This is a genomic window from Thermus hydrothermalis (genome assembly GCF_022760925.1).
Classification (GTDB): domain Bacteria; phylum Deinococcota; class Deinococci; order Deinococcales; family Thermaceae; genus Thermus; species Thermus hydrothermalis.
Window position 1 is genome coordinate 1 of sequence record NZ_JAKTNT010000003.1, and the last position, 101,922, is coordinate 101,922.

The window sequence follows — 101,922 nt, forward strand, 5'->3', positions numbered from 1 at the left end:
GTGGTCCCCCGAGCATAACTATCCCCAGGGTGCATAAGTGCAAGTTTTGAGCTAGGAGGTAGAGGAGAAGGCCAAGGGCGACGGCCCCCAGTATGAGGGGGTTTGCGGTCAGGTGGAGGAGAATCGCCCCTGCTAGGAGGGCTAGGGCACTAACGTGAATAGCGCCCAAGGCGTTGAGGGCCAGGGCCATGGCGCTTAGGAAGCTGAGAAAGCCAAAGCCCAGAAGGGGGGCGTGGTAGTCCCCGGACCAGGGGAGGCTGAGGAGCACGAGAAGGGTGGGCACGGAGGCGGTAAGGGCGTAGGACCAAAGGGAGCGTTGAAGGGCAAGAAGAAGGGCTCCGGGGCTTGCCGTCTGCCAGAGGATTTTGGCCAGGGTTGTAACGAAGGCCGATAGCCGCATTTCCACCAAAATGGAGGCCAAAAGGTAGATCCCCAGCCCAACGAGAGCCCTATCGCCGGCCAAGTCCACCAACCTCCAGAGGACAAACCCCTGGCCCAAGCCATAGGCTCCATACACCCACTCCCCCACCAAGACCTTGCCTAGGAAAGCAAAACTATCCCTTCGGAGGGGACTTGCCTGCTGAAGGAGGAGAACCAGGGGGAAAGAACCCACCCAGAAGGGGCTCATCCCCGAAACCCGGAGGAGAATGGCCAGGAGGAGGAAGCCCGAGGCTACCCAGGCGGCCTTGTCCTCGAGGCCCTTCAGGGTTAGCACCCCCACGGCAACCCAGGCCATGCCTGTGCCCCAGGTGGCCGCAAACCCCAGGTCCAGGGGGGCTGTGACGCTCACCCCAAGGACCCCTACCCAGGCCAAAAGGCCCAGCACCCCTTTGGCCTCCGGGGGTTCCAGCTCCACCGCTGCCCTAAAGCTCACCCGGGCTGCCAGCTGACTCCAGGCCAGGAGGAAGAGCGCTGTTAGCCACCCTAAAGACCCGGAGTTCCAAAAAGTTACCAGGGTGCCTCCAAGGGTGAGGGCCACCGCCAGGTGCCGAGGGCCCAAGGTGCCTCGAGGCCTGGGCGGCTTGGGTCTGGGTTGGAAGTCGCGCTGGGCCAGGGCGAAGAGAGCTTGGGCTAGGGCAAAGGTGCTGGGCAGGCCAAAGAGGCGCTCCACGCGGTAGCGGTTGTAGCCGAGGACCTCGAGGTGGGCGGCAAGCTCGTAGGGGTCACTTATTTGGCTTAGGAGGTCCTTTAAGGTGTGCGCGAGCTCGCTAAGGCCTTGGGGATTTCTGGGAGGGGGGACGGAAGGGCGGTACTCGCCCCGGGCGCTCATTCGGGTACCTCCAGGGAGCCTTGAAGGGCCAAGGCCTCGTAGATGTTGGAGAACTCCTCTAGCATACGTTTAAGCGTGTACAGGCTCAGGACCTTTTCCCGTGCCTCCTTGCCCTTCGCCAAGCACCGCTCGGGGTCCTGGAGGAACCCCAGGAGCGCCTCTCCTAAGGCCTCGGGGTCCATGGCGGGCACCACCTCCCCCACGCCCTCCAGGACCTCGCCCACGCTCCCCACCCGGGTGCCCACCAGGGTGCGCCCCACGGCCATGTTCTCGATCACCGTGTAGGGGAAGCCCTCGGAGATGCTGGAGAGCACCCCCACCCACCCTCGGTGGTAGGCCTGGTACACGGGGCTTGCGGGGCCCATGAAGCGCACGTTGCCCTCGAGGCCTAGTTCCTTTACCCGGGTGCGAACGCTTTCCGCATAGGCTTCGTTTCCCCGGGGAACGGGACCGAAAAGGAGGAGTTGCGCCTCTGGAAGGGTTTCGCGTACCCGTCCGAAGGCGTCCACCAAGGTGAGGAGGTCCTTTAGCGGGTCAATCCGGCCCACCCATACGGCGGTGGGTGGGTTTTCCAGACGCGCGGGAGCTTCTGGGAACTGTGCGGGGTCAATGCCGTTGGCCACCACCTGGATGCGTTTGGGGTCCGCGCCGAGCTCCACCTCCCACTGCCGGTTGAAGCGGCTCACCGTGGTGATAAAGTGGGCCTCCCGGTAGGCCAGGCGGCTTACGAGGTGGTAAAAGCGGGCTTGGACCAGGCGCTCCGCGGGGGAGGGGTTGGTTTCGCTAAAGGCCAGATAGCGCTCCCTCAGGAAAACCCCGTGCTCGGTCAGAAGAAAGGGTACGCCCAGGTGCCGGGACACCAGCCAAGCGGGGATGACGGCAAGCCCGCCGCTTGTGGCGTGGATCAGGTCCACCTCGGGGATGGGATCTAGGGCCAGGAGGGGAAGGAGGGTGGAGCGAAGCCAGTGCAAGACAGCAAGCCCCTCCCCCAGGGTAGGCGGACGGCCCAAAAGGAGCGTGAGCCTTTCGGCCAGGAGCGCCTGTACTTTGGGGTGGAAGAAGAGGTTGTACAGGTGGCGCTTGCGCAAAAGGAAGATTTCCCAAAGCCCTTCTTGAAAGGTGGCTAGGTCCAGGTCTAGGAAAGCCAGGAGCTTGCTCAGGGCCGGCAGGAGGGCATGCAAGGGAGCGGGGGCAAAAGGGGATGCGTGGGGGGGGCGGTAGAGGTGAAGGGTTCTCAAGGAGGCTTCCGGGGGAATGGGTAGGGCGGGTTTAGCCTTTTGCGGTCCCCACAGGGCAAGGACGGTGAACTGGGCCTCGAGGCCAAAGAGGAGTTGCTCGCACCAGCGGCTCACTCCTCCCATGGCGTAGGGATACGTGCCTTCTGTGACGAAAAGAACCCTAAGGCGCTTGGATCGCATACGTTCCCGTCCCTACAAAACAGCGGTTACGACCGGCATACGCATCGCACGTGCTTGCTTGGATGCCCGTTACCCAGACGGGCTTGCCCTTTACGGTGACGGTTTGGGCGGCGGGGTCAATGACCGCCCGCACGCTTCCCGCATGTACTGCCTGATAGTGTAGGTAGCGCTTTAGGGCGCGCTCGCCGTATTCCAGCCAGGAGGGAGAGAGGAGGGGAAGGGTGCTATAGGTGGAGTATTTCTGAAGAAGTGTTTCTAGCCAGTCAAAGACCAGGTTCCTACCCGGGGCGAACTCCCGCAGGTTCGCCTGGTGGAAGTAGTGGCTTCCCCCGTCGGTGAGGAGGTGGTGCAGGGCTATGTTGGTTTCCTGGCCCAGGTACTCCTGGTAGCTGAGGGCACGCGTCCAGTAGGGGGCGGTGCCGTTTGGGGCGTACACGCTGTTGTAAGCGTTTACGGCCTCTTGGTCCGTGGTCACGTTGTAGAAGACATTGGTGGGCCAGTCTGCGGTCAGGTAAAGGCCAGGGGCCAGAGGATGGGGGAAGGCGCAGGTTCGGCATGGGGGCTTTTGGCTCTCCACGGACCAGTTGACCTTGGCAAAGCGGACCTTGTGTTCGCTTAGAGCTTGGAGAAAGTACGGGTTAGATGCGCCTAGGCCGTTGTCCTGACGGGGAAAGCCGTACGGGTTCGTGCCCTTCCAACCAAAGCCCGAGTACTGCCCGCTTTTGAAGGCCCGGTGCTCGTAGCGAAGGCCGAGGAGGCTTGCGATCCGGTTGTTCTCGGCGATCTCCCTTCGGGCTTGGGCCAGGTCGGTGAAGTCCATGTCCCAGTGGGTGTAGGAGTGGTTGTAGAAGCGGAAGGTGTCCTTGAGGACCTGGGTGGCCTGTACGAGGTCGTCCGCCAGGTTTATGGGTTCAGCGGCCACCGCGCCCGAGGGGTTGCAGGGAACCAGGTTGTCGTTGGGGTTGGGGTCAGAAACCGCCCCACAGCCGTTGAGGGCAATGTCCAGGGTGAAGCCCTGGGCCACGGGGTAGGCGGAGCGTAAGCCCGCCTGCTTTTGGGCCACGGCTTGGGCCTCGAGGCCGCTTAGCCGGTAGGGGGTGGCGTTGCCCACCCCAGGTGCGTCGCCGATGACCTCGGTGGAGAGGAACCAGTCGTCCACGTCCGCCCGCAGGTAGCGGCCATACTCCCCTAGGTACACCCCCCGGGTGACCCAGCCGATGAGCCCCGGGGCGAGGAGCCAGGTGTGGAGGAGGTAGGGGCTTTGGTCAAAGGTGAGGAGGAGTTGCTCCCGCCCGTCGGCGGTGGTGCGCACGATGCCGAAGACGTTGCCCTCCGCATCGGTAAGGAGCGGGGTGGCGGGGCAGGTGCCGCTTGGTGCTGCCTTGTAGGCGTAGGCGCGGCGCACGGGTAGGGTTCCCGTGAGGTCGGGGAAGACCGCCTGGCCTTCTGGGGTGAGGGTTAGGGGGTAGCTCTGGGCGAGGTCTATGCCGGCGGGGTCATTGGCCGCAGGGCTTGGGGTGAGGAAGCCTTCCACCGGGGTGAGGCAGCGGTCCTCGGGGTAAGTCCCGGGGTAGGTGTAGAGGATGAGTTCCCGCACCCCATAGTCCCGCTCGTAGGCCCAAAGGCGGTTCCAGTCCTCGGCCGTCATATAGAAGGTGGGCCCGGGCCAGGCGGCGAGCTGGCCCTCCGCCAGGATCACCCCTTGGAAGCGGCCCGTGCCATCGGGAAGGGTGAGGGAAACCTGGCTGAAGGGGGTTTGGCTCAGGTCCACCACCTCGTAGGGGATGAGGAAGGTTTCCAGGATGTCCCGGGCGGCGGCGAAGTGGGGGGCCGCCTCGGGGTTGGTGGAGGTGGTGAGGAGGAGGATGCGCGCCTCGTACCGGGCCCCGGGAAGGGCCTGGGGCCTTAGGGGAAGCTTCAGGGGCACGGGCCCCTCGAGGGCCGGCAGGGGGCGGCTCGGAAGCACCGGCAGGGCCGGGGGGGCGAGGGGAGGGCCTGTCACCTGGACCTTGGGCTTTGGAGGAGTCTGCCCCGTAAGGTTGCAGGCGGCGAGGAGGAGGGCGAGGAGGGCGAGACGGCGCACAGCGTTACCTCCCCTTTCTCGGCAGGCTCAAGGGGCTTAGCCCTAGACCCTGGGGCTGGACGCTACTTGCCCCGCTTCCTGGGTGCACCCCTGTGCCGTCCACGGTGAGAGCGTGCCACCACGTGTTGTACCCATCGCTGATGGTTGGCGCGGGAAAGCTCGCCACCAGGTGGTTGGCATTGTAGACCTTTACCTGGCCCCCAGAGGTGTTCCAACTTCCTCCGCCGAAGTACCAGTGGACGTAAACGCGGTAGGCTCCCCCTTGGTAGACGAAGCGGAGGGTTTCCTGCCCGGGGCCTTGGGGGGTGTCCCCTTCCAAGCAGGCGGCTCCTGCGGGAGGGCAGGTGCCGGGGTTGTTCCAGTAGATGTGCTGGGCCGCCGGGGTGTCGGGATAGAAGAGGTGGAGGTCCAAATCGGCGCCTGCGGTCCAGGAGAGCTCCACCCGCCAGTCGGCGGCATAGGTGACGGTGAGGGTGAAGTCCCAAGACCGGGTGGCCCCACCTCCTTGGGGTGTGGCCTTGAGGCGCAAGGGGTAGGTTCCCGGTGGGGGGTTGGCCACCTGGAGGGCTACGGGTCCCCCGCTGGCGGGGAGGGAGGGGCTTGCCAGGCTAAGGCCAGGGGGAAGGGGGGTGCCGTCTTGACGCTCCAGCGTGAGGAGCAAAGGGGTGTTGAAGCCGTTTAAGGGCGTCAGCGCCACTTGGAGGCTCCCCGTGCCCTCCCAGGGCAGGGTGAGGGCGGTATCCCCCCCGAGGGAGAAGTCCGTGGCCTTGAGGGTAAAGCCCACCTCCCGCACCCGGCTTCCCCCCTCCGCCCGGAGGGTAAGGGGGTAGTCTTGGGGGCTGAGGTTCGGGTCCAGGGCCAGGGTTAGGGGGACGGAGATGGGGTTTCCGTTCAGGGTGATTGTGGTGGGGCTTAGGGTAATCCCGGGAGGGGGGTTTACCAGGCTCAGGTTCACGGGTCCGCTGAAGCCTAGGAGGGGAGTTAGGTGGAGGACAGCTTGGGCCTGGCCGCCCACGGGGGCGGAAGGTGTGCCTTCCAGGGACAAGAGGAAGTCTGGGGCGGTGCTGTTCACGGCCACCGCCCGGCTTCCGGCGCTTCCCGCGCTGAAGCGGATGGCCCCTTGGTCCACGCCTTGGTTGGCCGTCACCCGGTAGACCTTCCCAGCGTAGCCCGAGGGCGTGTCGTCTTGGACCGCCAAGCCGCTGGGCGCTTGGAAGGTGACCGCGGGCAGGGGGCCGTTGCCCGAGTTTCCCACGAGGACAAGGGCGCTTTCCCCGGGGTTCAGGCTTAGAGCCAGGGGCGCCACCTCGAGGCCCGCCCCCAGGTTCGGGTTCACCACCTTGCGCAGAAGCCGCACCAGGTCTTGCTCGTCGGCGTAGCCGCTGGAGTCCAGGTCGGCGTGGTAGCGACGGTAGGGGTTCGGGGTAGCAGCCCCCGTAAGGAGGTCGGCGAGGAGAAGGGCGTCCGTTAAGCCCACGCTCCCGCTAGCGTTGAGGTCGCCCAGGGGGTTTTGGGCGAAAGCGGGATCCACCTCGCCCTGGCTCACCCCGGGAAGAGGGGTATAGCTTTGGGAGACCACGTGGCCTTGAGGGGTAAGGCCGGCTTCCTCCCAGGAGAGAGTAGCCTGGAGAGCCTCCGTTTCTAGGAGGTGCGCCTCGGGCCTAGCTCCTGGCTTTAGGGCCTGGAAGCGGACTCGGAGCACTTCCCCCGAGAGGGCATGGTAGGCAACCCCCGCTAAACGCACCCGGCCGGCCTCGAGGTGGGTTTCCGTGAGGAGGGGGCTTACGGGGCCCAGGTAGCGGAGGGCATTTGGGTCAAAGGTGATTTCCAAAAGAACTCCCCGCACGCTCTCCCCGTGCAAGACCCAGGCGCCTGCGCTAGGGTTCCGCACAAGGCTTTGAGGGTTACTACAGGCTGCAAGGATCAGCAGGGCGAGTAGGGTTAGGGCATTTTTTCCCACGTATACCTCCGTTTATGGACCCGGGGTTGTCGCACTGCTCCGGCTTCGTAAGCAGCCTAGGATGGGGAAGGGAGCTGGCCAGGCTCATAAAGGAGGGATGGGGGAGGCGAAGGCAGGGCCAGACATCCTAGGGAGCAGGGTATAGGTGGTAAGCACAAAGGGAAAAACCCCCGCATCCCCATTCCCCTTAAGGCGCTAGAACGAGGCTCCCTCCGCCTACTGAGGTGTCCTCCACGTAGTTCGCCTGGGTGAGTACCACGCCGCCCACCTCCAAAGTCCCGCCACCTGTTCCCGTGACGGAGAGAAGGGCGAGCTGTCCAGGCCCGGTAAAGGTGCTGCTGCACACCAAGACCACGTTCCACCGGTTCGGGTTGGAAGACACCTGCGCGAAGTCCAGGGTGCACCCTTGGGTGAGGGCCCCTGCGCCTGCGCTCAGGGTGAAGCCTGCAGGAAGCGTCACGCTGAACTGGGCAGCGCGGTAGGCCTGGGTGGTGCCCACCAGGTTCACCCCCACGGTGTAGGTGTTGCCTGTGCGTTCCAGGAGCGAGGGCTGGAGCGCCTTGGGCGCTTCGGCGACGGTAAGGGTAAAGGCACGGCTATGGGTAAGACCACCGCCCGTCGCCTCGAGGGTAAGGGTGTAGTCGCCCGGGGCCACATTAGGGCCCACACGTAGGGTAATCGCTAGGGTGTTTCCGGTGGTGGGGTTTTCCGCAAAGGTGTAGGACACCTTATCGTTTCCGCTACCGAGGACGCTTCCGTTCAGGCTGAAGGTAATGGGACCAGAGAAGTGGGTGCGGACGAGGCTGACGTTCACCGTTCCCGAAGCTCCCTGCTTTAGGGTGAGATTGGCTGCGCTCACGGAGAAGTCGTAGAGGGTGAGGCTAAGGGGCTGGGTCCTGGTGAGGCTACCCCCGCTCGCCCGGACCTGAAGGGCGTAGAGGCCTGCCTCAGCGCTTCCTGCACTCACGTTCAGGGTTACTGGGCCGCTTGCGGGTAAGGTGGCGCTATTGGGCGTTAGCGTGAAGGATACAGAGTTTCCTCCCGCATCGGTGAGGCTAAGGTTCACACTTCCGCTGAAGCCGCCGTAGGTGGAAAAGAAAGCGTGTAGGCTCCCCGCACCGCCCACGGGCAAGGTAAGGGTGTTTTGGTCCAGGTAAAAGTCAAACCCGGGGGCTTTTTGGACCACTAGGGCGAAGGCCTTTTCCCGAACGATCGTCCCGCTTACCGCTCTAAGGCGAAGGGTATAGGTGTTGGGAGGTACGTTATTTGCCACGCTGAGGGTGAGGGTGTCGGTAAGGGGGCTGGATAGCACCACGCTGGTGGGGCTTTCTAGGCTTATTCCTGAGGGAGCGTCCAGCAGACTTAGGGTCACGGTGCCTGTAAAGCCGTTTTCCGGGGTTAGGGTGAAGTCCAGGCTGGCCATTCCCCCGGGCGTGGTGGTGGCGCTCGGGGCGCTTAGGTCCAGGCCGAAGCTTGGGAAAGGTGCGTGGACCCGGGCGGTGCGGGTGCCAGCATTAACCGCTTGGCACTGGATGCTCCCCTCCAGGGTATTCCCCTGGGCTTCCACCCTGTAGGCTTTGCCATAGGCTCCCTGGGGAGTTACGTCCGTTAGGGCGGTCCCTTGGGGATGGGAACAGGACACGCTGGGAAAGGCTCCGTTTCCGGAGTTATTGAGGAGAAGGTAGGCGTGGGCTCCGGGGCCCAGGGCCAAGTCCTGGGGCGCAAGCTCCAGGTTGGGTTCCAAGCCCGGGTTTACGATCTTCCGCAAGAGGAGGGCGAGGTCTTGACCGGTTAAGGTTCCGCTGGAGTTAAGGTCCCCTTGGTAACGCTGGTAGGCGTTGGGGTTTTGGAGATTACCCGCCAGGATGTCCGCTAAGAAAACCCCATCCGTGAGGCTTACGCCCCCACTGCCATTCAGGTCACCCAAGGGGTTTTGCACGAAGGAGGGATCGGCTTCGTTTTGCCCGATCCCCTGAACCACGGATTGGGGCAGGACCAAGGCTTGCGGTTGAAGACCGCCCCCTTTCCAGATTTGCCTGATCGCTCGTCCCTCAGGATAGGTTTCCACCACCTGTACCTCGGGCCTTGCCCCGGGCCGGAGAACCTCAAAGGTCAGGGTGAGGAGGGGCCCTGAAGGTGTGCTGGGGGCCACGGCCACCGCGCGAACCCTCCCCCCTTCGGCGAAGGCTTCCGCCCCGTATGCGCCCTCTGCCCCCACGTAGCGCAAGGCGGCGGGATCAAAGTGGGCTTCCACCAAAATCCCCCGCACGCCCTCTCCCTGGAGGGCAAGGGTCCAGGTTGCTGGATCACGGCTTGCCGGTTGGCTGCAAGCGCCCAAAAGCAAGGACAGCACGAATACTCTAGCAATACGCCCGCGTTCTTTCATGACACCTCCCAATACGGACCCGCAAATGTGCGGGGTGGTGCAGAAGGTGTTCCTTCCCTTTCAGGCAGAAAAACAGAGGCCACTTGGGAGAAACAAGGGGGATCTTTGCATAGATCTCTGCTCCCACCCCGTTATCCCAAGCCTAGAGAACCCAAAGGGTTTTGTCTTCCGCCCTCCGGCCTAGGCTTTTGAGGGATGAAGTTCTAAGTCTAGAATGTCTAAAGACCTAGGTCCTTTAGGGAACTTCCGTGAATTTGCCAAGGGCCACGTAGGGAAGGAAGCCCAGTTCCAACGCCCGCCTAAACGCGAAGTTAGCGGCCTCGGCGTTAGGGGCTTGGTCCAGGCTGAGGGCAGGCAGGCCCCGCCTCCGAAAGGGCCATACGGGGCTTGGGTCGTTCAGGATGATCTGGCCTTGGGCGTCCAGGGAGAGGCCTGAATAGACCACAGCATCTAGAAAGCGCGCGGTGCGCCGTAGCACTCGGAAGCCCCGGTGTTGCAGGAGCAGGGCTTGTGGGTGGCTTTCGCGCAAGCCTCGTACTAGGGCGGCAAGCTCGGGAACCTTTTCCGGATGGAGATCGGCGAGGTCCAGTCCGTCTAGGAAAAACCCCTCAAAGCCCAAGGCGAGAAGCCGGAACGCTTCAGCCCTCACGTGGGCTTGCCAAAGGGAGGACGAAGGGTCCATAAGAAGGGTGTCCGGAGCATAGGGGTTTGGACCCAGGACTGCTTCCCGGAGTCCTTTGCTCTCCGCTTCCCCTCGAGGCAGGACCCCTAAAGGAAGGTACGCCACCACCCTAACCCCGTTTTCCCGGAGCCCCCGCACCAGGCCCAAGGGGGCTTCCCGGGCCAGCACCACGAGTTCGTAGGCCTGGAGCCGGGCTAGCGCCCCCGGGTCCCCCCCATAGTAAAGCGCCCAGCGCCGGATGCCCTGAAGGCGGCTAGGTATAAGGGGGAGCAACGCTTCCTGGGCCTGGACCTGGGCTACCAGGACCTGGGGGTCTTTTGGGGCATCCACGAAGGCGAGGTAGCCGTAGTTGCCGGGGGAGTGAAAGTCGCCTCCCAGGGGCCAGAGGGTGTACTCCCTAGCCTCTGGATTTCCCCGGCCCACCTTAAGCTGCCAGATTTCGCCCAACCTGGGATGGGGAAGCACCCCGCCAAAAGGGATACGGAGCTCTGCCCACCAGCCTCCAGGAAAGCTGCCGGTCTGGGCTTCAAAGAAAAGGGGAGCTGTGTAGCGTTCAAACCGCACTCCCTTCGGATTGACCGCTAGGTGCAGGTCGGGAGCGTCCTCGTCAAAAGGGTTAGGGCGCAAGAAGACCTCCAGGGTATCGTCCTGCCACCACTCGGGGTCGTTAGCCTGGCGCTCCGCCTTGGGAGGGGTTTCTTGGCTGAGGCGGGCCACCAAGTAAAGGGCTTGGTCATCGTAGGTAACCTGGAAGGTGCCGGAGAACCGGGCAGTTTTAGGGGGATACAGGGTGGTGAGGTGTATGGAATAGGTGGGAAGCCCCGGATAGATGCCCATCCCCCAGGGACCTTTCGGCCGGGGCAAGGCCTGGGCCACCACCAACTCTTGGGCTAGGGATACCCCTCCAAAAAACACGAATACCATCACCAAAATGGAGCGCATGGCCTAACTATATAACCTCTTGCCCTTCTCCGGATGGGAAAGCCCCTGTTGTCCTAGGAAAAAGTGACGGAGGAGGGTGTCACGCGTGGGAATAGAAAGGGCCTTTGGCTTCCACAAAGGAGAGTTCCCTGCTTAACGGGGGGGATGGAGGCTCTAGATGTCCCCCTTCCCAAGGGGAGGACTCCAGGCAAGCCTTTCTATAGCCCTCAAGGTGCGGGCTAAGAAGATACCCGGACCCTTAGGGGCCCGGGTATCTTCCCCTTGCAAGCTTGGTGGGCGATGGTGGACTTGAACCACCGACCTCACGCTTATCAGCCCGCAAGGGGAGGGGGGTTAGGAACGGGGTTTGCGGCGGGAACGGGGTTTTTGGTTGCCGTTGGTGCCTGCTGGTGCCCGTTGGTTCCGGCTGTTTAGGTGTAGCAAGGTGTCAAGGGGGAGGGCCCCAGCGCGGTGGTCCTCCTCCATGAGTTGCTGGTAGACCTTGACGGTGAAGGTGGGGTCTGCGTGCCGGAGGCGGGCCGCCACCACCTTGGGGGGGAGGCCCGCCCGGAGGGCGAGGGAGGTGTAGGTGTGCCGGAGGCCGTGGGGGGTGATGCGGGAGACCCCGGCCTTCTCCTGCAGGGCGTAAAAGGCCCGCTTGAAGTTGTTGTATTCCAGGGGTGTTCCTCGCTGGGAGGGGAACATGAGCCCGTAGTCCTGCCAGTCCGGGGTGGAAGCCTTCTCCTCCTCCAGGCGCTCCCGCCACCAGGCGAGGAGGGCTTGGGTGTCCGGGTCCAGGTAGATGGGGGCCACGCTTCCCGGGGTCTTGGCCGGGCCCAGGGTGCCGTCCCGGCGCAGGGTGTGCCGGACGTGGAGCACGTCCCCCTCCCAGTCCTCCCACCGGAGGGCCAGGGCCTCCCCGGGCCGGAGGCCGGTGGCGAGCATCAGGGCGAAGAGGGGGTAGAGGCGGTGCCCCTTGGAGGCTTCCAGGAACCGAGCCACCTCCTCGGGCTTCCAGGCCCTGGCCGGCCGGACCGCCCCGCCCCGTGGGGGGTCCACGGCGTCCATGGGGTTTTGGTCCAGGAGATCGGCCCGCACGGCGTCCCGGAGGGCGGCCCGCAGAAACTGGTAGATGTGGCGGCGGTGGGAAGGGGAGAAGCCAGCGAGATCGGCAAAGAAGGAGCGAAAGGTGAGGGGGCTGAGGCGGGAAAGGGGCAGGTGGGCTATGGGTTCCACATGCGTCAGGTACACGTGGTAGTTGCGGATGGTGGTGGGCCGCAGATCCTGGGTGGCAGCCCGGTGCTCAATCCAGGAAGCAAGGTAATCCCCGAGGCGCAGGCTGTGTGGGTCGGGAACCCAGCCCACGCCGGCCTTGGGAAGGAGCTTGGCCAGCTTTTCCGCCACCTCCCGGCGGGTGCGGCCATAGACCCACTTCTTGCGCTGGCGGCCGTCCGGGGTGTACCCGAGGGTCACGAAGCCGGCCCAGCGGCCATCCTTGCGCTGGAAGATGGAGCCTTCTCCTCTGCCCCGCTTGCGTTTCATGGGCGGCTTTTTGGCTCAAAGAAACTTCTTAGGCGGTCGTGGATTTGTTTATACCGTTGCAGTTGGTGCGGATCGGGGCGCACGCAGTAATACCGGGCGTCTTGGCTGGCCCAACGAAGTTCCTTGAAATCTACCCGGATGGTCCTTTGAACCCCGGCCTGGTAAAGGAGTTGATCGGCGTGCTCGTGGGTGTCTATGGAGGGCACCTTAAGCGCCTTCTTCAGGTACGCCCTCACCCAGTGGGCTACGGCGTAAAAGCGTACGGTGACTTCCCAGTCGGGCGGAAGGGAAGCCCTATTCAGCAGGTCCTCGTTGTGCTGGGCCTGCTCGCGGTGCTGGGCCACGTCGGGTTCGGGGGGTCTTTGACGCATTGACGCTAGCCGAAGTAGCCCGGCGGGACGAAGTAGAGAAAGAAGGGCACCCCCAGGCGGTCGCTGAGTTTCAGGACCTCCACGCCGATCTCTTCGGTGAGGTCCAAGTCCTCATAGACCTCCAGGGGGACTTCCATGTAGATGGCGTATTCCTCCCCCTCCACACTCTTGCGCACGCCCAGGATTTTGCCCTGGCCGCCAAGCCGCTCCTGGTTGAGGCGTTCGGCCAGCCTCACCCCTTCGTCCAGGGCGGCTTCGGGGCTCTTCGGCCAGGTGACCATGCTTGAAGGATACTGCACCCCTACCCTGCTTTTGGTGAGGGCAGTCATGTAAACGCGGGGTGACTTATAGAAAGTCTCCCCGGTGAAGGAACGGAGGGCTAGGGTCTCGCGGTGGATCCTGTGGATCTCAGCTTTCATCCTTCACCTCCCCTTCGGCAAAGCGCATGAGGGCTTCTGCCAGAAACCGGGCCTGCGTCTTGGTGAGGGCGAAGGAGCCCATACCTACCTCGGAGACCAGGCCGGTGGCGGTATCAGTGGGAATGCCGGAGAAGAAAGTGATGACGGCGATCTGATGCTCGTAGACGTTGATGGCCAGGCTGGTGACAAAGATGGGGGCCACGCGGTAAAGGTCCGCCTGGCGCTGAACCTGGGCCTGGGGCTGTTGGGTCTCTTGGGGTTCGGGCATAGGGGCCTCCTCCTCAAAAACGAATGCGGTATGCGCGGGTGCAATGCTCTACCCCGCATACTCGTACCCAGAGGGTGACCGTGAGGGATCCGCCGGGATAAGCCCTTTCGCGCTGGGCTTTAAGCAGAGGGACGAAAAGGACGGAGGTTGCTACGTCCCGAATAGACGTGGGTAAACCGGTATAGACCGCATCGGAAGCAGCTTCTACGTAGCTTGCCACCTTTGACCAGTCAAACCACTTTTGGAGCACCGGCAAAAGGGCTTCTTTGTAGGGTTTGAGCACCCGGAAGACCTCAAAGCGGCGTTCTCCATAAACCAAGGGAGCGCTTACCTTTATTGGGCCATCCACGCCCTCTTCGGGATACCAATCGGGTTCAGACCCCACCATGTAGCTATAGGAAATATAGGCTTCAAACTGAACTTCCCTCGCGTCCACGGCCCCGGGAGGTGGGCTCACCATTAGAACGCAGGTGTTGACTCCTTGAGACACCCGCGGCTCCTTTTGCTCATTGACGCAAGCCCACTTCAAGAGCGGGTATCCTAGGTAAGCCTCCTCTAGAGAACCTTGCGCTAACCCCAAAGAAGAAAGAGCAAAGGCAACAAAAAGGAAAAAAGTCCTGATGCTCATTTGACCTCCCGGATGCTGATCTTCCGGTAGACCTCCCCGAGCACCTTGACCTCTTCGGGTTCCAGGATGGGGCCTTTGGGGTTATCGGAAACGAGGATCCAGCGGTTGCCTACCCGCCGGGCCCGCTTGATGGTGATGCCGTCCCCGATGATCTCCACGGCGTAGACTCGGCCTTCCCGAAGCTCCTTGAGGTTCTGGTCCACCAGGACCAGGTCTCCGTCCCGGAGACCGTCTTCCTCCCCGGTGTCCATGGAGTCCCCTTCCACCTGGATGAGCACGGAGCCCGGGCGTACCAGGGGGCGGGGGACGGGCATGCTCCCGGACTCGGGCCAGGGCCGCCCCGCCACGCCGGAGCCCACCACGGGCACCCAGACCACATCCTCCCGAGGCTCCCCCGAGGGGCGGTAGACCAGGGGCACGTCCAGGCCCGTGGCTTCGGCGAACTCCTCCGGGGTCCAGCGGAGGGCTTTTAAAAGGGCGAAAAAGCGTTCCAAGCCGAGATTGAAGGGGTGGGTTTTCCCTAGCTCAATATCGGATATCGTTCGCTGAGCTAGGAGGTCTCCGGTGGCCTCTTCCACCTGCTCTTGCGTCATGCCGAGCTGGAGCCTTCTCCGGCGGATGGCCGAAGCCCATTCCGGGACTTGCGCCTTCCGAGGTTTGGGCCCCGTTGCTACCGACACGCCACTAAAGTAGCCCACAGATAGCCCCATTACAACGCAAAACACGCTAGCGGTACTTGACTAAACCTTTAGGTGCGCTTAGCATGAGGACAACATGCCTGGGGAACTCTTGACAACTGAGGAGGTAGCCAAGCGGCTCAAAATCTCCGTCTTCTTCGTGAGGCGGAAGATTAGGGAAGGCGCTTTGCCGGCCATCAAGCTTGGGAAGGAATGGAGGGTGCGGGAGGAGGACCTTGACCTTTTTTTGGCTCGCTTTAGTAAATCACCGCTAGCGGATACCGCTAAGGAGTCACAATGACTCCCCTCCTCGCCTTCTACTCCCTCCTCGCCCTCGTCCTCTACGCCCTGCTGGGGGTCTACGTGCGGGCCCGGTACGGCCAGCCCGGGCCCGTCCTGGCCGCCGCCATGGCCCTCCTCGCGGGGCTCATGGCGGCGGTGCTGGTGGTGCTGGCCGTGGGAGGTGGGCGGTGAAGGGGATTCCGAAGTGGCTTTGGGACTGGGGCTTGGACGTTCTGGGGGGGCTCCTGGCGGGGCTCATCATCCTCTGGGCCCTAATCCAGGCCCCCGTTCCGGGGAGGTGAGGCATGAAGAGGATTGAAATCCGCGAGCTGAAGGGGAAAGACATCCTGGCACTGGTGCGTTTTGACTGCGAGGAGTGTGGTGGAACAGGGGTCGTGGAGCATCCCCTGTGGAAGCAGTATTGGGACGAGTGGCGTGCCCTCGGGAAGCCCAAGAGCTGGCTTGAGCAGGGGCATATAGATACGTGGTTCAGCGAGAGGGGTGAAATCCCACCGGAAAAGGAGGAGATTGACTGCCCCTTGTGCGAGGGCACGGGCAAGCGGGAGGCGTGGCTTCCCGTGGCTCAGGTTTTGGAGGAACTGGGTTGCTTCTAGGGGGGGAACATGCCGAAGCTCATGACGGTTGAAGAGGCGGCGGAATACCTGGGCATTCCCACGAAGCACATCTACGCGGCGGCGCGGACGAAGCCGGGGCATCCCTTTCATCTGCGGCACGTGAGGCTGGGCAAGCGCCTCTACTTCCGGGCGGAGTGGCTGGACGAGTGGACCGAGCGGGTGGCCTCTGAGCCTCCCGCTAGCGTTTTGCGGCTGGAAAGGAGGGCGGAATGACCCTGCACGAGCGCATCCGGCAACTGGAGCGCGGTTTGACGTTGGCTATCCGGCGCATGGGCGTGGACCCCGAGCGGCCCGAGCAGGCCCCGGAGGTTTGGAAGGAGGCCAGGCAAGCGGTGGCCTGGGGGCAGGAGGCTGCCCCTGAGGGGCGGGCCTACGTGGACGCGGTGCGCCTGGTGGACGAGTTGGAGCTGTACGAGGCTTTGGCCGGGGTAGAGCACGTGCGGGTGCGCCCCGCCCCGGCGGATCGCCCGGGCGAAGCGGCCTTGGCCCGCCTCGAGGCCCTGGGGTACGAGGTACGCGTGGAGGACATCTGGGGCCCTCGGGACGGGGAGCGCTGGTGGTGGGCCCGGGCCCGCTACGAGGGGCGGGAGGTGGCCCAGGCCATCGGGGCCACCCGGGAGGAGGCTCTGGAGTGCCTGATGGGGGAGCTTGGACTATGAAGCGGCTGAAGCTTGAGGACCTGCGGCGGATCGCCAGGAGCCACTTTGACGACCTGCGGGTGGAGCGGCTGGAGGGTTCTTTGCGGTGGGAAGCCTCTGGCCGCCACCGCTATTACCAGACCTTTTGGACGGCCACGGGCCGCACGGAGCGGGAAGCCCTGGAGGCTCTGCTTGGGATCCCCCACAAGGAGGCGTCATGAGCCAGCTGAACCTCCCCCCGGACATGCCGGAGGACATCCGCCGGCAGATAGAAGAGATCGCGCAGGGGAACCCCGGCATGGCCCAAGGGCTTCTGCGCCTCTGGGAGGCGAAGCAGAAGCGGGAGGCGGGGGGCGTTTCCTGGAACGAGACCCCCGCTAAAACGCCCCAGGAGGCCCCCGAGGAGGAGCCCCCTTCCTCGGGTAGCCCCCCGGAGCGCCCCACCCTGGCCAACACGGACTGGCGGGAGGTGCGCCGCTTTGAGTGGCAGGACCTCCTGGCCAAGGCAGAGCGCACCATAGAGGCCCACGGCTACAAGGAGGTGCTGGGCCCCCTCTTCCCCCTGGTGCGCCTCCTGGTGGCCTACGCCATCCGGGAGGGGGCCCGCCTGGACCCCTCCCGGGAGGCCCACGTCTTCCTCCCCCAGTGGGAGGTGGCCCAGGCCCTGGAGGTCTCCGAGCGCACGGTGGAGCGGTGGCTCCACGACCCCCGCTATGAGAAGTACCGCCGCTACGCCCGCCACTGGATCGCCTGGGAGACCTGGATGACCTCAGGACGGGCCCTGGAGCGGGAGGGGGCGGTGAAGGGGGGCACCGTGTGGCGGGTCAGGGTGCGCCCCGTCTACCGGGCCATCAAGGTCCTGGCCCCCTACCTCCGCCTCCCCTGGCGGGACCTGGAGGAGGACCGGCGGGAGGGCCGGACGGCCCGGGTGTTGAGTGCCCCCGACTCAATGTCGGGATATAAAGAGGGTCTTCTACTAGGTAGACCCCTAACCCTAAGGATCGTGGTAGGGAAGCCGTTAGCCACCTGGGAAAGCAAAAAAACCCCGTTACCATTAGATCCCGACACTCGCCGGAACTTCCGGGAACTTCTCCGGCTTTCCAGCGTCCCCGGGGGCCGGAACGGCCGCCGGAACTGGGCCCAGCAGGCGGCGTCCGCCATCGCCGCCGCCCTGGGAGACCAGAAGAGCGTGCGCTTCTGGCTCCGGGTGGTCTGGGCCGCCCTCAAGCAGGCCCTTTTTGGGGGAGGGGAAGGAGCCATGAGGGTCCTGGCCCGGGTGGTGGGCCTCGCGGCCGAAGCCCGGGCCGATGGCTTCGCCCGGAGCCCTGGGGCCTACGCCCAGGCCCTCCTGCGGCGGGAGGGGTACTGGGACCTGGTGGCCCCCTTCCAGGCCTTCAGAGCGGGGGTGCCCTATGCGGGTTGATCGGGTGCGGCTAGAGGCGGTGGCGGATATCCTCCAGCACCGGCTTCAGGAGGCCTTGGAGCAGCCTGGCCGGCTGGTGGCCTTTGCCCTTCGCACCTCCCCGAGCGATGGGGTGCAGGTTTTCTTGAAGCTCCGGCCCGATGGCCGGCTGGTCCTCGCCATCCGCCGGCCGGGAGGGAAGGAGGACCCTCGGGAGATCCAGGCCCTGGCCCGGCACATGGGGCTGGAGATACGGGAGGGGCCCATGGAGATGGCGGGCAGGATCCCGAGGCCGAAGGTCGGGCCCAGGAAATACCTGGTGGCCTTCTGTGAGCCAGTCAAGGGAGGCCATAATGCAAATCCTGCTTGAAGACATGATTTCCTGGCATGCCGATTTCGCTCCGGACCTCAAGGAGGCCGTGGCCTTGGCCGAGCGCGCCCTCGAGGCCGCCCTCGCCCAGGGGGCCGAGACCTTCGTCCTCACCTACTCGGGGGGCAAGGACTCCACCGCCACCACCGTCCTCACCCTGGAGTGGTGGAAGCGCAAGGGGAAGCCCGTGGAGATCCACGTGGTCTACGCCGACACGGGGCTGGAGATCCCCACCCTCCACGCCCAGGCCCTGGCCTTCCTGGAGGCGGTGAAGAGGCTCCACCCCGGGGTCCACGTTCACACCGCCCGCCCCCGCCCCGAGGAGAGCTTCTGGGTCCAAATCATCGGCAAGGGCTACCCCCCGCCCCACAACCGCTTCCGCTGGTGCACCCGCAGGTTGAAGATCGCCCCCATGGACCGCCTGGTCCAGAGCCTTCCCGGGAAGAAGGCCATCCTCACGGGGGTGCGCTTCGGGGAGTCGGACGCCCGGGACCAGAGGCTCATTCTCTCTTGCTCCCGGGGCGGGGAGTGCGGCCAGGGGGTGCTCTTCCAGGAGGCCAAGCGCCTGAATGCCCTCTACGTGGCCCCCATCGCCTTCTGGCGGGAGTGCTTCGTGTGGGACTACCTGAACTTCGTGGCCCCCTCCCTGGGCTACCCCACGGAGGACCTGGAGGCGGTCTACGGGGGCCGGGACACCCGCTTCGGGTGCTGGACCTGCACCGTGGTGCGGCGGGACAAGGCCATGGCGCGGGCCCTGGAGAACGGCCACGCCCACCTCCTCCCCCTCTACGAGTTCCGGGAGTGGCTTTGGGCGTGGACCCGGGATCCCCGGACCCGGGAGAAGCGGAAGGACGGCAAGCCCGGGAGGCTCACCCTGGAGGCCAGGCGGGAGGTGTACCGGAGGTTGAAGGAGGTGGAGGCGAAGCTCGGGATGGAGTTCCTCACTTCCGAGGAGGAGGCTTTTTTGAGAGATAGGATGGAGGAATCATGACACCTAGCCAGAAAGCCTTTGGGTTGGCCCTACTTGTGGGCATCGTGGCCTTGACACCTAGAGGCGTGCTATGATGCGGGGGATGGAACTCAAAAAAGGGCGCCCCGGTAGGCGTATCCTGGCCCTCGCCACCCGCAAGCGGAACCCGGTGCCGATTGAGTCTCAGCCGCTGGAAAACCTCCTCTACGCCCTTCTGGGAAGCCCAGTGGCCGCCCGGTCCATCTCCGAGGCCCTGGAGGGGGACATCCGCAACCTCCACGGCTGGGACATCCAGGACCTCATGGCCCTGCCCGGGGTGGGGGAGGGGGTGGCGGGCCGCCTCGCGGCCCTGGTGGAGCTGGTGAGGAGGCTCGTGAAGCGGTAAGGTTCACTTCGCCCGGGCAGTTCGCCCTGGCGTTCCGGCCCGCCGCTTCGCCCTGGCGGGCCGGGCTTTTTTTTGCCCGCCTCTGGACGGCAGGCTGAGGGCATGGCCTATCAGCGGGTGCCCGTGGACCCCAACGCCCCGTTGAAATCGGGCAAGACCTACGAGATCGTGGCGGCCCACAAAGGGGGGGACGTTTCCCGGGTCACGCGGGCCGATTTGGAGCGGGCCCTGCAGGCCAAGTACGGCCCTGGGGTCCGGGTGTTGGACTGGGGGAAGCGGGGGAATGACCTGGTGATCCGGTTGAAGGTGGAGGCCACGTCTTCCTCCGCCGGAACCTCTGACCCCTGGGCCGTGCCTCCCGCCTACGGGGGGGCGGGATGCGGGTCCACCAAGTGCCCCCAGCCCATGGGCTACATGGGCGGGGGGGACATCTACCCGGCCTTCCTGCCCGCCCTGGCCCTCAGCGCCGCCGCGGTCATCGCCGTCCTCTATCTGGTGTGGCGGATCGTGGCCGAGCTGAAGGAGGCGGTGGAGCTGGTGCCGGCCCCGGCCCGGGAGGCCGCCGTGGCGGGCGCGGGGGTGGGCGTGGGGGCCCTCGGGCTGGCCGCCCTGGGTGTGGTGGCCCTGGCCCTTGTTGGTGGAAGGAGAAGGAGGGCGTATGCCTAAGCGGAAAACCAGGAAGACCAAGAAGAAGCGCTCTCGGAGGTAGACCATGCTCCGGCTCAAGCTCCCGGAGGAGGTCGTAGGCGAGAAGGCCGTCCTGGAGGAGGAGGGGGAGGCCAAAGAGGTGAAGGCCGTCCCCCTCCAGGGGCCTTTAGACCCCATTCTGGAGGCCGCCGTGGAGTCCCAGCCCCGGGTGGCCGGGCCTAAAGAGGCCTCGCAGGAGCCTACCGGGCCGGAACCCGAGCCCGAGGAGCCCCCCAGGGGCGCCCCTAAGAAGAACCCCTTCGGCTTCCTCGCGGCCCTGGGGGCCGGGGCCCTGGTCCTCCTGGGCGTGGCCCTGGCCGGAAAGGGAGGTGCGAGTGCAAGCGGTAGTGGAGGAACAGGCGCAAACCCCACCCCCACCGCCCCCGGTGGAGGAAGCGGAAGCGGCCCCGTCATCTGGTAGCTGGGAGCCCCTAGGCGAGGAGGACCTAGGGGACTTCTCCGAGCTTCCGCCGGCGGAGCCTCCCGTGATCCCCTTCACCGGGGAGGAGATCGCGGGCGGGGCGGCGTTTTTGCTCATGCTCGGGGTGCGGGTCCAGTCGGAGGAGGAAAAGGCCGCGTTTCTGCGGGCTTGGCAGGGGGCCCTCTTCGGCCTCATGCCCCCGGCCCAAGTGCTGGACGTCCTGAAGGTCGGGGAGGCCCTGGCCCAGTACGGCATCGGGAAGAACCGCGTTCCGGGCATGGGGAGCGTGGAGAACCTTCCCCCGTGGCTGCGGATCCTCCTGGGCGGTGGAGTGCTGGCTATAGCGGCGTACGGAGGTGTGCGTGCGGTTATGGATGTACGGGCTAGGGGGGCTATTCCTGCTCCTGCTTCTGGGGAGGAGGTTCATGCCTGAGAACGTCCCCCGCTCTGGCCTTTACTACTGGCCCATCAACCCCAGGAAGGCCAGGCCAGATGTGCGTTACTTGGACCCTGACTACTACCTGGGCGTGAAGAGGCCGGATGGGAGTTGGCTGGTCCCCCCGGGCTACTGGCACACGGGGGTGGACCTGAACGGGCCCGGCGGCGGGGATACGGACTGCGGCCAGCCCGTGCACGCCATGACGGACGGGCGGGTTGTGATCGCCGGCCGCTTCCCCGTGTGGGGCGGCATGGTGGTCCTTTGGCATCCCAGCGCCGGGGTGTGGACCCGCTACGGCCATCTGCGGGACATCCTGGTGCGCCCCGGGGACGTGGTGACGGCGGGCCAGCAGATCGGCACCATCGGCAAGATGGCCGTAGGGGGCTACTGCCACCTGCACTTTGACGTTTTCGTCAGGGTGCCCCCGGCCTCTGAAGGCGGATGGCTCTTCTTCCCCAGGGGAGGGGAGGAGGCCAGGCATAAGGTGCTCACCTACCTCGTGGACCCCGTGGCTTTTTTGGCCAAGCAGGCCCAGGCCGGCAGGCTTCGGGAGCCCCCTGCCTGGAGGACGGCATGAGGGAAGCGTGGATCCGGGACGCCGTCAAGCGCCCCGGACGCCTCCGGGCCTACGTGCGGCGGGTGTACGGAGAGGAGGGCTTTACGAAACGGGGGACGATCCGCGTGGAGGTCCTGCGGGAGCTGGCCAAGCGTAGAGACGGCATTGGGCAGGCGGCCAGACTGGCGTTGCGCCTGCGGGAGTTCCGAAAGGAGGAGTGATGGAGTTCGCCAAGGAGAACGCTTTTCCCCTTGCGGTCCTGGTGGGAGGCCTCTACCTGGGCCTCGGACGGTTGAAAAACCTCCGGGAGGGCAAGGGCTGCCCCAAGTGCGAGACCGCCCAGGCCGTGGTGGCCCTCGCCCTGGCCGCGTGGGCCGGGTGGGAGCTGTGGCAGGCCTACCAGGGCTAGATGGGCGGCAGGCAGACCTTCCGCATCCTCATCGTAGGGAAATCCGGGTCGGGTAAGTCCACCCTGGCCCGGCAGATCGTGCGGGGCATGGAGGGCCGCTTCCGCCGCCTCGTCATCGTCAACCGCAAGACGGAGTTCGGTGAGCTGGCGGAGGCCCGCTACCGCGTGGGCGAGGACGGGGACCCCTGGGCTGTTTTGAAGCGCCACCGCAGGGTCCACTTCCACGTCACCGGCTACGACCCCCGCCCCTTCCTTGACGCTTTGGGCCAGGCCATCATGCGCCTGCGGGACGTCCTTTTGCTCCTTGACGAGGCCCATCACTTCTTCCCGAGGGGCCAGGTGCCCAAGGGGCTATTTGAGGTTTTGACGGGTGGAAGGGAGCACGGGCATTCGGCCATCTTTGTCACCCAGATGCTCCAGGCCGCCACCGGGGGCATAGACCCCGGGGTTCGCCGTCAGGCCTCTCACCTGGTGGCCTTCCGCCTCACGGAACCCCGGGAGGTCCAGGCCCTGGCGGATATGTTCCCTGAGCTGGGGGAGCGGGTTCGTGCCTTGCGGCGCCCCGATGACGGCCTGCCCCCGGAGTACGGGGTGAAGGACCTGGACCGGGACCGGGCGGGCCTGGTCCTCCGGGACCCGAGGGCCCCACAAAGGCGGGTTTTCGTGCCCCTGGACGGCTAAGGGGCACTTCGCCCGGGCGAAGTGCCCGGGCGAAGCGGCCCAAAACTCCCAAGCGCCCCGGCGTATCTCCGGGGCGCTTCGCTCTTTATTCCCCCATCGCCCCCCGCCTACCGTGGGCGGCAGAAGGAGGGCGAATGGCGGATACGGCGGCAATCGCGGCGCAGGACATGCGCAAGCTGGCCTCCACCTCTAACCCCCTGGAGGTCATTCAAAACCCCATCGTGGTCAGCGTGAGCGTGGGGGTGCTGGGGGGGTATCTGGCCAGGAAGGCGCTTTATTCCTCTAGAAGGGATTTATTTGGCTGGGCGGCAAAGGGCCCTGATGGGCGTATCCACTACTACGCTGTGGGGCCCGATGGCAAGCCGGATACCTCCAAGGAGGTGCCCAACGCCCGGACCAACCGGGTGTTGCTCAACTTGGGTGGGGTCATCCTCGGTTCCCTGCTCATCAATAACAAACTCACCGATGACCCCATGGTGGACTACATCGGCTTAGGCGTGGCGGCCGGTTCCTTCGCGAACCTGGTCATGGCGATTTTGGACATTGACTAAGGAGGTAAAGGATGCAGGAGGCTTTTGAGCGGATCAAGCGGCTTCGGCCCGGGGCCCGTCCCATCACCATCCTGAGGAGCGGCCCCGAGTTCCAGGCGTACGGCGGCAGGCAGAGAATAAAGGTGGGCGAGTTCGTGGTGCCCTCGGGGGCCACTTGGGTCTTTCCCAACCCCGTCCCCGTGGTCCTCAAGCTCTACGATTCCGGCGGCAACCAGCTGCCCCACACCACGGACGTCTTTTTTGCCCGGCGCACCAAGGGCTTTGACTTCCCCGAGTTTTTGGTCAAGGCCCAGTACGCTTCGTACTACGACCTCTCCGAGGCCCAGCAGCGGGACGCCAAGTTCTACCAGAACATCCTGCAGACCGCGAGCCCACTTTACGCCCCTACCCCGCCCCAGGGCATCGTGCTGCGGGAGGGGGACACCCTGGAGATCTACGTGGAGACCGACCCCGGCATCACCGTGAACCTCAACGACTCCCGCACCCGCATTGAGCTGCCCGTGGGCGTGGACAACTCCAACGTGTAGGAGGGACTATGGCGCTCTTGGATAGCCTTCGCAACGCGGTTCGGAGGGGCCTCGGGGTGTTCCAGGACGCCCCAGCTCCTTCCCCTACTCCTCAGCCCCAGCCCCAGCCCCAGCCCCAGCCGGCGCGGCCCGCTCCGGCGGCGGTCCAGGCCTCGGGGTGGCAGTTCGCGTGGATTGACAACGAGGACTTTGACGCCACCGGCCTGGCCTACCGCCCCAATGAGTATTTCGCCCTGGCCCAGATGCGCACCCCGGACACGGCCCACTTCCGCATCCTGGCCGGGGAGCGCCGCCTGAGGATCTATCTAAGGGGGCAGGCCGTTTTCGCCGGCCAAAACCTGGCTTCGGCCCAGGCCCGCACCGTCACTCTGCCGTACCTCATTCAGACCAAGCAGGCGGCCCCCACCCTGCCTTCCACCTACCACCCGGACGTGGCCGTCTGGGCCAAGGTGGGCGGGGTGTGGCAGCGGTGCCAGATTGACAACGTGGACTACAACAACCAGCAGGTGACCTTCGTGGAGCCCGCCGGCGTCACCGGCACCCAGGACATTGAGGTCTACTACACCCACGCTGACGGGCAGTTCCGCCTCCGGGTGGCCCGGGACGCGGGCGGGGTGGACGACTCCATCGCTACAGTGTTCAATCAAAGCTTTAGCACAATGCACAGCGTGGACCAGAACAACCTGGAGACCATGCTGGCCTGGCCGCAGCAGGTGGAGCTGGTGCCGGGCACCCGCCTCCTTTTGGAGGTTTATACCACCCAGGTGCCCATGGTCTGGAACGAGCGGGCCGGCCACTACATCCAGATCGCCGCCATGGGCCGGCGGGTGGAGGTGCTGGACAAGGGCCGCCTCTTGCGCCTGGCTGAGCTGGAGAACCGGGGCGGCCTCTGAGGGGGGTGAGCCATGCCGTTCGGCCTCTCCGAGTCCTACTTCCCCAGCCTTTCGGGGTACACACCCCCCTACACCCTCTTGGACTCCGGGGGTTCGGGGTCCTCTGGGTTCGGCCTTTCCTACTCCTACACCATGCCCCTCACGGGGGGCGTCCCCGGGAGCGCCGGGGACACCCCCCTCTGGGCCCAGATCCTGAGCGGGCTGGGTCAACTCTCTAGCTTCATTGACCCCTACATCTTGACTGAGCAGGAGCGCCTGCAGTACCAGCTGCAGCTCGCCCAGGCCCAGGCGGAAGCGGCCCGGGCTGCGGCCCAGCCCACGGGCGTGCAGGTTCAGCCGGCGGGACCCTCTGCGTGGGTCTGGGTACTGGGGGGGCTCTTGGTGCTTCTCCTCGTGGTGATTCTGCTGAAGGAGTGAGGTGGAATGGAGCCCCTTCTGGGATTTTTTGGAAACGTGCTGGGCGGCTTCTTCGGGTTTTTGGGGGCCGACCGGCAGGCCCGGGCCGTGGAGGAAGTGGCCCAATCCCGGGAACGCTCCATCAGAAATCTTGTGGACGCCGCCATCGTGCAGTGGCACGAGCTGGGCAGGATCGTGGAGGCCCAGGTGGGGGCCGTCCGTGACACAACCTATTGGCAGCAGGAAACCCAGCGCACCAGGATTTACTACAACTACAAGGCCCTTCAGGCCTCCCAGGGCCTCCTCCTCCTTGGGGCGGGGGCGGGCCTGGTAGGCCTCGCCGTGTGGCTGGGATCCCGAGAGGAAAAGGGGGTGAAAGCGTGAGGTGGCCCGTGGTGGCGGGGCTGGCCGGTCTGGGGCTGGGGGCGGTGGGGGTCTACTACCTCTCCCGGTCCCGGCCAAAGGCAGAGGAGAAGGCGGTGGACTCGGTGGCGGCCGATCTGCCTCAGCACCCCGGGGTGAAGCAGAGTGACAACCGGGCCAGTTTCTGCCAGCTCTTAAGCGACTACCGCATGCGGCTCAAGCAGCAGCAAGACCTCCTCGCCGATGCTGAGGCCAAAATGCGGCAGATTGAGCGGCAGGCGGAAGAGGTTTGCCGCGTCTACGCCCAGGATCCCACCTTTAAATACAACTGCAACGGGTGGCCGGTCTGCTCCTGGAACGAGTGGTACACGGTTTCCGGCACCACCACAAACCAGCAGGCGAACAGCGCATGCCTCACGCATCTCAAAACCGGCTCTGGCCTATCGCTGCGCATCCACGAGCTGAAGCCCGGAGGGGCCTGGGACGACACGTGGGAAGACGTAAAGCGGATCAACGCCCAGATCGCTGACGCTTACCAGCAGATCCAGTCCTTGCGGGTCCAATATGCGCGGGCGCAGGACCAGGCCAATGCCGCCCGGGCGGCCATCGCGGACCTGGAGCGCCGGATCTCCGATCTAGAGGCTCAGGGGGTGTTCTGCTGATGGAGTGGAAGGACGTCCTGGACATGGGCCTGGGGGCAGTGGCCTTTGTGGCGTTCCTCAAGCTCGTGTTCAGGGACATGGCCGAGATGCGGGAACGCCTCTCCCGCATAGAGGAGAACGGCCGCCGGCAGGCCTACTACCTTTCCCGGGTTGTGAATGCCATGGAAGCCCAGGCCTACCGGCAGGGCCTGCGGCTCAGGGAGGTGAAAGAGGATGGAAAGTAGAGCGCTTTTGCTGGCCCTTTTGGGCTTTGGCGTGGCCGGCTATCTGGCGTATCAGCTGACCAAGGGGCAGGGGCAGGCTACCGCCGGGCAGACGCCGAAGCAGTCGGAAGCTCCCCCGGCCCAGACCGAAACCCCTCCCGTGGTGGTGGACGACTTCGGCGGGCAGCCGCCCTTTGGGCTGGGCGGTTTGGGGCAGGACGCCCTTTGCCGGGTGGCCCCCAGTCTCTGCGGCTGGCACAACCCGGCCTATGTGGGCAGGCCCGCCCCTCTGCCCGTGGTGCCCCTCTGGTGAGGTGAGGTGACGGATGCAGGGCGCTTGGATCGTGGCGGTGGCGGTGGCGGCCGGGGCGTACGCGGGGTACGCCCTGGCCCGGCGGGGAAGGGGGGAAGCTCAGGGCGGGCAGTCTTCCCAGGGTTCCCCCCCTTCCGATCGGATCTGCCCGCAGGTGCTGGCCACGTGCCAGGACGGCTCTATTGCCCCCACCCCCTGCGACTGCGAGGGTAGGGGTGGGGTGAAGCGCTTGGGGGTGATGGTGTGAACCTGCATGACCTTCTTCCTGAGGGCCAGGTCTGGCTTGTGTGGCTCGTTCAGGCCCTCCTCGCGGCCGGGCTCATCGCCCTTCTCTCGGGGCTCATCGTGCGGGCGGTTTCCGCCATCCCCGTGGTGGGGCCCGTCCTCGCGGCGGCCATCCGCTTGGTTTTCAGCAACTATGAGAAGTGGCTTTCTGAGAGAGTGCCACGGCTGGCTGAGCAGGCGGTCCTGGCCACCGAGGAGCGCTGGCGGAAGGTGGGGACCCAGTACGACCCTTCCGCCCGAGCGGAAGCCAAACTCCGGGAGGCCATGGAGGCCTTGCAGCAGATGGCCCCCGGCCTGCCTCGGGACATCGCCCAGCGGCAGATTGAGGCCGCCCTGGCCCGCATCCGGGCTATGGGCATGGAGCAAAAGGCGGGAGGTGGACGGTGAACCTGAACTTCGGTGACGGCCTTCGCTTTGGCGCCGGCTTCGTGGTGGGTGGGGCCCTGATCTGGGTGGGCCTCCTCCTGGTCCTAGCCCTGGTGGGGGCCCTGGTGGGGAAGAAGGAGTAGCATGCAGGTGTCCTTCTGGCAGTCCTACAAGCAGGGCGTGGGCATCGCCCTCGGGGTGGCCACGGTGTACCTGGTCCTGGTGGCCCTCCTGGGGGCCTTTGTGGTGCGGCCCGCCCTTGAAAACCTGGGCAAGGGCGGCCAGGCTGGGGGGCAAGGAGGAGGGACATGCTCAACCTCTTGGGCATAAAGCAAGAAGATTTGGCGGCTTTGCCTGCCCGCCTGCAGGAGGCCATGGGCGAGATGCGGGCAGATATGGCGTGCTTGAAGGACCAGCTGGCCGCCATCCAACGCATCCTTGAATACGAGTTTGGCCGCCCTAAACGGGACGTGCTGGGCCATGACCCGGCCCGGCTTCCCCTCATCGCCCAGATCGCTCCCGAGGTGGGGCGGGTGGCGATGGTGGACGTGACCGGTCTTCTTGGCAAGCCTGCCACGAGGGGGCACCTGGTCAACATCGGGGATGCCAAAGCCGCCCTGTGGTTCCGCTACGGCTCTGGGCGGGTGGGGCCCTATGTGCTCATGCCCGCCGCCGCCCTAGACCTCACCTTCCTAGTGGAGGCTTTGGAGGTTTCGGACGTTGGTGAAGGGCCCGTGGCCGTGCAGATCCTGATGCAGTAGGAGGAGGTATGGAGGCGAAGCATGTGCTGGCAGCGCTGGTGCTAGGAGGCGGAGCGGCTGCGGTTTGGGCTCTGCGTCAGCAGAGGCGTGGGGATTCTGCCCCTCAGCCCGCTCCTGCTACGGCCCCTCAACCTACTGCCCCTCAACCCGTCTTTATTCCTCAGCCTCCCGCTGTTATCTCGGTGGACCTCGAGGACTGGCGGCGGAAGCTCATAGAGGATTTGCGGCAGGACCTGCAGGCGGCGATACCTAAACCTCAGCCTGAGCCTGCCCCCGCCCCCGCTCCTTCCACGGCCCCTCAGCCCATTACGCCTCCCGCCCCCTTGACGGAGGACTGGCGCAAGCAGCTCCTTGAGGAGTTAAGGGCCCTCATTCCCAAGCCCCAGCCTGCGCCTGAGCCTGCCCCCGCTCCTTCCACGGCTCCTCAGCCCTCCCAGCCTGTTGCGTCTCAGCCTGAGCCCACTAGCACGAGCACCTTGGACCAGGCCATAGCCGCCACTGCGCCATCGTGCGCTGATGAGCTGCCCCGCATACGTGAGGAGCGGGCCCGGATATGGGAGGAGGCCGCTGCCGTGGCCACCGGGTACTCTCCTGGTGCCTTGTATTTTGACGAGGCCACTAACACCGTGCGCCACGTCAGCGATGGGCGAATTGTTTTGAACCTCCCCTACTGGGGGCTGACACGCTACATACGTGGCGAAGTGGAAAAAATCTGGGGCTGCGTCAACGGAGAGTGCAAGACCCATTACGACTTAATGAGCCAGTACGAGCCCTACCGGCAGAGGTACTTGGACACCCTGAGGCGTGAGCGTCTATGCCGCTGAAGGCGCAGGTTTACCGTAGAGGAACCACATACGCGCCGGAGCTGCGCCTGGCCCCCGGCCCCCGGAGCATGGGGGACACTGGGGACGGCTCCTATGCCACCCTCTACGGCTACGCCTGGGCCGGCCTCTTGGACCGCGTGGAGCGGCGCTTCCGCCTCTTCCAGGCCCAGGTGCCCGGGGAAGGCCCCTGGCCCTTGAACGACCCCCGGGGGCCTGAGGTGGCCGTGTGGGTGGAGGTGGAGGTGCCTCCCCTTCCCCACCCCGTGGAGGAGATCCGCCACTTGGCCCTGGCCTTTGACCAGGCCGCCCGGCACGTGGTGGCCTACGAGCGGGAGGAGGAGGTATGGGTGCGGCAGTGGGATCCTGTGACCCAAACCTTTGTTCAGCGCGGCCCCTTCCCGGGCGTGGACCCTGTCTTAATCCAGGACGCCACCGTGGGCTACTACCCGCCGGACTCGGACGTGCTTCTCTTCCACCTGTCTCCCGACCGCACGAGTCTGGTCATGCGGGTTCAGCGGGAGCTGTACGCCACAGCCCACACTATTCAGATTTTTGACCAGCCCGTGGTGCTGGACCAGGCCGTGGCCCTGCCCTACCAGGTGGAGCTCTTGGGGAGCCTGGTCAGCGCCCTAGACGCCACCGGCTACGTCCTAAGGTCCGAGATATATCCCGTGCGGGTGGAAGATGCCTTAGGCCAGGCCGCCCTCGCCGCCCCCACGCAGGGGGCCTACATCCCCATCGTCATCATCCAAGATGTTGGAACGGATGCTTTGGGCCAGGCCAGCCTCAGCGCCCCTACTGAAGGAGCCTACATCCCCATCGTCATTACCTTGGACCTGGGCACCGATGGTTTGGGCACCGCTTCGCTGAGCGCCCCCACTACAGGAGCTTTCGTGCCCGTGGTCCTGGTCTACGACCTGGGGGTGGACGCCATCGGCCAGGCCGCCCTAAGTGCCCCCACCACGGGAAGCTACTACCTGGCGGTGGTTGTGGTGGACACTACAACGCAACCCGGCTACACCAGTCCTGACCTGTTGGGTACGGCCACCCTTTCCGCTCCTACCACGGGGAGCTACGAACCAGCGTGAGGAGGTGTCAGATGAGCAAGCTCTGGAAGCCCGATGATGCTGGCAAGGTTGTCCCGGTTGTCTCGGTGGTGCGCGTGCGTCCACTCCTCCCGCCGCCACCGCAAGCGGGCGTGCGGCTCCAGCCTCAGCACTTGCATTGGCAAGTCGGACGCTACAAGGAGGACCTCAGCTTCGGCCCCGGCGGGCGCGGCAGGCGCAAGCGCTGGGTGGTGGACATGGAGGCGGAGCAGCACAACATCGTGCTCAACAATGCCTATGAGCTCATGGCCGTCCACGGCATAACCCTCTTGACGCGCTATGCAGTCGTCGGTACTGGCTCTACACCTCCGGACCCTAGCCAGCTGGCGTTGGCAAACGAAGTGGCGCGGACCATCAGGAACGACACAGGGTCCACCTCTGGGACGTTCTCCTATACCAGGGTTGCGAACGGCGTTTACGAACAAACCGTTGTGCGGGAGTTCTTGGAAACGGAGGTTGGCAACCGGAACCTGACGGAGTGGGGTTTCAGCCCGGTAGGTACCGCAGGGGGCAACCTGATGAGCCGCGAGCTGTTCCGGGACGGGAACGGCAACCCGATTGTGATTTCCCTTGCCTCCGACCAGCGCCTTCGCCTTATCTACAAAACCCGAATCACCCTTTCGCCAGTAGTTCCAGTTCCGGTGTCCATAAACATCAGCGGCATCGGAATAAGGAGCGGCCTCGCGGTTTTGACGCTATCCGCGGGGGGCGGTTGGGCGCCGTTCCCGGATTTGGTAACTGTTGAGGTTGCCATGACGGGCCAAGTCGTAAACAGCATGGGCGACCCTTCATGGGACAAGAAAGTCTATCTGCTCTCCGTTACCATGGAGACTGCTTATGCTAGCACAACAACATCCAGTCCACTCGCGAATAAATGGCCTGGCGTCAAGGAGTACACCCCAAACTCCCGGCGGAGGCAAACGAACCCGGTTACTTTCTTCAGCAACGAAGGCAATGGTACCATACGCACCATCGGGCTCGGGCCGGCGTGGGGCGGCGGTTTTCGCTTTGTCCTCAACTCTGGCCAGGAGATTACAAAGACGAACCTCTACAAGCTGACTATTGGCGAGTTCACCATTACCTGGGGACCGTGATGATCCCAAGCGGATGGGCCAACAGGGCTTTCACCCTTCCACCACCGCAGGGCGTACCCCTGTTGGTGGCAGGCATCTTCCCCCTGGCCCGGCGTGATTTTCGCCACGTGCCCGGAGGCGAGATAAGGGGCGCGGTTGCCCGGTATGGGGACATCCACGCCTTCGCCTGGTACGTGGGGGGCGGCTATTTGACCTTGAACCGGGGGCGGCGGCTCAGGACTCGGAGCCATCATGGGGCGGAAGACGGCAGGAAACGGCAGGGGTAGCTGGGTCCTGTGGGCCCTCGGGGCCCTCGGGGTCCTGGCCCTGGCGCGGGCCGGGGCGGGCCCGGCGCGCGGTGGGGGTGGGGGAACCCCTGGCCCTGGAAGCGCCTGCCCTTATCCTCCCCCCGGGCCCCCGCCCTTGGACAAGGACCGGTGGGCTTTGGTTGATCGGATTTATGCCCGCATCCTGGAGGTCAACCCCGCCCTGGCCCGGCAGTCCTGCGGGGACTGCGGGGGGCGTACCCTGGCCCAAATCGTGGCCGGGGCCCTGGCCCAGGCCGAAGGGATGGGGGTGCCCCCTGATTTGGTAACCGCCTTAGCCCGGCGGGAGTCCTCCTTCAACCCCCTCGTAGATCGGGTGCAGCACTCCCTGCAGATCAGCAACAACGGGGCCACCTGCGCCTCGGGGTCCGAGATCGGGCCCCTGCAAACTAAGCCGTGCGCGATGCGGCAAGTAGGCATGGACCCCACCCTCCTCCTCAACATGCCCACCCCGGCCCGGGTGCAGTACGCCACGGCGGCGGGGATCCGCTATCTGGCTTGGCTCAAAGGGCAGTTTCCCACGTGGTGCGATGTGCTCCACGCCTACAACCGGGGGCCTTCCGCCTACCGCCAAGGCCAGCGCAATGACGCCTATGTGAACCAGATCCTGGCCTGGGCGTCCCAATACTCCGAGTTGAGAGTATGAGGCAGCTTCCTTGGGGCATCCTCCTCATGTTTGCGACTCTGGGGCTGGCCTTCGCCCTGGCCGGCCTGTCCTGGTGGCTCCTCTTTTTGGTGGGGCTTGCGGCCTGGTTGGCCGTGGTGGAGTATTTGGCCGTGCGGCGCACGGGCCTCACCATCTCGGGGCAGTTTCTGGCGTGGGCGAAGCGGCACCCCTGGGCGGCCGGGGCCATGGCGGCCCTCCTCGGGGCGGCGGTGGGTTACCTCATCTACCACCTGGTGACCGGCTATTAGGTGTCGTGTAGGTGTCAAAGGTCAATCCCCCGGGCCTCGCCACCCGGGGGATTGACCTTTCTCATCGTGGTGGGCGATGGTGGACTTGAACCACCGACCTCACGCTTATCAGGCGTGCGCTCTGACCAGCTGAGCTAATCGCCCCCGCACGCAAGCTCTAGGATAGCGCAAGGGGCTTGGAGGTTCAAGACCTGTTGTGGGCCAATCCCTCCAGGTACATTTTTGCCAAGAGCCTATAGGGGTTTTTAAGTACCGAAGGGAGCGGCGGTAGCGGCTGTAGCGCCTCTGATGAGGTTGCCTTGCGCGTAACTTCCAAACACCCTAAAGGGGTAGGGTTGGGCCACGGGTTTCGCGCGGCCCCTAAGGATTGGGTACCGTGAGGCCCGAACCTGAGCGGCGAAGCCGCAAGCCTCCACCCAAGGAGAGATCCCGCCCCTCTTTTGAAGCCGAAGCCCTACAATGGAATCCGTGAAGATCTACACCAAAACCGGGGATGCGGGGGAAACTGGCCTCTACGGGGCCGAACGGGTGGTGAAGGCCCACCCCCGGGTGGAGGCCTACGGCACCGTGGACGAGGCCAACTCCGCCATCGGCCTGGCCCGGAGCCTTCTCCCAAAGGAGCACCTGGACCTCCAGGACCTTCTGGAACAGGTGCAAAACGCCCTCTTTGATCTGGGGGCGGACCTGGCCACCCGTATGGGTAGTCCCTACGAAAAAAACATCGCCCGCATGGACGCAGAGGACGTGGAGGCCCTGGAAAAGGCCATTGACCGCTACATGGAGGAAAGCCCTCCCTTCACGGGCTTCATCCTGCCCGGCGGGCACCCGGCGGCGGCGGCCTTGCACCTGGCCCGCACCGTGGTGCGCCGGGCGGAGCGCAAGGTGGTGGCCTTGAGCCGGGAGGAGCCCGTGAACCCCGAGGCCATCCGCTACCTGAACCGGCTTTCCGACCTCCTCTTTGTCCTGGCCCGGGTGGTGAACGCCCGCACGGGGGTGCAGGAAGAGGCCTGGCTCGTCAAGAGGCGGCGCTAGGGCCAGGGCTTGCCGTAGACCCGCACCTCAGCCCCGGGGAAGGCGGTCTGGAGAAGCTCTTTTAGGAAGGAGGCGGCGGAGGGCAGAAGTCCTCCGCAAGGGCCCTCCATGTAAAGGAAGAGGTAACGGGGGCGCCTGGGGGACTGGGAGAAGCCCAGGCAGCCCTCGTACTCGGGGAAGTACTCATAGAAAAGCTCCAAGAGGTCCTGGACCAGGTCCTTGGCCTCGGGCAAGGCCTCTATGGAGCTCTGGGGCTTCACCCAGAAGGTCATGGCCTTCATCCTCCTCCCATTATGGCGTTGACAGGGCGCGGAGGTGTGATATCATCTTGCTATATGATTGAAGTCCTTCAGTTGACCAAGGCCTACCGCGCCCACCGGGCGGTGGAGGACCTCTCCTTCCGGGTAAACCCAGGGGAGGTCTACGCCCTCCTCGGCCCCAACGGGGCGGGCAAGACCACCACCCTGCGGGTTTTGGCCACCTTGGTGAAGCCCACGGCGGGCACGGCCCGGGTGGCGGGGTTTGACGTGGGGCGGGAGCCCCTTGCCGTGAGGCAAAGGCTTGGGCTTGTGAACGGGGGCATGCGCGTCTATGACCGCCTCACTGGGCGGGAGGTTCTGGCCTTTTTCGCCGGTTTTTACGGCCTCGAGGGCCCCGCCTTCCGCAAGGCCCTGGATTGGGTGGCGGGGCTTTTGGGGATGGAGGAAGCCCTGGACAAGAAGGTGATGGAGATGTCCACGGGCATGCAGCAGAAGGTGGTGATCGCCCGGGCCATCCTGCACCGCCCCCCGGTCCTCCTCCTGGACGAGGCCACGGCGGGGCTAGACATCTTCGCCCGGCGGGCCCTTTTGGACTTCGTCAAGGCCTACCGGGACCTGGGGAACACCTTGGTCTACTCCACCCACGTGATGGCCGAGGCGGAAGAGGTGGCGGACCGGGTGGGCTTCTTGCACCGGGGCCGCCTGGTCTATGAGGGCACCAAGGCCGAGGCCCTGGCCCTGGGCGAGGGGAGCCTGGAGCGGGCCTTCATCCGGGTGGTGAAGGAGGCGGCATGAAGGGGATTTACCGCATTCTCTGGAAGGAGCTCGTCCAGGTCTTTCGTGACCGAAAGCTCGTCTTTTCCACCTTGGTCCTGCCCGTGCTCCTCATGCCCGTCTTCATGTTCGGGCCGAGCCTGGTGCTAGAGCGCCTCATGAAGGGAGCGGCGGAAAAGCGGCAGGAGATAGCGGTGGCCGGCCTTCCGGAAGAGGCGCTTTCGGCCCTCCGCCAGGCCAACCTGGCCCCGGTGGCCGTGGCGGACCCGGAAGGGGCGGTGCGGGAGGGGAAGTACCCCGCCGGGGTCCTTTACCGGGAGGGCGTCTATCGGGTCTACGCCCGGCTATCCGGGGGGCTCACGGAGGGGCAGGTGGTGGCGGGCAAGGTGCAAAGCGCCCTAGCGGCCCTCAAGGAGGCCAAGGTGGCCGAGGCCCTGGCGAGGCGGGGGGTTCCCTTAGAGGTTCTCCAACCCTTTAGGGTGGAGCTTCTGGACGCCTCCCCCGAGCGGGAAAAGGCCGGGGGGCTTTTGGGCTTCCTCCTCCCCTTCTTCCTGGTGGTCTTCGTCCTTTCCGGCGGGCAGGTGGTGGCGGTGGACGCCACCGCCGGGGAGAAGGAGAAGGGCACCCTCGAGGCCCTCCTCATGGCCCCCGCACCCCTTTGGCAGATCGCCTTGGGCAAAACCCTGGCCACGGTGGTCATGGCCCTGCTCTCTGGGGTGGCGGGGCTTTTGGGCCTGGCCTTGGGCGGGGCCCTGGCCGCCCGCTATGGCGGGGGTGTCCTCACGGAAACGGGCCAGGTGGTGGACCTGGGGGGGCGGGTGGCTTTGGACGGGGCAAGCTTTTTGGCCCTCTTCCTTTCCGCCCTCCTCCTCGCCCTCTTCATGGGGGCGGTGATGGTGGGCCTGGGGCTTTACGCCCGGAGCTACAAGGAGGCGCAGAGCTACCTGGCCCCCTTGCAGCTTATCGCCCTTTTACCCCTTCTCTTCCTCCAGTTTAGGGGCTTCTTGGAGCTGGAAACCTGGTACCACCTGCTTCCCCTTTTCAACGTGGCCCTCCTCATGGACGCCCTCCTCAAGGGAACGGCCACCTGGGGGCAGGCCGCCCTCACCTGGACCTCCACCTTGGCCTACGCCGCCTTGGCCCTGGGCTTTTCCGTGCGGGTCTTCGCCCGGGAAGAGGTGGTGTTCAGGAACTAGAAAGGAGCAAGCATGCGCGAGGTGAAAGAGTTTTCGGCGTGGCGGGTTAGCGGCTTCTTGGGCCTTTTCCTCCTCCTCTTGGCCCTTCTATGGCTCGGGTGGGCGGGGTACGGCTGGGTGAGCGAAAGGGAGCCCGCTTACCTCTGGCACCTCCTTCCCGCCCTTCTTGCCAGCGGCCTCCTCGCCATGGGCCTCTTCACCCTCCAGCCCAACGAGGGGGCGGTCTTGGTCTTCCTGGGCCGCTACGTGGGGAGCGTGCGGGAAGAGGGCTTCCACTTCGCCAACCCCTTGGCCAAGCGGCAACGGGTTTCCCTAAGGGTCCACAACTTCATCTCGGACCGGCTCAAGGTGAACGACGCCCAGGGCAACCCCATTGAGATCGCCGCCGTGGTGGTCTGGCGGGTGGTGGACACGGCCAAGGCCCTCTTCCAGGTGGAGAACTACGAGGCCTTTGTGGCCATCCAAGCCGAGGCGGCCATCCGGGCCCTGGCGAGCCGCTACCCCTACGACGCCGAGGGCCGCTCCCTTAGGGGTAACCCCGAGGAGGTGGCCGAGGAGCTCAAGGCCGAGGTGGAGGAGCGCTTGAGGGTGGCGGGGGTAGAGGTCTTAGAGGCCCGGCTCACCCACCTGGCCTACGCCCCCGAGGTGGCCCAGGCCATGCTGAGGCGGCAGCAGGCCCTGGCGGTGGTTGCGGCGCGGAAGCTCATCGTGGAAGCGGCGGTGGGGATGGTCAAGGAGGCCTTGGCGGGCCTCGAGGCCCAGGGCCTCGCCCTGGACGAGGAAAGGCGGGCGGCCATGGCCAACAACCTCATGGTGGCCCTGGTGGCCGAGGCCCAGGCCCAGCCCGTGGTGAACGTGGGCACCTTGTACGCTTGAAGGAGCGGGGTGAGGGAGGAGAAGAAGCGGTTTTTGTTGCGCCTGGACCCAAGGCTCTACCGGGTCCTGGAGAAGTGGGCCCAGGACGAGCTTAGGAGCGTGAACGCCCAGATAGAGTATCTCCTGAAGGAGGCGGCCAGGCGGGCGGGCAGGTGGAAGGATGAGGATGGAGCCGAAACGGGAAGGGAACCCTAGGCGGTTTTTCCTCGGGCTTTTGGCCTTGGCCCTCCTCCTCCACGCCCTGGCCCTCTTCCTCATGGCCCAAGAGGACCCGGAGGGCCTGCCCCTTTTGGCGGCGCTCCTCCTTTTAGAGTTTTCCCTGACGGCGGCCCTCCTCTATGCGGTTTCCCGCCTTCCGGAACGCTTGTACTACGAGCTAGACGGGAACACGCTCACGGTGCACCTCCCCTTTGGACGGCGGGTGGTCCACCGGGCCCAGGTGGAGGCGGTGCGCCCCTTGGCCTACGCCCTCCCCTGGTGGGCCTGGAAGGGAGAAGCGGCCATGCCCGGCTACCACCGGAGGAGGCTCCGCCTGGAGGGGCGCCCGGTGGAGGCCCTGGTGGGGGCGAGGCGGGGGGAAGGGGTCCTCCTCCTCCTGAAGGACGGGAAAGGGCTTTTGCTAAACCCCTTGGACCCCACGCCCCTCCTTTCCTGGAAGGCGCCATGAAGGCCCTCTACTGGACCTACGGGCTTTCCTGGGGGCTTTTCCTCGCCTACTACCTCCTTGGGGGTAGGTGGGGGCCTTCTTGGGAAAAGGCCCTCTTCGGCCTTCTCTATATGTGGGTCCCCGGACTGGTGGCCCTTTGCTTCGCCCGAAGGGAAGGCCTGAGGCTTCCCCTCTCCCTGAGGCCCAACCGGTACTGGCTTTTCGCCTGGCTTTTCCCCGTGGGCCTCACCCTCCTCTCCCTCCCCCTAAGCCTTCCCTTCGGGGCCTGGCGGGGCCTGGGAAGCCTAGCCCCAGGGCTTCCCGAAGGGGCCCTCTGGGCCATGGCCCTCCTCCAAGGGCTCTTGGCCGGGGCCACGGTGAACCTCCTCGCCGCCTTGGGGGAGGAGCTCTTTTGGCGGGGCTACCTTTGGGAAAGGCTCCGGGAGCGGGGCTTTTGGCCGGCCACGCTGGAAATCGGCTTCTACTGGGGGCTTTGGCACGCTCCCCTCGTCCTCGCCGGGCACAACTACCCCAAGGAGCCCCTCCTGGGCGTGCCCGCCATGATCCTCTTCGCCCTCCTCCTCACCCCCGCCCTCCTCTGGGTGCGGGAAAAGGGGGGCCTCTTGGCGGCGGCCCTCCTCCACGGCACGCTCAACGCCGTGGCGGGGCTTTCCTTGGTGGCGGTGGAGAGGACGCACGACCTCCTCATCGGGGTGGTGGGGCTCCCGGGGTTCTTTCTCATGGCCCTCTTCAACCTCTGGCTCCGGAGGCGGGTATAGTCAGGGGGATGCGCTTCCTGGTGCTCACGGGGCTTTCTGGGGCGGGGAAGACCACGGCCAAGGGGTTTTTGGAGGACCTCGGCTACTTCATGGTGGACAACCTCCCCCCAAGCCTCTGGAAGCCCCTTCTAGAGGAGCTCGCCGCTAGGGGGATAGAACGGGCCGGGGTGGTGCTGGACGCCCGGGCCCTGCCCTTCTTCGCCGAGTTGGAGGAGGCCTTGGCCGAGCTTAAGCCGGTGGTGGTTTTCCTCGAGGCCCGCCCCGAGGTGCTCCTGAGGCGCTACAACCTCACCCGCCGCCTCCACCCCTTGGGGGCGGGGAACCTCATGCGGGAGATAGAGGAGGAAAGGAAGGCCCTAGGAAGCCTAAGGGCTCAGGCCCACCTGGTCCTGGACACCTCCGAGTTCTCCCCCCGGGCGCTCAAGGAGGCCCTGGTGCGCTTTTTGGGCGAGGAGGCGGGCTTTACCCTGCGCCTCCTCTCCTTCGGCTTTAAATGGGGGCCGCCCCAGGAGGCGGATTTGGTCCTGGACGTGCGCCCCTTCCCCAACCCCCACTACGACCCCATCCTCAAGCCCAAAAGCGGCCTGGACCCCGAGGTGAAGGCTTATGTCTTCCGGGAGGACCTGGAGGCCTATTACCGCGCCCTCCTCACCGTGGCAGGCCTGGCGGCGGAAGGGGCGAAGGCGGAGGGGCGGGCCTTTTACACCGTGGCCGTGGGGTGCACAGGGGGGCGGCACCGGAGCGTGGCGGTGGCGGAGAGGCTAGCGGAGGAGCTTTCGGGCCGCTTTCGCGTGGAGGTGACCCACCGGGATGTGGAGAAGGAGGCTTAGCCCCCCCTCCCTGCGCTGGCTTTACCCGGGGATGCGGGTGAAGCGCTTCGCCCTCCTCGCCCTCCTCGGGGTCTTCCTCTTCGGGCTTGGGCTTTCCGAGCTCCTGCCCTCCTGGGGCCTAGAGGGCCCCTGGCCCTGGGGCCTCCTCCTCGGGGGGCTCTTCCTCGGCGTCCTGGGGGTTTGGGCCATGAACCGGAGCATGCTCTCCGCCTTCACCGAGCCCGAGGAGGTGCCGGAAAGGGTCTACGTGCGCCGCAGGCTGGAACAGGGCCCCAAGGTGGTGGCCTTTGGCGGGGGCACGGGGCTATCCCGCATCCTAAGAGGCCTCAAGGAGCACACCGCCCGCACCACCGCCCTCGTGGCGGTGACGGACGACGGGGGGTCCACGGGACGGCTCCGCCTCTCCTATGGCCTGCCGGCGGTGGGGGACCTGGTGGACTGCCTCGCCGCCCTTTCCGACCACCCCGCCCTCCCCGAGCTCCTCGCCCACCGGTTTGACCGGGGGGAGCTTAGGGGGCACACCTTCGGCAACCTCTTCCTGGTGACCCTCTTTGAGGTGGCGGGGGACTTCGCCGAGGCGGTGCGGGAGGCCAACGCCATCCTGAACCTTAGGGGCCAGGTCCTCCCCGCCACCCCCGAGGCGGTGCGCTTAAGGGCGCGCTTCCAGGACGGGGCGGAGGTGGTGGGGGAGGTGGCCATCCGGGAAAGGCGGGGGCGGATCCGGGAGGTCTTCCTGGAGCCCGAGCCGGAGGAGGCGATGCCGGAGGCCCTCGAGGCCATCGCCCGGGCGGAGCTTTTAGTTTTGGGCCCAGGAAGCCTGTACACGAGCGTCATCCCAAGCTTCCTCCCCAAGCCCCTAAAGAAGGCGGTCCAGGAGGCCAAGGCCCCCCTCGTCTACGTGGTGAACCTCATGACCGAACCCGGGGAAACGGACGGCTACACCGCCTACGAGCACTACAAGGCGGTGGCCTACCACCTGGGGCGGCGGCCCGAGGTGGTCCTGGTGCACACCGCCCCCATCCCGGAGGAGGTCCTAAGGCGCTACGCTGCGGAGGGCCGCTACCCCGTGGCCTTTGACCCGAGGCCCTTCGCCGCCGATGGGGTGCGGGTCCTCACGGGGGACTTCCGGGAAGAGGGCCCCTTGGCCCAACACGACCCCAAAAAGGTGGTGCGGGCCCTCTTAAGCCTGGTATAAAGGTGGGCGTGCTTTTCCTCTACCAAGACCCCTTGGGCGACGACCGGGGCCTTGCCTACCTCTACCCCCGGGCGGCGCTCTTCCAGGAGGCGGGGGAAGGGTATGCGGACCTCCTGGCGGTGGCGGGGGAGGACAGGCAAGGGGAGCTCGTCCTCAAGGTGCGCCTCGCCCGCTACCCCAACCCCCTCGAGGGCCCCCTCGGCTTTAGCCTGGCCACGGTGGTCCTCTGGCTGGATACGGAAGAAGGGGGGGAGGAAACCCTCCTCCCGGGCCTGAACACCCCCCAAGGGGAAGGGTGGGAGGTGGCCTACCTCCTCACGGGCTTCGGGGCGGAAAGGCGCACGCCCAAAGGCGAGCGGGAAGGGGTGCGGGCCTGGCGGGAAGGGGAGTGGGTGGCCTTGAGCGCGGGACTTCCCCCGGGGAAGTACGGCCTTTACGGGGCGGTGGGGCTTTTTGACCCCTTTGCGCCCTGGTACCTGCGGCCCACAAGCCTGGAAGGGGGGGGCTGGACCCTGGCGGCCCCCCCGGGAAGCCCCCCCGTGGTGGACCTCCTGGCGGAAAGGCCCCTGGAGCAGGTGGCGGCCTACCAGACGGGTCTCCTCAAGCCCCTCCGGCCCCAGGGCCTCGCCCTAAGGCGGGAAAGCCTCCTCGCCTTCGGCCTCGGGGGGGTTTCCCTCCTCCTCGCCTTTCTCCTCCGGCGGCGCTAAAGGGGGCGGAGGTCCTCCAGAAGGAGCCACCCCACCCCGGGGGGGAGGGCCTCCAGGTGGGCCGCCAGGGCCTGGGCCGCCTCCTCCGCCAAAGGCTTCAGGGCCTCCGGGGGTTCCTCCGTGAGGAGGAGAAGGGTGAGCTGGTAGAAGCGCTGGGTGTGGGTGGGGGTGCCGTCCTCAAAGAAAGGGGTGGGGGGCGGAACCTCGTCCAGGAGGAGCCTCGCTCCCAGGACCTCCCCCGGGAGGAGGGCCTTCAGGTCCCAGGAGGCCTCCTTGGGGTGCCAGAGGTACCCTTGGAAAAGCCGCACCGCCTGCACAGGCTAATCGTAAAGGTAAACGCGGGGGAGCCTCCGGGAGAGGTGGACCGCCACCTCGTAGGGGATGGTGCCCCGGGCCTCGGCCCAGGCCAGGAGCCCCGTGGGGCCGAAGTCGGCGGAGAGCACCTCAAAGACCGCCTCGAGGCCCACGGGGCTGGGGAGGAGGACCGTGGTCTGGTCCATGGAGATCCGGCCCGCCACGGGGCAGAGGGCCCCGGAGGGCCCCTTGACCCAGGCCACCGCCCCCCGGGGAAGCCCGTCGGCGTAGCCCACGGGCAGGGTGGCGAGCCACTCCCCTCCCCGGGCCACGTACTCCCCCCCGTACCCCACCCGGTCCCCTGCCTTGAGCCGCTTCACCAGGGTGGGCCGGGCGAGGAGGCGGAGGATGGGCCTTAGCCCAAAGCCGGGAACGAGGCCATAGAGGGCGAGCCCCACCCGCACGTTCTCCCCCCCGTGGAGGAGGAGGCCATAGGAGTTCTCCAGGTGGTAGAAGTAGCCCTCCCCAAGGGCCTTTCGCACCTCCTGGAAGCGGCGGCGCTGCACCTCCACGAAGGCCGCATCCTCCCCGGCGGTGGCCAGGTGGCTGTAGACCCCCTCCACCCGGATGCCCAAGGCCTCCACCGCCCTTAGGGCAGGGAGGGCCTCCTCAAAGGGGAAGCCCACCCGGTTCATCCCCGTGTCCACCTTGAGGTGGGCCCTAGGGGTAAGCCCCAAGGCCCTGGCCCGCCCCGCCAGGGCCTCCGCGGCCTCGAGGGTGGAGAGGGTGGGCGTGAGGCCCCACTTTAGGGCCTCCTCCGCCTCCAAGGGGTGGAGGCTTCCCAGGAGGAGGACCTCCCCCTCCACCCCCCCTTCCCGCAAGGCCCGCCCCTCCGCCACCGTGGCCACCGCCACCCGCTTCGCCCCCCTTTCCAAGAGGAAGCGGGCGACGGGCAAGGCCCCGTGGCCGTAGGCGTCCGCCTTGAGGACGGGGATCACCTCCCCCTTGGCCCTTGCGGAAAGGAGGCGCCAGTTGGCCCAAAGAGCCTTTAGGTCCACCTCTATCCAGGCCCTTTCCATCCTAGTCGTCCAAAAGACCCACGAAGCGGTGGGGGTCAGGGTCCAGTTTAAAATGGCGGCGGTCCAGGCGGGCGAGGAGCTCGGAGAGCCTTTCCGTGCTCCCCTTCAAGAGGAGATGGTAGACGTAAAGCCCCTTCACCCGGGGCACGGGGGCCGGGGCGGGGCCCAGGACCTCCCCTTCCCGGGCCACGCCCCTCAGGGCCTCCAAAAGGGCGTAGGCGGCCTCCAAGGCCCGCTCCTCCTTGCGGTGGGCCACCTCCAGCTTCACCATGCGCGTCTTGGGCGGGTAGCCCAGGGCCTCCCGCAGGGCCTTCTCCGCCCAGGGGAAGGCCTCCACGCTCCCCTCCAGGAGGGCTTGGTGGGCGGGGTGGTCCGGGTGGTAGGTCTGGAGGACCAGGAGGGGCCTCCTTCCGGGGCGGAGCTCGGTGAGGGCCCAGAGGAGCCGGTGGTACCGCTCCGCCGCCCGGAAGTCCGCCTCCAGCAAGAACCCTTCGGCGTAGGGCAGGAGGACCAGGGCGAGCTCGGGGAGCACGGGGCCCCGGAGGAGGGCCGTGGTCCCCACCACCACCCCCGGCGCCCCCTGGAGGAGGGGGGCGAGGTCGTCCTTGGCCTCCTTGGCGTAGCGGTAGACCGGTAGGCCAAGCCGCTCCCGCAAGGTCTCCTGGAGCCACTCCAACCCCGGCCCCTTGGGCTCCAAGAGGGTGGAGCCGCAAACCGGGCAGAGGGCGGGCGGGGCCTCCTCGTGGCCGCACTGGTGGCACAAGAGCCTCCCCTTTCCCCCCTTGTGGTAGCGCAAGGGGAGGGCGCAGTTCGTGCAGGTGGGCTTGTAACCGCAGTCGGCGCAGAGGAGGAGGGCGCTATACCCCTTGCGGGGGGCGAGGACCAGGGCCTGCCGCCCCTTCTCCTCCACCTGTTTGAGGAGGGCCCAGGCCCGCCCCACCAGGGGGAAACCCTTCTCCCGCCGCAGGTCCAAAAGGAGAAGCCGCGGCTTGGGCACGGGGAAGGTGAGGCCCGGGCGCTCCAGGACCTCCACCGAGGGCACCAGGGAGAGGTAGGTGAGGGGTATGCCCAAAAGCCTCGCCCGCATCTCCGCCAAGGGGGGCACGAAGGCCCGGGTGCCCGAGGGGAGCTTGTAGCTTTCGCTCCCCTCCTCCACCACCACCAAGGAGCGCGGGGTGAAGGGGAGGAGGAGGCCGGGGTAGGTGGCGAAGATGAGGCCCTTCGGCTCCCGGAAAAGGGCCTCCCGCTCCCAGAGGGGAAGCCCCCCGTGGTAGGGCCTGGCTTCGGGGAAATACGCCAAAAACCTCTCCAAAAGGCTCACCTCGGGGAAAAGGACCAGGTGGTCTCCCTCGGCGAGGAGCCCTTTGAGGAGGCGCACCCGCTCGCCGAACCGCCCCCCGTTCAGCCGGCCAGGCCGCTCGGGGAGGAAAAGGGGCGCCACGGGCCTCCCCTCCCGGGGCGGGGGAGAAGGGGGGGCGTAGCCCATGTACCCCTCCGCCAGAAGCCGCCTCACCCGCCCCACCCCCACCCCCGCTGCCCGGGCCAGGGCGGCGAGGCTTTCCGCCTGGCCGAGGGAGGAGAGCACCTGGAGCACCCGGTTGAGCTCCGGGTCGGGGTGGGCCTCCTTAAGGGGCCTCAAGACCCTCTTCCCCTCCTTGAAGGCCACCTCCTCCTCCAAAAGCCCGGCCTCCCGCAAGGGGTCCAGAAGCTTCGGGTCAAACCCCTTGGCGTCTTGCCAGGAGGTTAGGGCCTCGAGGCCCTTGGGCAAGCGGCTTGGGTCCGCCCCCGGGTAGAGCCGCACCCGGTGGCGCACCTCGGGGAAGGGGGGCAGGAAGTCCGATAGCACCTGGCCCAAAGGGGCGAAGAGGTAGCGGGCGGCCTCCTCCAGGAAAAGGATCTCCTCCGGGCGCAGGTAAGGACCCTCGTCCAGGTAGGCGATGGCGTGGCGCAGGGTGTGGGCGGGCCTTCCTCCTTCTCCCACCACCACCCCAAGCCGCACCTCCCCCCGCCAGGGCACCGCCACCCGCCGCCCCAAGGCCTCCTCCCCCTCGGCGCCCAAGGGGGGCAGGTAGCTCATGGGGGGAAGGGGGAGGGGCAGGGCCACCTCGAGGACCCGCATATGGGCCTAGCATAAGGGGGATGCGCCTGGCCGTCCTCCTCTCCGGCGTGGCCCTCTACAGCGCCCTCTACGCCGTGGTCCCCCTTCTGCCCCTTTTGGAAAGGCTCCACGGCGCCCCCCCAGGGGCGGCGGGACCAGGGATGGGCCTTCCCCTCCTCCTCCTCGTCCTCCTCTCCCCCCTGGTGCCCCGCCTCCCGTGGCCCGCGGGGGCGCTCCTGGGGGGAGGGCTCCTTTTGGTGGGCCTGGGTGGGGCCTTGGGGGCGCTTAGCCCAAGCCTTTCCCTCTGGACCCTCTGCCGCCTCCTCCAGGGGGTGGGAGCGGCCCTGGTGCCCGCCTTGGCCATCGCTTTGGTCCCCGTGCTCTACCCCAAGAGGGCCCTGGAGATGGCGGGGCTTTACATGGCGGGGAACGTCCTTGGGGGAGGGCTTGGCCGGGTCCTGGCGGGGCTTCTGGCGGAGGGGCTTGGGGTGCGGGGGGCGCTTTTCCTCCTTTCCCTGCCCGCCCTCCTCCTCGGCCTCCTCGTCCTCCGGGCCCCCGCCGGCCTTCCCCCCTTGGGAAAGCCCCGGTACGACCTAAAAGCCCTTCCCCTCTACGCCGTGGGGGCCATCCTCCTCTTTCTGAACCTCTTCCTCGCCAACCTCCTCCCCTACCGCCTCCTGGAGTGGGGCTTTGGCCCTGGCCAGGTGGGCCTGGTCTACCTGGCCTACCTCTTCGGCATTCCCGGAAGCGCCCTTTCCGGGGTCCTGGCCCGGCGGTTTGGAGGGGTGGCCACCTTCCGCCTGGCCTTCCTCCTGGTCCTCCTGGGGCTAGCCCTTCTCCTCCTGCCCCCGCCCCTTCTGGTCCTGGGCTTCGTCCTCCAGATGGCCGCCCTCTTCACCGCCCAGAGCCTGGCCTCGGGGGCGGCGGGACGGCGGGGAGCGGGGGTGAGCGGGACCTACGTGGCGAGCTTCTACCTCGGGGGGACCCTGGCGGGCCTCCTTTACCCCTTTTTCCTCCACAGCTTCCCCTTGGCGGTGGGGGTGGGGATGGGCCTGGCGGTTCTGGCCCTCCTCCTCGCCCCGGTGCGCTAAAGCCCAGATGGGTACCGTGGGGTGGAAGGCTTAGGGATTGAGCCTAGGTTTCTTCCCGCCGGCCGCGGAAGATGAGGCGGAAAGGGATTTCTTTAAGCCCCAGGTCCTCGCCGATGCGGTTTTTCAAGTAGTTCTCAAAGGCGCGGGTGACGAACTCGGGGTGGTTCACAAAGAAGACGAAGGTGGGCGGGGCCACTTCCGGCTGGGTGGCGTAGAGGATCTTGAGGGGTTTGCCTTTGAAGTTGGGCATCTGCACCTTGGTGGTCCAGACGCCCACGAAGCGGTTAAGCTCCGCCGTGGGGATGCGGGTGTGGTTGAGCTCGTAAAGGCGCACCGCTTCCCGGAAGATCTTGTCCAAGTTTTGCCGGGTGAAGGCGGAGGTGAAAACCCGGGGCAGGTGCTCTAGGTGGGCGAGCTTTTCCTTGAGTTCCCGGCGGACCTTGGGGGCTTCCTCCTTGGTCACCAGGTCCCACTTGGTGATGACCAGGAGGGTGGGCTTCCCCTTTTCCATGGCGTGGTTGGCGAGCTTTAGTTCCCGGTCCCCCACCTGGAAGGGGTCAATCACCAGGAGGACCACGTCCGCCTCCTCAATGGCCCTTAGGCTCCGCTTGATGGCCAGTTCTTCCACCAGGCTTTCCGGGCGCTTGCGGATGCCGGCGGTGTCCACCAGGATGAAGCGGTTGCCGCCAAAGAAGAACTCCACGTCTATGGCGTCCCGAGTGGTGCCGGGCTCCTCGGAAACGATGACCCGCTCCTCGCCGAGGATGGCGTTGAGGAGGCTACTTTTGCCGGCGTTGGGGCGGCCCACGATGGCCAAGCGGATGGCCGCCACCTCGGGCTCGGTGTCTATCTGCTTGACCGGGAGTTTCTGCCAGATGGCCTCCAGGAGGTCGTCCAGGCCCCGGGCGTGTTCGCTGGAGGTGGGGATGGGGTCGCCGAAGCCCAGGGCGTAAAGGGGGCCCAGGTAGGCCTCGTGCTTGGGGTCGTCCACCTTGGTGGCCACCAGGATCACGGGCTTGCCTTTCTTGCGCAGGTACTCCGCCACCTCGTGGTCCGCCGAGGTTAGCTCGGCGCGGCCGTCCACGGCGAAGAGGACCACCTCGGCGTCCTCTAGGGCCTTGTCCACCTTTTCCTGAATTTTCTTCTCCCACCGGTCGCCCGACCATAGCCCCCCGGTGTCCACCAAGAGGAAGCGCCCCTTTTCCGTTTCCACCACGCCTTCTTTCAGGTCGCGGGTGACCCCGGGCACATCGGCCACCACCGCACTCCGCTTGCCCAGGAGGCGGTTGAAAAGGCTGGATTTGCCCACGTTGGGCCGGCCTACAATGACGACTTTGTGCATCTTTACCCCACGAAAGAAGGGTGGGAAGCCCCACCCCGCCTTCTTCCAGTTTACCACAGGGGGTATACTCTTTGGGATGCGAAGGTTAGCAGGTTGGGTGCTCCGGCTTCTCGGATGGCGTTACCACATGCCCCCGCCCCCAGGGGGGAGCTACGTGCTCATTGGGGCGCCGCACACCTCCAACTGGGATTTCTTCATCGGAATCCTGGCCCTTTGGGCCTTGGGGATTCGGGCCCGGTGGCTCGGCAAGAAGGAGCTTTTCCGGCCCCCCTTGGGATGGCTTTTGCGTTTTCTAGGGGGGATACCCGTGGACCGCTCTAGGCGGAGCAACCTGGTGGACCAGGTGGCGGAGATCCTAAAGCGGGAAAACCTGGCCATTCTCATCACTCCTGAGGGCACCCGGGGGAAGGCCCCCTACTGGCGCACGGGCTTTTATTACATGGCCCTGAAGGCGGGGGTGCCCATTGCCCTTGGGTATGCCGATTTCCGCAAGAAGGAGGTGGGGATCGGTGGGTACCTTTACCCCACGGGGGACTTAAAGCGGGACTTCGCCGAGATCCGGGCTTTTTACCAGGACAAGGTGGGCCTGAGGCCGGAGAAACAGGGGCCCATCCGTATCCGGGAAGAGGCGGAATAACAGGGACTTGCTTTCTATAGGGGTGGCCTTAGAATGGGCGCATGGAACAACCCACCCCTGTTTCGGATACGGAGCGGACTTGGGCGGCGGTGGCTCACCTGGCGCCTTTGGTGGGGTACTTTGTCCTCATCGGCCAGATCTTGGTACCCTTGGCCATCCTCCTTTGGGGGCCCCAAACCGCTTTTGTGCAGGCCCACGCCAAGGAGGCCTTAAACGGCCAGATTAGCTACACCCTGTATGGCGTTGCCTTGGTTCTGCTAGCCATTACGGTGGTTGGCTTGATCTTGGCCGTGCCGCTGGGCCTGGCGCTCGTGGTGGTGGCCTTATGGAACATGGTCCAGGGGGCCTTGGCGGCTGGACGAGGAGAGATGTACCGCTATGCCCTTATTCTGCGGTTGGTACCTTGAGCTCCAGGATGACCACCGCCAAGGCCATGCCCCGCTCGTGGCTTAGGGTGAGGTGGGCGCGGAGGCCTTCTTTTTGGAGTTCGGCCTCGAGGCCCGGGGCAAACCGGAGGACGGGCCGCCTGCCCTCGAGGCCCACCCAGACCTCCCGCCAGGAAAGGGGCCTGGGCCAACACTTCTGAAAGGCCTCCTTGGCGGCCAAGCGGGCGGCGAGGCTTGGGGTGGGGTCTTGGCGGGCGAGGGCGTAGGCGAGCTCCTCCTCGGTGAAAAGCCGCTTCAGGGCCCTTTCCCCGTGGCGGTCAAGGAGCCTCCGCACCCGCGCGATCTCCACCAGGTCGGCGCCCACGGCCCGGATCACGGGACCAGTCTACGGCCTTGAGGGGAGGGGCTTGCCCATGCTAGGGTACACGGGTGTTGCCGAAGGCTTTCCTCTCCCGCATGGCCGAGCTTCTGGGGGAGGAGTTTCCCGCCTTTCTCCGGGTCCTCACCCAGGGGGAGAGGAGCTATGGGCTTCGGGTGAACACGCTGAAGCTTTCCCCCGAGGACTTCCTGAGGATCTCCCCCTGGCCCCTTAGGCCCATCCCCTGGTGCCCCGAGGGCTTCTACTACCCCGAGGAGGCCCGGCCCGGCCCCCACCCCTTCTTCTACGCCGGCCTTTACTACATCCAAGAGCCCAGCGCCCAAGCGGTGGGGGTGCTCCTGGATCCGAAGCCGGGGGAGAGGGTCTTGGACCTGGCGGCGGCCCCTGGGGGGAAGACCACGCACCTGGCGGCGAGGATGCGGGGAGAAGGCCTCCTCCTCGCCAACGAGGTGGACGGGAAGCGGGTGCGGGGGCTACTGGAGAACGTGGAGCGCTGGGGGGCCCCTTTGGGCGTGGTCCAAGCGCCCACGCGGGCCCTGGCGGAGGCCTTAGGCGCCTACTTTCACCGGGTGCTTCTGGACGCCCCCTGCTCGGGGGAAGGCATGTTCCGCAAGGACGCCGAGGCCATCCGCCACTGGGGGCCCTCGGCGCCCAAGCGGGCGAGCGAGGTGCAGAAGGCCCTTCTCGCCCAGGCGGCCCGGTTGGTGGGGCCCGGGGGGGTTTTGGTCTACTCCACCTGTACCTTCGCCCCCGAAGAGAACGAGGGGGTGGTGGCCCACTTCCTGAAGGCGCACCCCGACTTCCTTCTGGAGGATGCCCGTTTCCACCCCCTCTTCTCCCCCGGAGTACCAGCGTGGGGGGATGGCAACCCCGAGCTTGCCAAGACCGCCCGGCTCTGGCCCCACCGCCTCGAGGGCGAGGGCCACTTCCTCGCCCGCTTCCGCCGGGTGGAGGGGGCCTGGGCTACCCCTAGGCTGGAGCGGGTCCCTCCCCTTTCCCAGGAGGCCAAGCGGGCGCTTACCGCCTTTTTGGAGGAGGCGGGGCTATCCCTGGAAGGCCCCATCCTGGAGCGGGCCGGGCACCTTTACCTCCTGCCGGAAGGGCTGCCTTCCCTAGCGGGCCTCAAGGCCCCGGCCCCGGGGCTCTACCTGGGCCTGGCGCAGAAGGGGCGCTTCCGCCCCGCCAAGGCCCTGGCCTTGGCCTTTGGGGCCACCCTGCCTTGGCCTGGGCTTCCCCGGATCGCCCTGGCGCCGGAGGACCCTAGGGCCCTGGCCTTCGCCACGGGGGAGGGGGTGGCGTGGGAGGGGGAGGACCGGCCCTTGGCCCTAGTGGTCCTCCGGACGGGGTCGGGGGAGTTCCCCTTGGACTTCGGCAAGGCTAAGGGAGGGGTGTTGCGCCCCGTGGGGGTTAACCTTTGATAGGCCAGGCCCCTAGGTGCATTTCTGTTTCCAGATGTGTTTCAGGACGTGTGAAGCCCTTTCTAGGAGCTTTGGGACGCGGAAGACCTTGGCGTCAAATTGCCTCTGCTCGCAATCGTAGTAGTATACCTGCCAAAGGCTAGCCTGGGTTTTTACCAGAGACCCCGCGTTTAGGGGACTGGTGAAGTCCCTTTTATAGTCGCGGATGAGTTCTAAGGAGATATTCCCGGTATACCTGTGCCGATCGCTTTTTACTTCCAGGCACAGGGATTCGTTGCCGCTTTGAATGAGAAAGTCAAAATTGCTCATCTCTTCACGTGACGGACGTGTATAGAATAGATCCAGTCTGTCAAGCCATCGCTCCGTGTGCCTTTCAAAGGCATGTTGGATGTTGGCTTCGCGCCTCAAAATATCCCCTTTTCTTGCGAGTTCTTCTAACGTTCTTTTTATTTCCAGGATCTCGGTAAGGTCTTGGTTTTTAAGGTACAGCAGACGGCGCAGGCGCTCCTCTAAGTTGGTTGGATTTTGGGTAGGCTCTTCCCACACCCAGTCCTGGGGCAAAAGCAAGAAGACCCCCCTTGCGCCATCCGGGGATGGCGTTTGGTTTAACAAGATCCGCACCCTTCTTCCCTCTATTTGGCCATCAAAGGGGAGTTGTTTATTTTCCCAAAGCTCACCAATCTTCTTCCAGATGTCATGCTGGATTGCTTTCATTTCCTGTATAAAGGATATTCCTTTTCCCGAAAAGCGTCAACCTATTTTGTACCCCTTCCGGTGAGCTTAGCATTGATGCGGCGGGACTCTTGTGAAGCGGTGGGAGGCGCTCATGTAAGGATAGCCCCTGCGGTGTGGGGACATCCAGCCAGAGTCCGAGGACGTTGCCTAGGGCGATCTTGCACATTTTGAGAAAGCCATGATAGGATGGCCTCGCCCGAAAGGGCTAAGCTGACGCTGGTATCCTTCCCCCACCGCTCATGGAGCGGTGGGCTATAAACTTTCTCACGCCCCCAGGCTAAACTGAGGGTGCCCGGAAAGGGGCGGGCCGATTATGGAAAGGGTGGCCATATTTATTGACGGCTCCAACCTCTACAAGGGGTTGGTGCAACACCTGGGCTCGGACTATCGGCTGAACTTTGTGGAGTTCATCACCCTTCTCACCGCCGGGAGGCGGCTTCTGCGCGCCTACTACTACAACGCTCCTCTTCCCCCGGAGGACCCTGCGGCTAAGGCCCACCAGAGCTTCCTCAACTACCTGAAGCGCGTGCCCTACGTGGCCGTGCGCCTGGGGCGGCTGGAACGCCGGGCGGATGGCTTCGTGGAGAAGGGGGTGGACATCCAGATCGCCATTGACATCCTGCGCCTGGCCTACGCCGACGCTTACGATGTGGCGGTTCTGGTGTCCGGGGACGGGGACTTCGCCGAGGTGGTGCGGGTGGTGCAGGACATGGGCAAGCAGGTGGAGAACACCACCTTCCACGCCCTTTCCTCCCACCGCTTGGCCCAGCAGGCGGACCGCTTCTACCCCCTGGACGATTTTCCCTGGGAGAGGCTTAGGGCGCAAAGCCTCCCCCAGGCATCGGAGGGCGGGGAAGGCTAGAGGAGCTCCTCGGGGCGGAAGAAGAGGGCGATCTCCCTTTGGGCGTCCTCCGGAGTGGCCGAGCCGTGGATCACGTTCTCGTCAATGGTGGTGGCGTAGTCCCCCCGGATGGTGCCGGGGAGGGCGTCTTTGGGGTGGGTGGCCCCCATCATCTTGCGCACCTCGGCGATGGCGTTGGGGCCTTCCAGGACCATGGCCACCACCGGCCCCGAGGTGATGAAGCTCACCAGGCCGGGAAAGAAGGGCTTTTCCCGGTGTTCGGCGTAGTGCTTCTCGGCGAGCTCCTGGGATATGCGCAGGGCCTTAAGCCCCACGATGCGGAAGCCCTTGCGCTCAAAGCGGGCGAGGATCTCCCCCACCAGGCCGCGCCGGAAGCCGTCGGGTTTGACCATGACAAAGGTGCGCTCCATACCCCTAGGAGTCTAGCAGATTAGGGCCCCTTGAAGTAGCCCAGGAGGATGTAGCCCACCACCAGGATCCAGAGGGCGATGAGGAGGACGTCCCGCCAGCCGATGCGGGGGCGCCTTTCGGGCTCCAGCACCTGGGTGGGGAGCGCGTCGGGCTCCTCCCCCAGCTTCAGGCGCACCGGGGCCCCCCGGGCGGCCTCGAGGGGGAGGGCGTAGGGCCGGTTGCCCACGGGAAGCTCCTCCGGCACCCGCACCACGATGGCGCTCACGTTGTCGGGCCCGCCCCACTCGTTGGCCAGGGCCACTAGGCGCCTGGCCGCCTCCTCGGGGGGGAAGGTTTTAAGGACCTCTTGCAGGGTGCGCTCGTCCAACACCCCGGAAAGCCCGTCGGTGCAAAGGAGAAAGGCATCCCCGGGTTCCAGCTTGAGCCCCAGGAGGTCCACCCGGGCCTGGGGGAAGGAGCCCAGGGCGTTGGTGATCACGTTGCGCCAGCGGTGGGTGCGGGCCTCCTCCGGGGTGAGAAGGCCCTGGCGCACCCTTTCCGCCACCCAGGAGTGGTCTTCCGTGAGGAGGGAAAACTCCCCCTTGCGCAGGAGGTAGGCCCGGGAGTCCCCCACGTGAGCGATGAGGGCGTAGGGGAGGTCTAGGACCAGACACGTGGCGGTGGTGCCCATGCCCCGGTTCTCGGGGCGTTGGGCCTCCTGGAAGATGCGCTCGTTCGCCCGTTCAAAGGCCTCGAGGAGGGCCTTGGGGGAGGGCTCCTTGTCCTTCAGGTGCTCCAGGATGGTTTCCACCGCCAGCCTGGCCGCCACCTCTCCCGTGCGGTGCCCGCCCATGCCGTCCGCCACGACGAACACGCCGCCCCAAGGGGTAAGGGCGTACCCCACCGCATCCTCGTTCTTGGGCCGCTTGCGGCCGGGGTGGGTTTCCAGGGCAAAAGAAAGCGGGGGCACGGGGGGATTTTACCGCATACCCTTGACGCATACCGCATAGCGGGGTAGCTTGAGGGTAAGCCCGGGCCCCCAAAGCCCGGCGGTTTTGTTTTGGGGAGGGCGCCATGCGCTTTGAAAAGATCGCCCCCTACACCTACCGCATCCCCCGGCAGGGGAAGATGCGGGTGGACGCCGTTTTCTTCGCTTCCGAGGAGATCCTTAAGGACCTGGAGGCGGAGGGCTACGCCTCCTTGCAACAGCTCATGAACGTGGCTACCCTGCCCGGCATCGTGGAGCCCGCCCTGGCCATGCCGGATATCCACTGGGGCTACGGCTTCCCCATCGGCGGGGTGGCGGCCTTTGACCCGGAGGTGGGCGGGGTGGTGAGCCCGGGGGGGGTAGGATTTGACATCAACTGCCTGCCCGCGGGAACCCGTGTCTTAACCCACGACCGCTGCACCCGGCCCATTGAGGAGTTCGCCCAAGAGCGAGATCCCCTCTTGGTGGCCTGGCGCTTAGGGGAGCGCCCCGAGGCGGCGCGTGCCCTTTTCCTCCTTTCCCGGGAAGGGGAGGAGCTGGTGCGCCTCCGCACCGAGGGGGGTTTTGTCCTCGAGGCCACCCCTGACCACCCAGTCTATACCCCCGCAGGAATGCGTCCCGTGGGCGAACTGCGGCCGGGCGACCAAGTGGCGGTTCACCCTTTTCGGGGGCTCCCTTACGAACGGCCCTCTTCCTTGACCCTCGTGGGGGAGGAAACGGCGGAGGCTTGGGCCAAGGAACTGGGCTTTCCCCGGGCCCCCTTGGAGCTCCGGGCGCGGGGGCTTCTGCCCCTTGGGGCAGACCATCCCCACCTGCCAGCCCTTTTGCGCTTGATGGGATACGCCCTGGGGGATGGGACCTTGTACCGCTCTGGGGGAAAAGCCTACCTCTTCCTCTACGGGGAAAGGGAAGGCCTCCTGGAGGCCAAGGCCGATCTGGAACGTCTGGGCTTTCGGGCGGGGGGGCCTTACCTGCGCCGGCGCCATCACAGCTTCCGAGGCCGGGCCTTTTCTGCGGAGGAGGCTAGCCTGAAGATATCCTCCCGCGCCCTCTTTCTCCTTCTCCGCGCCCTCGGGCTTCCCGAGGGGGCCAAGGCCAAGCAGGGGTTTAGGCTCCCGTCGTGGCTTTTTGCCCTTCCCCCTTGGCTTAAGGCCAACTTCCTGGCGGGGCTTTTCGGGGCGGAACTCTCTGCGCCCAGGGCCGTGAGTGGCCACGGCTATAACCTCATGCCCCCGGTCCTCTCCCAGTCCAAGCGCCGAAGCGTCTTGGCGGAGGGACGTGCTTTCATGGAGGACCTCGCCCGGTTGCTGGCCTCCGTGGGGTTAGAGGTGCAGGATCTGCGGGAAGAGGCGGATTGGGAGGAGCCGGAGGACCCTTCCCACCGCTTCAAGCTCATTCTCCGATCCACCCCGGAAAACCTTGCTCGTCTTTACGAGGAAGTGGGCTACGCCTACGCCCCCACCAAGGCTCGGCTGGCCCTTATGGCCGCCCTTTACCTGCGGAAGAAGGAGGCGCACCTGGCCGAGCGGGAGGCCCTGGCCAAGAGAGCGTGGGCGCTGCGCGAGGCGGGCTATTCGGTGACGGCTATCGCCCAAGGGCTTGGGGTTTCCCGCCGCTTTGTGGAGCGCACCCTTTACGAGGAGCGCCGTTCCTTCCGTCCCCAAGGCTTTCCCACCTTTAACGAATTCGTGGCGGCTTCCGTGGGCATGCTCTTTGACCAGGTGGTGGTTGTGGAGCGGGTACCCTATGGGGGAAGGGTTTACGACCTTTCCATGGCCCATCCAGACCACAACTTTGTGGCCGAAGGGTTCGTGGTTTCCAACTGTGGGGTCCGCCTTCTGGTTTCCCATTTGACGTTGCAAGACCTCCTCCCCCGCCAGCGGGAGCTTGCCGACGCCCTCTACCGCCTGGTGCCCTCCGGGGTGGGGAGCGAAAGGCGGGACGTGCGCTTTAGCAAGCGGGAGCTCAAGGAGATCCTCAAGGAGGGGGCGGGGTGGCTGGTCAAGCGGGGCTTCGGCTACCCGGAGGACGTGCGCTTCATTGAATCCGAAGGCCGGCTTCCCTGGGCGAACCCCGACAAGGTATCGGAGAGGGCCTTTGAGCGGGGTGCCCCCCAGATCGGCACCTTGGGAAGCGGCAACCACTTCCTGGAGGTCCAGTACGTGGACGAGGTGTACGACGAGGAGGCCGCCGAGGCCTTCGGCCTCTTCCCGGGCCAGGTTACCGTCCTCATCCACACGGGAAGCCGGGGCCTGGGCCACCAGGTCTGCCAGGACTACGTGGAGCGCTTCCTCAAGGTGGCCCCCCGGTACGGGATTGAGCTCGTGGACAAGCAGCTCGCCGCCGCCCCCATCCGGAGCCCCGAGGGGGAGGACTACCTCCAGGCCATGGCCGCCGCCGCCAACTTCGCCTTCGCCAACCGCCAGCTCATCGCCCACTTCGTGCGGGAGGCCTTTGAGGCGGTGGGTTTCGCCCCCCGGGACCACGGCCTCCGGGTCCTCTACGACCTTGCCCACAACAACGCCAAGTTTGAGGAGCACAAGGGGCGGCGGGTCCTGGTCCACCGCAAGGGGGCCACCCGGGCTTTTGGGCCCGGCAACCTGGAGATCCCCCCGGAGTACCGCAAGGTGGGCCAGCCCGTCCTGGTGCCCGGGGATATGGGCCGCTACTCCTACGTCCTGGCGGGCACGGCCAAGGCCATGGAGGTTTCCTTCGGCTCTAGCTGCCACGGGGCGGGGCGGAAGATGAGCCGCCACCAGGCGAAGCGGGTGGCCCGGGAGCGGAACCTGGTCAAGGAGCTTGCGGAGAGGGGCATCCTGGTCCGGGCCGCCACCCGGGCCACGGTGGACGAGGAGATGCCCGAGGCCTACAAGGACGTGTCCCTGGTGGTGGAGGCGGTGGAGGGGGCGGGGATTGGCAGGAAGGTGGCCCGCCTCCGGCCCCTCATCGTGGTGAAGGGCTAAGGTCTTTCTCACGGGGCTTTGCTTTCATGGGGGGATGAGGCTCGTTGCCTTTTTTCTCCTTCTTGGCCTGGCCCTAGGGCAGAGCCTCCCTGCGGCGGTTTTCGGCCTCACCTTCCGGGAGGAGGGAGGGGCCTGGGTGTACGAGGGGGAAGGCGTCCGGCTCGTGTACGTGCCCGGGGTGGGTTGGGCGGAGCCTTTCCTTGACGGGCCGGCCCCGGAAGGGGATAGGCTTCCTTTGGGGCTCCTGAGCGCTTTGGGCTACTTCCGGGTGCCGGAGGCCTCGGCCCGTTTCGGGAGCCAAGGGCGGGCCTTCCGCCTCGTCCTGGACCTTCCTGCCCCTGCCGCCCAGCCTCCCCAGGAGGGCATGGCGCGGGGGAGCCTGCGCCTCCAGCTCCCCTACCTGGCGCCGAAGGCCCTCGAGGCCCCCTGGCCCAAGGGGGTTTCGGCCTCGGTGCGGCTCCTTCCCGAGGGCACGGAGCTCACCCTTTCCGCCCCCGGGAAGCTCCTCCGCTACCGGCTATTCCCCTTGGAAGACCCGCCCCGCTTGGTCCTGGACCTCTACCCCCTGGCCCCGGAGGTGGAGGAGGCCCTGGCCCCCGGGGTGCGCTACCGCGAGGTCTGGGCCTTCGTCCCAGAGCCCCTAAGGCTCTACCTGGTGGAGGCGGAAAGGGGGAGGCTTCTTCCCGTGGGTTCCCCGGGGAAGCGGGCCTTGCCCAAGGACCTGGCCCCCGGGGCCTTGGCCGTCCTCAACGGGGGCTACTTTGACCCCAAGACGGGAAGCCCCATCGGGCTTTGGGTCCAGGACGGGGTGACGGTCTCCTACCCCTTCGGCCGCGCCGCCCTGTTTTGGGACGAGTTTAGCTTTTTCCTGGGCCTTCCCCGCTTTGAGGCGGTGGTGGCGGGGCCCAAGGGGGAAAGGGTGCGGGTGGGGGTGAACGCCTCCCGGGCCCGCTACACCGCCCACACCGTGCCGGGGCCCGTGGGCCGGGAGGGGGAGGAGGTGGCCTTGGTGCGGGGGGAGCGGGTGGCGGCCCTGCTTCCCGCCCCGGCGGAGCTTCCGCCGGGGGCCTGGGCCCTCACCTTCCCCAAAGGGGCCCCGCCCTTCCCCTTGGCGGTGGGGGAGCGCCTAAGCCTCTACGGGCGGCTAGACCCCCCCTTCCGCTACGCCCTGGAGGGGGGGCCCCTTCTCCTCCGGGAGGGCCAGTACGCCTTTGACCCGGCGAAGGAGAACTTCAAGGACCCAAGGCCCCTTTTGGCCGTGGCCCCCCAGGCGGCGGTGGCCTGGACGCGGGAGGGGCGGCTATGGCTCCTCGTTTCCGAGCCCACCACCCCCGGGGTCCTGGCCCGGGCCCTCCTCGCCCTGGGGGCCTGGAACGCCCTCAGGATGGACGGGGGCGGCTCGGCCCAGCTTTGGGTGAAGGGGGCGTTGCGAAGCCCTTACTCGGGCAACCCCAGGCCCGTGGTGAGCGCCCTGGCCCTCTTTGCGCCATAATCCCCTTGTGGGCCCCGGCTTCCACCGCGCCTACGCCAGCCGTCTGGCCTGGCGCTACCGCCTCCTTCTGGCCCTGGCCCTCGCCCTTTTGGGCCTCTTCCACCCCCTTTTCGCCCTCCTTTCCCCCTTGGGCCTCCTCCTCCCAAGCCGCCTGTTGGAGGGGAGGGCCCTAAGGGAGATCGCCCGGGTCAGCCTCGCCTACCCCACCGCCCTCGCCTACGGGGAGGAGCGGCTTTGGGCGGAGGCGAGGAAGGCCCCCCTGAAGCTTCCCCCCTTTCCCTATGGGCTTCTCTTGCTATACCTTTTGGCCCTCCTCCTGGCCCTTCTCCTCGCCGCCTGGCGGGCGGAAGGGGTGGGGGGCGGGTGGTCCTTGCCGGGCCTGGAGCGGCCCGCCCCGCCCCAAGGGGCTTCGGGGAGGGAGGAGGGGGCAGAGCGGGCCCTGGAGGGTGGGGCCGGGACACCCCGGGAGGGGGAAGAGGCTTCGGAGGGGGGTTCGTTCCCGGGCCAGGATGGCATCCGGAAAGAAGGGGAGGCGGGCGCTTCCCGGGGCGGCGCTCCCCAGGGGGAGGCGGGCGCTAACGGCAAGGAGGATGCCCGCCCTGGGGAAAGGGAGGCTTCCCCGGGTCCCGGGAAGGGGGCGGGGCCGGGCGCGGGGGACGCCCCAAAGGGCCCTCCCGTCCTTCCCCTAGCGCCTGAGGGGGAGGAGGCGGGCCTTCTCCCCCCGGGGGAAGGGGAGGGCGCCTCCCTTCCCTCGCCCTGGCCCGAGGGGAAGCCCCCCGAAAGGGTGCGCCGGGGGGTGGAGGTCTACCTGGAGAAGACCCCCCTCCCCCCGGAGGCCCGGGAGCTCCTCAGGCGCTACTTCGCCGCGCCTTGAGGAGGGCCAAGGCCTCTTCTAGGGAAACCGGGCCCACCTCGAGGCGCCCCGCCACGGGGAAGGCCCCCTCGTTTTTCCCGTGGCCGAAGCGGGCCCCCACCTTGAGGGCCACGTCCGCCAGGAGGGCCCGCATCTTGGCGTGCTTCGCCTCGCCGTGCTCCTTGGCGTGGGGGTTTTCCCGCACCTCCAAAAGCCTTACCTCCCCATCCTCCCCCACCTCGTAGATGGCGTACCGGGGGGCGTGGCCGAAGGGCCCTGGGTAGACCCGGTTTTCCTCCCTGCCCAAAGCGATGGCGATGCGCATGGCCTTAGGATACACCCCCAGGGTAAAGGCTACCCTTCCCGCCGCCACTCCCCGCTCTTGCCCCCCGCCTTGTGGAGGAGGCGCACCTCCTGGATGACGAGCCCCTTGGAGGCCGCCTTGAGCATGTCGTAAACCGTGAGGGCGGCCACGGCGCAGGCGGTTAAGGCCTCCATCTCCACCCCGGTTTCCGCCTTGGTGCGCACCGTGGCCACAATGCGCACGCGCTTGGTCTCCTTTTCCAGGGCCACGCTTACCTCCACCCCGGTGAGGGGAAGGGGGTGGCAGAGGGGGATGAGGTCCGCCGTCTTTTTGGCCGCCTGGATGCCGGCGAGCTGGGCCACCATCAGGGGGTCCCCCTTGCCCACCCCGCCCTTTTCCAGGGCCTCGAGGGCTTCCTCCGTGAGCTCCACGAAGGCCTCGGCGGTGGCGGTGCGGAAGGTCGCGGGCTTTTCCGTCACGTCCACCATATGGGGCTTGCCGTCCTTGAAGTGGGTGAGGTCCATGGCCTCAGTGTAGTACCTTGGGGCAAATGCCCGAGGAAGGCGTCTTGGTGGTGGGGGCGGGGATCTTGGGGCTATCCGCCGCCCACTTTCTGGCCCAGAGGGGTTTTCCCGTATTGGTCCTGGAGCGGGAAGCCCCTCTTCTCTGTACCAGCGACAAGTCCACGGAGTGCTACCGGGTCTTCTGGCCCGGGGAAGAGGCCTTAGCCTCTTTGGTGGCGCGGAGCCTCGAGCTCCTTGGGCCCTTTGCGGAAGCGGCCCGGCCTAGGCCCAGGGGCTACCTCTACCTGGGGGAGGCGGAAGGCCTCCTCTCCCTGGCCCAGCAGGCCCCCCACGCCGGGCCCTTGAGGGTTCACCCCAAAGCCGCCACCTACCCGCGGGTGGCGGAGGAAGGGATGGACCTCCTCCTGCCCGGGTCCTTGGGGGAAGCCTTCCCCTACCTGGCCCACCTGAAGGGCAAGGCCGGGCTCCACGTGCGCAAGGCGGGGTGGCTTTCCGCCCACGGCCTGGGGATGGCCCTCCTGGAGGCCCTACGGGCGGCGGGGGGCAGGGTGGTGGCGGGGGAGTTTTTGGGCCTGGAGCGGGAAGGGGGTAGGCCCCGCTACGCCCGGGTGCGGTGGGGGGAGGAGGAAGCCCTTTGGCCCTTTGCCGCCTTGGTCCTCGCCCCCGGGCCCGGGCTTCCCGCCCTCCTTTCCGCCCTGGACCTGACCCTCCCCGTGGCGGCCGAGCCCCATTTCAAGGCCTGGTTCCCCGACCCCCTAGGCCTCTTCCCCCGGGAGGCCCCCCTTCTCATCTGGAATGAACCCCAGGAGATATTCGCCCCTGAGGAGAAGACCCTTTTTCAGGGCGAGGCTACCCTTGCCCCCCTCCTAAGCCTTCTGCCCCCGGGGGCCCACGCCCGGCCCGAGGGGGAGGGCTTCCTCGCCCTCTACAACCCCTGGCCCCAGGCGGAAGCCCCCGGGGCCTGCGGCCCCACCCCGCCCCCTTGGGCGGGGGAGGTGGCCCTCAGGGGGCTTTTCCCCATCCTCCCTGGCCTCAGGCGCTACCTGGGGGCGCGGCCCCGGGTGGACGGGGGGTACTACGTGCGCACCCCGGAGAACCTGCCCCTCCTGGGGCCCGTGGCCGAAGGGGTCTACCTCCTTGGGGCCTTTTCCGGCTATGGAGTCATGGCCGCCTTGGGGGCGAGGGAGGCCCTGGCCCGGATGGTGGCGGGGGAGGACCCTCCTTCTTGGGCCCGGGGCTTCCGGCCTAGCCGTTACCAAGACCCCGGCTACCGCCCCCAGGGGGCGGCGGCCCGGGCGCAGCTTTAGAGGGCGAACTCCTTGAGGAGGCCTTCTAGGTCCAGGCTTTCCCGCTGCCCCAAGGCGGGGTAGACCTCGGGGTAGCGGGGGAGGTAGGCCTTAAGCCGCTCCTCAAAGGTGGGCACCTCCGCCTTCCAGAAGACCCCGATGGGGATCCTCTCCCCCCACTCCGCCGCCTTTTCCTGGAACTTGGCCATTTTCCGGTCCAGTTCCTCGGGGGGAAGTCCCTCGGGGACAAAGGGGTCGTACCCCTCCTCCTGGAGCCTGTAGAGCCGGGGGGCGAACCACTCCTTGGTGTGCAGGTCGTTGTAGGTGGGGCAGGGCTGGAGCACGTGGAGGAAGGCGAGGCCCTTGTGGTTGATGCCCTCCTTGATGAGCTCCTTCAGGCCCTTCACGTCATAGGCGTAGCCCCGGGCGATCCAGGTGTAGCCCGAGGCGAAGGCCAGGAGGAGGGGGTTGATGCGCCCTTGGGGGTTGGGCTTGGGCAGGCTTTTGGTCTTCTCCCCTAGGCCCAAGGTGGGCCCTGCCTGGCCCTTGGTGAGGCCGTAGACCTCGTTGTCGTAGAGGATGTAGAGCATGTCCACGTTCCTGCGGCCCGCGGCCACGAAGTGCCCCGCCCCGATGCCAAGCCCGTCCCCGTCCCCGCCCACCGCCACCACGGTGAGGTGGGGGTTGGCGAGCTTGGCCCCCTGGGCCACGGGGAGGACGCGGCCGTGGAGGGTGTGGACCCCGTAGACGTTCAGGTAGTGGGGGGTCTTGGCCGAGCAGCCGATGCCGGAGAAGACCACGGTCTGGCTCGGGTCCTTCCTAAGCTCAAAGAGGGCCATCTGGAGGGCGGAGAGGATGCCGTAGTCCCCGCAGCCCGGGCACCAGTCGGGCTGCTTTTCCGCCTTGTAGTCCTGAAGCTTGAGCTCCACCATGCTAGACTCCCTTCCGCAACACCAAGCGCTCAGGGGCTTCGCCCGCAAGCACCGCCTTGAGGGCCTCCACCGCCTCGTCTAGGGTGATGGGGCGGCCGTTGTACTTCACCACCCGGTGGTGGACCTTCTTTAGGGTTTCCTGCTGCACCAAGTCGGCGAGCTGCCCGGAGTAGTTGTGCTCCACGGTGACGAGCCGCTTCCCCTCCAGGAGGTGGCCGATCTCGGGGAAGGGCCAAAGGAGCCTGAGGTGCAGGTACCCCACCCTGGGGAGGTGGTCTAAAGCCTCCAGGAGGGTCCCCTTCACCGTGCCGAAGCCGAGGACCAAGATGTCCCCGTCCCGGTAGAGGGTGTACTGGTCCTCCAGGGGGATTTCCCGCCTGGCGGTGAGGAGCTTTTGCATGCGCTTTTCCATCTGGTATTCCCGGAGGACGGGGTCTTCCGTGATGTGCCCCTCGAGGTCGTGCTCGTCCGAGGTCATCCAGTAAAACCCCCCCGGGGTCCCTAGGGGGATGAAGGGGGAGATGCCGTCCTCCGCGGGGGCGTAGCGCTCGTAGGGGCCAAAGCCCTCCCTGGGGGCTAGGCGCTTCTCCCCATCTAGGGAGAGAACCTTCAGGGCCTCCTTGGGAAGGCTTTGCGCCATGGAGGCCAGGAACTTGTCCAGGAGGTGGACCACCACCGTCTGGTACCGCCAGGCCCAGGCCAGGGCCTTTTGGGCGTCCAGGAAGGCGTCCAGGATGTCCCCGGAGGCGAGGACGAGCCTCGGGTACTCCCCGTGCCCGCCCCGGATGGCGAAGAGGAGGTCCCCTTGCTCCGTGCGGGTGGGAAGCCCCGTGGAGGGCCCACCCCGCTGGTAGAGGGTAACCACCAAGGGGGCTTCCACCATCCCGGCGAAGCCCATCCCCTCGGCCATGAGGCTGAAGCCGGGGCCGCTGGTGGCCGTGGCCGCCCTGGCCCCAGTAAGGGCCGCCCCCACCGCCATGGTCACGGCGGCGATCTCGTCCTCCGTCTGCACCACGGCCACGTCCGCCCCTTGGAAGGCGGTGTGGGCCTCGAGGTAGACGCTTTCGTCCGTGGCGGGGCTGATGGGGTAATAGGTCTGGAAGCGGAGGCCCCCGGCGAGCTTCCCCAGGGCGGCGGCCTGGGCTCCGGTGAGGTAGACCCGGCCCGGCTCGTAGCCGTTCAGGTGGAGGTGGAAGGGAAGCTTGGGCACCTCTTCCCGGTAGACAGCCTCCGCCACCTTCTCGTTTAGCTCCAGCACCTTACCCCTAAACTGCAGGGCCAAAGCCTCCAAAAGGGGCTTTAGGGGAAAGCCCAGAAGGTGGAGGCTTGCGGCCACGGCGATGGTGTTCAGCGTGCGCCGGGCCTGAAGGGAGGGCACGCCGAGCTCCGCCCCGATGCGGTCCGCCACCTCCTCGTAAGGGTAGGGTAGGGGCTGGACCCCCGCCTCGGCGTAGGCAGCGAGGATCTCCTTAAGGCTCGGGTCCGCCTTGCCAAAGCGCGCTGCAAGGGCGTCCTGTACCCGGTGGTCCAGCATGGGGAGCTTGCGCACCGTGAGGTCCAGGGCTTTGGGGTCGTAAAGGAGCACCCCCCCTGGCCGCACCTCATCCAGGTGGCGGGCCAAAGTTTCCCCGTCCAGGGCCACCAGGAAGTCCACCTTGTCCCGGAAAGCCCCCACCGGTTTTCGCCCCAGGCGCACGTCCAGGTAGGAGTGCCGCCCCATGATGTTGGAGTGGTACTCCCGCTTGGTGGCCACCCACCATCCCCCCTTGGCCACCGCCCGGGCGAAGAGGGTGGCCGCCGTCTCTATCCCGCCCCCTTGGGGGCCGCCCACGCGCCACGTGAACTCCTGCATAAGCCCTCCTTGGTCCAGGACTACCCTACTCCTTATGCCTCGGGTTGGCTAGGGGCATTTGCCCAAATCACTCCTCCTGGTCCGCCTGGTGGAGCTTTCTGCCCCAGGGGCTTTGGGGGGCGTGGTGTTCCAGGACCAGGCTCCGCACCCAGGGGTCTTGGATGCGTTCGGCGGCGTAAAGGGGGTGGTGGCGGCGCACCTGGAAGGCGCCCAAGAGCCCCCGGCGCAAGGGGTAGGGGGGAAGAGGCGGGGCGAAAAGCCCCGTGAGGATGCGCTCCAGGGGGCGGTAGGGCCTTAGGGCCTTGCCGGCGTCGTGGAGGAGGGCGGCCCGCACCACCGCCTTAGGGGCCTCGGGGTGGGCTTGGAGGAGGCGGCGGGCCACCCGCACCGCATGGGCCCGGTCCCGGGGGTCCATGGCCAGGTAAAGGTCCCGTTCCTCCCCTTCCAGGAAGGCGAGGGCAAAGGCGTCGTCGGGAGGGGTTTTGGGGGGGAAGAAGGCCTGGAGGAGACGGTAGAGGCGCTTGGTCAAGGGGCCCCTTCCTCGCCCTCCGGTTAGATGAACTTCTTGAGCATGTTGGCGATTTCCTCGGGCTTCTTGGGGTCCACCTTGCCCTCGGAAACCTCGGTGGCGCAGACGTTGAGGAACTCGTGGAGGATCAAGGTGGCCGCCGCCTCCATGGCCTTCTTGGTGGCGGTCATCTGGGTGAGGACCTCGTCGCAGGGGCGGCCTTCCGCCACCATCTTCTGGAGGCCCCGAACCTGGCCCTCAATGCGCCGTAGACGCTTCAGGATGTTCTCCACGGTGTCTTGTCCCAGCTCGGTGGTCTTGGTCATGGGGGCATTATATACCACTACCCCCTATGTTGTCTTCGCTCATGGGTTCCTCAGGCTCTGGGGCCTTGGGCCTGCGCACCCAAAGGAGCCTTCCCCCCAGGAGGCGGGCGATTTGGTGAAGGCGGGCTTCGGGGTCTTCGGGGGGCGCCTCGTCCTCGGGGTATTCTTCCGGCTCCTCCTTTGGCGGGGCCACCGGGGGCGGTTCTGGGATGCGGGGGGTGGGTTTGGGAGGGGGGCTTACGGGCTCAGGGCTTTTTTTTTTCCAGGACGAAGAGGACCTCCTTCACGCCGAAGTGCTCCTGGGCCAGGGGCAGAAGCGCTCCCCTTTGCTCCTCGGCCTTCTTGTGGTGGAAGGCCTTGCTCTCGGGGAAGCGGAGGTAGAGGGTGGACCCCACCACCTCGGGCCTGGCCTCCCGCACGAAGGCCCGCAGGGTGGGCCTAAGGGCCTCCAGAAAGGCGCGGAAGCGGGGAGCGAGGTCTTCTCCCCCGCTGGGCTCGGGTCCCTCCCGGCGCGGCGGGGGCGGGGGGGCCAAGGGGTCAAACTCGGGCAAGGGGGGCTCTGGGGCTTGGGCCCTCGGCGCTTCTCCCGGGGCCTTGGGGGTGAAGGCGGAGAGGAGGGCCGCCTCGAGGGCCAAAAGGTCCGAGCGCTTGCCGAGGCGTTCCAGGGCCTCGTCCAGCCGGGTGAGGGCGGAAAGGAGGGCTTCGGGGGAGAGGGGAAGGGGCCTCCCCGGGAGGCCGTAGGCGGCGTAAAGGGCTTCCCGCAAAGCCTCCATAAGCCCCCCCACCAGGCTCCTCGGGGCGAAGCCTTGGCCGTAAAGCCTTCGGGCCGTTTCTAGGGCCTCTTTGAGCCGGCCCTCCCCCAGGGCCTGGGCCAGGCCAAAGAGGGCCTCCTTGGGGGGGAGGCCCAGGGCCTCCTCCACCTTGGCTCGGGTGAGGGGGTCCTCCAGGAGGAGGAGGCGGTCTAGGAGGCTTTCCGCATCCCGCATGGCCCCGTCCGCCAGGCGGGCCACCAGGAGGAGGGCTTCTTCTTCCGCTTCCCGCCCCAGGGCTTGGAGGATGCGGGCGAGCTTGCCGGCGATCTCCTCCTCCGTGAGGCGGCGGAAGCGGTAGTGCTGGGTGCGGGAGAGGATGGTGGGGGGCATCCGCTCGGGTTCCGTGGTGGCGAAGACGAAGAGGACGTGGGGGGGAGGTTCTTCCAGGGTCTTGAGGAGGGCGTTGAAGGCGCTTTTGGAGAGCATGTGGGCCTCGTCCAGGATGAAGACCTTCTTGGGGGCGGAAAGGGGGGCGAGGAGGATCCGCTCCCTTAGCTCCCGCACGTCCTCCACGGAGTTGTTGCTGGCGGCGTCAATCTCCACCACGTCGGGGTGGCTCCCCTTCTGCACCGCCTGGCAGTGGGGGCAGGCCCCGCAAGGGCGCTCCTCCCCTTCACACCCCACGGCCATGGCCAGGAGGCGGGCGGTGGTGGTCTTTCCCACCCCGCGGGGGCCGGAGAAGAGGTAGGCCTGGGCCAGCCTCCCTTCCCGGATGGCCCGCAGGAGGGGCTCCTTCACGTGCTCCTGGCCCACCACCTCGGCGAAGGTGAGGGGGCGCACCCGCCGGTAAAGGGCGCTCACAAGGGCTAGTATAGGGCGTGGTGCGGAGCTTTCTCTCCTTCCACGTCAAGGCCCCCTTGGAGGAGGTGGCGGCTTGGGCGGGAGGCCGCACCCAGGGGGCCGGGGTGTACCTGGTGCCCGACCCCCCCTGGGTGAGCCTCTACCACGAGGCCCTCGAGGCCGAGGAGGACCCAGAGGCCATACGGGCCTTCCTGAAGGCGCTTTCAGGGCTGGGGCCTGCCCTGGCCTTTATGGTCCTGAACGAGGAGGACCTCCTCTTCCTCCTGGCGGAGGGGGGCGAGGTGGTGGCCGAGCTCAGGCGGGGCCCGGAACTGGGGGAAGCCCTTTCGGCCCCCGAGGCGCTTCTTCCCCTTCTAGAGGAGGCTAGGCGGATGCCCCCCACGGGCGCCGTCCAGGCCCTCGCCGCCCGCTTCGGCCTCCACCCCGACCACGCCCTTTTGGGGTTTGGGGACCTCTTGGAGGCCGAGGAGGAGGAAGGCTTGCCCGAGGAGGTGGTCTACCTTGAGTGAGGCCCTCTTGGTGAAGGTGGGAGGAAGCCTAAGGGGGGCTGAGGCCCTTTTGGACGAACTCGCCCGCTATCCCGGGCCCCTGGTCCTGGTCCACGGCGGCGGCCCCGAGATCGGGGCCCTCCTCGCCCGGCTGGGGTACGAGAGCCGTTTCGTGGGGGGCCTGCGCGTGACGCCCAAGGAGCACCTCGAGGCGGTGGAGATGGCCCTCTACCTTACGGGCAAGCGCCTGGCGGAGGGGCTTTCCCGAAGGGGAAGAAGGGCCCTCGCCCTTTCCGGGAGGGACGCCCTTTGCCTGAAGGGCAGAGCCCTTCCCGAGCTCGGCCGGGTGGGGGAGGTGGTGGGGGTGGAGGCGGGGCTTTTCCTGGACCTTCTGGAGAAGGGCTACACCCCCCTCCTCGCCCCCATCGCCCTGGACGAGGAGGGCCCCTTGAACGTCAACGCCGACACCGCCGCCGGCGCCGTGGCCGGGGCCTTGGGGTGGGGGGCGGTGTTCCTCACCGACGTGGAGGGGGTCTATGCGGACCCCAAGGACCCCAAGACCCGCCTTTCCCGCCTCACCCCGGAGGAGGTGGAGGCCCTGAAGGCCCAAGGGGTCATCCAAGGGGGGATGATCCCCAAGGTGGAGGCGGCCTTGGCGGCGCTCCGGGCCGGGGCCCCCTGGGCGGCCATCGCCAAGGGAGGCCTGGGGGTTTTGGAGAGGGTGCTTTTGGGCGAGGCGGGGACCCTTTTCACCCTAGGAGCCCGAGAAAGGCCCGCATGAACCCGGGCAGGTCCTTGGGCCCCTGGGCGGTCACCAGGTTGCCGTCCACCACCACCCCTTCCTCCTGGTAGAGCCCGCCGGCGTTCACCAGATCGTCCCGGATGGAGGCGAAGCCCGTGACCCGCCTGCCCCGCACCACCCCGGCGCTGATGAGGACCCAGCCCGCATGGCAGATGGCCCCTAAGGGCTTCCCCTCTTCCGCCACCTTCCGCACCAGGGCCAAGACGGCCTCGCTCCGCCGCAGGTAGTCGGGGGCGAACCCGCCGGGGATGAGGAGACCCGCAAGCTCCGGGGCCTCCCCTGCGGCCAGGTCCGCCTTCCAGCCAAAGCCCGACTTGGCCCGGTACTCCCGGGCCTCGAGCCCCAGGACCACCGGGGTGTACCCCGCCTCCTGCACCCGGTAGTAGGGGTAGAGGAACTCCCGCTCGTCAAAGAGGTCCGCCAGCAAAATCCCGATGCGCCGCACGCCACACCTCCAGGAACTCCTTCAGGATATTCCCCGTCACCCCCCAGATGTCCACCCCCCGCCAGGGGAAGTGCCACACGGTGCGCCCTAGGCGCACCTCGCTCCAAGGGGCCAGGGCCAGAAGCTCCTCCAGGGGAGCGAGGAGGACCTCCGCCACCTCCTCCGGGTTGGGCTTTAGGGGGGGGAGGTCTTCCCGGAAGACCACCACGGGCTGCACCCAAAACCCTTGGGGGGAAAGGGTGGGGGAGAGGAAGCCCAAGGGCTCCACCCCCTTGAGCCCCACCTCCTCCTCCGCCTCCCTTAAGGCCGCCTCCACCACCCCTTCCCCCGCTTCCACCACCCCTCCGGGGAAGCTCACCTGGCCGGCGTGGGTGGGGAGCGAGGGGCTACGCCGGGTGAAGAGGAGGTGCCCTCCCAGGAGGGGCACGGCCACCGCCGCTAGGCGAAAGCCCTGGGGGAGGGCTACCTCCGGCAGGCTTTGCGGGAGCGCCTTCTTAAGGCGGTCTCGGGGTCCAAACCCCTTTTGGCGAAAAGCCCCACCAGGTTCCAAAGCGCCTCCTCCAGGTCGCCTCTTTCCAGGGCCAGCAAAAGCCCTTCCTCGCTTCCGGGGTCTATGCCTTTGCGCTGGAGCTCGTAGGCCCTTAACAGGGTGGGGAGGTTCTTGGGCAGGCCGCAAGGGTCTTCCCGCTTCCCTTCCTGGGCCTTCAGGTCTTCCCAGCGGGCCTTCACCTCCTCCGGGGTCTTGGCCTTTGCCTCCCCGAAGACGTGGGGGTGGCGGCGGATGAGCTTTTCCACGATGGCCCGCTCTACGTCCTCGTAGGCAAAGCGCCCCTCCTCCTCGGCGATGACGCTGTGGAAGGCCACCTGGAGGAGGACGTCCCCAAGCTCCTCCGCCATCTCCTTGGGGTTTCCCCCAAGGAGGGCGTCCGCCGCCTCCGAGGCCTCCTCCAGGAGGTAGGGGACCAGGCTCTCGTGGGTCTGGGCCCGGTCCCAGGGGCACCCCCCGGGGCCCCTGAGGCGGCGCATCACCTCAAGCAGGCGTTCCATGCCCCCCATTCTCCCGCAAAAGGAGCCCGCCCAAAAGGGAGAGCCCCACCAGAAGGAGGCTTAGGGGGTCCAGGGGGGCGGGTTCCAGGACCACTCCCGTGGGGGTGGGCAGGGGAAGCCCGGTGGTGCGGGTGAGGAAGAAAAGGGCGAGAAGCGCCCCCACCAGAAAGCGCCCGGTCCGGAGCCAGGCGGGGCCAAGGCGCACCTCCAGAAGGGGCAGGAGGAGGAGGGAAAGCCCGTAGCCTAGCTCCAGGGCCAAAAGGAGCATGAAGAGGAGGCCATACCAAAACCCCGGGGTTTGCAGGGCCAAGGCGGGGTCTTTCTGGCGGAAGACCTCCCCGCAGAGCCCCCCGCCCAAGGGGGTATCCCCCAGGCCGAGGAGCTGGAGGAAGAAGGGGAGGGTGAGGAGGATGCCGGCTATGCGGAGCATGGTCTAAAGCTCCTTCCCGGGGGCATCTTACCCCGGTGAAGTACATTTGTCCCCCCAAGGCCCCCTATCCTGAGGCCATGCGGCGCTGGATGGGGTTCTTCCTCCTTCTCGGCCTGGCCTTGGCCCAGGAGGTGCGGGTGGTGGAGGGCTGGGTCCGCTACCCGGCCACCTTGGCCGTGACCGCCGCTTACCTCACCTTGGAAAACCCGGGGGAGGCTCCCTTGCGCCTGGTGGGGGCGGAGGCGGCTTGGGCCGAGCGGGTGGAGCTTCACGGCACCTTCCACCAGGAAAAGGACGGCAAGATGGTCATGGGGATGCGGCCCGTGGACTTCGCCGAGGTCCCGCCCAAGGGAAAGCTTGCCCTCAAGCCCGGGGGGTACCACCTCATGCTCTTCAACCTCAAGCGGCCCCTCAAGCTGGGGGAAAAGGTGGAGCTCGTTCTCCGGTTCCAAGACGGCACCCGGCTTAAGGTGCTCCTGCCCGTGGAGGCCCGATGAGGCGGCTTTGGCTTCCCCTTGCCCTCTTGGCCCTCCTGGGGGTGGCCTACCTCCTCCTGCCCAAGGGGCATAGCTTCTACGGCACCCGGCTCATGAACCCCAAGCCCGTGGACTTTACCCTGGAAAGCCCCGGGGGCCCGGTGCGCCTGGCCGACCTCGAGGCCAAGGTGGTCCTGCTCTTCTTTGGCTACGTGCACTGCCCCGATGTTTGCCCCACTACCCTTCTCGCCCTGAAGCGGGCTTACGAAAAGCTTTCCCCGAAGGAGCAGGAAAGGGTGCGGGTAGTCTTCGTGAGCGTGGACCCGGAGCGGGACCCCCCCGAGGTGGCGGACCGCTACGCCAAGGCCTTCCACCCGAGCTTCCTGGGCCTTTCCGGGAGCCCTGAGGCCATCCGGGAGGTGGCCCAACGCTTTGGCGTCTACTACCAGAAGACCCAGTACCGGGGGCCGGGGGAGTACCTGGTGGACCACACCGCCACCACCTTCGTGGTGCAAGGGGGGAGGCTCGTCCTCCTCTTCAGCCCGGACAAGGTGGAGGCCACGGACCAGGTGGTGGCGGACCTTAGGGCCTTGTTGTAGCATGAAGCATGGCGGATTTCAGAGATTTCTTGGAAAAGGCCAAGGAGACGGTGCGGTCCGTGGCCGATGAGGTGGAAAAGCGCCTCTTGGAGCTCAAGGACAAGCTGGACCAGGACAAGGATGGCCGGCCCGACGTGGTGGAGCGGGCCTTGGAGGAGGCCAAAAAGGCGCTGGAGGAGGCCAAGGCCCGCTTGAAGGAACTGGATCAGGACCAGGACGGGCTTCCCGACGGGCTCAAAAGCTTGGCGGAGGCGGCCAAGAAGGCGGCGGAGACCGCCAAGGCCAAAGCGGAGGAGGCCGCCCGCCTCCTACGGGAGCGCTTGGGCCGGGACTAGCCCAAGGCCACGTCCAGGGCCATCATGGTGGCGAAGCCCACCATGACCCCAAAGCTGGAAACGTCCCCGTTGCCCTCCGCCTGGCTTTCCGGGATCACCTCCTCCACGATGACGAAAACCATGGCCCCCGCCGCCAGGGCCATGAGGTAGGGAAGGAGGGCCATCATCTGCCCCACCAAAGCCGCCCCCAGGAGCGCCCCTAAAGGCTCCACGATGGCGGAGAGTTGGCCGTAGAAGAAGGCGAGCCCCGCCCCCACCCCTGCCCGCCGCAGGGGCCAGGCCACGGCCAGGCCCTCGGGCAGGTTCTGAAGCCCAATGCCCACGGCCAGGGCGATGGCCCCACCCAGGCTTGCCGCCCCCGTGGGGTCTAGGCCCGCCGCCCCGAAGGCCACCCCCACCGCAAGCCCCTCGGGGAAGTTGTGCAGGGTGATGGCCAGGATGAGGAGGGTGGTGCGCCGCCAGGGGGTGGGCACGCCTTCCGCCTGGGCCCCCGGCATGAGGTGAACGTGGGGAAGGAGGCGGTCCACAAGGCGCAACAAGGCTCCCCCCAGGAGGAAGCCCACCACCGCCGGAACGAGGGGGTTTTGCCCTTGGGCCTCCGCCATCTCCATCCCTGGCAGGAGGAGGGAGAAGACGCTGGCGGCCAGCATCACCCCGGCGGCGAAACCCAGCATGCCGTCTAGGAGTTTGCGGCTGGGCTCTCGGGCGAGGAAGACGCTGGCCGCCCCCACCGCGGTCAGCCCCCAGGTGAAAAGGCCCCCAAGGAGGGCGTGAAAGAGGGGGGTGTCCATGCCCCCAATTTTAGGCAAACCTAAATCCCGGGGCAAGCCCGCTTTGGGGTATCCTGAGATAAGGTATGCTGGATAAGCTTGCGCGCCTAGAAGAAGAGCACCGGGAGCTGGAAGCGCTCCTTGCCGACCCCGAGGTCCTAAAGGACCCCAAGCGCTACCAGAACCTTTCCCGGCGCTATGCGGAGATGGGGGAGATCATCGCCCTCATCCGGGAGTACCGCAAGGTCTTGGAGGACCTCGAGGGCCTAGAAACCCTCCTGGAAGACCCCGACCTGAAGGAGGAGGCCAAGGCGGAGAAGGAACGGCTTCTTGCCCGGAAGGAAGCGCTAGAAAGGGAGCTTGAGCGCCACCTCCTGCCCAAAGACCCCATGGACGAAAGGGACGCCATCGTGGAGATCCGGGCCGGCACCGGGGGGGAGGAGGCGGCCCTTTTCGCCCGGGACCTTTTGGAGATGTACCTCCGCTTCGCCGAGGAGATGGGGTTTGAAACGGAGATCCTGGACTCCAACCCCACGGACCTAGGGGGCTTCTCCAAGGTGGTCTTTGAGGTGCGGGGTCCGGGGGCCTACGGCACCTTCAAGTACGAAAGCGGGGTCCACCGGGTGCAACGGGTTCCGGCCACGGAAACCCAGGGGCGGATCCACACCTCCACGGCCACGGTGGCCGTCTTGCCCAAGGCGGAGGAGGCGGACTTCCAGCTCAACATGGACGAGATCCGCATTGACGTGATGCGGGCCTCGGGGCCTGGGGGGCAGGGGGTGAACACCACGGACTCCGCCGTGCGGGTGGTGCACCTGCCCACGGGGATCATGGTCACCTGCCAGGACTCCCGGAGCCAGATCAAGAACCGGGAGAAGGCCCTCATGATCCTCAGGAGCCGCCTTTTGGAGATGAAGCGGGCGGAGGAGGCGGAAAAGCTCCGCCAGACCCGCCTGGCCCAGATCGGCACCGGGGAGCGCTCGGAGAAGATCCGCACCTACAACTTCCCCCAGTCCCGGGTCACGGACCACCGCATCGGCTTCACCACCCACGACCTCGAGGGCGTCCTCTCGGGCCACCTCCAGCCCCTTTTGGAGGCCCTCAAGCGGGCCGACCAGGAGCGGCAGCTGGAGGCCATGACGGAAGCGTGATGCGCCGCGAGATCCTGGTGGTGGCGGCCATCCTCCTGGACCGCCAGGGCCGGGTCCTCTTGGTGGGGAACGACTGGGGCCGCCGGGGCCAGGTGCGCTATACCCTTCCCGGGGGCACGGTGGAGCCCGGGGAGACGGTCTTGGAGGCCTTGGCCCGGGAGGTGCGGGAGGAAACGGGCCTTTGGGTCAAGGCGGTGGAGCACCTGGCCTACGTGATCCAGGTGGAGGACCGGCGCAAGAACGAGCGCACCCTGGCCATGGCCTTCAAGGCCAGCTACGAGGGGCTTTTAAACCCTAAGGACCCCGATGGACACATCGTGGAGGCCCGCTTTTTCACCCCGGAAGAGGTGGCGGTCAAGCTTTCCGGGCACCGCCCCTTGCAGGAGCCCCTTTTGGATTACCTTTCAGGGGAGCGGGGGCGGTTTTACGCCTACACCGGCTGGGGCCAACCGGGGGTGCGGGTCTAGGGGCCGAGTTTCCGCTTGAGGTAGCTAAGAAGCTCCTCCAAGGTCTTCCTTAGGGCCCGTTGCTCCTCCGCCAGGACCTCCAGGGGGTCCTTGGGGGCCTCGGTGCCGCTAAAGGTCTTGAAGAGCAGGGTGGGGTTGCCGCACCGGGGGCAGGCCACCTCCGTTGGCCGCACCGAGGGGGCGTAGAAGACCCGGGCCCCGCACCGGGGGCAGAGGAGGTACTTGGCCCCCAGGGCCTCCCCTTTGCGTACCGCTTCCGCCAGTTCCCTGGCCTCTTCCTGGGGAAAGCCCAGGAAGTAGTCCTCCCCCACGGGGACGAGGCCCAGGCTTTCCTCGGTGCTCCTTAGGTCGCCCCGCTTGCCCTCGGGCACCTCCCAGGTATAGCCGTTCCAACGGAAGTGGCGGAGGTGCTTTCGCCCCTCCAGGTCCTCTATCTCCACGATGAGTTGGAGGTTTGGGTCCTTGGGGTAGTAGAAAAGGCGCACCCCCTGGACGCCGGAAAGGCTTTTGGTGCGGGGGAGGGTGTAGCTCAAAGGCCCGTCGCCCTTGGCGGGGTAGCCCACCAGGCGCTCCAGGTCGTAGAGGGTGAGGCCGGGGCGCTCCATGTCCCCGAAGAGGAGGCGTTCCACGTAGCGGAAGGCGGCCTCGAGGCCTGGGTCCATAGGCAAATCTTACCATGCGAGAAAGGGTTTCTTGGCAATAATAGGCGCATGCCTCTCCTCTTTACCCCTCTAGAGCTTCGCGGCCTGCGGCTAAAAAACCGCCTTGCCATGTCCCCCATGTGCCAGTACTCGGCCACGGAGGACGGGAAGGTGACGGACTGGCACCTCCTCCACTACCCCACCCGGGCCCTGGGGGGCGTGGGGCTCGTGCTCCTCGAGGCCACCGCCGTCCTCCCCGAGGGGCGCATCAGCCCCTTTGACCTGGGCATCTGGTCGGAGGACCACCTCCCGGGGTTGGCGGAGCTGGCCCGCCGCATCCGGGAGGCGGGGGCGGTGCCGGGCATCCAGTTGGCCCACGCCGGGCGCAAGGCGGGGGTGGCGCGGCCCTGGGAAGGAGGAAAGCCCTTGGGCTGGCGGGTGGTGGGGCCAAGCCCCATCCCCTTCGCCGAGGGCTACCCCGTGCCCGAGCCCCTGGACGAAAGGGGGATGGAGCGGGTCTTGGAGGCCTTCGTGGAGGGGGCGAGGCGGGCCCTTAGGGCGGGCTTCCAGGTGGTGGAGCTCCACATGGCCCACGGCTACCTCCTCTCCTCCTTCCTCTCCCCCTTGAGCAACCAAAGGGAGGACGCCTACGGGGGGAGCTTGGAAGGCCGCATGCGCTTTCCCCTACGGGTGGCCCAGGCGGTGCGGGAGGCCCTGCCCGAGGAGGTTCCCCTTTTCGTGCGCCTTTCCGCCACGGACTGGGCGGAAGGGGGGTGGGGCCTGGAGGACACCCTGGCCTTCGCCCAAAGGCTCAAGGCCCTGGGGGTGGACCTTTTGGATCTCTCCAGCGGGGGCGTGGTGCCTTGGGTGCGGGTGCCGGTGGCCCCAGGCTTTCAGGTGCCCTTCGCCGATGCCGTGCGCAAGCGGGTGGGGCTTCGCACGGGGGCCGTGGGGCTCATCACCACCCCGGAGCAGGCGGAAACCCTCCTCCAGGCGGGAAGCGCCGACCTCGTCCTCCTGGGGCGGGTGCTCCTTAGGGACCCCTACTTCCCCTTGCGGGCGGCTCAGGCCCTGGGGGTCAAGGCGGAGGTCCCGCCCCAGTACGCCCGGGCCTTCTAGCCCTTAAGGAGGGCCAAAAGGGCTTCCCGGTGGGCCAGGTAGGCGGCCCGCCCTTGGGGGGTGAGCCGGACCCAGGTCTTGGGCTTCCTTCCCACGAAGCCCTTCCGCACGGCCACGTACCCCGCCTCCTCCAGCTTCTGCAGGTGGCTTGCCAGGTTGCCCTCGGTGAGGCCAAGGGCGTTTTTTAGCCAGGAGAACTCCACTTCGGCCTCCTCCCCCAGGGCGGCCAGGAGGGCCATGAGGCGGAGGCGGGTTTCCTGGTGGATTAAGGGGTCCAGCGCCATACGAGCCGCACCCCCAAGAGGAGAGCGAGAAAGCCCACCAGGGCCATGCCCCATGCCCACCCGTCGGGAAAGACGCGAAGGAGGAGGAGGGCGAGGAGGAATAGCCCCAAGCCGCCAAGGAGGAGTTCCCGCACCTTCCAAAGGACCCCGGTGAGGGCGAGGCCGAAGGCCACGAGGCTTACCAGGAAGCTTTGGCCCTCGAGGCCCTTAGGGGGCAGGAGGAAGGCCCAGTGAAGGAGGTAAAAGAGGGCGAGAAGCCCCCAGAGGGCGAAGACCAGGAGGCCCCGCTCGCTCCGCACCGCTTCCCTTTGCCGGAAGCCCAGGTAAAACGTGAGCAGGGTGGCCAGGGGGGCGGTGAGGGCGAAGAAGGGCCCAGCCCACGCCGGGTGGAGGGCCTGGAGGAGGTAGCCCAGGGCCCAGACCCCGCCCCAAAGGACCAGGTACCACCCCCCGAGGAGGGCGAGCCTGAGCCGCGCCGCCTGCGCGCTCCTTTGGGCGGCCTGGAGGAGGTGTTGGGCCTCTTCCCGCCTCACGGCCTCCCTCCCCCCAGGAGAAGCCTCAGGTAGAAACCCCCGAAGGTGGGGGCGTGGGTGTAGCCCACCCCAAGCCCCACCGCCCAGCCGCCTTCCCCCCTCGGGAAGTAGAAGGCCCGCACCCCCAGGTCCAGGAGGAACCCTCCTTGGTTGCCCCCTTCCCCGCCCCCAAGGCCCAGGCCAGGCAAGAGGTAGAAGCCCTCCCCCAGGGAAAGCCAAGGCCCCACCACCAGGGCGCCCCCCCTGCCCCCGGGCCCGCCCCAGGCCTCTCCCCCCAGGGCCAGGCCTTGGAAGGTGCCGAACCCCCCGCCGCCCCCTTGGAACCCGCCTCCGTAGCCCAGGAAGCCGTAGCCCAAGGAGCCGCCAAGGGCCTGGGCGCTCAGGGCCAGCGCCGCTACCCAGAAGGCCATGCGCCGCATATTCACCTCCTACAAAATACTTTGTATCGCAAAGTCCTTTGCTTTTCAAGAGGTGCGGGGCGGGGAGGGCTTGGGTAGACTAGGCCCATGCGGGCGATCCGGGTACACGAGGTGGGCGGGCCCGAGGTGTTGCGGCTGGAAGACCTTCCCCTTCCCGAGCCGGGGCCAGGGGAGGTGTTGGTGCGGTTGGAGGCCATCGGGGTCAACTACATTGACACCTACAAGCGGAAGGGCCTTTACCCTATGCCCCTCCCCTTCACCCTGGGGGAGGAAGGGGCTGGGGTGGTGGAGCGGGTAGGGGAAGGGGTGTTGGGGGTGCGCCCGGGGGACCGGGTGGCCTTCGCCAACGTGCAAGGCGCTTACGCCGAGTACCAGCTCGTCCCCGCCGAGCGCCTGGTGCCCATCCCCGAGGGGCTTAGCCCCAAGTTGGCGGCGGCGGCCCTCCTCCAGGGGATGACCGTGCACTACCTCCTGAAGAGCACCTACCCCGTGGGGCCGGGAACCCAGGTCCTGGTGCACGCCGCCGCGGGGGGTGTGGGCACCCTCCTCGTCCAGTGGGCCAAACGGCTTGGGGCCACGGTCTACGCCACGGCCAGCACCGAGGAGAAGCGGGCCCTGGCGCGCTCCTTGGGGGCGGACTACGCCCTTCCCTACGAGGGCTTTGCCCAGGCGGTGAAGGCCCTTTCCGGGGGCGGTGTGGACGTGGTCTACGACGGGGTGGGGCAGGCCACCTTTCTGGAGAGCCTCGAGGCCCTCCGCCCCCGGGGCTACCTGGTCCTCTTCGGCCAGTCCTCCGGCCCCGTGCCGCCCCAGGACCCCCAGATCCTGAACCGCAAGGGAAGCCTCTTCCTCACCCGCCCCACCCTCCACCACTACACGGCGAGCCGCAAGGAGCTCCTCTGGCGGGCGGGGGAGGTCTTCCAGGGGGTGCGGGAGGGGTGGCTTAAGGTCTTGATTGGGGCCGAGTTCCCCTTGGAAAAGGCCAAGGAGGCCCACGAGGCCCTGGAGGGGCGGAAGACCACGGGGAAGGTCCTCCTAATCCCCTAGGAAGCGGGCCTTCCAGGCCCTAAGGCCTTCCTCGGGCAGGTAGGCCCCCCGCACGGTGCAGGCCAGGGCGGCGAGGGCCATGGCCCCCCTTAGGCTTTCCTCCAGGTCCTCCGGGGTGAGGGAGGGGAGGCTTGCCTTGCCGTAGCCTTTCCGCAGGAGGAGGGCGAGGAGGCCCGCCGTGAAGCTATCCCCCGCCCCCACGGTGTCCGCCACCGCCACCCTTTCCGCCGGCAGGCGCACCTCCTTTTCCCCCAAGAAGGCCAAGGCCCCCTCCTCCCCCAGGGTGAGGACCTTGAGGGGTGGAGGAAGCCCCCTTACCCCTTCCACCGGGCCTTCCGGGAAGAGGAGGCGGGCGTCCTCCAGGGAAAGCTTCAGGAGGTCCACCCGTCGTAGGTAGCTTTGGATGCGCGCCCGCTCCTCCCCCGTGGGCGGGTGGCGCAGGTTGGGGTCGTAGGAGAGGAGGGCCCCTTCCGCCTCTTCCACAAGGGCCAGGACCCCATCCGCCGTGCGCCCTTCCAGGGCGAAGAGGGAGCCGAAGTGGAAGGCCCTCGCCCCCTTTAGGGCCCCCTTCGGGGGGCGGAAGGCCCCTTGGAAGGGGCGGTGGAAGCTATAGGTGGCGTTACCCCCTTCCAGGCGCACCAGGGCGAGGGGCATGGGGCCCTCGTGGCGCACGAGATGGGCTTCCAAGCCCCTTCGGGCCATTTCCTCCTCGCTCCAACGGGAGAGCCAGTCCGTGCCCACCTCGGAGAGGAAGCGCACGGGAAAGCCGAGCCGGGCCAGGGTGGTGGCGGTGTTCAGGGCCGAACCTCCCAGGACCCCGGTGAAGCGCAAGGGGTTTTCCCCCTCCAGGATGAGGTCCACCAGGACCTCGCCGCAAAGGGCCAGCATAGGTCCATTATCCCCGAATGGCTTCACATTCTTCCCCGGGAAAGTGGTATAATCCACCCCGAAACCAGGGCAACCCCGTGCGGTCTTCATGGCGCCCTTTGCCTTTATCCCGCCCTCAGGAGGTGTGAGAATGCTTGGAGGATATGCCCACAGGATCGCCCGTATAGACCTCACGAGCGGCAAGGTGGAGTACTTTGCCCCCGACCCCAAGGACCTGGAGATGTACGTGGGGGGCCGGGGCCTTGGGGTGAAGTACGTGTTTGAGAACGGCCCCCAGGTGGACCCCTTTAGCCCGGACAACCTCCTGGCCATCATGAACGGCCCCCTCTCCGGCACCCGGGCCAAGATGTCGGGGCGGCTCGCCGTGGTCACCAAAAGCCCCCTCACGGGCACGGTCACGGACAGCCACATGGGGGGTTGGACCGCCGCCAAGCTGAAGTGGGCGGGGTTTGACGGCCTCCTCATCAAGGGGGCTTCGGAGAAGCCCGTCTACCTCCTGGTGAAGGACGGGGAGGTGACCCTCCACGACGCCAGCGACCTCTGGGGCAAGACCACCCACGAGGTGCACCGCATCCTCCGCGAGCGGCACGGGGAGGAGGCGGACGTGATGGCCATCGGCCCTGCCGGGGAGAACCGGGTGCGCTTCGCCAACTGGATCAACAACGACGAGCGGGCGGCGGGCCGCGGGGGCACCGGGGCGGTGGCGGGGAGCAAGCGGCTCAAGGCCATCGTGGTGGTGGGCAAGCAGGACCACATGCCCCAGCCCAAGGATCCGGAGCTTTGGCGGGAGGCGGACCGGCTGGCCTCCGCCACCATCAACGACCCCAAGAACGTCACCGCCCCCAAGAAGGGCGGGCTTTCCCTCTACGGCACCAACGTCCTCATGAACATCACCAACGTCATGGGGGCCCTGCCCACCTTTAACGCCCAGCACACCTGCATAGACGGGGTCCAGACCATCTCCGGGGAGTACATCCGGGAGCACCGCCTCATCAAGGACAACACCTGCCATGCCTGCCCCGTGGCCTGCAAGAAGATGGTGGAGGTGCACGTAAACGGCAAGACCATCCGCTTTGAGTCCTACGAGTACGAGTCCGCCTGGGCCCTGGGGGCCCACGCCGGGCACACGGACACCGACTGGACGGGCTACGCCATCTACCTCTGCAACGCCTACGGCATGGACACCATTGAGGCGGGCAACGCCATCGCCGTCCTCATGGAGGCCACGGAGAAGGGCTACTACACGGGGGAGGACGGGATCCGCTTCGGGGACAAGGAAGGGGAGATCCGGATCCTCGAGGCCATCGCCCTCCGCAAGGGGGTGGGGGACATGCTGGCGGAAGGCCCGGCCCGCTTCGCCAAGGCCATCGGCCATCCCGAGATCTCCTTGGAGGTGAAGGGCCAGTCCATCCCCGCCTACGACCCCCGGGGCCTCAAGGGCATGGGCATCGCCTACGCCACCTCCAACCGCGGGGCCTGCCACCTCCGGGCCTACACCCCGGCCTCCGAGATCCTGGGGGTGCCCTACAAGACCGACCCCTTGGCCTGGGAGGGCAAGGGCAAGCTCACCAAGCTCTTCCAGGACCTTTCCGCCTTCACCGACTCCCTGGACCTCTGCAAGTTCAGCCAGTTCGCCGAGGGACCCGAGGAGTACGCCAAGCAGCTTGCCGCCTACTGGGGCCGCCCGGTGACCCCGGAGGAGATCCTGACCATCGGCGAGCGCATTTACAACCTGGAGCGCTACTACAACAACCTGGCGGGCTGGGCCGAGGGCTCGGACTACCTGCCCAAGCGCTTCCTGGAGGAGGCCTCGGACTGCGCCGGCTCTAAGGGGCAGCGCACGGAGCTGGACCTCATGTTGGAGGAGTACTACCGGGAGCGGGGCTGGGAAAAGGGCGTGGTGCCCAGGGCGAAGCTCGCCGAGCTCGGCATCCTCTCCCAGGCGGCGGACGATTAAGCCTTCTTCCAAGGCCCCGGCCCTCGAGGGGGCCGGGGTTTAAACTGGCCCTATGCCCAAGGTGAACCTTTACGCCACCTTCCGCGACCTCACGGGGCAAAGCCACCTGGAGGTGGAGGGCAGGACCGTGGGGGAGGTGTTGGAGAACCTGGTCCGGGCCTACCCCAAGCTAAGGGAGGAGCTCTTTGAGGGGGAGGCCTTGGCGGAGCGGGTTTCGGTCTTTTTGGAGGGGCGGGACGTGCGGTATTTGGCGGGGCTTGCCACCCCCTTGGGCCCGGACGCCACCTTGGACCTTTTCCCCCCGGTGGCGGGCGGGGCGCCGGAGGCCACCTTCGGGGCGCTTCCCCCGTGGCTTTTGGAGGAATACCTGGTTTCCTGGGGCGGGAGGAAGCTGGAGGAAGGCCACTACGCCCTTCCCGGGGCCACGGTCCGCTTCGCCGAGGCCGAGCCCCTAAGGGTGGGAAGCCTGAGCGTGCCCCAGCTTTGGGTCCAGGTGGAGGGGGAGGAGGCGGAGGCCTGGTTTAACCGCATCGCCTTCGCCGCAAGCCGCGGGGGCGGCTAAAGGGTTAGGAGGGTGTAGCCCTGGACGTGCACCACCTCCACCCCCAAGGGGGTGCGGTAGCCCCTCTTGGGGTTCGCCCCGAGAAGGGGGGTGTGGCCGTGGACGTGGAGCCGGGGGCGGAAAAGGCGGTGGAAGAGGAGGAAGGCGCCGCTTCCCCTATGGGCGTGGTCCTCCCCAGCCGTGGGCCCGGGGGGCGGGGCGTGGGTGAGGAGGACGTCCACGCCGTGCCCCCCAAGGAGCCGCCTGGGTAGGAGGAAAAGGGGCTTGAGGGCCAGGCGGTAAAGCGCTGCCTCCGCGAGTTGTCCTTCCCCTTCCCGGTAGCGGGGCACCCCCCCGATGCCGTAGAAGAGGAGCCCCTGGTGGCGGTAGAGCCTCCCGTGCAGGTTCACCACCCCCCCGGGGCGCTTCTTCCGTCCCTCTTCCCACACCCACTCCTCCCCGTGGTTGCCGGGCACGTAGAGCACCGGCACCGCCACCTTGCTGGCCACGTACTCCAAGTACTCCCCCGGCAGGTCCCCCGCCGCCAGGACCAGGTCAAAGGGCGGGAGGTTGTGGGGGAAGCGGGGGGAGTGGATGTGGGGGTGGACCTGGTCGGAGAGGAGAAGGAGGCGCACGCTTCTTTTCATTGTGGCAGAAAGGCGTAAGGATAGGAGCGTGCGGGCTTACACCACGGCCCACCTCTCCTTCTCCCTCCCCGAGGGGCACCCCTTTCCCCTCTACAAGTACGGGGGGGTGGCGGAGGCCCTAAAGGGGCTTCTTCCCATCCTCCCCGCCCCCGAGGTGCCCAAGGAGGCGCTTTACCTGGCCCACGAGCGGGAATACCTGGATAGGCTCTTTACGGAGGGGCTTACCCGGGAGGAGTCCTTGCGCCTGGGGCTACCCTTTAGCCAAGCCCTCCTCCAAAGGGCCCTCCACGCCGCTGGGGGGACCTTGCGGGCGGCGGAGGACGCCTTGGAGCTGGGCCTTGGGCTGAACCTTGCGGGCGGCACCCACCACGCCTTCCCGGGGCGGGCCGAAGGGTATAGCCTCTTCAACGACGTGGCCGTGGCCATCCACTGGCTGAGGGCCAAACGGGGCTTTGGGGGACGGGTCTTGGTGGTGGACCTGGACGCCCACCAGGGAAACGGCACCGCCGTCTTCTTCCAGGATGACCCCCTGGTCTTCACCCTCTCCCTGCACGGGGAGCGGAACTACCCCTTGAAGAAGGAGCGGAGCGACCTGGACGTGGGCTTCCCCGATGGGGTAGGGGACGAGGCCTACCTAAGGGCCCTCGAGGCCGCCCTAGAGGTGGCCCAGGACTTCCGCCCCGGCCTTGTCTTCTACAACGCCGGGGTGGACGTCCTCAAAGGGGACCGCTTCGGCCGCCTGGCCCTGAGCTTGGAAGGGGTTGGGCGGCGGGACCTCGCCGTCTTCCGCTTCGTGAAGGGGCTCGGCGTGCCCTTGGTGGTGGTCATGGGCGGGGGGTACAACCGGGACCCCGCCCTCACCGTGGCCGCCCACGCCACCACCTACCGCCTGGCCCTGAGCTCCTTGGCGTAGGTGGCCACCGCCTCCTCGAGGCTAAACCCCAGGCCCCGGTATAGCTCCAAGGCCCCCTTCTCGTGGTCGTGGGCCCGCACCCGGAGAAGCCTCGCCCCCTTCCTTTGGGCGAGCCTTGCCGCCTCCGCCAGGAGGGCGCGCCCGATCCCCTTCCCCCGCGCCCTGGGCACCACGCCGATGTAGGCCACGCTCGCCTCCTGGTCCTCCAGCTCCACCTCGGCCATGCCCACCGGCTCCTCCCCTTGGTAGGCCACCAGGAGGTGGATGGCGGGGTCAGCGAAGTGCTCCGCCAGCTCCTCGTCCGTCCACTTGAGGCGCAAGGCCCAGCCCTCCTCGCTTTCCCGGTAAAGCTCCCGGTACACCTCGGGCCCCGGGAAGCCCTCCCGGATGCGCACGCCCTCGGGGGGCGGGAAGTCCAGGCCCTCCGGGTTTTTCACGAAGAAATAGGTAACGTGGAGGAGGCCGTACCCCGCCTCCTCCAGGGCCTCGCGCACCGCTTCGTTCTCCTGACGGGGGAAGGCGTAAAGCCTTTCCACCCCAAGCGCCTTGGCCCGTTCTTCCGCCGCCTCTAGAAGTGGGCGGAGGTCCTCTTTCCGGTAGGCCAAGGGGCCCTCCAGGGCGGCCCCGTCCCAGAAGGGGTAGAGGCCCACGTACCCCGCCACCTCCCCGTCCCGGAGGAGGATGAGGCCGTCTTCCAGTTCCTCGGCGAGGCCCTCGAGGTCCCGCGCCTCCGGGGCCAAGACCCCCCTTTGGGGGCTTTCGTCCATGAAGCGGAGGAGCTTTAAAAGCCCCGGCAGGTCCTGGCGGGCCACGGGCCGAATCATGCCCTAAGTCTACCCCTAAGGCCCCGGGGGCGGCTAGGGACAAGGGTCCAGGTTGAGGGCCTTCACCACCCCTTCTTCCCCATAGAAGTCCACCATGGTGAGCCGGGCGTAGTCCTGCTCTAGCCTTAAGCCCTCCTCCGGGGGAAGGGGAAGGGCGAGGCTTAAGGCGGCGCGGTTTACCGTGCAGTTCCCCACCACCAGGATGGCCTGGCCCCTATGCCTTCGCAAAAGGCCCTTCACCGCCTCCTGCCCCCGCACCCACGCCTCCCGCACGCTCTCGCCCAGGGGCGGGGCGAAGCCCGCCTCGTCCTCCAGCCAGGCCCGCACCGCCTCGGGGTAGCGGGCCTCCACCTCGGCGAAGCTAAGCCCTTCCCAAGCCCCCCAGCGCCTTTCCCGGAGTTCGGGAAGGAGGGCGTAGGGTACCCCCAGGGCCTCCCCCAGGAGGGCCGCCGCTTCCCTTTCCGCCAGGCTATCGGCGGCGTAGACCCGGACCACGGGATAGCGCTTGAGGAGGGGCACGAGGGCCAGAAGGGCCCGCCTGCCCTCCTCGGCCAGGGGAAGGCCCGGATGGCTATAGAGGACGTGGCCCGGGTTCTCCACCGGCCCGGCCCGGGTGAGGAGGAGGGTGGTCTTGGGGTGGGGGCCTTGCAGGAAATGGGCGAGGAGGCCCATGGCCCTAGAATACGGGGGTGGAACGTTGGGTCATCGTCAACCCGGCGGCAGGCCGGGGCAGGGTGGGGAGGCTTTCCGGGGCCATCCTGAGGGCCGCCCGGGACAGGGGGGCCAAGGCCTTCCTCACCGAAGGCCCGGGCCACGCCACGGAGCTCGCCCAACGGGCCCCCGAGGGGGCACGGGTGGTGGCCGTGGGGGGGGATGGCACGGTGCACGAGGTGCTCCGGGGCCTCGCCGGCACGGAAAAGGTCCTGGGGGTGGTGCCCATCGGGAGCGGGAACGATTTCGCCCGCATGTTGGGCCTGAGGGGGCTTCCGTGGCCTATGGCCTTGGAGCACGCCCTCCTCGCCCCCGAGGAGGCGGTGGACCTTTGCCGGGTGAACGGGGAGCCCTTTGGCGCCTCCTTGGGCGTGGGTTTTGACGCCCTGGTGGCCAAGAAGGCCCTTTCCGCCCCCTCCTTCCTCCGGGGCATGCCCCGGTACCTTTATGCCCTCTTCGCCGTGCTCAAGGCCCTGCGGCTCCCCGAAGGGCGGCTCCTTTTGGACGGGAAGGAGGTCTACCAGGGCCCCCTCCTGCTCCTCGCCGCCATGAACGGCCCCGCTTACGGGGGCGGCATCCCCATCGCCCCCATGGCCGACCCGCAGGACGGGCTCCTCTCCGTGGTCCTGGCCAAGCGCTTTTCCCGGCCCGGGGTGGTCTTCATCCTGCCCCGGCTTCTCCTCGGCAAGCACCTCTCCCACCCCCAGGTGGAGGCCTTTGCGGCGAGGACGGTGGAGCTGGCCTTCCCTTACCCCGTGCCCGCCCACGCCGACGGGGAGCTTTTGCCGGAGGCGAGCGCCTACCGGGCGGCGGTGGAGCCCTTGGGCCTCAAGGTGGTGGGCCGGCGGGCCGGGGCCAAGGGGCGTAAGCCCCTCCTGCGGCCCCTGGAGGCTTCCTAAAGGGATTCCTCCATGCGTTCTAGAAGGTACTGAAAGCGGCGCCCTTGTAGGTGCCTTCGCACCACGTCCACCGCCTGGGCCAGGGCCTGGTCCACGTTCCCATCCTACCCCTTCCGCCCTATACTTAGGCCATGCGCGGCCTCTCGCAAAGGGTCAAGGCCATGAAGCCCTCGGCCACGGTGGCGGTGAACGCCAAGGCCCTCGAGCTCAGGCGCCAAGGGGTGGACCTGGTGGCCCTCACCGCCGGCGAGCCCGACTTTGACACCCCAGAACACGTGAAGGAAGCGGCGCGGCGGGCCTTGGCCCAGGGCAAGACCAAGTACGCCCCCCCGGCGGGCATCCCCGAGCTGAGGGAGGCAGTGGCGGAGAAGTTCCGCCGGGAAAACGGCCTCGAGGTGCGCCCGGAGGAGACCATCGTCACCGTGGGCGGGAAGCAGGCCCTCTTCAACCTCTTCCAGGCCATCCTGGACCCCGGGGACGAGGTCATCGTCCTGGCCCCCTACTGGGTGAGCTACCCCGAGATGGTGCGCTTCGCCGGGGGGGTGCCGGTGGAGGTCAAGACCCTCCCGGAAGAGGGCTTCGTGCCGGACCCCGAGCGGGTGCGGCGGGCCATCACCCCCCGCACCAAGGCCCTGGTGGTGAACTCCCCCAACAACCCCACGGGGGCCGTCTACCCCGAGGAGGTCCTTAAGGCCTTGGCCGAGCTCGCCCAGGCCCACGACTTCTACCTCATCTCCGACGAGATCTACGAGCACCTCATCTACGAGGGGGCCCACTTCTCCCCGGGGCGGGTGGCCCCCGAGCACACCATCACCGTGAACGGGGCGGCCAAGGCCTTCGCCATGACGGGCTGGCGCATCGGCTACGCCTGCGGGCCCAAGGAGGTCATCAAGGCCATGGCCGACGTTTCCAGCCAGTCCACCACGAGCCCCGACACCATCGCCCAGTGGGCCACCCTCGAGGCCCTCACCAACCAGGAAGCCTCCCGCGCCTTCGTGGAGATGGCCCGGGAGGCCTACCGGAGGCGGCGGGACCTGCTTCTTGCGGGTCTAGCCCAGATGGGCCTAAAGGCGGTGCGCCCACAAGGGGCCTTCTACGTCCTCATGGACACGGCTCCCATCGCCGAGGACGAGGTGAAGGCGGCGGAGCGCCTTTTGGAGGCGGGGGTGGCCGTGGTCCCGGGGACGGACTTCGCCGCCTTTGGCCACGTGCGCCTTTCCTACGCCACCAGCGAGGATAACCTGAAGAAGGCCCTGGAGCGCTTCGCCCGGGTCCTCCAAAGGGTTTAGAACGCTCGCCTGCGCCGCCTGGGGGTGAAGAGGAGGAGAAGGGCCCCCAGGGTCACGCAGATATCCGCCAGGTTGAAGACGGGGAACTGGGCGATGGGGGGGATGGAGGTGCCGAGGTCCAAATAGTCCACCACCCACCCCCGGCCCAGGCGGTCTATCCCGTTCCCCAAGGCCCCGGCGGCGATGAGGGAGAGGGCGAGGGCTTGAGCGAAGGGGTAGCGGCGGCTTGCGAGGAGGTAGAGGAGGGCCGTCCCCACCACAAGGCTCAGCCACCCCAGGAGGAAGGCCTTCCCCTGCAAAAGGCCGAAGCCCGCCCCGGCGTTGCGCACCAGGGTGAGGTAGAGGAGGTCGCCCAGGAGGGGCTTCGGCACCGGGGAGAGGTTCTCCAGGGCCCAGAGCTTGAGGATCTGGTCAAGGGCTATGAGCAAGGGCACGAGCACCGTGGGCATCCCCCAGAGTCTACCGGATGGGGCCCTTTGTGCTATACTCCATAGGGTTTGCCTTCGGGCACGGGAGGGTGCCATGGCTAAGGTGTGTGAGATTAGCGGAAAGCGGCCCATCGTGGCCAACAGCATCCAGAGGCGGGGTAAGGCCAAGCGGGAAGGGGGCGTGGGCAAGAAGACCACGGGCATCTCCAAGCGGCGCCAGTACCCTAACCTCCAGAAGGTGCGGGTGAAGGTGGCGGGCCAGGAGATCACCTTCCGCGTGGCCACAAGCCACATCCCCAAGGTTTACGAGCTTTTGGAAAGGGCCAAGGGCCTGAAGCTAGAAGGCCTTTCCGCCAAGGAGATTAAGGAGAGGCTTCTTAAGCTCCTCTAGCCCATCCCTTCCTCCCAAGGGCCCCTAGGGGGCCCTTTTTCCTGTAGCATGGCCCTGTGGCCTGGAAGCCCGGGCACTATCTCCTCTTGGCCCTTTCCCTGTACGCCCTGGTGGTGACCCTGGGGTTTTCCTCCCGAGGGCGGCAGCTTGCCGCCCTCCGCCAGGAGGTGGCCCTTTACCAGGCCCAAGCCGCCTGGGCCCCCGAGGGTTACCGCCTGCCCCTTCCCGGGGCTTGCCTGCCCACCCGGCCCGAGAACCTGCCCAACGCCCCCCGCCCCTACCGCAAGGGGGTGAGCGCCGGCTTCGTTTTCCAGGCGGGGGACGCCTGCGTGCCCGTGGTGCGGGGCGTGGGGGTGGTGGCGGCGGCAAGCGGCGAGGTGGTGAAGGTGGACCTGGACTACCAAGAGCCTTCCCCCAAGGCCTTCCAAGCCCTCCTGGAGCGGGTGAAGGAGGGGGCGGGCCCGGAGGAGATGGACGTGCTAAGGGGCCTCGAGGTCTGGGTTCGCCACCCCGATGGCCGCACCACCGTCTACGGCCACCTCCAGGCCCCCTACCGGGGCCTAAAGGTGGGAAGCCGCCTCCACCGGGGCGATCCCTTGGGCTACGTGGGGAATACCGGCCTTCAGGGCGGGGCCTCGAGGCTTCTCTTTGAGGTCTGGGAGGGCGAGCCCGATCGGGGCCGCTTCCTCTTCCAGGGGCTTGCGGGCGAGGCCCTTTTGCGCCAGGCCAAGGCCTTCTTCGGCCTAGAATAGCCCCATGCGCGAGGCCTTCGCCAAGGTCTGGGAAAACCCCTACGTGCGGGTCCTGGTCTACCTCCTCCTCCTTTTTCTCCTCTACCGCCTCCTGGCCCGGGCCTGGCCCGCCCTTTCCGTCCTCCTCTTCGCCTTCGCCTTCGCCTACCTTTTCCACCCCTTGGTGCGCTTCTTTGAGGGCCTTAGGCTTCCCCGGGCCTTGGGGGTGGCCCTGGTCTACCTCCTCTTGGGGCTTTTCCTGGGCCTCGCCTCCTTCCTCACCGCCCAGACCCTCTTGGAACTTACCCGCTTGGCCCAGGAGCTTCCCCGGCTTTTGGATCCCTTTTTCCAATGGCTCCAGGGCCTGCCTGACCGCGTGCGGGCTGTACCCGTGCCCGAAGCCTTGCAGCCCATCCTCACCGAGGCGGGCCGAAACCTTCAGGGCCTTCTGCAGAACTTTTTGGAAATTCTTGCGCGCTGGCTCCAGGAGCTTTTGGCCCAAGGGGGGAGCCTCCTGGGCTTTTTCACCGCCCTCTTGGGCGGGGTTTTGCAACTTCTCACCGCTCTAACCCTCTCCATCTACTTCCTCTACGACCTGCCCCGGTTGGGCCGGGCCTTCCTCCTGGCCTTCCCCGAGCCCTACCAGCCCTTGGTGGCCGAGCTTTCCGCCAAGCTAGACCGGAGCGTGGGGGGCTATGTCCGGGGCCAGCTTCTCGTGGCCTTCTTGGTGGGCCTCATCGTGGGGGTGGGGCTATGGCTCGTGGGGGTGCCTTTGGCGGCGAGCCTGGGCTTCTTGGCGGGGGTGTTCAACCTCATTCCCTTCGTGGGGGTGGTCGTCTCCGGGGTGCCCGCCCTGCTCCTCGCCGCCACCGGGGGGTGGCCTAAGGTTCTCCTCGCCCTCCTCGTCCTTTGGCTCGCCAACCAGCTGGAAGGAAACCTCTTCGGCCCCCTCATCGTGGGCCGGGCCACGCGGCTCCACCCGGTGACGGCCATCGCCGCCATCCTCACCGGGGCAAGCCTCTTTGGCCTCTGGGGCGCCCTTTTGGGGGTGCCCGCCGCCGCCTTCTTGAAGGTCCTCCTGGAGGACTACTACCGGCGAAGCCGCTTCTACCGGGAAGGCTAGGGTAGGCGCTCCTCTTCCGTGGCCAGTTCCTCCGGTTCCAGTTGCCTGGGCAGAAGGAGGTTCAGAACCACACCCGCCAAGGCGGCCAGGGCCATGCCGCTCACCTTGAGGGGCAACGCCGCCCCGGCCACCTGCACCGTGCCCAGGTTGGCCACCGCCCCGCCCAGGCCCAGGACCAGGATGGCGGAAACCACGATGAGGTTCCGGCTGTGGGTGAAGTCAATCTCGGCCTCCGCCAGGGTGCGGATGCCCACGGAGGCGATCATGCCGAAAAGGAGCATGGAAATCCCCCCCAAGACCCCCTGGGGCAGGGTCTGGAGGAGGGCGGCGAGCTTGGGGGAGAAGGAGAGGAGGATGGCGAAGACCGCGGCGATGCGGAGGACCAGGGGGTCGTAGACCTTGGTCACCGCCAGGACCCCGGTGTTCTCGGAGTAGGTGGTGTTGGCGGGCCCGCCCAAAAGCCCCGCCAGGCTGGTGGCCAAGCCGTCCCCGAGGAGGGTGCGGTGGAGGCCCGGGCGGGCGAAGAAGTCCTTCCCCACCACCCGGCCGTTGGTGAGGATGTCCCCGATGTGTTCCATGACCGTGACGAAGGCCACGGGGGCGATGAGGAGCACCGCCCCCCATTCAAAGGAGGCCAGGGTGAAGGCCGGGAGGCCGAACCAGGAGGCCTCCCCTAGGGGCCTTAGGTCCACCCGGCCCAGGAGAAGGGCGAGAAGGTACCCCACCCCCACCCCCATCAGCACGGGGATCATCTGGAAAAGCCCCCGGAAGAAGACGGCGCTCACCACCGCTCCCAAGAAGGTGGCGATGGCCAAGAGCCAGTCCTTGGCCGCCATCCCCACCGCCACCGGGGCCAGGGTCAGGCCGATGACCACGATGACGGGGCCCGTGACCACCGGGGGGAAGACCTGCCGTACCCTTTCTGAGCCGATGAGGAGGACCAGAAGGGCGAAAAGGGCATAGACGAGCCCCGCCGCCGCAATGCCCCCGCCCACTGCCGCCAGGGAAAACCCCGCCTCCTTGGCCGCCAGGATTGGGGCGATGAAGGCGAAGCTGGAGCCCAGGAAGACGGGGACCATCCGCCCCGTGACCAGGTGGAAAAGAAGCGTGCCCGCTCCGGCGGTGAAGAGGGCCACCGCCGGGTTCAGCCCGGTGAGGAGGGGCACCAGCACCGTGGCCCCGAACATGGCCACCGTGTGCTGGAGGCCCAGGATAAGGTGCCGTGGCGTCATGAGGGGCATTCTACCAATGCCCCCCGGCGGCCAAGGCCTCCCGGAACCAGAGGGGCACTTCCTTGCCAAAGCGCCTTTCGGCGAAGGCCCGGGCGAAGTCCCCGTAGGACCCTTTGCGGATGGCCTCCCGCGCGCCTTCCGTGAGGCGGTGGAGGTAGCGGAGGTTGTGCAGGGAAAGGAGAACCCCCCCAAGCATCTCCCCGGCCCGCACCAGGTGGGCGAGGTAGCCCCGGCTAAAGGTCTGGCAGGTGTAGCAGTCGCACCCCTCCTCCAAGGGGCCTTTTTCCTCCAGGAAGCGGGCGTTTTTCAGGTTGAGGCGGCCTTCGGGCACCAGGGCGCTTCCGAAGCGGCCCGTGCGGGTGGGGTAGACGCAGTCAAAGAGGTCTACCCCAAGCCCGATAGCCGCCACCAGGTCCTCCGGGTGGCCTACCCCCATGAGGTAGCGGGGGCGGCCTTCGGGGAGGAGGCGGGTGGAGAGCTCCACCGCGCGGAACATGGCCTCCTTGGGCTCCCCCACCGCCAACCCCCCGATGGCGTAGCCGGGGAGGTCAAAGCGGAGGGTTTCCTCCGTGGAAAGCCGCCTGAGCTCGAGGTCCGTCCCCCCTTGGGCGATGCCGAAGAGGGCCTGGTCCTCCCGGGTTTTGGCCCTTAGGGAGCGCTCCAGCCAGCGCAGGGTACGCTCCAAGGAGTCCTTCAGGTACGCCCGGCTTGCGGGGTAGGGAGGGCACTCGTCAAAGGCCATGACGATGTCCGCCCCCAGGGCTTCCTGGACGGCCAGGCTCCTTTCCGGGGTGAGCCGGATGAGGCTCCCGTCCAGATGGCTCTGGAAGACCACCCCCTCCTCGTCTATGCGCCTTAGGTGCCCCAGGCTCATCACCTGGAAGCCCCCGGAGTCCGTAAGCCATGGCCCCCGCCACCCGGCGAAGCCGTGAAGCCCTCCAAGGGCCCGCACCCGCTCGGGCCCCGGGCGCAGGAGGAGGTGGTAGGTGTTGGCGAGGAGGATCTGGCTCCCAATCTCCTTAAGGTCTCTGGGCAGAAGGCCCTTGACCGAGCCTTGGGTGCCCACGGGCATGAAGAGGGGGGTTTCCACCACCCCGTGGGGCGTGGAAAAACGGGCCACCCGGGCCCGGCCGCTTTGGGCTTCCACGGAAAAGGCGAAGGGCTCCATCAGGCTTTGGGGGCGAAGCGCTCCTTCACGTAGGCTTCCAGGATCTTGAGGAACTCTTGCGCAAGGTTCTCCCCCTTGAGGATGGTGAGGAGCTTGCCGTCGGCGTAGACCGGGGCCTTGGGCTCCTCCCCCGCCCCCGGCAGGGAGATGCCGATGTGGGCGTGCTTGCTCTCCCCGGGGCCATTCACCACGCACCCCATCACCGCCACCTTGAGCCCCTCCACCCCGGGGTAGCGTTTCCGCCACTCGGGAAGCCGTTCCTTGAGGTGGCGGGAAACCTCCTCGGCCAACTCTTGGAAGCGGACGCTGGTGGTGCGGCCGCACCCGGGGCAACTCGTCACCTCGGGGGCGAAGGTCCTGAGGCCCAGGGCCTGGAGGATCTCCTGGGCCACCTCCACCTCCTTGGTGCGGGGTTCGCCGGGAGCGGGGGTGAGGGAGACGCGGATGGTGTCCCCAATCCCCTCCAGGAGGAGGGGGGCCAGGGCGGCGGCTGAGGCCACGATTCCCTTCACCCCCATGCCCGCTTCCGTGAGGCCCAGGTGGAGGGGAGCCTGGGTGCGCCGGGCGAGCTCCCGGTAGACCTGGACCAGGTCAGGGGCCTTGGACACCTTGGCGGAAAGGACGATCTTGTCCTCCCCTAGGCCCATCTCCAAAGCCGCCTCGTAGGCCCGCACCACGCTTTCCACCAGGGCCTCTAGCACCACCTCGTGGGCGCTTTTGGGCTCCGGGCGCCGGGCGTTTTGGTCCATGAGCTCGGTGAGGAGGGCGGGGTCCAGGCTCCCCCAGTTGCCGCCGATGCGGATGGGTTTGCCCAGGTCCAGGGCGATGCGCACCATCTCGGCGAAGTGCTCGTCCTTGTGCCGTCCCCGGCCCAGGGTACCCGGGTTGATGCGGAACTTGTCCAGGGCCTCGGCCATCCGGGGGAACTTCCTGAGGAGGAGGTGGCCGTTATAGTGGAAGTCCCCCACCAAGGGCACGTCTATGCCTTCGGCCAAAAGCCTTTCCTTGATCTCGGGCACCGCCTGGGCGGCGGCCTCGTCGTTCACCGTGAGGCGGACGATCTCGCTCCCCGCCCGGTGAAGCGCTGCCACCTGGCGGAAGGTGGCCTCCACGTCGGCGGTGGGGGTGTTGGTCATGGACTGCACGGCGATAGGGTGGGCGCCCCCTAGGGGGATGCGCCCCACCCAGACCGTGGGGGTGGGCCGTCTCATCCCTCCCATGCTAGCGGAAACAGGCTTGAGCGGTTTGGGGGCCAGGCGCTATTCCAGCTCCATCCCCATGATGTGGTACCCGGCGTCCACGTAGACCACCTCCCCCGTGATGCCGCTTGCCAGGGGGGAGAGGAGGAAAAGCCCCAGGTGGCCCACCTCCTCCTGGGTGACGTTCCGCTTGAGGGGGGCGGTCTGGGCCACCCGGTCGTACATCTTGGTGAAGCCGGGGATGCTCCTTGCCGCCACGGTGCGCACGGGGCCGGCGGAGATGGCGTTTACCCGCACCCCCTTGGGGCCAAGCTCGTAGGCCAGGTAGCGCACGCTCGCCTCCAGGGCGGCCTTGGCGATGGCCATGACGTTGTACTTGGGCACCACCTTCTCGCTGGCGTAGTAGGTGAGGGTGACGATGCTCCCGCCCTCCTGGAGAAGGGGTTCCGCCCGCTTCGCCACCGCCACCAGGGAGTAGGCGGAAACCTCCAGGGCCAGGAGCCAGTCCTGCCGCCGGGTGTCCAGATACCGCCCCTCCATGGCCTCCCGGGGGGCGAAGGCGATGGCGTGGACCAGGTAGTCTAGGCTTCCCCAGGCCTCCTTTAGGCCGGCGAAGAGGGCGTCCAGCTCGGCGTCTTGGGTCACGTCCGCCTGGAAGAGGAGGGCCCCGCCCAGGGCCTCGGCGAGCTTTTCCGCCTCGGTCCGAAGCCGTTCCCCTTGGTAGCTTAGAGCCACCTCGGCCCCCGCTTGCCTTAGCTTTTCGGCGATGGCGTAGCCCAGGCTCCGCTGGTTGGTAACCCCCATGACCAGGGCCCTTTTGCCGGAAAGGTCCAGGGTGAGCATGGGGGGATTATACCCCTTGGAGGACAGGAAAACCCTCTTGGGCGGCGGCTTGGGCGAGGCGCAGGTCCAAGGTGACAAGGGGCAAAGGGGTGGGTACGTTGCTCGCCACCACGCAAAGGGCTGCGAGCTGAAGGGCGTCCAGGGTTCGTAGGGGGTAAGCCTGGAGAAGGCGTATAGCTTCCTTGCGCACCCCTTCTGTGGGCAGGACCTCGTGCCAGGCGTTTTTAAGACGCCGCAAACGCTTCCGCGCCAGGGTGTAGTCCCTTTCCCCTAAGGCTCCTTGGCGCCTACGCCGGTTTAGGGCCGATAGCGCCTCCACCTCGGAAAGCCAGAACACCAACATCTCCCCGTCTTCGGCGAGAAGGCGCTTCGCCCATTGCGAAGAGGCTTCCTGCACCAAGAGGGGGACGATGGCCGAGGTATCCCAGAACCTCACCCCTCCTCCCTTTCTTCCAAAAGGGCCTCGAGCACGCTCTGCTGGCTAGAGGGAAGGGGAAGGTCTTCTAGTTGGGCTTTTCCCTTTCCCCGGCGTAGGAGTCCCCGCTCTTCTAGGCGGAAGAGCGCCCCTTTGGGGGTTTCCGGGACCAGGCGGGCCACGGTTACCCCCTGGTCCAGGATAAGAACCTCCTCCCCGGCTTGGACCTCTTTGAGGAGCTCCTCTAGCCGGCTTTGCGCTTCCTGCAGGGAAACCGCCCGCACGGGTCTATCCTACCCCAATCGGAAGGATCCGTGTTAGGATCAGGCTATGCCCCTGGAAGCCTACGGCACGTGGGAAGAGGCCTTAGCCCGGCTTGGGGAAAGCCGCAAGGCCCTCCTGGCCCTCCTCCAGGAGGCGGAGGCCTCCTGGCTCGTCACGCCCCTTAGGGTGGGGGCCTGGACCCCCCTCATGGTGGCGGAGCACATCGCCTTGGTGGAGGAGTCCACCGCTCGGGTGCTCCGGCGGCTAAGGCGCCTGGCGGCGGGGGAAAGCCTTCCCCCGGTGCCCTTCGTCCCCGGGGAGTACAAGGACGGCAAGCCTCAGGCCCCCGAGGGGGTGAGGCCCAAGGGGGGGTTATCCCTGGAGGAGGTGCTGGACCTCCTCCAACGGGCCCGGGGCTTCCTCCTGGAGGAGGCCAAGAAGGCCGACCCTCACCACCCCGCCACCTTCCCCCACCCCTTCTTCGGGGAGCTCAACGCCTTGGGCTGGGTGCGGGCCGCCGCCTACCACGAGGCCCACCACCTGAAGGCCCTTCAGGAGGCCTTCTCCCGGTAGCGGGCGTACCAGGCGTTGAGGGCAGCGGGGGATACCCCCCGGATCACCTCCGTCCTGCCGTCCCACTCCAGGACCACCCCGGCGGTGGGGCTTCCCGCAAGTTCCGCCACCTTTTTCGCCGCCTCCTGGTCCTCCCGGGCGTTCACGAAGGTGAAGGGCACGCCCTTTTGCGCCAGGAACATCTTCACGATCTCGCAGGGGCCGCACCCCGGGACGCCGTAGAGCCGCACCATACCCCTATAGGGTAGCAGAGGGCGGGCCCTAGGGGCCACCCTCCCTTACAATCTTCCCTATGCGCCTGGTGGACCGCCACCCCGAGGTGGACCTGGAGGAGCTTCTGAAGAGCTTCGCCCCCCCGCCCCGCTTCCAGAAGGCCACCTTCGCCGCCTACCGCCCCGACCCCCGGTACCCCTCCCAGGCCCTGGCCAAGGAAAGGCTCCGAAGATGGGTGCATGACCGGCCTCGAGGGCTTTTCCGCCCCCGGATGCCGGGGCCCCAGGGGATTTACCTGGACGGGGGCTTCGGGGTGGGGAAGACCCACCTCCTGGTGGCCGCCTACCTCGAGGCCCCCCCGCCCAAGGCCTTCCTCACCTTTGAGGAGCTCACCTACACCCTGGGCCTCATGGGCCTGAGGGAGGGGGCGAGGCGCTTTGCCGGGCTTCGCTACCTCTTCCTGGACGAGTTTGAGCTGGACGACCCCGGCAACGCCCAGATGATCACCCACTTCCTGGCCCTCACCATGGACAGGGGCCTCAGGGTGGCCACCACCTCCAACACCCCACCCGGGGCCTTGGGGGAGGGGCGGTTCAACGCCGAGCAGTTCCGGCACCAGATCCAAAGCCTGGCCAAGCGCTTCGCCGTGGAGCGGATAGAGGGGGAGGACTTCCGCCACCGCGACCCCGAATGCTTCCCGGAGCCCCTCGCCGACGAGGCCCTCCTCGCCCTCTACCGGGAGGACCCCAGGCGGAAAAGCCTGGACGCCTTCCCCGAGCTCCTCGCCCACCTCCGCACCCTCCACCCCATCCGCTACCGCTACCTCTTCCGGGACTTGGATGTGGTCTATATCCAGGGCCTCGCCCCCATCCCCGACCAGAACGACGCCCTGCGCTTCGTGCACTTCGTGGACCAACTCTATAACCTGGGCCTCCCCTTGCGGGCTTCCGGCGTGCCCCTCAAGGAGCTTTTCCCGGAGGGCTACCGCCACGGGCCCTTCGCCAAAAAGTACGGGCGGGCGCTTTCGCGGCTTGCGGAGCTTTTGGGGTAGGATGGGGGTATGGACCTAGCGGAAAGGCTTTCGGAGTTGGCCCAGGCCCTCTCCCAGGCCAGCGCGGCGGTGGGGATCCTCGAGGCCATAGAGGAAGTGGTGGACGAGTACAAGGACGGGGAGCTTTCCCTTAGCGAGGCCATGGAGGAAATCCAGGGCCTTCTGGAGGAGTTCCAGGCGGTGCGGGCTCTCTCCGAGATGACCCCGGAGGAGCTCATGGCCCTGGCGGAGGAGGAGGACGAGGAAGGGCTACGCTCCTGATGAAGGTCACGGCCATCGTTTTGGACTCCGTGGGGCTAGGCTACCTGCCGGACGCCCCAAGCTTTGGGGACGAGGGGGCGGATACCCTGGACCACACGGTTTTGAAAACCGGGATAGCCCTGCCCAACCTTGCCGCCTTGGGCCTGGGCTGGGTGCCGGGGGTGCACACCTTGGAGCGGGCACCCCGGCCCCGGGCCGGGTTTGGCCGCATGCGGGAGGTGAACCCGGGGAAGGACACCACCACCGGGCACTGGGAGTTCGTGGGCATCCACCTGGAAAGGCCCTTCCGCACCTTCCCCGAGGGCTTTCCCGAGGAGCTTTTGCGCGCCTGGGCCGAGCGGATCGGGGTGAAGGGGTGGCTTTTAAACAGGCCTTACTCCGGCACGGAGGCCATCCGCCACCACGGGGAAGCCCACCTGAAGACGGGCTACCCCATCGTCTACACCTCGGCGGACTCCGTCTTCCAGGTGGCGGCCCACGTGGCGGTGGTGCCGCCGGAGGTGCTTTACCAATGGTGCCAGGTGGCCCGGGAGATGCTCGTGGGCGAGTACCAGGTGGCCCGGGTCATCGCCCGGCCCTTCGCCGGGGAGCCGGGAGCCTTCCACCGGTTGGAGGCCTTGCGCAAGGACTTCGCCCTGGAGCCCCCGCGGAACGTCCTGGACGTCCTCAAGGAGGGGGGCCTCGAGGTGGTGGGGGTGGGGAAGATCCCCGATATCTACGCCCACCGGGGCTTTACCCGGGAGGTGAAGACGGCGGACAACGCCGATGGTCTGGAAAAGACCCTCGCCCTCCTGCAAGAGCCCCTTTCCGGCCTCCTCTTCGTCAACCTGGTGGACTTTGATAGCAAGTACGGCCACCGCCGCAACCCCCAAGGCTACGGGGAGGCCTTGGAGGAGGTGGACCGCTTCCTTCCCCGCCTCCTCGAGGCCCTGGGGCCCGAGGACCACCTCTTCCTCGTCTCGGACCACGGGAACGACCCCACCTTCTTCGGCACCGACCACACCCGGGAGTACGGGATGCTCCTTTGGGTGGGGCCGGGGGTGGAGGGGGAGCTGGGCACCCGGGAGACCTTCGCCGACCTCGGGGCCACCTGGGTGAGGCTCTTCGGCCTTTCCTGGGAGGGCCCGGGGACGCCCATCCGCTAGCCATGCCCTTCACCTGGCGCGACCTTCTGGACATCCTCCTGGTGGCCGTGCTCTTCTACTCCCTGGGCCGGCTCATGGCCGGCACCCGGGCCCTAAACCTCGTCCGCGGGGTCCTCGTCTACCTTGGGGTCTGGTTTCTGGCGAGCCTCCTTGGGCTTTCTACCCTGTCTTGGCTCCTGGGAAACGCCGCCACCTTGGGGGCTTTCGCCCTCATCGTGGTCTTCCAACCGGAGCTTAGGGGGCTTTTGGAGCGGCTTGGCCGGGCCCAGGGGCCACGGGCCCCCTCCTTGGCCCTGGAGGAGCTTCTTCTCGGGCTTTCCCGCCTTTCCGAAAGGCGCTACGGGGCCTTGATCGCCCTAGAGCGGCGCACCCCCTTGGGGGAGTACGCCGCCACGGGGGAGATTCTGGAGGCCAGGCTTTCCGCTAGGCTTTTGGAAACCCTCTTCTACCCCGGCACCCCCCTGCACGACGGGGGGGCCATCCTCCGGGGGGACCGGGTCTTCGCCGCCGGGTGCGTCTTCCCCCTTTCCGAGGCGCGGCTTGGCCTGGGCACCCGGCACCGGGCCGCTTTGGGGCTTTCCGAGGTTTCCGACGCCCTGGTCCTGGTGGTGAGCGAGGAGACGGGGGCCATCCGGCTCGCCGAGGGGGGGAGGCTTTCGCCCCCCTTGGCCCTCGAGGCCCTGCGGGAACGGCTCAAGGAGGTTATCCGTGCGTGAGTGGGGCGGCTTCCTCCTGGCGCTTTTGGCGGCCTTAGCCCTTTGGTACTCCTTGCGGGAAAGGGCCCCGGTGGTGGAGCGGGCGGTGAGCGTTCCCTTGCGGGTGGTGGGCCTGGAAGGGGAAAAGGTGGCGGAGGGCGTGCCCAAGGAGGTCCTCCTGCGCCTAAGGGGCCCTGCCCCCCTGGTGGAGGGCACCCCCCTGGTTTCCGCCTACCTGGACCTTTCCGGGGTGGAGGGGGCCTTTGCCCGGGAGGTGCGGGTGGCGGTGCCCCAGGGGGTGGAGGTCCTGGAGGTGCGCCCAGCCCGGGTGGAGGGAAGGGTGGAGGCGGTCCTAAGCCGCACCCTCCCCGTGGAGGTCCTGGCCCAAGGGGCCTGGGTGGAGACCGAACCTGCCTTCGTGGAGGCCAAGGGTCCAAGGAGCCAGGTGGAGGAGGCGGTGGTGGCCCTGGGCTTAGACCTCGGGGGGGAGGAGGTGGCCCTCACCGCCTTCGGCCCGGAGGGCCCCTTGCCGGGGGTGGAGCTCAACCCCAGCCGGGTGCGCCTCGTGGCCCGGGAGGCTCCCCTTTTCCGCAAGGAGGTGCCCTTGGTCTTCCGTCCCCCAGAGGGGCTTCGGGTAGAGGACTATGCCCCCAAAACCATTGCGGTGGTGGGGCCTAGGGAGGCCCTGGAGGGCCTAAAGGAGGTGGAGGCGAGGCCCCAAGGGGGCTTCCGTCCCGGGGTGGTGGAAGGCCCCCTTCTCCTCAACCTCCCCCCTGGGGTCCAGGCGGTGGGCCAGGTTTTGGGAAGCGTGCGGCTTGCGCTACAATAGCTAGGATGATCTACCCCATCCGCCTCTATGGGGACCCCGTGCTGCGCCGCAAGGCCCAGCCCGTGCGGGACTTTTCCCGGGTGAAGAAGCTCGCCGAGGACATGCTGGAAACCATGTTTGACGCCCGGGGGGTGGGCCTTGCCGCCCCGCAGATTGGGCTTTCCGAGCGCCTATTTGTGGCGGTGGAGTACGCCGACGAGCCCGACGAGGAAGAAAGGCCCCTTCGCGACCTGGTGCGCCGGGTCTACGTGGTGGCGAACCCCGTCCTCCTCCACCGGGAGGGGGAGGTGGAGGGCACGGAGGGGTGCCTATCCCTCCCTGGCCTCTACTCCGAGGAGGTGCCCCGGGCGGAGCGCATCCGGGTGGCCTACCAGGACGAGGAGGGCACCCCCCGCACCTTGGAGCTGGAGGGCTACATGGCCCGGGTTTTCCAGCACGAGATGGACCACCTGGACGGGATCCTTTTCTTTGAGCGCCTGCCTCGCCCTAAGCGGGAAGCCTTCTTGGAGGAGAACCGGGCGGAGCTGGCCCGGATGCAGAAGGAGGCCCGGGCGCTCCTTAAGGAGCTTTCCCGGCGATGAGGGTGGCTTTCTTCGGCACCCCGGCGTGGGCGGTGCCGGTGCTGGACGCCCTAAACCGGCACCATCAGGTGGTCCTGGTGGTGACCCAGCCGGACAAACCCCAGGGGCGGGGCCTAAGGCCCACGCCGAGTCCCGTGGCCCAGTACGCCGAGGCCCACGGGCTTCCCCTCCTAAAACCCGAGCGGCTTAAGGGAAACGAGGCCTTTCTAAAGGCTTTCCGGGAGGCTGCCCCCGAGGTGGCGGTCACCGCCGCTTACGGGAAGATCCTGCCCCGGGAGGTCCTCGAGGTCCCCCCCTACGGTTTCCTCAACCTCCACCCCTCCCTCCTCCCCAAGTACCGGGGCCCGGCCCCCGTGCCCTGGGCCCTCATCCGGGGGGAGAAGGAAACGGGGGTGGCCATCATGAAGACGGAAGAGGGGGTGGACACCGGGCCCCTCTACGCCCTCTGGCGCACGGAGATCGCCCCCCACGAGGACGCCCTCACCCTTTCCGAGCGCCTACGGGACAAGGGGATAGAGCTCCTCCTCCGGGTGCTCCAGGACCTCCCCCACCTCACCCCTACGCCCCAAGAGGGCGAGCCCTCCTACGCCCCCCTCCTCACCAAGGAGGAAGGGCGGATCCGCTTTGCGGATAGCGCCCAGGCCATCTACAACCGCCACCGGGGGGTGCAGCCCTGGCCCGGGAGCTACTTCTTCCATGGGGGCAAGCGGGTCAAGGTCCTCGCCCTGCGGCCCGAGCCCGGGGAGGGGGAGCCTGGGGTGGTGCAGGCGGTGGACCGGGAAGGGGTCTTGGTGGGCACCGGGGAGGGACTTATCCGCCTCCTCCAGGTCCAGCCCGAGGGCAAGCGCCCCATGCCCGCCGCCGACTGGGCCCGGGGGTACGGGGTCGTCCCCGGGACCCGGCTCGGCTAGAACTCCTCGTCCCACTCCACGATGGTCTCGCTCGTCAGGGTGGTGGCGGGGCGCTCGGCGGTGCCCGGCACCTCTTCCCCCCGTTCCTTCAGAAGGCCGAACTGGGCGGCGATGCCCCTAAGCCCCGCCCCGGCGAAGGCCACCACCAGGAAGACGGTGAGCCCCCAGGCCAGGTACGGGATGAGGCCCTGACCGATGGAAAGGTTGGCGAGGAAGCCCAGGAAGGGCAGGTTGCCGTAATCGGCCATGACCGAGCCGAAGTAAGAGAGCCCCTCAGCCAAGATGGGCAGGAAGAGGAAAAGGAAAGCCAGGCCCAGGAGGTTCCAGTACACGTTCCGCCCGCCGAAGGTGAGGCGGATAAGGTAAAGGGGAAAGAGGCTTAGGGCAGCTGCCAGGAGGAAGAAAACGGCCCGAGGAACCCCCGCCGTTTGGGCCAGGAGAAGCTTCAGAAAGAGCCAGGGGTTTTGGCTGGGACCCTGGCTAAAAGTTCGCTTTAGCTCTTCCAGGGCTTCGTATACCACCAGGGCGTCTAGGGCGCGGATACCCGTTGCCCCTGAGAGGTGGACCAAGGTGCGGGAAACCTGGTCGGTAAGGGTGGGGTGGATTACGGCGAAGACGGGCTCGAGGTCGGCGCGGAACCGCCACAGTGCGCGGTCTAAGTGGTACCTTCCCTCGGCGAGGTTGCCCCGCCCCAAGGTAGCGATGGCGAGACCCACCTCTGCTTGCACTTGGTTTAGGGCTTCCAACAGTTCAAAGTTGTAGTTGTAGCCCAAGGTGTAGGCTTGGCGGCGCACCGCCTCCGCTGTAGCCCGGTCCATCCAAGGGGGAGTATAGAAGGTCTCCACCGAGGAGCTTGCTGGGGACGTTTCCGCAGGCGGAGTAGGGGAGGGTTGGGGAGGACGGGAGGGTGGGGCGGATGGGCTCGGGGAAGGTGGGTTTTGGGCAGGAGGGGGGGTGGTTTGCGTGCGAGGGATAGCGGCCAGGAGGGCCTTGCGCCAGGCGGCCACCTGGTTCAAAAGCCGCTCCACCTCGGGGCGGAACGCTTCCCCGGCAGAAACCTTGGCCAAAGCCTGGATGAAGTCCTGGGCCTTCAGGGTGCTTTGCGGGCTATCCTGGACCACCAAAAAGCGGGCGTAGGCCCGGGCCAGGGCCAGGTAAGCCTCGGGTCTCGAGGCCGCCCCCAAGGCCTTGCTTAGATCCTCGGCCATCGCCTGGAGGAAAAGGGCCTCGAGGCGGCGCCTGGCCTCCTCGGCCCCCAAGCCTTGGACCCCTTGGAGGAGGGAGGGGGATAGGCCCGTGGCGCGCGCCAGGCGGCTTAGGTAGGCGGGCTTATCCTGGGCTCCCGCCTGGAAGAAGCCGTCGTAAAGCGCCTTGCCCATGAGGTGGCGGACGAGGAGGAGGCGGGCTTCTAGATCGGCCCGGCTTTTCTGCACCACCGCCTGCCGTAGGCCCTCGAGGTTATTCAAAATGGCGTCCCGGATCACGGAAGGAAGGCCCTCCGCCTCCTGGCGCAAGAGGCTTTGCGCCCGGTCCAAGGCGGCCAGGGCCTGGGTGGGGTTGGCGAGGCCCACCTGGGCCAGGGCTTCCTCCAGGCGGTCGTACGCCTGGGGCAGGGGAGCGGCTAGGGCCGGAAGGACAAGGGCCAGAACCAGGGAAAGCCATCCTCTCATCCGCTGACCTCCCTAAAGGGTACAAGCCGCCTAAGGGCGTGGAGCAGGCGGCCGATGTTGGTGTCCTTGCGGGCCAGAAGGCCCACGTACCCGAGGCTTAAGGGCCTTAGGGCCACCAGGTTTTCCTGGAGGAGGGCGTAGAAAACCCCGTAGCCTTGGCGGGCGAGGAGGTGATGAACGAGGTCCAAAGGGATGGGCTCCCCGGCGAAAAGCTCCTCCTTGCCGCCTTTGCCGGCCACCACCACCCCCAGCACCCCCTCCAGGCGGGCAAGCCGCCTCGCCAGGTGCTCCCGGGCGGCGGGGTTCTCGAGGTCCACCACCTCCTCCAAGAGGGCTTCCTCTTCCTCGGTTTCCTCGTCTTCCCCTTGGACCTCCTGGAGGGCGAGTTGTTTTAGTTCCCGCACCAAAGCCTTAAGCTCAGGAGGCATCTCGCGAAAGGGGAGAAGGCGGCCAAGCTCGGGCCAAAGGTTCGCCTCAATGAGCCGCGCCCACTCCCCTGGCGTGGCGGGTTTCCTGGGACCTAGGGCCCGGGCGAGTAGGTTCTCCGCGGCCAGGGGCGAGATATACCGGCTCAGGATTTGTAAAAGGCTTTCCTCCATAGGCATCAGGGGCTTGCCAATCCGCCCTTTAGAGTGTACCATAACGTCTGCCCGAGGGATCGGGCGCCCGCCGCTGGGGTGTCGTCTAACGGCAGGACAGCGGACTCTGGATCCGCCGGTCGTGGTTCGAGTCCACGCACCCCAGCCAAACGTTTGGCCCCATCGACTAGTGGTTAGGTCACCGCCCTTTCAAGGCGGCGGCGGGGGTTCGAATCCCCCTGGGGTCACCAGGAGCAGTCCGAGCCGCACGCGGCCCCATCGTCTAGAGGCCTAGGACACGGCCCTCTCAAGGCCGAGACGGGGGTTCGAATCCCCCTGGGGTCACCAGGAGCGGCTCGGATTGCTTTTATCCCTTGACAGAAAGGAAGCCTTCCGCCAAACTGGGTTCGCTATATACCCCCCATAGGTATATGGGGGTGTAGGCTAAAGGCTAAGGAGGGGAAGGATGGAGTTTTCCTTGGCAGGCCTTGCGGCAACCGGCAATGCGGAGGAGCGCTACGACGTGGTCATCATCGGCGGGGGGCCAGCGGGCCTTACCGCCGGCATCTACGCGGGCCGGGCGGGCCTCAAGACGGTCATCGTGGAAAAGGGCCTGCCCGGAGGGCAGATCGCCCAGACCGAGGAGGTGGAAAACTACCCGGGCTTCCCCGAGGGCATTTCCGGGCCCGAGCTCGCAAGCCGCATGGTGCAGCAGGCGGAGAAGTTCGGGGCCCGGATCGTCATGGACGAGGTCTTGGGGGTAGAGCCCCTGGAGGAAGGCTTCCTGGTCCGGGGCTTTGAGCGGGCGTACCCTACCCGGGTGGTCATCGTCGCCACAGGGGCTAACCCCAGGCGGCTTGGGGTACCGGGGGAGGACAAGTTCTACGGCCGCGGGGTTTCCACCTGCGCCACCTGCGACGGCTTCTTCTACCGGGACAAGGAGGTGGTGGTGGTGGGCGGCGGGGACGCCGCCGTGGAGGAGGGGCTTTTCCTCACCAAGTTCGCCCGCAAGGTGACCCTGGTCCACCGCCGGGACGAGCTTAGGGCCAACAAGGTGGCCCAAGCCCGGGCCTTCCAAAACCCCAAGATGCACTTCCTCTTCTCCCACGTGGTCACGGAGATCCTGGGCGAGGAACAGGTGACGGGGGTGCGGCTTAAGAACCTGAAGACAGGGGAGGAGTACGTCTA

132 protein-coding genes, 4 tRNA genes and 1 pseudogene (1 of these 137 only partly in view) are annotated in these 101,922 nt (G+C 67.0%); 84 read left to right on the forward strand and 53 right to left on the reverse strand.

The features are described from left to right. The 12 genes from L0C60_RS02260 to L0C60_RS02315 form a co-directional block, all read right to left on the reverse strand. A partial coding sequence (locus tag L0C60_RS02260; protein ID WP_243092439.1) for a hypothetical protein occupies positions 1 to 1,270 on the reverse strand: 1,270 nt, incomplete at its 3' end. Further along, on the reverse strand, positions 1,267 to 2,688 hold the full coding sequence (pelF, locus tag L0C60_RS02265) for a GT4 family glycosyltransferase PelF (RefSeq protein ID WP_267962748.1): 1,422 nt from the start codon (positions 2,686 to 2,688) through the stop codon (positions 1,267 to 1,269). The genes L0C60_RS02260 and pelF, both read right to left, overlap by 4 nt. Continuing rightward, a complete protein-coding gene (locus L0C60_RS02270; RefSeq protein ID WP_234507497.1) occupies positions 2,669 to 4,771 on the reverse strand; it encodes an Agd3-related carbohydrate-binding protein in 2,103 nt (700 codons plus the stop codon). Before L0C60_RS02270 ends, pelF begins: the two co-directional genes overlap by 20 nt. A gap of 4 nt (positions 4,772 to 4,775) precedes the next feature. Continuing rightward, positions 4,776 to 6,662, reverse strand: coding sequence for a hypothetical protein (locus L0C60_RS02275; RefSeq protein ID WP_234507496.1), 1,887 nt, complete (start codon positions 6,660 to 6,662; stop codon positions 4,776 to 4,778). Positions 6,663 to 6,918: 256 nt separating this feature from the next. After that, positions 6,919 to 9,000: a hypothetical protein gene (locus L0C60_RS02280; RefSeq protein ID WP_234507494.1), complete on the reverse strand. Its 2,082-nt coding sequence runs from the start codon at positions 8,998 to 9,000 to the stop codon at positions 6,919 to 6,921. Positions 9,001 to 9,352: 352 nt separating this feature from the next. Then, positions 9,353 to 10,741, reverse strand: a complete 1,389-nt coding sequence (locus L0C60_RS02285; RefSeq protein ID WP_234507492.1) for a sugar-binding protein — start codon at positions 10,739 to 10,741, stop codon at positions 9,353 to 9,355. 333 nt (positions 10,742 to 11,074) lie between these two features. Further along, positions 11,075 to 12,262, reverse strand: a complete 1,188-nt coding sequence (locus tag L0C60_RS12760) for a tyrosine-type recombinase/integrase (protein WP_279231892.1) — start codon at positions 12,260 to 12,262, stop codon at positions 11,075 to 11,077. Continuing rightward, complete coding sequence (locus tag L0C60_RS02295) at positions 12,259 to 12,633, reverse strand: hypothetical protein (RefSeq protein ID WP_243092440.1); 375 nt, start codon at positions 12,631 to 12,633, stop codon at positions 12,259 to 12,261. The genes L0C60_RS12760 and L0C60_RS02295 overlap by 4 nt, the downstream gene beginning before the upstream one ends. Before the next feature lie 5 nt (positions 12,634 to 12,638). Further along, the gene (locus L0C60_RS02300) at positions 12,639 to 12,914 is read right to left on the reverse strand and encodes a hypothetical protein (RefSeq protein ID WP_243092441.1); all 276 of its coding nucleotides are present in this window, start codon (positions 12,912 to 12,914) and stop codon (positions 12,639 to 12,641) included. Positions 12,915 to 13,041: 127 nt separating this feature from the next. Beyond that, a complete protein-coding gene (locus L0C60_RS02305; protein ID WP_243092442.1) occupies positions 13,042 to 13,320 on the reverse strand; it encodes a hypothetical protein in 279 nt (92 codons plus the stop codon). Positions 13,321 to 13,333: 13 nt separating this feature from the next. Beyond that, a complete protein-coding gene (locus L0C60_RS02310; RefSeq protein WP_243092443.1) occupies positions 13,334 to 13,948 on the reverse strand; it encodes a hypothetical protein in 615 nt (204 codons plus the stop codon). Next, the gene (locus tag L0C60_RS02315) at positions 13,945 to 14,658 is read right to left on the reverse strand and encodes a S24 family peptidase (protein ID WP_279231893.1); all 714 of its coding nucleotides are present in this window, start codon (positions 14,656 to 14,658) and stop codon (positions 13,945 to 13,947) included. Before L0C60_RS02315 ends, L0C60_RS02310 begins: the two co-directional genes overlap by 4 nt. A gap of 64 nt (positions 14,659 to 14,722) precedes the next feature. Here L0C60_RS02315 and L0C60_RS02320 point away from each other — a divergent pair, with 64 nt between their 5' ends. The 35 genes from L0C60_RS02320 to L0C60_RS02485 all read left to right on the forward strand — a co-directional run bounded on the left by L0C60_RS02320 (position 14,723) and on the right by L0C60_RS02485 (position 32,064). Beyond that, positions 14,723 to 14,926: a helix-turn-helix domain-containing protein gene (locus tag L0C60_RS02320; RefSeq protein WP_008630989.1), complete on the forward strand. Its 204-nt coding sequence runs from the start codon at positions 14,723 to 14,725 to the stop codon at positions 14,924 to 14,926. Continuing rightward, complete coding sequence (locus L0C60_RS02325; protein WP_243092445.1) at positions 14,923 to 15,099, forward strand: hypothetical protein; 177 nt, start codon at positions 14,923 to 14,925, stop codon at positions 15,097 to 15,099. Before L0C60_RS02320 ends, L0C60_RS02325 begins: the two co-directional genes overlap by 4 nt. Positions 15,100 to 15,212: 113 nt before the next feature. Continuing rightward, the gene (locus L0C60_RS02330) at positions 15,213 to 15,521 is read left to right on the forward strand and encodes a hypothetical protein (protein ID WP_243092446.1); all 309 of its coding nucleotides are present in this window, start codon (positions 15,213 to 15,215) and stop codon (positions 15,519 to 15,521) included. A 9-nt stretch (positions 15,522 to 15,530) separates the two neighbouring features. Beyond that, positions 15,531 to 15,755, forward strand: coding sequence for a helix-turn-helix domain-containing protein (locus tag L0C60_RS02335; RefSeq protein WP_243092447.1), 225 nt, complete (start codon positions 15,531 to 15,533; stop codon positions 15,753 to 15,755). Further along, positions 15,752 to 16,201, forward strand: a complete 450-nt coding sequence (locus L0C60_RS02340) for a hypothetical protein (RefSeq protein ID WP_243092448.1) — start codon at positions 15,752 to 15,754, stop codon at positions 16,199 to 16,201. Before L0C60_RS02335 ends, L0C60_RS02340 begins: the two co-directional genes overlap by 4 nt. Continuing rightward, complete coding sequence (locus L0C60_RS02345; protein WP_243092449.1) at positions 16,198 to 16,401, forward strand: hypothetical protein; 204 nt, start codon at positions 16,198 to 16,200, stop codon at positions 16,399 to 16,401. The genes L0C60_RS02340 and L0C60_RS02345 overlap by 4 nt, the downstream gene beginning before the upstream one ends. Further along, positions 16,398 to 17,603, forward strand: a complete 1,206-nt coding sequence (locus L0C60_RS02350; RefSeq protein WP_243092450.1) for a hypothetical protein — start codon at positions 16,398 to 16,400, stop codon at positions 17,601 to 17,603. The genes L0C60_RS02345 and L0C60_RS02350 overlap by 4 nt, the downstream gene beginning before the upstream one ends. Next, positions 17,593 to 17,952: a hypothetical protein gene (locus L0C60_RS02355; RefSeq protein WP_243092451.1), complete on the forward strand. Its 360-nt coding sequence runs from the start codon at positions 17,593 to 17,595 to the stop codon at positions 17,950 to 17,952. The genes L0C60_RS02350 and L0C60_RS02355 overlap by 11 nt, the downstream gene beginning before the upstream one ends. A gap of 4 nt (positions 17,953 to 17,956) precedes the next feature. Then, positions 17,957 to 18,943: a phosphoadenosine phosphosulfate reductase domain-containing protein gene (locus L0C60_RS02360; protein ID WP_243092452.1), complete on the forward strand. Its 987-nt coding sequence runs from the start codon at positions 17,957 to 17,959 to the stop codon at positions 18,941 to 18,943. A gap of 82 nt (positions 18,944 to 19,025) precedes the next feature. Continuing rightward, positions 19,026 to 19,307 carry a hypothetical protein gene (locus L0C60_RS02365; protein WP_243091289.1) on the forward strand — a complete coding sequence of 94 codons (282 nt, stop codon included), beginning with the start codon at positions 19,026 to 19,028 and terminating at the stop codon, positions 19,305 to 19,307. 102 nt (positions 19,308 to 19,409) lie between these two features. Further along, entirely contained in the window at positions 19,410 to 19,973 is a 564-nt protein-coding gene (locus tag L0C60_RS02370; protein WP_243092453.1) for a hypothetical protein, read from the forward strand. 46 nt (positions 19,974 to 20,019) lie between these two features. Continuing rightward, complete coding sequence (locus L0C60_RS12765) at positions 20,020 to 20,415, forward strand: hypothetical protein (protein ID WP_124105043.1); 396 nt, start codon at positions 20,020 to 20,022, stop codon at positions 20,413 to 20,415. Then, a complete protein-coding gene (locus L0C60_RS02380) occupies positions 20,330 to 20,848 on the forward strand; it encodes a hypothetical protein (protein ID WP_243092454.1) in 519 nt (172 codons plus the stop codon). Before L0C60_RS12765 ends, L0C60_RS02380 begins: the two co-directional genes overlap by 86 nt. Continuing rightward, positions 20,841 to 21,431 (forward strand): M23 family metallopeptidase, encoded by a 591-nt coding sequence (locus tag L0C60_RS02385; protein ID WP_243092455.1) that lies wholly within the window; start codon positions 20,841 to 20,843, stop codon positions 21,429 to 21,431. The genes L0C60_RS02380 and L0C60_RS02385 overlap by 8 nt, the downstream gene beginning before the upstream one ends. Continuing rightward, the gene (locus L0C60_RS02390; RefSeq protein ID WP_243092456.1) at positions 21,428 to 21,631 is read left to right on the forward strand and encodes a hypothetical protein; all 204 of its coding nucleotides are present in this window, start codon (positions 21,428 to 21,430) and stop codon (positions 21,629 to 21,631) included. The genes L0C60_RS02385 and L0C60_RS02390 overlap by 4 nt, the downstream gene beginning before the upstream one ends. Then, entirely contained in the window at positions 21,631 to 21,819 is a 189-nt protein-coding gene (locus L0C60_RS02395; RefSeq protein ID WP_126164509.1) for a hypothetical protein, read from the forward strand. The genes L0C60_RS02390 and L0C60_RS02395 overlap by 1 nt, the downstream gene beginning before the upstream one ends. Next, complete coding sequence (locus L0C60_RS02400; protein WP_243092457.1) at positions 21,820 to 22,500, forward strand: AAA family ATPase; 681 nt, start codon at positions 21,820 to 21,822, stop codon at positions 22,498 to 22,500. A 134-nt stretch (positions 22,501 to 22,634) separates the two neighbouring features. Next, positions 22,635 to 23,051, forward strand: coding sequence for a hypothetical protein (locus tag L0C60_RS02405; protein ID WP_243092458.1), 417 nt, complete (start codon positions 22,635 to 22,637; stop codon positions 23,049 to 23,051). A gap of 11 nt (positions 23,052 to 23,062) precedes the next feature. Beyond that, positions 23,063 to 23,578, forward strand: a complete 516-nt coding sequence (locus L0C60_RS02410; protein ID WP_243092459.1) for a hypothetical protein — start codon at positions 23,063 to 23,065, stop codon at positions 23,576 to 23,578. 8 nt (positions 23,579 to 23,586) lie between these two features. Next, positions 23,587 to 24,471: a hypothetical protein gene (locus L0C60_RS02415; RefSeq protein WP_243092460.1), complete on the forward strand. Its 885-nt coding sequence runs from the start codon at positions 23,587 to 23,589 to the stop codon at positions 24,469 to 24,471. A 12-nt stretch (positions 24,472 to 24,483) separates the two neighbouring features. Further along, positions 24,484 to 24,888, forward strand: coding sequence for a hypothetical protein (locus tag L0C60_RS02420; RefSeq protein ID WP_243092461.1), 405 nt, complete (start codon positions 24,484 to 24,486; stop codon positions 24,886 to 24,888). 6 nt (positions 24,889 to 24,894) lie between these two features. Beyond that, positions 24,895 to 25,251: a hypothetical protein gene (locus tag L0C60_RS02425; protein ID WP_243092462.1), complete on the forward strand. Its 357-nt coding sequence runs from the start codon at positions 24,895 to 24,897 to the stop codon at positions 25,249 to 25,251. 8 nt (positions 25,252 to 25,259) lie between these two features. Then, positions 25,260 to 25,892 carry a hypothetical protein gene (locus tag L0C60_RS02430; RefSeq protein WP_243092463.1) on the forward strand — a complete coding sequence of 211 codons (633 nt, stop codon included), beginning with the start codon at positions 25,260 to 25,262 and terminating at the stop codon, positions 25,890 to 25,892. Further along, on the forward strand, positions 25,892 to 26,116 hold the full coding sequence (locus tag L0C60_RS02435) for a hypothetical protein (RefSeq protein WP_243092464.1): 225 nt from the start codon (positions 25,892 to 25,894) through the stop codon (positions 26,114 to 26,116). The genes L0C60_RS02430 and L0C60_RS02435 overlap by 1 nt, the downstream gene beginning before the upstream one ends. Then, positions 26,106 to 26,408: a hypothetical protein gene (locus L0C60_RS02440; RefSeq protein ID WP_243092465.1), complete on the forward strand. Its 303-nt coding sequence runs from the start codon at positions 26,106 to 26,108 to the stop codon at positions 26,406 to 26,408. Before L0C60_RS02435 ends, L0C60_RS02440 begins: the two co-directional genes overlap by 11 nt. A 13-nt stretch (positions 26,409 to 26,421) precedes the next feature. Then, positions 26,422 to 26,655, forward strand: a complete 234-nt coding sequence (locus L0C60_RS02445; protein ID WP_243092466.1) for a hypothetical protein — start codon at positions 26,422 to 26,424, stop codon at positions 26,653 to 26,655. Beyond that, the gene (locus tag L0C60_RS02450) at positions 26,652 to 27,080 is read left to right on the forward strand and encodes a hypothetical protein (protein WP_243092467.1); all 429 of its coding nucleotides are present in this window, start codon (positions 26,652 to 26,654) and stop codon (positions 27,078 to 27,080) included. The genes L0C60_RS02445 and L0C60_RS02450 overlap by 4 nt, the downstream gene beginning before the upstream one ends. After that, on the forward strand, positions 27,077 to 27,202 hold the full coding sequence (locus L0C60_RS12770) for a hypothetical protein (RefSeq protein ID WP_256464041.1): 126 nt from the start codon (positions 27,077 to 27,079) through the stop codon (positions 27,200 to 27,202). The genes L0C60_RS02450 and L0C60_RS12770 overlap by 4 nt, the downstream gene beginning before the upstream one ends. 1 nt (position 27,203) lies before the next feature. Next, positions 27,204 to 27,389 (forward strand): hypothetical protein, encoded by a 186-nt coding sequence (locus tag L0C60_RS02455; RefSeq protein ID WP_243092468.1) that lies wholly within the window; start codon positions 27,204 to 27,206, stop codon positions 27,387 to 27,389. After that, entirely contained in the window at positions 27,368 to 27,820 is a 453-nt protein-coding gene (locus L0C60_RS02460) for a hypothetical protein (RefSeq protein WP_243092469.1), read from the forward strand. The genes L0C60_RS02455 and L0C60_RS02460 overlap by 22 nt, the downstream gene beginning before the upstream one ends. 814 nt (positions 27,821 to 28,634) lie before the next feature. Continuing rightward, complete coding sequence (locus tag L0C60_RS02465; RefSeq protein WP_243092470.1) at positions 28,635 to 29,732, forward strand: hypothetical protein; 1,098 nt, start codon at positions 28,635 to 28,637, stop codon at positions 29,730 to 29,732. Positions 29,733 to 29,743: 11 nt separating this feature from the next. Next, complete coding sequence (locus L0C60_RS02470; protein WP_243092471.1) at positions 29,744 to 30,844, forward strand: hypothetical protein; 1,101 nt, start codon at positions 29,744 to 29,746, stop codon at positions 30,842 to 30,844. A 65-nt stretch (positions 30,845 to 30,909) separates the two neighbouring features. Then, positions 30,910 to 31,110: a hypothetical protein gene (locus tag L0C60_RS02475; protein WP_243092472.1), complete on the forward strand. Its 201-nt coding sequence runs from the start codon at positions 30,910 to 30,912 to the stop codon at positions 31,108 to 31,110. Then, positions 31,076 to 31,795, forward strand: coding sequence for a transglycosylase SLT domain-containing protein (locus L0C60_RS02480; protein ID WP_243092473.1), 720 nt, complete (start codon positions 31,076 to 31,078; stop codon positions 31,793 to 31,795). The genes L0C60_RS02475 and L0C60_RS02480 overlap by 35 nt, the downstream gene beginning before the upstream one ends. Then, positions 31,792 to 32,064: a hypothetical protein gene (locus tag L0C60_RS02485; protein WP_243092474.1), complete on the forward strand. Its 273-nt coding sequence runs from the start codon at positions 31,792 to 31,794 to the stop codon at positions 32,062 to 32,064. The genes L0C60_RS02480 and L0C60_RS02485 overlap by 4 nt, the downstream gene beginning before the upstream one ends. A gap of 67 nt (positions 32,065 to 32,131) precedes the next feature. Here the strand turns inward: L0C60_RS02485 and L0C60_RS02490 are convergent. Next, a tRNA-Ile gene (locus tag L0C60_RS02490) sits at positions 32,132 to 32,208 on the reverse strand. A 324-nt stretch (positions 32,209 to 32,532) separates the two neighbouring features. On the opposite strand from L0C60_RS02490, the gene L0C60_RS02495 reads away from it, so the two are divergent. Then, positions 32,533 to 33,096 (forward strand): cob(I)yrinic acid a,c-diamide adenosyltransferase, encoded by a 564-nt coding sequence (locus tag L0C60_RS02495; protein WP_234507489.1) that lies wholly within the window; start codon positions 32,533 to 32,535, stop codon positions 33,094 to 33,096. Here L0C60_RS02495 and L0C60_RS02500 read toward each other — a convergent pair. Continuing rightward, positions 33,093 to 33,377 carry a hypothetical protein gene (locus L0C60_RS02500; RefSeq protein ID WP_234507488.1) on the reverse strand — a complete coding sequence of 95 codons (285 nt, stop codon included), beginning with the start codon at positions 33,375 to 33,377 and terminating at the stop codon, positions 33,093 to 33,095. The two genes, L0C60_RS02495 and L0C60_RS02500, sit on opposite strands and share 4 nt — an antisense overlap. 54 nt (positions 33,378 to 33,431) lie before the next feature. Between L0C60_RS02500 and L0C60_RS02505 the strand changes: the two genes are divergently transcribed. From L0C60_RS02505 to L0C60_RS02545, 9 genes are read left to right on the forward strand one after another with little or no spacing between them, the layout of a single operon-like run. Continuing rightward, the gene (locus L0C60_RS02505; protein WP_234507486.1) at positions 33,432 to 34,151 is read left to right on the forward strand and encodes an ATP-binding cassette domain-containing protein; all 720 of its coding nucleotides are present in this window, start codon (positions 33,432 to 33,434) and stop codon (positions 34,149 to 34,151) included. After that, positions 34,148 to 35,326, forward strand: coding sequence for an ABC transporter permease (locus L0C60_RS02510; RefSeq protein ID WP_234507484.1), 1,179 nt, complete (start codon positions 34,148 to 34,150; stop codon positions 35,324 to 35,326). Before L0C60_RS02505 ends, L0C60_RS02510 begins: the two co-directional genes overlap by 4 nt. 12 nt (positions 35,327 to 35,338) lie before the next feature. Continuing rightward, a complete protein-coding gene (locus L0C60_RS02515) occupies positions 35,339 to 36,202 on the forward strand; it encodes an SPFH domain-containing protein (RefSeq protein ID WP_234507482.1) in 864 nt (287 codons plus the stop codon). A 9-nt stretch (positions 36,203 to 36,211) separates the two neighbouring features. Further along, positions 36,212 to 36,397, forward strand: coding sequence for a type II toxin-antitoxin system antitoxin (locus L0C60_RS02520; protein ID WP_234507480.1), 186 nt, complete (start codon positions 36,212 to 36,214; stop codon positions 36,395 to 36,397). Further along, a complete protein-coding gene (locus L0C60_RS02525) occupies positions 36,369 to 36,869 on the forward strand; it encodes a hypothetical protein (RefSeq protein ID WP_234507478.1) in 501 nt (166 codons plus the stop codon). The genes L0C60_RS02520 and L0C60_RS02525 overlap by 29 nt, the downstream gene beginning before the upstream one ends. Further along, positions 36,866 to 37,627: a CPBP family intramembrane glutamic endopeptidase gene (locus L0C60_RS02530; RefSeq protein ID WP_234507476.1), complete on the forward strand. Its 762-nt coding sequence runs from the start codon at positions 36,866 to 36,868 to the stop codon at positions 37,625 to 37,627. The genes L0C60_RS02525 and L0C60_RS02530 overlap by 4 nt, the downstream gene beginning before the upstream one ends. A gap of 8 nt (positions 37,628 to 37,635) precedes the next feature. Further along, the gene (gene rapZ / locus L0C60_RS02535; RefSeq protein WP_234507475.1) at positions 37,636 to 38,457 is read left to right on the forward strand and encodes an RNase adapter RapZ; all 822 of its coding nucleotides are present in this window, start codon (positions 37,636 to 37,638) and stop codon (positions 38,455 to 38,457) included. Next, on the forward strand, positions 38,438 to 39,652 hold the full coding sequence (locus L0C60_RS02540; RefSeq protein ID WP_234507473.1) for a gluconeogenesis factor YvcK family protein: 1,215 nt from the start codon (positions 38,438 to 38,440) through the stop codon (positions 39,650 to 39,652). The genes rapZ and L0C60_RS02540 overlap by 20 nt, the downstream gene beginning before the upstream one ends. An 8-nt stretch (positions 39,653 to 39,660) precedes the next feature. Continuing rightward, entirely contained in the window at positions 39,661 to 40,359 is a 699-nt protein-coding gene (locus L0C60_RS02545) for a glucodextranase DOMON-like domain-containing protein (protein ID WP_234507472.1), read from the forward strand. Here the strand turns inward: L0C60_RS02545 and L0C60_RS02550 are convergent. Genes L0C60_RS02550 through L0C60_RS02560 form a run of 3 tightly spaced genes read right to left on the reverse strand, consistent with a single transcriptional unit; the run spans position 40,356 to position 43,851 of the window. Then, the gene (locus L0C60_RS02550) at positions 40,356 to 40,676 is read right to left on the reverse strand and encodes a DUF3208 family protein (RefSeq protein WP_234507470.1); all 321 of its coding nucleotides are present in this window, start codon (positions 40,674 to 40,676) and stop codon (positions 40,356 to 40,358) included. The genes L0C60_RS02545 and L0C60_RS02550 overlap by 4 nt on opposite strands. Before the next feature lie 3 nt (positions 40,677 to 40,679). Then, a complete protein-coding gene (gene alr, locus L0C60_RS02555) occupies positions 40,680 to 41,732 on the reverse strand; it encodes an alanine racemase (protein WP_234507467.1) in 1,053 nt (350 codons plus the stop codon). 1 nt (position 41,733) lies between these two features. Beyond that, entirely contained in the window at positions 41,734 to 43,851 is a 2,118-nt protein-coding gene (locus tag L0C60_RS02560; protein ID WP_234507465.1) for a primosomal protein N' family DNA-binding protein, read from the reverse strand. A gap of 20 nt (positions 43,852 to 43,871) precedes the next feature. Between L0C60_RS02560 and L0C60_RS02565 the strand changes: the two genes are divergently transcribed. Continuing rightward, positions 43,872 to 44,921 (forward strand): MFS transporter, encoded by a 1,050-nt coding sequence (locus L0C60_RS02565; RefSeq protein WP_234507462.1) that lies wholly within the window; start codon positions 43,872 to 43,874, stop codon positions 44,919 to 44,921. Positions 44,922 to 44,964: 43 nt separating this feature from the next. Here L0C60_RS02565 and der read toward each other — a convergent pair whose 3' ends face one another. Further along, positions 44,965 to 46,263, reverse strand: a complete 1,299-nt coding sequence (der, locus tag L0C60_RS02570; RefSeq protein WP_234507460.1) for a ribosome biogenesis GTPase Der — start codon at positions 46,261 to 46,263, stop codon at positions 44,965 to 44,967. 76 nt (positions 46,264 to 46,339) lie between these two features. Here der and L0C60_RS02575 point away from each other — a divergent pair, with 76 nt between their 5' ends. Both L0C60_RS02575 and L0C60_RS02580 read left to right on the forward strand, forming a co-directional pair. Then, positions 46,340 to 46,900 (forward strand): lysophospholipid acyltransferase family protein, encoded by a 561-nt coding sequence (locus tag L0C60_RS02575; protein ID WP_234507458.1) that lies wholly within the window; start codon positions 46,340 to 46,342, stop codon positions 46,898 to 46,900. 41 nt (positions 46,901 to 46,941) lie between these two features. Next, on the forward strand, positions 46,942 to 47,307 hold the full coding sequence (locus L0C60_RS02580) for a DUF4870 domain-containing protein (RefSeq protein WP_234507456.1): 366 nt from the start codon (positions 46,942 to 46,944) through the stop codon (positions 47,305 to 47,307). Here L0C60_RS02580 and L0C60_RS02585 read toward each other — a convergent pair. Then, complete coding sequence (locus L0C60_RS02585; RefSeq protein ID WP_234507454.1) at positions 47,285 to 47,662, reverse strand: 4'-phosphopantetheinyl transferase superfamily protein; 378 nt, start codon at positions 47,660 to 47,662, stop codon at positions 47,285 to 47,287. The genes L0C60_RS02580 and L0C60_RS02585 overlap by 23 nt on opposite strands. Positions 47,663 to 47,715: 53 nt before the next feature. On the opposite strand from L0C60_RS02585, the gene rsmF reads away from it, so the two are divergent. Beyond that, positions 47,716 to 49,083, forward strand: a complete 1,368-nt coding sequence (gene rsmF, locus L0C60_RS02590; protein WP_243092476.1) for a 16S rRNA (cytosine(1407)-C(5))-methyltransferase RsmF — start codon at positions 47,716 to 47,718, stop codon at positions 49,081 to 49,083. Positions 49,084 to 49,095: 12 nt separating this feature from the next. On the opposite strand, the gene L0C60_RS02595 is transcribed toward rsmF, so the two are convergent. Continuing rightward, positions 49,096 to 49,797 (reverse strand): hypothetical protein, encoded by a 702-nt coding sequence (locus L0C60_RS02595; protein WP_234507451.1) that lies wholly within the window; start codon positions 49,795 to 49,797, stop codon positions 49,096 to 49,098. Between the two features lie 334 nt (positions 49,798 to 50,131). Between L0C60_RS02595 and L0C60_RS02600 the strand changes: the two genes are divergently transcribed. After that, positions 50,132 to 50,680: a LabA-like NYN domain-containing protein gene (locus tag L0C60_RS02600; RefSeq protein ID WP_234507448.1), complete on the forward strand. Its 549-nt coding sequence runs from the start codon at positions 50,132 to 50,134 to the stop codon at positions 50,678 to 50,680. On the opposite strand, the gene ndk is transcribed toward L0C60_RS02600, so the two are convergent. Together ndk and L0C60_RS02610 are read right to left on the reverse strand one after the other, a co-directional pair. Next, the gene (gene ndk, locus L0C60_RS02605; protein WP_234507446.1) at positions 50,677 to 51,090 is read right to left on the reverse strand and encodes a nucleoside-diphosphate kinase; all 414 of its coding nucleotides are present in this window, start codon (positions 51,088 to 51,090) and stop codon (positions 50,677 to 50,679) included. The two genes, L0C60_RS02600 and ndk, sit on opposite strands and share 4 nt — an antisense overlap. 20 nt (positions 51,091 to 51,110) lie before the next feature. Then, positions 51,111 to 52,040 (reverse strand): Stp1/IreP family PP2C-type Ser/Thr phosphatase, encoded by a 930-nt coding sequence (locus L0C60_RS02610; RefSeq protein ID WP_243092477.1) that lies wholly within the window; start codon positions 52,038 to 52,040, stop codon positions 51,111 to 51,113. A 104-nt stretch (positions 52,041 to 52,144) separates the two neighbouring features. On the opposite strand from L0C60_RS02610, the pseudogene L0C60_RS12885 reads away from it, so the two are divergent. The 4 genes and pseudogenes from L0C60_RS12885 to L0C60_RS02625 form a co-directional block, all read left to right on the forward strand. Beyond that, positions 52,145 to 52,648 (forward strand): annotated as a pseudogene (locus L0C60_RS12885) (RtcB family protein); the annotation flags it as partial. A 1,116-nt stretch (positions 52,649 to 53,764) separates the two neighbouring features. Continuing rightward, positions 53,765 to 55,021, forward strand: a complete 1,257-nt coding sequence (locus L0C60_RS12890; protein WP_341474655.1) for an RtcB family protein — start codon at positions 53,765 to 53,767, stop codon at positions 55,019 to 55,021. Positions 55,022 to 55,055: 34 nt separating this feature from the next. Beyond that, positions 55,056 to 56,513, forward strand: coding sequence for a phosphodiester glycosidase family protein (locus L0C60_RS02620; protein WP_234507444.1), 1,458 nt, complete (start codon positions 55,056 to 55,058; stop codon positions 56,511 to 56,513). Positions 56,514 to 56,520: 7 nt separating this feature from the next. Next, positions 56,521 to 57,387: a hypothetical protein gene (locus L0C60_RS02625; RefSeq protein WP_234507442.1), complete on the forward strand. Its 867-nt coding sequence runs from the start codon at positions 56,521 to 56,523 to the stop codon at positions 57,385 to 57,387. Here the strand turns inward: L0C60_RS02625 and L0C60_RS02630 are convergent. Beyond that, complete coding sequence (locus L0C60_RS02630; protein WP_243092478.1) at positions 57,362 to 57,691, reverse strand: NifB/NifX family molybdenum-iron cluster-binding protein; 330 nt, start codon at positions 57,689 to 57,691, stop codon at positions 57,362 to 57,364. The genes L0C60_RS02625 and L0C60_RS02630 overlap by 26 nt on opposite strands. A 29-nt stretch (positions 57,692 to 57,720) precedes the next feature. Beyond that, positions 57,721 to 58,194: a cyclic pyranopterin monophosphate synthase MoaC gene (moaC, locus tag L0C60_RS02635; RefSeq protein WP_234507438.1), complete on the reverse strand. Its 474-nt coding sequence runs from the start codon at positions 58,192 to 58,194 to the stop codon at positions 57,721 to 57,723. A 26-nt stretch (positions 58,195 to 58,220) separates the two neighbouring features. Between moaC and L0C60_RS02640 the strand changes: the two genes are divergently transcribed. Beyond that, the gene (locus L0C60_RS02640; protein ID WP_243092479.1) at positions 58,221 to 59,501 is read left to right on the forward strand and encodes an NAD(P)/FAD-dependent oxidoreductase; all 1,281 of its coding nucleotides are present in this window, start codon (positions 58,221 to 58,223) and stop codon (positions 59,499 to 59,501) included. On the opposite strand, the gene L0C60_RS02645 is transcribed toward L0C60_RS02640, so the two are convergent. The 6 genes from L0C60_RS02645 to dnaX all read right to left on the reverse strand — a co-directional run bounded on the left by L0C60_RS02645 (position 59,498) and on the right by dnaX (position 64,711). After that, entirely contained in the window at positions 59,498 to 60,412 is a 915-nt protein-coding gene (locus tag L0C60_RS02645; protein WP_234507434.1) for a 2-oxoacid:ferredoxin oxidoreductase subunit beta, read from the reverse strand. The two genes, L0C60_RS02640 and L0C60_RS02645, sit on opposite strands and share 4 nt — an antisense overlap. A gap of 1 nt (position 60,413) precedes the next feature. Beyond that, positions 60,414 to 62,264: a 2-oxoacid:acceptor oxidoreductase subunit alpha gene (locus L0C60_RS02650; protein WP_234507432.1), complete on the reverse strand. Its 1,851-nt coding sequence runs from the start codon at positions 62,262 to 62,264 to the stop codon at positions 60,414 to 60,416. Positions 62,265 to 62,331: 67 nt separating this feature from the next. Beyond that, positions 62,332 to 62,793, reverse strand: coding sequence for an HD domain-containing protein (locus L0C60_RS02655; protein ID WP_234507431.1), 462 nt, complete (start codon positions 62,791 to 62,793; stop codon positions 62,332 to 62,334). Positions 62,794 to 62,816: 23 nt separating this feature from the next. Beyond that, the gene (locus L0C60_RS02660) at positions 62,817 to 63,098 is read right to left on the reverse strand and encodes a metal-sensitive transcriptional regulator (protein WP_039459634.1); all 282 of its coding nucleotides are present in this window, start codon (positions 63,096 to 63,098) and stop codon (positions 62,817 to 62,819) included. Positions 63,099 to 63,105: 7 nt separating this feature from the next. Beyond that, entirely contained in the window at positions 63,106 to 63,291 is a 186-nt protein-coding gene (locus L0C60_RS12895) for a hypothetical protein (protein ID WP_243092480.1), read from the reverse strand. Between the two features lie 52 nt (positions 63,292 to 63,343). Next, positions 63,344 to 64,711, reverse strand: a complete 1,368-nt coding sequence (gene dnaX / locus L0C60_RS02670; RefSeq protein ID WP_234507429.1) for a DNA polymerase III subunit gamma/tau — start codon at positions 64,709 to 64,711, stop codon at positions 63,344 to 63,346. Between the two features lie 17 nt (positions 64,712 to 64,728). Here dnaX and L0C60_RS02675 point away from each other — a divergent pair, with 17 nt between their 5' ends. Beyond that, positions 64,729 to 65,220: a hypothetical protein gene (locus tag L0C60_RS02675; RefSeq protein WP_234507427.1), complete on the forward strand. Its 492-nt coding sequence runs from the start codon at positions 64,729 to 64,731 to the stop codon at positions 65,218 to 65,220. After that, positions 65,213 to 65,980: an acetylglutamate kinase gene (argB, locus tag L0C60_RS02680; protein WP_243092481.1), complete on the forward strand. Its 768-nt coding sequence runs from the start codon at positions 65,213 to 65,215 to the stop codon at positions 65,978 to 65,980. Before L0C60_RS02675 ends, argB begins: the two co-directional genes overlap by 8 nt. Here argB and L0C60_RS02685 read toward each other — a convergent pair. From L0C60_RS02685 to L0C60_RS02700, 4 genes are read right to left on the reverse strand one after another with little or no spacing between them, the layout of a single operon-like run. Next, positions 65,949 to 66,446 (reverse strand): type 1 glutamine amidotransferase domain-containing protein, encoded by a 498-nt coding sequence (locus L0C60_RS02685; protein WP_234507423.1) that lies wholly within the window; start codon positions 66,444 to 66,446, stop codon positions 65,949 to 65,951. The genes argB and L0C60_RS02685 overlap by 32 nt on opposite strands. Then, a complete protein-coding gene (locus tag L0C60_RS02690) occupies positions 66,409 to 66,879 on the reverse strand; it encodes an NUDIX hydrolase (protein ID WP_234507421.1) in 471 nt (156 codons plus the stop codon). The genes L0C60_RS02685 and L0C60_RS02690 overlap by 38 nt, the downstream gene beginning before the upstream one ends. A gap of 29 nt (positions 66,880 to 66,908) precedes the next feature. Beyond that, positions 66,909 to 67,502, reverse strand: coding sequence for a MazG family protein (locus L0C60_RS02695; protein ID WP_234507419.1), 594 nt, complete (start codon positions 67,500 to 67,502; stop codon positions 66,909 to 66,911). Beyond that, on the reverse strand, positions 67,477 to 67,923 hold the full coding sequence (locus L0C60_RS02700; protein ID WP_234507416.1) for a hypothetical protein: 447 nt from the start codon (positions 67,921 to 67,923) through the stop codon (positions 67,477 to 67,479). The genes L0C60_RS02695 and L0C60_RS02700 overlap by 26 nt, the downstream gene beginning before the upstream one ends. Positions 67,924 to 68,000: 77 nt before the next feature. Between L0C60_RS02700 and L0C60_RS02705 the strand changes: the two genes are divergently transcribed. From L0C60_RS02705 to L0C60_RS02715, 3 genes are read left to right on the forward strand one after another with little or no spacing between them, the layout of a single operon-like run. Beyond that, on the forward strand, positions 68,001 to 68,420 hold the full coding sequence (locus L0C60_RS02705) for a copper chaperone PCu(A)C (RefSeq protein ID WP_234507415.1): 420 nt from the start codon (positions 68,001 to 68,003) through the stop codon (positions 68,418 to 68,420). Beyond that, positions 68,417 to 68,998 carry an SCO family protein gene (locus L0C60_RS02710; protein ID WP_234507413.1) on the forward strand — a complete coding sequence of 194 codons (582 nt, stop codon included), beginning with the start codon at positions 68,417 to 68,419 and terminating at the stop codon, positions 68,996 to 68,998. Before L0C60_RS02705 ends, L0C60_RS02710 begins: the two co-directional genes overlap by 4 nt. Before the next feature lie 8 nt (positions 68,999 to 69,006). Continuing rightward, positions 69,007 to 69,333, forward strand: a complete 327-nt coding sequence (locus L0C60_RS02715; RefSeq protein ID WP_234507546.1) for a dolichyl-phosphate-mannose-protein mannosyltransferase — start codon at positions 69,007 to 69,009, stop codon at positions 69,331 to 69,333. Here the strand turns inward: L0C60_RS02715 and L0C60_RS02720 are convergent. Further along, positions 69,330 to 70,124 (reverse strand): ZIP family metal transporter, encoded by a 795-nt coding sequence (locus L0C60_RS02720; protein WP_234507411.1) that lies wholly within the window; start codon positions 70,122 to 70,124, stop codon positions 69,330 to 69,332. The two genes, L0C60_RS02715 and L0C60_RS02720, sit on opposite strands and share 4 nt — an antisense overlap. A gap of 65 nt (positions 70,125 to 70,189) precedes the next feature. Here L0C60_RS02720 and prfA point away from each other — a divergent pair, with 65 nt between their 5' ends. Then, positions 70,190 to 71,254, forward strand: a complete 1,065-nt coding sequence (gene prfA, locus L0C60_RS02725) for a peptide chain release factor 1 (protein ID WP_234507409.1) — start codon at positions 70,190 to 70,192, stop codon at positions 71,252 to 71,254. Next, positions 71,254 to 71,721: an NUDIX hydrolase gene (locus L0C60_RS02730; protein ID WP_267962761.1), complete on the forward strand. Its 468-nt coding sequence runs from the start codon at positions 71,254 to 71,256 to the stop codon at positions 71,719 to 71,721. The genes prfA and L0C60_RS02730 overlap by 1 nt, the downstream gene beginning before the upstream one ends. Here L0C60_RS02730 and L0C60_RS02735 read toward each other — a convergent pair. Then, positions 71,718 to 72,383, reverse strand: coding sequence for a hypothetical protein (locus tag L0C60_RS02735; RefSeq protein ID WP_234507408.1), 666 nt, complete (start codon positions 72,381 to 72,383; stop codon positions 71,718 to 71,720). The two genes, L0C60_RS02730 and L0C60_RS02735, sit on opposite strands and share 4 nt — an antisense overlap. 48 nt (positions 72,384 to 72,431) lie before the next feature. Between L0C60_RS02735 and L0C60_RS02740 the strand changes: the two genes are divergently transcribed. After that, a complete protein-coding gene (locus L0C60_RS02740; RefSeq protein ID WP_234507406.1) occupies positions 72,432 to 73,481 on the forward strand; it encodes an NADH:flavin oxidoreductase/NADH oxidase in 1,050 nt (349 codons plus the stop codon). Here the strand turns inward: L0C60_RS02740 and L0C60_RS02745 are convergent. The 3 genes from L0C60_RS02745 to L0C60_RS02755 are packed head-to-tail and all read right to left on the reverse strand — an operon-like array spanning position 73,478 to position 74,717. Next, positions 73,478 to 73,765: a winged helix-turn-helix domain-containing protein gene (locus L0C60_RS02745; protein ID WP_234507404.1), complete on the reverse strand. Its 288-nt coding sequence runs from the start codon at positions 73,763 to 73,765 to the stop codon at positions 73,478 to 73,480. The two genes, L0C60_RS02740 and L0C60_RS02745, sit on opposite strands and share 4 nt — an antisense overlap. Continuing rightward, positions 73,747 to 74,298, reverse strand: coding sequence for a hypothetical protein (locus L0C60_RS02750; RefSeq protein ID WP_243092482.1), 552 nt, complete (start codon positions 74,296 to 74,298; stop codon positions 73,747 to 73,749). The genes L0C60_RS02745 and L0C60_RS02750 overlap by 19 nt, the downstream gene beginning before the upstream one ends. Then, entirely contained in the window at positions 74,295 to 74,717 is a 423-nt protein-coding gene (locus L0C60_RS02755; protein ID WP_234507400.1) for a hypothetical protein, read from the reverse strand. Before L0C60_RS02755 ends, L0C60_RS02750 begins: the two co-directional genes overlap by 4 nt. An 87-nt stretch (positions 74,718 to 74,804) precedes the next feature. Here L0C60_RS02755 and L0C60_RS02760 point away from each other — a divergent pair, with 87 nt between their 5' ends. Then, a complete protein-coding gene (locus tag L0C60_RS02760) occupies positions 74,805 to 75,764 on the forward strand; it encodes a quinone oxidoreductase family protein (RefSeq protein ID WP_234507398.1) in 960 nt (319 codons plus the stop codon). Here the strand turns inward: L0C60_RS02760 and L0C60_RS02765 are convergent. Further along, a complete protein-coding gene (locus L0C60_RS02765) occupies positions 75,753 to 76,652 on the reverse strand; it encodes a carbohydrate kinase family protein (RefSeq protein ID WP_243092483.1) in 900 nt (299 codons plus the stop codon). The two genes, L0C60_RS02760 and L0C60_RS02765, sit on opposite strands and share 12 nt — an antisense overlap. Before the next feature lie 130 nt (positions 76,653 to 76,782). Between L0C60_RS02765 and L0C60_RS02770 the strand changes: the two genes are divergently transcribed. Beyond that, on the forward strand, positions 76,783 to 78,609 hold the full coding sequence (locus tag L0C60_RS02770; RefSeq protein ID WP_234507394.1) for an aldehyde ferredoxin oxidoreductase family protein: 1,827 nt from the start codon (positions 76,783 to 76,785) through the stop codon (positions 78,607 to 78,609). Between the two features lie 52 nt (positions 78,610 to 78,661). After that, positions 78,662 to 79,171: a ubiquitin-like small modifier protein 1 gene (locus tag L0C60_RS02775; protein ID WP_234507392.1), complete on the forward strand. Its 510-nt coding sequence runs from the start codon at positions 78,662 to 78,664 to the stop codon at positions 79,169 to 79,171. Here L0C60_RS02775 and L0C60_RS02780 read toward each other — a convergent pair. Then, a complete protein-coding gene (locus L0C60_RS02780; protein WP_234507390.1) occupies positions 79,168 to 79,797 on the reverse strand; it encodes a metallophosphoesterase in 630 nt (209 codons plus the stop codon). The two genes, L0C60_RS02775 and L0C60_RS02780, sit on opposite strands and share 4 nt — an antisense overlap. A gap of 28 nt (positions 79,798 to 79,825) precedes the next feature. On the opposite strand from L0C60_RS02780, the gene L0C60_RS02785 reads away from it, so the two are divergent. After that, positions 79,826 to 80,710, forward strand: a complete 885-nt coding sequence (locus tag L0C60_RS02785; protein WP_234507388.1) for a histone deacetylase family protein — start codon at positions 79,826 to 79,828, stop codon at positions 80,708 to 80,710. Here L0C60_RS02785 and L0C60_RS02790 read toward each other — a convergent pair. Continuing rightward, on the reverse strand, positions 80,680 to 81,534 hold the full coding sequence (locus tag L0C60_RS02790; RefSeq protein WP_234507386.1) for a GNAT family N-acetyltransferase: 855 nt from the start codon (positions 81,532 to 81,534) through the stop codon (positions 80,680 to 80,682). The two genes, L0C60_RS02785 and L0C60_RS02790, sit on opposite strands and share 31 nt — an antisense overlap. A gap of 33 nt (positions 81,535 to 81,567) precedes the next feature. Next, positions 81,568 to 82,206, reverse strand: a complete 639-nt coding sequence (locus L0C60_RS02795) for a histidine phosphatase family protein (RefSeq protein WP_234507384.1) — start codon at positions 82,204 to 82,206, stop codon at positions 81,568 to 81,570. Positions 82,207 to 82,223: 17 nt separating this feature from the next. Here L0C60_RS02795 and L0C60_RS02800 point away from each other — a divergent pair, with 17 nt between their 5' ends. Together L0C60_RS02800 and aspC are read left to right on the forward strand one after the other, a co-directional pair. Then, a complete protein-coding gene (locus L0C60_RS02800; protein ID WP_234507382.1) occupies positions 82,224 to 83,144 on the forward strand; it encodes a diacylglycerol/lipid kinase family protein in 921 nt (306 codons plus the stop codon). Positions 83,145 to 83,275: 131 nt separating this feature from the next. Beyond that, positions 83,276 to 84,433: an aspartate/prephenate aminotransferase gene (gene aspC, locus L0C60_RS02805; protein WP_234507380.1), complete on the forward strand. Its 1,158-nt coding sequence runs from the start codon at positions 83,276 to 83,278 to the stop codon at positions 84,431 to 84,433. Here aspC and lspA read toward each other — a convergent pair. After that, positions 84,430 to 84,882, reverse strand: a complete 453-nt coding sequence (gene lspA / locus L0C60_RS02810; RefSeq protein ID WP_234507378.1) for a signal peptidase II — start codon at positions 84,880 to 84,882, stop codon at positions 84,430 to 84,432. The genes aspC and lspA overlap by 4 nt on opposite strands. Positions 84,883 to 84,955: 73 nt before the next feature. Between lspA and rpmB the strand changes: the two genes are divergently transcribed. From rpmB to L0C60_RS02825, 3 genes are read left to right on the forward strand one after another with little or no spacing between them, the layout of a single operon-like run. Next, the gene (gene rpmB, locus L0C60_RS02815) at positions 84,956 to 85,252 is read left to right on the forward strand and encodes a 50S ribosomal protein L28 (RefSeq protein ID WP_071676882.1); all 297 of its coding nucleotides are present in this window, start codon (positions 84,956 to 84,958) and stop codon (positions 85,250 to 85,252) included. 56 nt (positions 85,253 to 85,308) lie between these two features. Continuing rightward, complete coding sequence (locus L0C60_RS02820; RefSeq protein ID WP_234507376.1) at positions 85,309 to 86,004, forward strand: M23 family metallopeptidase; 696 nt, start codon at positions 85,309 to 85,311, stop codon at positions 86,002 to 86,004. A gap of 4 nt (positions 86,005 to 86,008) precedes the next feature. After that, positions 86,009 to 87,106: an AI-2E family transporter gene (locus L0C60_RS02825; protein WP_234507373.1), complete on the forward strand. Its 1,098-nt coding sequence runs from the start codon at positions 86,009 to 86,011 to the stop codon at positions 87,104 to 87,106. Here L0C60_RS02825 and L0C60_RS02830 read toward each other — a convergent pair. Genes L0C60_RS02830 through L0C60_RS02855 form a run of 6 tightly spaced genes read right to left on the reverse strand, consistent with a single transcriptional unit; the run spans position 87,103 to position 92,247 of the window. Then, positions 87,103 to 88,338: a uracil-xanthine permease family protein gene (locus tag L0C60_RS02830; RefSeq protein WP_234507371.1), complete on the reverse strand. Its 1,236-nt coding sequence runs from the start codon at positions 88,336 to 88,338 to the stop codon at positions 87,103 to 87,105. The genes L0C60_RS02825 and L0C60_RS02830 overlap by 4 nt on opposite strands. A gap of 10 nt (positions 88,339 to 88,348) precedes the next feature. Beyond that, positions 88,349 to 89,506, reverse strand: coding sequence for a tRNA guanosine(34) transglycosylase Tgt (gene tgt, locus L0C60_RS02835; protein ID WP_234507369.1), 1,158 nt, complete (start codon positions 89,504 to 89,506; stop codon positions 88,349 to 88,351). Beyond that, positions 89,506 to 90,717, reverse strand: a complete 1,212-nt coding sequence (gene ispG / locus L0C60_RS02840) for a flavodoxin-dependent (E)-4-hydroxy-3-methylbut-2-enyl-diphosphate synthase (RefSeq protein WP_418952989.1) — start codon at positions 90,715 to 90,717, stop codon at positions 89,506 to 89,508. The genes tgt and ispG overlap by 1 nt, the downstream gene beginning before the upstream one ends. Positions 90,718 to 90,765: 48 nt before the next feature. Continuing rightward, a complete protein-coding gene (locus tag L0C60_RS02845) occupies positions 90,766 to 91,548 on the reverse strand; it encodes an enoyl-ACP reductase FabI (protein ID WP_234507365.1) in 783 nt (260 codons plus the stop codon). Positions 91,549 to 91,555: 7 nt separating this feature from the next. Further along, positions 91,556 to 91,984: a type II toxin-antitoxin system VapC family toxin gene (locus L0C60_RS02850; RefSeq protein WP_234507362.1), complete on the reverse strand. Its 429-nt coding sequence runs from the start codon at positions 91,982 to 91,984 to the stop codon at positions 91,556 to 91,558. After that, positions 91,981 to 92,247, reverse strand: a complete 267-nt coding sequence (locus L0C60_RS02855; protein WP_234507360.1) for a type II toxin-antitoxin system Phd/YefM family antitoxin — start codon at positions 92,245 to 92,247, stop codon at positions 91,981 to 91,983. Before L0C60_RS02855 ends, L0C60_RS02850 begins: the two co-directional genes overlap by 4 nt. Positions 92,248 to 92,293: 46 nt before the next feature. On the opposite strand from L0C60_RS02855, the gene L0C60_RS02860 reads away from it, so the two are divergent. Beyond that, entirely contained in the window at positions 92,294 to 92,800 is a 507-nt protein-coding gene (locus tag L0C60_RS02860) for a DinB family protein (protein WP_234507357.1), read from the forward strand. Here L0C60_RS02860 and L0C60_RS02865 read toward each other — a convergent pair. Further along, positions 92,779 to 93,033, reverse strand: coding sequence for a glutaredoxin family protein (locus L0C60_RS02865; protein WP_234507356.1), 255 nt, complete (start codon positions 93,031 to 93,033; stop codon positions 92,779 to 92,781). The genes L0C60_RS02860 and L0C60_RS02865 overlap by 22 nt on opposite strands. Before the next feature lie 59 nt (positions 93,034 to 93,092). Between L0C60_RS02865 and zapE the strand changes: the two genes are divergently transcribed. Genes zapE through fmt form a run of 7 tightly spaced genes read left to right on the forward strand, consistent with a single transcriptional unit; the run spans position 93,093 to position 98,486 of the window. Then, complete coding sequence (gene zapE, locus L0C60_RS02870; protein WP_234507354.1) at positions 93,093 to 94,064, forward strand: cell division protein ZapE; 972 nt, start codon at positions 93,093 to 93,095, stop codon at positions 94,062 to 94,064. 9 nt (positions 94,065 to 94,073) lie between these two features. Beyond that, positions 94,074 to 94,325 carry a hypothetical protein gene (locus L0C60_RS02875; protein WP_234507351.1) on the forward strand — a complete coding sequence of 84 codons (252 nt, stop codon included), beginning with the start codon at positions 94,074 to 94,076 and terminating at the stop codon, positions 94,323 to 94,325. Beyond that, the gene (locus L0C60_RS02880; protein ID WP_234507350.1) at positions 94,325 to 95,470 is read left to right on the forward strand and encodes a phosphopentomutase; all 1,146 of its coding nucleotides are present in this window, start codon (positions 94,325 to 94,327) and stop codon (positions 95,468 to 95,470) included. Before L0C60_RS02875 ends, L0C60_RS02880 begins: the two co-directional genes overlap by 1 nt. A 2-nt stretch (positions 95,471 to 95,472) precedes the next feature. Further along, positions 95,473 to 96,186 carry a diadenylate cyclase CdaA gene (gene cdaA, locus L0C60_RS02885; protein ID WP_234507348.1) on the forward strand — a complete coding sequence of 238 codons (714 nt, stop codon included), beginning with the start codon at positions 95,473 to 95,475 and terminating at the stop codon, positions 96,184 to 96,186. Next, a complete protein-coding gene (locus L0C60_RS02890; protein ID WP_243092484.1) occupies positions 96,179 to 96,994 on the forward strand; it encodes a CdaR family protein in 816 nt (271 codons plus the stop codon). The genes cdaA and L0C60_RS02890 overlap by 8 nt, the downstream gene beginning before the upstream one ends. A gap of 5 nt (positions 96,995 to 96,999) precedes the next feature. Then, complete coding sequence (gene def, locus L0C60_RS02895; protein ID WP_243092485.1) at positions 97,000 to 97,575, forward strand: peptide deformylase; 576 nt, start codon at positions 97,000 to 97,002, stop codon at positions 97,573 to 97,575. After that, complete coding sequence (gene fmt, locus L0C60_RS02900) at positions 97,572 to 98,486, forward strand: methionyl-tRNA formyltransferase (protein WP_243092486.1); 915 nt, start codon at positions 97,572 to 97,574, stop codon at positions 98,484 to 98,486. The genes def and fmt overlap by 4 nt, the downstream gene beginning before the upstream one ends. On the opposite strand, the gene L0C60_RS02905 is transcribed toward fmt, so the two are convergent. Both L0C60_RS02905 and L0C60_RS02910 read right to left on the reverse strand, forming a co-directional pair. Beyond that, the gene (locus L0C60_RS02905) at positions 98,483 to 100,156 is read right to left on the reverse strand and encodes a hypothetical protein (protein ID WP_243092487.1); all 1,674 of its coding nucleotides are present in this window, start codon (positions 100,154 to 100,156) and stop codon (positions 98,483 to 98,485) included. The genes fmt and L0C60_RS02905 overlap by 4 nt on opposite strands. Further along, positions 100,153 to 100,755: a hypothetical protein gene (locus tag L0C60_RS02910; RefSeq protein WP_243092488.1), complete on the reverse strand. Its 603-nt coding sequence runs from the start codon at positions 100,753 to 100,755 to the stop codon at positions 100,153 to 100,155. The genes L0C60_RS02905 and L0C60_RS02910 overlap by 4 nt, the downstream gene beginning before the upstream one ends. 74 nt (positions 100,756 to 100,829) lie before the next feature. Here L0C60_RS02910 and L0C60_RS02915 point away from each other — a divergent pair. From L0C60_RS02915 to trxB, 4 genes are all read left to right on the forward strand, one after another. Continuing rightward, positions 100,830 to 100,903: transfer RNA gene (locus L0C60_RS02915), tRNA-Gln, on the forward strand. Between the two features lie 7 nt (positions 100,904 to 100,910). After that, positions 100,911 to 100,985: transfer RNA gene (locus L0C60_RS02920), tRNA-Glu, on the forward strand. A 21-nt stretch (positions 100,986 to 101,006) separates the two neighbouring features. After that, positions 101,007 to 101,082: transfer RNA gene (locus L0C60_RS02925), tRNA-Glu, on the forward strand. 118 nt (positions 101,083 to 101,200) lie between these two features. Further along, positions 101,201 to 101,922, forward strand: partial view of a thioredoxin-disulfide reductase gene (trxB, locus tag L0C60_RS02930; RefSeq protein WP_243092489.1) — the 5' portion only. 265 nt of this gene lie beyond the right edge of the window; the window shows 722 of its 987 coding nt (coding positions 1-722); its start codon is at positions 101,201 to 101,203; its stop codon lies beyond the right edge, outside the window.

What these genes read in the sequence shown, in the direction of transcription:
- L0C60_RS02460 (WP_243092469.1), top strand. Translation starts at nt 27,368, where the DNA reads ATGCTCAACCTCTTGGGCATAAAGCAAGAAGATTTGGCGGCTTTGCCT.
- L0C60_RS02415 (WP_243092460.1), top strand. Translation starts at nt 23,587, where the DNA reads ATGGCGCTCTTGGATAGCCTTCGCAACGCGGTTCGGAGGGGCCTCGGG.
- alr (WP_234507467.1), bottom strand. Translation starts at nt 41,732, where the DNA reads ATGGAAAGGGCCTGGATAGAGGTGGACCTAAAGGCTCTTTGGGCCAAC.
- L0C60_RS02445 (WP_243092466.1), top strand. Translation starts at nt 26,422, where the DNA reads ATGCAGGGCGCTTGGATCGTGGCGGTGGCGGTGGCGGCCGGGGCGTAC.
- L0C60_RS02505 (WP_234507486.1), top strand. Translation starts at nt 33,432, where the DNA reads ATGATTGAAGTCCTTCAGTTGACCAAGGCCTACCGCGCCCACCGGGCG.
- L0C60_RS02700 (WP_234507416.1), bottom strand. Translation starts at nt 67,923, where the DNA reads ATGCTCCGCATAGCCGGCATCCTCCTCACCCTCCCCTTCTTCCTCCAG.
- L0C60_RS02580 (WP_234507456.1), top strand. Translation starts at nt 46,942, where the DNA reads ATGGAACAACCCACCCCTGTTTCGGATACGGAGCGGACTTGGGCGGCG.
- L0C60_RS02630 (WP_243092478.1), bottom strand. Translation starts at nt 57,691, where the DNA reads ATGCGCATCGCCATCGCTTTGGGCAGGGAGGAAAACCGGGTCTACCCA.
- ispG (WP_418952989.1), bottom strand. Translation starts at nt 90,717, where the DNA reads ATGAGACGGCCCACCCCCACGGTCTGGGTGGGGCGCATCCCCCTAGGG.
- L0C60_RS02330 (WP_243092446.1), top strand. Translation starts at nt 15,213, where the DNA reads ATGAAGAGGATTGAAATCCGCGAGCTGAAGGGGAAAGACATCCTGGCA.
- L0C60_RS02875 (WP_234507351.1), top strand. Translation starts at nt 94,074, where the DNA reads ATGGACCTAGCGGAAAGGCTTTCGGAGTTGGCCCAGGCCCTCTCCCAG.
- L0C60_RS02770 (WP_234507394.1), top strand. Translation starts at nt 76,783, where the DNA reads ATGCTTGGAGGATATGCCCACAGGATCGCCCGTATAGACCTCACGAGC.
- zapE (WP_234507354.1), top strand. Translation starts at nt 93,093, where the DNA reads ATGCGCCTGGTGGACCGCCACCCCGAGGTGGACCTGGAGGAGCTTCTG.
- L0C60_RS02510 (WP_234507484.1), top strand. Translation starts at nt 34,148, where the DNA reads ATGAAGGGGATTTACCGCATTCTCTGGAAGGAGCTCGTCCAGGTCTTT.
- L0C60_RS02730 (WP_267962761.1), top strand. Translation starts at nt 71,254, where the DNA reads ATGCGCCGCGAGATCCTGGTGGTGGCGGCCATCCTCCTGGACCGCCAG.
- L0C60_RS02765 (WP_243092483.1), bottom strand. Translation starts at nt 76,652, where the DNA reads ATGCTGGCCCTTTGCGGCGAGGTCCTGGTGGACCTCATCCTGGAGGGG.
- L0C60_RS02740 (WP_234507406.1), top strand. Translation starts at nt 72,432, where the DNA reads ATGCCTCTCCTCTTTACCCCTCTAGAGCTTCGCGGCCTGCGGCTAAAA.
- L0C60_RS02645 (WP_234507434.1), bottom strand. Translation starts at nt 60,412, where the DNA reads ATGGTGGAGCTCAAGCTTCAGGACTACAAGGCGGAAAAGCAGCCCGAC.
- cdaA (WP_234507348.1), top strand. Translation starts at nt 95,473, where the DNA reads ATGCCCTTCACCTGGCGCGACCTTCTGGACATCCTCCTGGTGGCCGTG.
- L0C60_RS02775 (WP_234507392.1), top strand. Translation starts at nt 78,662, where the DNA reads ATGCCCAAGGTGAACCTTTACGCCACCTTCCGCGACCTCACGGGGCAA.
- L0C60_RS02425 (WP_243092462.1), top strand. Translation starts at nt 24,895, where the DNA reads ATGGAGCCCCTTCTGGGATTTTTTGGAAACGTGCTGGGCGGCTTCTTC.
- pelF (WP_267962748.1), bottom strand. Translation starts at nt 2,688, where the DNA reads ATGCGATCCAAGCGCCTTAGGGTTCTTTTCGTCACAGAAGGCACGTAT.
- L0C60_RS02575 (WP_234507458.1), top strand. Translation starts at nt 46,340, where the DNA reads ATGCGAAGGTTAGCAGGTTGGGTGCTCCGGCTTCTCGGATGGCGTTAC.
- L0C60_RS02760 (WP_234507398.1), top strand. Translation starts at nt 74,805, where the DNA reads ATGCGGGCGATCCGGGTACACGAGGTGGGCGGGCCCGAGGTGTTGCGG.
- L0C60_RS02310 (WP_243092443.1), bottom strand. Translation starts at nt 13,948, where the DNA reads ATGAGCATCAGGACTTTTTTCCTTTTTGTTGCCTTTGCTCTTTCTTCT.
- L0C60_RS02325 (WP_243092445.1), top strand. Translation starts at nt 14,923, where the DNA reads ATGACTCCCCTCCTCGCCTTCTACTCCCTCCTCGCCCTCGTCCTCTAC.
- L0C60_RS02860 (WP_234507357.1), top strand. Translation starts at nt 92,294, where the DNA reads ATGCCCCTGGAAGCCTACGGCACGTGGGAAGAGGCCTTAGCCCGGCTT.
- L0C60_RS02400 (WP_243092457.1), top strand. Translation starts at nt 21,820, where the DNA reads ATGGGCGGCAGGCAGACCTTCCGCATCCTCATCGTAGGGAAATCCGGG.
- L0C60_RS02480 (WP_243092473.1), top strand. Translation starts at nt 31,076, where the DNA reads ATGGGGCGGAAGACGGCAGGAAACGGCAGGGGTAGCTGGGTCCTGTGG.
- L0C60_RS02530 (WP_234507476.1), top strand. Translation starts at nt 36,866, where the DNA reads ATGAAGGCCCTCTACTGGACCTACGGGCTTTCCTGGGGGCTTTTCCTC.
- der (WP_234507460.1), bottom strand. Translation starts at nt 46,263, where the DNA reads ATGCACAAAGTCGTCATTGTAGGCCGGCCCAACGTGGGCAAATCCAGC.
- L0C60_RS02455 (WP_243092468.1), top strand. Translation starts at nt 27,204, where the DNA reads ATGCAGGTGTCCTTCTGGCAGTCCTACAAGCAGGGCGTGGGCATCGCC.
- L0C60_RS02830 (WP_234507371.1), bottom strand. Translation starts at nt 88,338, where the DNA reads ATGACGCCACGGCACCTTATCCTGGGCCTCCAGCACACGGTGGCCATG.
- L0C60_RS02295 (WP_243092440.1), bottom strand. Translation starts at nt 12,633, where the DNA reads ATGCGTCAAAGACCCCCCGAACCCGACGTGGCCCAGCACCGCGAGCAG.
- ndk (WP_234507446.1), bottom strand. Translation starts at nt 51,090, where the DNA reads ATGGAGCGCACCTTTGTCATGGTCAAACCCGACGGCTTCCGGCGCGGC.
- def (WP_243092485.1), top strand. Translation starts at nt 97,000, where the DNA reads ATGATCTACCCCATCCGCCTCTATGGGGACCCCGTGCTGCGCCGCAAG.
- L0C60_RS02735 (WP_234507408.1), bottom strand. Translation starts at nt 72,383, where the DNA reads ATGGACCCAGGCCTCGAGGCCGCCTTCCGCTACGTGGAACGCCTCCTC.
- L0C60_RS02540 (WP_234507473.1), top strand. Translation starts at nt 38,438, where the DNA reads ATGTGGAGAAGGAGGCTTAGCCCCCCCTCCCTGCGCTGGCTTTACCCG.
- L0C60_RS02435 (WP_243092464.1), top strand. Translation starts at nt 25,892, where the DNA reads ATGGAGTGGAAGGACGTCCTGGACATGGGCCTGGGGGCAGTGGCCTTT.
- L0C60_RS02300 (WP_243092441.1), bottom strand. Translation starts at nt 12,914, where the DNA reads ATGGTCACCTGGCCGAAGAGCCCCGAAGCCGCCCTGGACGAAGGGGTG.
- L0C60_RS02910 (WP_243092488.1), bottom strand. Translation starts at nt 100,755, where the DNA reads ATGGAGGAAAGCCTTTTACAAATCCTGAGCCGGTATATCTCGCCCCTG.
- L0C60_RS02465 (WP_243092470.1), top strand. Translation starts at nt 28,635, where the DNA reads ATGCCGCTGAAGGCGCAGGTTTACCGTAGAGGAACCACATACGCGCCG.
- L0C60_RS02485 (WP_243092474.1), top strand. Translation starts at nt 31,792, where the DNA reads ATGAGGCAGCTTCCTTGGGGCATCCTCCTCATGTTTGCGACTCTGGGG.
- L0C60_RS02515 (WP_234507482.1), top strand. Translation starts at nt 35,339, where the DNA reads ATGCGCGAGGTGAAAGAGTTTTCGGCGTGGCGGGTTAGCGGCTTCTTG.
- L0C60_RS02710 (WP_234507413.1), top strand. Translation starts at nt 68,417, where the DNA reads ATGAGGCGGCTTTGGCTTCCCCTTGCCCTCTTGGCCCTCCTGGGGGTG.
- L0C60_RS02500 (WP_234507488.1), bottom strand. Translation starts at nt 33,377, where the DNA reads ATGAAGGCCATGACCTTCTGGGTGAAGCCCCAGAGCTCCATAGAGGCC.
- fmt (WP_243092486.1), top strand. Translation starts at nt 97,572, where the DNA reads ATGAGGGTGGCTTTCTTCGGCACCCCGGCGTGGGCGGTGCCGGTGCTG.
- L0C60_RS02780 (WP_234507390.1), bottom strand. Translation starts at nt 79,797, where the DNA reads ATGAAAAGAAGCGTGCGCCTCCTTCTCCTCTCCGACCAGGTCCACCCC.
- prfA (WP_234507409.1), top strand. Translation starts at nt 70,190, where the DNA reads ATGCTGGATAAGCTTGCGCGCCTAGAAGAAGAGCACCGGGAGCTGGAA.
- L0C60_RS02565 (WP_234507462.1), top strand. Translation starts at nt 43,872, where the DNA reads ATGCGCCTGGCCGTCCTCCTCTCCGGCGTGGCCCTCTACAGCGCCCTC.
- L0C60_RS02705 (WP_234507415.1), top strand. Translation starts at nt 68,001, where the DNA reads ATGCGGCGCTGGATGGGGTTCTTCCTCCTTCTCGGCCTGGCCTTGGCC.
- L0C60_RS02790 (WP_234507386.1), bottom strand. Translation starts at nt 81,534, where the DNA reads ATGATTCGGCCCGTGGCCCGCCAGGACCTGCCGGGGCTTTTAAAGCTC.
- L0C60_RS02905 (WP_243092487.1), bottom strand. Translation starts at nt 100,156, where the DNA reads ATGAGAGGATGGCTTTCCCTGGTTCTGGCCCTTGTCCTTCCGGCCCTA.
- L0C60_RS02305 (WP_243092442.1), bottom strand. Translation starts at nt 13,320, where the DNA reads ATGCCCGAACCCCAAGAGACCCAACAGCCCCAGGCCCAGGTTCAGCGC.
- L0C60_RS02715 (WP_234507546.1), top strand. Translation starts at nt 69,007, where the DNA reads ATGGCGGATTTCAGAGATTTCTTGGAAAAGGCCAAGGAGACGGTGCGG.
- L0C60_RS02410 (WP_243092459.1), top strand. Translation starts at nt 23,063, where the DNA reads ATGCAGGAGGCTTTTGAGCGGATCAAGCGGCTTCGGCCCGGGGCCCGT.
- L0C60_RS02470 (WP_243092471.1), top strand. Translation starts at nt 29,744, where the DNA reads ATGAGCAAGCTCTGGAAGCCCGATGATGCTGGCAAGGTTGTCCCGGTT.
- moaC (WP_234507438.1), bottom strand. Translation starts at nt 58,194, where the DNA reads ATGGACCTCACCCACTTCAAGGACGGCAAGCCCCATATGGTGGACGTG.
- L0C60_RS02345 (WP_243092449.1), top strand. Translation starts at nt 16,198, where the DNA reads ATGAAGCGGCTGAAGCTTGAGGACCTGCGGCGGATCGCCAGGAGCCAC.
- L0C60_RS02880 (WP_234507350.1), top strand. Translation starts at nt 94,325, where the DNA reads ATGAAGGTCACGGCCATCGTTTTGGACTCCGTGGGGCTAGGCTACCTG.
- L0C60_RS02560 (WP_234507465.1), bottom strand. Translation starts at nt 43,851, where the DNA reads ATGCGGGTCCTCGAGGTGGCCCTGCCCCTCCCCCTTCCCCCCATGAGC.
- L0C60_RS02390 (WP_243092456.1), top strand. Translation starts at nt 21,428, where the DNA reads ATGAGGGAAGCGTGGATCCGGGACGCCGTCAAGCGCCCCGGACGCCTC.
- L0C60_RS02370 (WP_243092453.1), top strand. Translation starts at nt 19,410, where the DNA reads ATGGCCTATCAGCGGGTGCCCGTGGACCCCAACGCCCCGTTGAAATCG.
- L0C60_RS02315 (WP_279231893.1), bottom strand. Translation starts at nt 14,658, where the DNA reads ATGGGGCTATCTGTGGGCTACTTTAGTGGCGTGTCGGTAGCAACGGGG.
- L0C60_RS02795 (WP_234507384.1), bottom strand. Translation starts at nt 82,206, where the DNA reads ATGGGCCTCCTCGCCCATTTCCTGCAAGGCCCCCACCCCAAGACCACC.
- L0C60_RS02825 (WP_234507373.1), top strand. Translation starts at nt 86,009, where the DNA reads ATGCGCGAGGCCTTCGCCAAGGTCTGGGAAAACCCCTACGTGCGGGTC.
- L0C60_RS02755 (WP_234507400.1), bottom strand. Translation starts at nt 74,717, where the DNA reads ATGCGGCGCATGGCCTTCTGGGTAGCGGCGCTGGCCCTGAGCGCCCAG.
- L0C60_RS02865 (WP_234507356.1), bottom strand. Translation starts at nt 93,033, where the DNA reads ATGGTGCGGCTCTACGGCGTCCCGGGGTGCGGCCCCTGCGAGATCGTG.
- L0C60_RS12760 (WP_279231892.1), bottom strand. Translation starts at nt 12,262, where the DNA reads ATGAAACGCAAGCGGGGCAGAGGAGAAGGCTCCATCTTCCAGCGCAAG.
- rapZ (WP_234507475.1), top strand. Translation starts at nt 37,636, where the DNA reads ATGCGCTTCCTGGTGCTCACGGGGCTTTCTGGGGCGGGGAAGACCACG.
- L0C60_RS02440 (WP_243092465.1), top strand. Translation starts at nt 26,106, where the DNA reads ATGGAAAGTAGAGCGCTTTTGCTGGCCCTTTTGGGCTTTGGCGTGGCC.
- L0C60_RS02320 (WP_008630989.1), top strand. Translation starts at nt 14,723, where the DNA reads ATGCCTGGGGAACTCTTGACAACTGAGGAGGTAGCCAAGCGGCTCAAA.
- L0C60_RS02845 (WP_234507365.1), bottom strand. Translation starts at nt 91,548, where the DNA reads ATGCTCACCCTGGACCTTTCCGGCAAAAGGGCCCTGGTCATGGGGGTT.
- L0C60_RS02720 (WP_234507411.1), bottom strand. Translation starts at nt 70,124, where the DNA reads ATGGACACCCCCCTCTTTCACGCCCTCCTTGGGGGCCTTTTCACCTGG.
- L0C60_RS02365 (WP_243091289.1), top strand. Translation starts at nt 19,026, where the DNA reads ATGGAACTCAAAAAAGGGCGCCCCGGTAGGCGTATCCTGGCCCTCGCC.
- L0C60_RS02595 (WP_234507451.1), bottom strand. Translation starts at nt 49,797, where the DNA reads ATGAAAGCAATCCAGCATGACATCTGGAAGAAGATTGGTGAGCTTTGG.
- rpmB (WP_071676882.1), top strand. Translation starts at nt 84,956, where the DNA reads ATGGCTAAGGTGTGTGAGATTAGCGGAAAGCGGCCCATCGTGGCCAAC.
- L0C60_RS02385 (WP_243092455.1), top strand. Translation starts at nt 20,841, where the DNA reads ATGCCTGAGAACGTCCCCCGCTCTGGCCTTTACTACTGGCCCATCAAC.
- L0C60_RS02355 (WP_243092451.1), top strand. Translation starts at nt 17,593, where the DNA reads ATGCGGGTTGATCGGGTGCGGCTAGAGGCGGTGGCGGATATCCTCCAG.
- L0C60_RS02395 (WP_126164509.1), top strand. Translation starts at nt 21,631, where the DNA reads ATGGAGTTCGCCAAGGAGAACGCTTTTCCCCTTGCGGTCCTGGTGGGA.
- L0C60_RS02405 (WP_243092458.1), top strand. Translation starts at nt 22,635, where the DNA reads ATGGCGGATACGGCGGCAATCGCGGCGCAGGACATGCGCAAGCTGGCC.
- L0C60_RS02335 (WP_243092447.1), top strand. Translation starts at nt 15,531, where the DNA reads ATGCCGAAGCTCATGACGGTTGAAGAGGCGGCGGAATACCTGGGCATT.
- L0C60_RS02350 (WP_243092450.1), top strand. Translation starts at nt 16,398, where the DNA reads ATGAGCCAGCTGAACCTCCCCCCGGACATGCCGGAGGACATCCGCCGG.
- L0C60_RS02525 (WP_234507478.1), top strand. Translation starts at nt 36,369, where the DNA reads ATGGAGCCGAAACGGGAAGGGAACCCTAGGCGGTTTTTCCTCGGGCTT.
- aspC (WP_234507380.1), top strand. Translation starts at nt 83,276, where the DNA reads ATGCGCGGCCTCTCGCAAAGGGTCAAGGCCATGAAGCCCTCGGCCACG.
- L0C60_RS02340 (WP_243092448.1), top strand. Translation starts at nt 15,752, where the DNA reads ATGACCCTGCACGAGCGCATCCGGCAACTGGAGCGCGGTTTGACGTTG.
- L0C60_RS02660 (WP_039459634.1), bottom strand. Translation starts at nt 63,098, where the DNA reads ATGACCAAGACCACCGAGCTGGGACAAGACACCGTGGAGAACATCCTG.
- L0C60_RS02285 (WP_234507492.1), bottom strand. Translation starts at nt 10,741, where the DNA reads ATGCGCTCCATTTTGGTGATGGTATTCGTGTTTTTTGGAGGGGTATCC.
- L0C60_RS02600 (WP_234507448.1), top strand. Translation starts at nt 50,132, where the DNA reads ATGGAAAGGGTGGCCATATTTATTGACGGCTCCAACCTCTACAAGGGG.
- L0C60_RS02420 (WP_243092461.1), top strand. Translation starts at nt 24,484, where the DNA reads ATGCCGTTCGGCCTCTCCGAGTCCTACTTCCCCAGCCTTTCGGGGTAC.
- L0C60_RS02640 (WP_243092479.1), top strand. Translation starts at nt 58,221, where the DNA reads ATGCCCGAGGAAGGCGTCTTGGTGGTGGGGGCGGGGATCTTGGGGCTA.
- tgt (WP_234507369.1), bottom strand. Translation starts at nt 89,506, where the DNA reads ATGGAGCCCTTCGCCTTTTCCGTGGAAGCCCAAAGCGGCCGGGCCCGG.
- lspA (WP_234507378.1), bottom strand. Translation starts at nt 84,882, where the DNA reads ATGCCCACGGTGCTCGTGCCCTTGCTCATAGCCCTTGACCAGATCCTC.
- L0C60_RS12890 (WP_341474655.1), top strand. Translation starts at nt 53,765, where the DNA reads ATGCTCTTTGACCAGGTGGTGGTTGTGGAGCGGGTACCCTATGGGGGA.
- L0C60_RS02620 (WP_234507444.1), top strand. Translation starts at nt 55,056, where the DNA reads ATGAGGCTCGTTGCCTTTTTTCTCCTTCTTGGCCTGGCCCTAGGGCAG.
- L0C60_RS02745 (WP_234507404.1), bottom strand. Translation starts at nt 73,765, where the DNA reads ATGGCGCTGGACCCCTTAATCCACCAGGAAACCCGCCTCCGCCTCATG.
- L0C60_RS12765 (WP_124105043.1), top strand. Translation starts at nt 20,020, where the DNA reads ATGCTCCGGCTCAAGCTCCCGGAGGAGGTCGTAGGCGAGAAGGCCGTC.
- L0C60_RS02650 (WP_234507432.1), bottom strand. Translation starts at nt 62,264, where the DNA reads ATGCAGGAGTTCACGTGGCGCGTGGGCGGCCCCCAAGGGGGCGGGATA.
- L0C60_RS02695 (WP_234507419.1), bottom strand. Translation starts at nt 67,502, where the DNA reads ATGGGGGGCATGGAACGCCTGCTTGAGGTGATGCGCCGCCTCAGGGGC.
- L0C60_RS02360 (WP_243092452.1), top strand. Translation starts at nt 17,957, where the DNA reads ATGATTTCCTGGCATGCCGATTTCGCTCCGGACCTCAAGGAGGCCGTG.